This is a genomic window from Nonomuraea sp. NPDC049695, assembly GCF_040674955.1.
In the GTDB taxonomy this organism is placed as follows: domain Bacteria; phylum Actinomycetota; class Actinomycetes; order Streptosporangiales; family Streptosporangiaceae; genus Nonomuraea; species Nonomuraea helvata.
In genome coordinates, this window is record NZ_JBFANV010000007.1 from 1 (window position 1) to 114,391 (window position 114,391).

At 69.8% G+C, this 114,391-nt stretch carries 105 protein-coding genes and 2 tRNA genes (1 of these 107 cut by a window edge); 49 read left to right on the forward strand and 58 right to left on the reverse strand.

Annotation, left to right across the window (positions count from 1 at the left end; genetic code table 11):
- Positions 1-52 precede the first annotated feature (52 nt).
- Together AB0J64_RS08535 and dacB are read right to left on the reverse strand one after the other, a co-directional pair.
- Positions 53-1,129 carry a zinc-dependent metalloprotease gene (locus AB0J64_RS08535; protein WP_364022728.1) on the reverse strand — a complete coding sequence of 359 codons (1,077 nt, stop codon included), beginning with the start codon at positions 1,127-1,129 and terminating at the stop codon, positions 53-55.
- A gap of 46 nt (positions 1,130-1,175) precedes the next feature.
- The gene (gene dacB, locus AB0J64_RS08540) at positions 1,176-2,561 is read right to left on the reverse strand and encodes a D-alanyl-D-alanine carboxypeptidase/D-alanyl-D-alanine-endopeptidase (RefSeq protein ID WP_364023324.1); all 1,386 of its coding nucleotides are present in this window, start codon (positions 2,559-2,561) and stop codon (positions 1,176-1,178) included.
- 162 nt (positions 2,562-2,723) lie between these two features.
- Here dacB and AB0J64_RS08545 point away from each other — a divergent pair, with 162 nt between their 5' ends.
- Complete coding sequence (locus AB0J64_RS08545) at positions 2,724-3,218, forward strand: inorganic diphosphatase (protein WP_345000573.1); 495 nt, start codon at positions 2,724-2,726, stop codon at positions 3,216-3,218.
- 4 nt (positions 3,219-3,222) lie between these two features.
- Here AB0J64_RS08545 and AB0J64_RS08550 read toward each other — a convergent pair whose 3' ends face one another.
- From AB0J64_RS08550 to AB0J64_RS08575, 6 genes are all read right to left on the reverse strand, one after another.
- Entirely contained in the window at positions 3,223-4,233 is a 1,011-nt protein-coding gene (locus tag AB0J64_RS08550) for an NlpC/P60 family protein (protein WP_364022731.1), read from the reverse strand.
- A gap of 178 nt (positions 4,234-4,411) precedes the next feature.
- Positions 4,412-5,833 carry a hypothetical protein gene (locus tag AB0J64_RS08555; RefSeq protein ID WP_364022733.1) on the reverse strand — a complete coding sequence of 474 codons (1,422 nt, stop codon included), beginning with the start codon at positions 5,831-5,833 and terminating at the stop codon, positions 4,412-4,414.
- Positions 5,834-5,916: 83 nt separating this feature from the next.
- Complete coding sequence (locus tag AB0J64_RS08560; protein ID WP_364022737.1) at positions 5,917-6,726, reverse strand: hypothetical protein; 810 nt, start codon at positions 6,724-6,726, stop codon at positions 5,917-5,919.
- 106 nt (positions 6,727-6,832) lie between these two features.
- On the reverse strand, positions 6,833-8,443 hold the full coding sequence (locus AB0J64_RS08565) for an ATP-binding cassette domain-containing protein (protein WP_364022740.1): 1,611 nt from the start codon (positions 8,441-8,443) through the stop codon (positions 6,833-6,835).
- Between the two features lie 52 nt (positions 8,444-8,495).
- A complete protein-coding gene (locus AB0J64_RS08570; RefSeq protein WP_364022743.1) occupies positions 8,496-8,699 on the reverse strand; it encodes a hypothetical protein in 204 nt (67 codons plus the stop codon).
- Positions 8,700-8,757: 58 nt separating this feature from the next.
- Entirely contained in the window at positions 8,758-9,705 is a 948-nt protein-coding gene (locus AB0J64_RS08575; RefSeq protein ID WP_364022746.1) for a teichoic acid biosynthesis protein C, read from the reverse strand.
- Between the two features lie 164 nt (positions 9,706-9,869).
- On the opposite strand from AB0J64_RS08575, the gene AB0J64_RS08580 reads away from it, so the two are divergent.
- The 5 genes from AB0J64_RS08580 (at position 9,870) to AB0J64_RS08600 (ending at position 14,368) form a co-directional block, all read left to right on the forward strand.
- Entirely contained in the window at positions 9,870-11,039 is a 1,170-nt protein-coding gene (locus AB0J64_RS08580; protein WP_364022749.1) for a DUF4185 domain-containing protein, read from the forward strand.
- Positions 11,036-12,049, forward strand: coding sequence for a DUF4432 family protein (locus AB0J64_RS08585; protein WP_364022752.1), 1,014 nt, complete (start codon positions 11,036-11,038; stop codon positions 12,047-12,049). The genes AB0J64_RS08580 and AB0J64_RS08585 overlap by 4 nt, the downstream gene beginning before the upstream one ends.
- A complete protein-coding gene (locus tag AB0J64_RS08590) occupies positions 12,046-12,891 on the forward strand; it encodes an SDR family oxidoreductase (protein ID WP_364022755.1) in 846 nt (281 codons plus the stop codon). Before AB0J64_RS08585 ends, AB0J64_RS08590 begins: the two co-directional genes overlap by 4 nt.
- Before the next feature lie 155 nt (positions 12,892-13,046).
- Complete coding sequence (locus tag AB0J64_RS08595) at positions 13,047-13,478, forward strand: peptidase inhibitor family I36 protein (RefSeq protein ID WP_364022758.1); 432 nt, start codon at positions 13,047-13,049, stop codon at positions 13,476-13,478.
- Entirely contained in the window at positions 13,469-14,368 is a 900-nt protein-coding gene (locus AB0J64_RS08600; protein WP_364022761.1) for a hypothetical protein, read from the forward strand. The genes AB0J64_RS08595 and AB0J64_RS08600 overlap by 10 nt, the downstream gene beginning before the upstream one ends.
- Here AB0J64_RS08600 and AB0J64_RS08605 read toward each other — a convergent pair.
- The 7 genes from AB0J64_RS08605 to AB0J64_RS08635 are packed head-to-tail and all read right to left on the reverse strand — an operon-like array spanning position 14,327 to position 23,616.
- On the reverse strand, positions 14,327-15,763 hold the full coding sequence (locus tag AB0J64_RS08605) for a peptidase S10 (RefSeq protein WP_364022764.1): 1,437 nt from the start codon (positions 15,761-15,763) through the stop codon (positions 14,327-14,329). The two genes, AB0J64_RS08600 and AB0J64_RS08605, sit on opposite strands and share 42 nt — an antisense overlap.
- 9 nt (positions 15,764-15,772) lie before the next feature.
- On the reverse strand, positions 15,773-17,005 hold the full coding sequence (locus AB0J64_RS08610; RefSeq protein ID WP_364022767.1) for an enolase C-terminal domain-like protein: 1,233 nt from the start codon (positions 17,003-17,005) through the stop codon (positions 15,773-15,775).
- Entirely contained in the window at positions 17,002-19,977 is a 2,976-nt protein-coding gene (locus AB0J64_RS08615) for a glycoside hydrolase family 38 C-terminal domain-containing protein (protein ID WP_364022770.1), read from the reverse strand. Before AB0J64_RS08615 ends, AB0J64_RS08610 begins: the two co-directional genes overlap by 4 nt.
- Entirely contained in the window at positions 19,977-20,786 is an 810-nt protein-coding gene (locus tag AB0J64_RS08620; protein WP_364022773.1) for a carbohydrate ABC transporter permease, read from the reverse strand. The genes AB0J64_RS08615 and AB0J64_RS08620 overlap by 1 nt, the downstream gene beginning before the upstream one ends.
- Positions 20,783-21,634: a sugar ABC transporter permease gene (locus AB0J64_RS08625; RefSeq protein ID WP_364022776.1), complete on the reverse strand. Its 852-nt coding sequence runs from the start codon at positions 21,632-21,634 to the stop codon at positions 20,783-20,785. Before AB0J64_RS08625 ends, AB0J64_RS08620 begins: the two co-directional genes overlap by 4 nt.
- A 17-nt stretch (positions 21,635-21,651) precedes the next feature.
- Complete coding sequence (locus AB0J64_RS08630; RefSeq protein ID WP_364022779.1) at positions 21,652-22,899, reverse strand: ABC transporter substrate-binding protein; 1,248 nt, start codon at positions 22,897-22,899, stop codon at positions 21,652-21,654.
- Positions 22,900-22,920: 21 nt separating this feature from the next.
- Positions 22,921-23,616, reverse strand: a complete 696-nt coding sequence (locus tag AB0J64_RS08635) for a FadR/GntR family transcriptional regulator (RefSeq protein WP_364022782.1) — start codon at positions 23,614-23,616, stop codon at positions 22,921-22,923.
- Between the two features lie 47 nt (positions 23,617-23,663).
- On the opposite strand from AB0J64_RS08635, the gene AB0J64_RS08640 reads away from it, so the two are divergent.
- Positions 23,664-24,197: a hypothetical protein gene (locus AB0J64_RS08640; RefSeq protein ID WP_364022785.1), complete on the forward strand. Its 534-nt coding sequence runs from the start codon at positions 23,664-23,666 to the stop codon at positions 24,195-24,197.
- Here AB0J64_RS08640 and AB0J64_RS08645 read toward each other — a convergent pair.
- Positions 24,172-24,699 (reverse strand): DUF305 domain-containing protein, encoded by a 528-nt coding sequence (locus AB0J64_RS08645; protein ID WP_364022788.1) that lies wholly within the window; start codon positions 24,697-24,699, stop codon positions 24,172-24,174. The two genes, AB0J64_RS08640 and AB0J64_RS08645, sit on opposite strands and share 26 nt — an antisense overlap.
- A gap of 136 nt (positions 24,700-24,835) precedes the next feature.
- Between AB0J64_RS08645 and AB0J64_RS08650 the strand changes: the two genes are divergently transcribed.
- Positions 24,836-25,402: a hypothetical protein gene (locus AB0J64_RS08650; protein WP_364022791.1), complete on the forward strand. Its 567-nt coding sequence runs from the start codon at positions 24,836-24,838 to the stop codon at positions 25,400-25,402.
- Positions 25,396-26,487, forward strand: coding sequence for a hypothetical protein (locus AB0J64_RS08655; RefSeq protein ID WP_364022794.1), 1,092 nt, complete (start codon positions 25,396-25,398; stop codon positions 26,485-26,487). Before AB0J64_RS08650 ends, AB0J64_RS08655 begins: the two co-directional genes overlap by 7 nt.
- 31 nt (positions 26,488-26,518) lie before the next feature.
- Here AB0J64_RS08655 and AB0J64_RS08660 read toward each other — a convergent pair whose 3' ends face one another.
- The gene (locus AB0J64_RS08660; protein WP_364022797.1) at positions 26,519-26,977 is read right to left on the reverse strand and encodes a bacteriocin immunity protein; all 459 of its coding nucleotides are present in this window, start codon (positions 26,975-26,977) and stop codon (positions 26,519-26,521) included.
- 14 nt (positions 26,978-26,991) lie between these two features.
- Entirely contained in the window at positions 26,992-27,543 is a 552-nt protein-coding gene (locus tag AB0J64_RS08665) for a hypothetical protein (protein WP_364022800.1), read from the reverse strand.
- A 161-nt stretch (positions 27,544-27,704) separates the two neighbouring features.
- Between AB0J64_RS08665 and AB0J64_RS08670 the strand changes: the two genes are divergently transcribed.
- Positions 27,705-28,085: a hypothetical protein gene (locus AB0J64_RS08670; protein WP_364022803.1), complete on the forward strand. Its 381-nt coding sequence runs from the start codon at positions 27,705-27,707 to the stop codon at positions 28,083-28,085.
- Positions 28,086-28,121: 36 nt separating this feature from the next.
- Here AB0J64_RS08670 and AB0J64_RS08675 read toward each other — a convergent pair whose 3' ends face one another.
- From AB0J64_RS08675 to AB0J64_RS08685, 3 genes are all read right to left on the reverse strand, one after another.
- Positions 28,122-29,360: a DUF6596 domain-containing protein gene (locus AB0J64_RS08675; RefSeq protein ID WP_364022806.1), complete on the reverse strand. Its 1,239-nt coding sequence runs from the start codon at positions 29,358-29,360 to the stop codon at positions 28,122-28,124.
- A 21-nt stretch (positions 29,361-29,381) separates the two neighbouring features.
- Complete coding sequence (locus AB0J64_RS08680) at positions 29,382-29,774, reverse strand: YciI family protein (protein WP_364022809.1); 393 nt, start codon at positions 29,772-29,774, stop codon at positions 29,382-29,384.
- 149 nt (positions 29,775-29,923) lie between these two features.
- Positions 29,924-30,000, reverse strand: a tRNA-Thr gene (locus AB0J64_RS08685).
- Between the two features lie 166 nt (positions 30,001-30,166).
- Here AB0J64_RS08685 and AB0J64_RS08690 point away from each other — a divergent pair.
- Entirely contained in the window at positions 30,167-31,051 is an 885-nt protein-coding gene (locus tag AB0J64_RS08690) for an alpha/beta hydrolase (RefSeq protein WP_364022812.1), read from the forward strand.
- Between the two features lie 3 nt (positions 31,052-31,054).
- Here AB0J64_RS08690 and fxsT read toward each other — a convergent pair whose 3' ends face one another.
- The 12 genes from fxsT to topA all read right to left on the reverse strand — a co-directional run bounded on the left by fxsT (position 31,055) and on the right by topA (position 49,461).
- Positions 31,055-34,951, reverse strand: coding sequence for an FxSxx-COOH system tetratricopeptide repeat protein (gene fxsT / locus AB0J64_RS08695; RefSeq protein ID WP_364022815.1), 3,897 nt, complete (start codon positions 34,949-34,951; stop codon positions 31,055-31,057).
- A 210-nt stretch (positions 34,952-35,161) separates the two neighbouring features.
- Positions 35,162-37,396, reverse strand: coding sequence for an FxsB family cyclophane-forming radical SAM/SPASM peptide maturase (locus tag AB0J64_RS08700; protein WP_364022818.1), 2,235 nt, complete (start codon positions 37,394-37,396; stop codon positions 35,162-35,164).
- Positions 37,397-37,422: 26 nt separating this feature from the next.
- Positions 37,423-37,599 carry a hypothetical protein gene (locus tag AB0J64_RS08705; protein ID WP_364022821.1) on the reverse strand — a complete coding sequence of 59 codons (177 nt, stop codon included), beginning with the start codon at positions 37,597-37,599 and terminating at the stop codon, positions 37,423-37,425.
- Positions 37,600-37,757: 158 nt separating this feature from the next.
- Positions 37,758-38,603, reverse strand: coding sequence for a regulatory iron-sulfur-containing complex subunit RicT (gene ricT, locus AB0J64_RS08710; RefSeq protein ID WP_364023327.1), 846 nt, complete (start codon positions 38,601-38,603; stop codon positions 37,758-37,760).
- Between the two features lie 90 nt (positions 38,604-38,693).
- The gene (locus AB0J64_RS08715; protein ID WP_364022824.1) at positions 38,694-39,683 is read right to left on the reverse strand and encodes a permease-like cell division protein FtsX; all 990 of its coding nucleotides are present in this window, start codon (positions 39,681-39,683) and stop codon (positions 38,694-38,696) included.
- Positions 39,680-40,207, reverse strand: coding sequence for a SigE family RNA polymerase sigma factor (locus AB0J64_RS08720; RefSeq protein WP_345000516.1), 528 nt, complete (start codon positions 40,205-40,207; stop codon positions 39,680-39,682). The genes AB0J64_RS08715 and AB0J64_RS08720 overlap by 4 nt, the downstream gene beginning before the upstream one ends.
- Positions 40,208-40,261: 54 nt before the next feature.
- Complete coding sequence (locus tag AB0J64_RS08725; RefSeq protein ID WP_364022827.1) at positions 40,262-41,071, reverse strand: permease-like cell division protein FtsX; 810 nt, start codon at positions 41,069-41,071, stop codon at positions 40,262-40,264.
- Positions 41,072-41,212: 141 nt separating this feature from the next.
- A complete protein-coding gene (locus tag AB0J64_RS08730; protein WP_364022830.1) occupies positions 41,213-42,385 on the reverse strand; it encodes a DNA polymerase III subunit delta' in 1,173 nt (390 codons plus the stop codon).
- A 186-nt stretch (positions 42,386-42,571) separates the two neighbouring features.
- Complete coding sequence (gene tmk, locus AB0J64_RS08735; protein WP_364022832.1) at positions 42,572-44,659, reverse strand: dTMP kinase; 2,088 nt, start codon at positions 44,657-44,659, stop codon at positions 42,572-42,574.
- 132 nt (positions 44,660-44,791) lie between these two features.
- Positions 44,792-45,337 carry a helix-turn-helix domain-containing protein gene (locus AB0J64_RS08740; protein ID WP_364022835.1) on the reverse strand — a complete coding sequence of 182 codons (546 nt, stop codon included), beginning with the start codon at positions 45,335-45,337 and terminating at the stop codon, positions 44,792-44,794.
- 74 nt (positions 45,338-45,411) lie between these two features.
- Positions 45,412-46,623 carry a metallophosphoesterase gene (locus tag AB0J64_RS08745; RefSeq protein WP_364022838.1) on the reverse strand — a complete coding sequence of 404 codons (1,212 nt, stop codon included), beginning with the start codon at positions 46,621-46,623 and terminating at the stop codon, positions 45,412-45,414.
- Positions 46,624-46,776: 153 nt separating this feature from the next.
- On the reverse strand, positions 46,777-49,461 hold the full coding sequence (topA, locus tag AB0J64_RS08750) for a type I DNA topoisomerase (protein ID WP_364022841.1): 2,685 nt from the start codon (positions 49,459-49,461) through the stop codon (positions 46,777-46,779).
- A 191-nt stretch (positions 49,462-49,652) separates the two neighbouring features.
- Here topA and AB0J64_RS08755 point away from each other — a divergent pair, with 191 nt between their 5' ends.
- Positions 49,653-49,838, forward strand: coding sequence for a DUF5703 family protein (locus AB0J64_RS08755; protein ID WP_345000499.1), 186 nt, complete (start codon positions 49,653-49,655; stop codon positions 49,836-49,838).
- 119 nt (positions 49,839-49,957) lie between these two features.
- Here the strand turns inward: AB0J64_RS08755 and AB0J64_RS08760 are convergent, their stop codons facing one another.
- Both AB0J64_RS08760 and AB0J64_RS08765 read right to left on the reverse strand, forming a co-directional pair.
- Positions 49,958-51,934 (reverse strand): chaplin family protein, encoded by a 1,977-nt coding sequence (locus tag AB0J64_RS08760; RefSeq protein ID WP_364022845.1) that lies wholly within the window; start codon positions 51,932-51,934, stop codon positions 49,958-49,960.
- 224 nt (positions 51,935-52,158) lie between these two features.
- Positions 52,159-52,836, reverse strand: a complete 678-nt coding sequence (locus AB0J64_RS08765; protein ID WP_364022848.1) for a hypothetical protein — start codon at positions 52,834-52,836, stop codon at positions 52,159-52,161.
- A 353-nt stretch (positions 52,837-53,189) separates the two neighbouring features.
- On the opposite strand from AB0J64_RS08765, the gene AB0J64_RS08770 reads away from it, so the two are divergent.
- Positions 53,190-53,275 (forward strand) — tRNA-Leu (locus tag AB0J64_RS08770).
- 100 nt (positions 53,276-53,375) lie between these two features.
- Here the strand turns inward: AB0J64_RS08770 and AB0J64_RS08775 are convergent.
- Positions 53,376-54,647, reverse strand: a complete 1,272-nt coding sequence (locus AB0J64_RS08775; RefSeq protein ID WP_364022851.1) for a tyrosine-type recombinase/integrase — start codon at positions 54,645-54,647, stop codon at positions 53,376-53,378.
- Positions 54,644-55,345 (reverse strand): helix-turn-helix transcriptional regulator, encoded by a 702-nt coding sequence (locus AB0J64_RS08780; RefSeq protein WP_364022854.1) that lies wholly within the window; start codon positions 55,343-55,345, stop codon positions 54,644-54,646. Before AB0J64_RS08780 ends, AB0J64_RS08775 begins: the two co-directional genes overlap by 4 nt.
- Before the next feature lie 106 nt (positions 55,346-55,451).
- On the opposite strand from AB0J64_RS08780, the gene AB0J64_RS08785 reads away from it, so the two are divergent.
- The 5 genes from AB0J64_RS08785 to AB0J64_RS08805 all read left to right on the forward strand — a co-directional run bounded on the left by AB0J64_RS08785 (position 55,452) and on the right by AB0J64_RS08805 (position 60,502).
- A complete protein-coding gene (locus tag AB0J64_RS08785) occupies positions 55,452-55,670 on the forward strand; it encodes a helix-turn-helix domain-containing protein (RefSeq protein ID WP_364022857.1) in 219 nt (72 codons plus the stop codon).
- Positions 55,671-55,917: 247 nt separating this feature from the next.
- Entirely contained in the window at positions 55,918-57,138 is a 1,221-nt protein-coding gene (locus AB0J64_RS08790) for a hypothetical protein (RefSeq protein WP_364022860.1), read from the forward strand.
- A gap of 571 nt (positions 57,139-57,709) precedes the next feature.
- Positions 57,710-58,201 carry a hypothetical protein gene (locus tag AB0J64_RS08795; protein ID WP_364022863.1) on the forward strand — a complete coding sequence of 164 codons (492 nt, stop codon included), beginning with the start codon at positions 57,710-57,712 and terminating at the stop codon, positions 58,199-58,201.
- Positions 58,188-59,675 (forward strand): terminase family protein, encoded by a 1,488-nt coding sequence (locus AB0J64_RS08800; RefSeq protein ID WP_364022866.1) that lies wholly within the window; start codon positions 58,188-58,190, stop codon positions 59,673-59,675. The genes AB0J64_RS08795 and AB0J64_RS08800 overlap by 14 nt, the downstream gene beginning before the upstream one ends.
- Before the next feature lie 59 nt (positions 59,676-59,734).
- A complete protein-coding gene (locus AB0J64_RS08805) occupies positions 59,735-60,502 on the forward strand; it encodes a hypothetical protein (protein ID WP_364022869.1) in 768 nt (255 codons plus the stop codon).
- A 98-nt stretch (positions 60,503-60,600) separates the two neighbouring features.
- Here the strand turns inward: AB0J64_RS08805 and AB0J64_RS08810 are convergent, their stop codons facing one another.
- Both AB0J64_RS08810 and AB0J64_RS08815 read right to left on the reverse strand, forming a co-directional pair.
- The gene (locus tag AB0J64_RS08810) at positions 60,601-61,251 is read right to left on the reverse strand and encodes a hypothetical protein (protein ID WP_364022872.1); all 651 of its coding nucleotides are present in this window, start codon (positions 61,249-61,251) and stop codon (positions 60,601-60,603) included.
- Positions 61,248-61,466 (reverse strand): hypothetical protein, encoded by a 219-nt coding sequence (locus tag AB0J64_RS08815; protein WP_364022875.1) that lies wholly within the window; start codon positions 61,464-61,466, stop codon positions 61,248-61,250. The genes AB0J64_RS08810 and AB0J64_RS08815 overlap by 4 nt, the downstream gene beginning before the upstream one ends.
- A gap of 178 nt (positions 61,467-61,644) precedes the next feature.
- Between AB0J64_RS08815 and AB0J64_RS08820 the strand changes: the two genes are divergently transcribed.
- The 5 genes from AB0J64_RS08820 to ilvA all read left to right on the forward strand — a co-directional run bounded on the left by AB0J64_RS08820 (position 61,645) and on the right by ilvA (position 65,410).
- The gene (locus AB0J64_RS08820; protein ID WP_364022878.1) at positions 61,645-61,869 is read left to right on the forward strand and encodes a hypothetical protein; all 225 of its coding nucleotides are present in this window, start codon (positions 61,645-61,647) and stop codon (positions 61,867-61,869) included.
- Positions 61,847-62,365 (forward strand): DUF6879 family protein, encoded by a 519-nt coding sequence (locus AB0J64_RS08825; protein ID WP_364022881.1) that lies wholly within the window; start codon positions 61,847-61,849, stop codon positions 62,363-62,365. Before AB0J64_RS08820 ends, AB0J64_RS08825 begins: the two co-directional genes overlap by 23 nt.
- 6 nt (positions 62,366-62,371) lie before the next feature.
- Positions 62,372-63,232 carry a helix-turn-helix transcriptional regulator gene (locus tag AB0J64_RS08830; protein WP_364022884.1) on the forward strand — a complete coding sequence of 287 codons (861 nt, stop codon included), beginning with the start codon at positions 62,372-62,374 and terminating at the stop codon, positions 63,230-63,232.
- Between the two features lie 38 nt (positions 63,233-63,270).
- Positions 63,271-63,717, forward strand: a complete 447-nt coding sequence (locus AB0J64_RS08835) for a hypothetical protein (protein ID WP_364022887.1) — start codon at positions 63,271-63,273, stop codon at positions 63,715-63,717.
- A 442-nt stretch (positions 63,718-64,159) separates the two neighbouring features.
- The gene (gene ilvA, locus AB0J64_RS08840; RefSeq protein WP_364022889.1) at positions 64,160-65,410 is read left to right on the forward strand and encodes a threonine ammonia-lyase IlvA; all 1,251 of its coding nucleotides are present in this window, start codon (positions 64,160-64,162) and stop codon (positions 65,408-65,410) included.
- A 175-nt stretch (positions 65,411-65,585) separates the two neighbouring features.
- On the opposite strand, the gene AB0J64_RS08845 is transcribed toward ilvA, so the two are convergent.
- Together AB0J64_RS08845 and AB0J64_RS08850 are read right to left on the reverse strand one after the other, a co-directional pair.
- A complete protein-coding gene (locus AB0J64_RS08845) occupies positions 65,586-66,593 on the reverse strand; it encodes a hypothetical protein (protein WP_364022892.1) in 1,008 nt (335 codons plus the stop codon).
- Between the two features lie 749 nt (positions 66,594-67,342).
- Positions 67,343-67,846, reverse strand: coding sequence for a 3-oxoacyl-[acyl-carrier-protein] synthase III C-terminal domain-containing protein (locus tag AB0J64_RS08850; RefSeq protein ID WP_364022895.1), 504 nt, complete (start codon positions 67,844-67,846; stop codon positions 67,343-67,345).
- Between the two features lie 548 nt (positions 67,847-68,394).
- Here AB0J64_RS08850 and AB0J64_RS08855 point away from each other — a divergent pair.
- On the forward strand, positions 68,395-69,795 hold the full coding sequence (locus AB0J64_RS08855; protein ID WP_364022898.1) for a M4 family metallopeptidase: 1,401 nt from the start codon (positions 68,395-68,397) through the stop codon (positions 69,793-69,795).
- A gap of 318 nt (positions 69,796-70,113) precedes the next feature.
- On the opposite strand, the gene AB0J64_RS08860 is transcribed toward AB0J64_RS08855, so the two are convergent.
- Positions 70,114-71,160: a ketoacyl-ACP synthase III family protein gene (locus tag AB0J64_RS08860; RefSeq protein WP_364022901.1), complete on the reverse strand. Its 1,047-nt coding sequence runs from the start codon at positions 71,158-71,160 to the stop codon at positions 70,114-70,116.
- 203 nt (positions 71,161-71,363) lie between these two features.
- On the opposite strand from AB0J64_RS08860, the gene AB0J64_RS08865 reads away from it, so the two are divergent.
- Positions 71,364-72,578: a multidrug effflux MFS transporter gene (locus tag AB0J64_RS08865; protein WP_364022904.1), complete on the forward strand. Its 1,215-nt coding sequence runs from the start codon at positions 71,364-71,366 to the stop codon at positions 72,576-72,578.
- 15 nt (positions 72,579-72,593) lie between these two features.
- On the opposite strand, the gene AB0J64_RS08870 is transcribed toward AB0J64_RS08865, so the two are convergent.
- The 3 genes from AB0J64_RS08870 to AB0J64_RS08880 all read right to left on the reverse strand — a co-directional run bounded on the left by AB0J64_RS08870 (position 72,594) and on the right by AB0J64_RS08880 (position 74,768).
- Positions 72,594-73,562 (reverse strand): TIGR04500 family putative peptide maturation system protein, encoded by a 969-nt coding sequence (locus AB0J64_RS08870; RefSeq protein WP_364022907.1) that lies wholly within the window; start codon positions 73,560-73,562, stop codon positions 72,594-72,596.
- Positions 73,559-74,536 carry an MvdC/MvdD family ATP grasp protein gene (locus AB0J64_RS08875; protein WP_364022910.1) on the reverse strand — a complete coding sequence of 326 codons (978 nt, stop codon included), beginning with the start codon at positions 74,534-74,536 and terminating at the stop codon, positions 73,559-73,561. The genes AB0J64_RS08870 and AB0J64_RS08875 overlap by 4 nt, the downstream gene beginning before the upstream one ends.
- A gap of 70 nt (positions 74,537-74,606) precedes the next feature.
- Entirely contained in the window at positions 74,607-74,768 is a 162-nt protein-coding gene (locus AB0J64_RS08880) for a hypothetical protein (protein ID WP_345000345.1), read from the reverse strand.
- 623 nt (positions 74,769-75,391) lie between these two features.
- On the opposite strand from AB0J64_RS08880, the gene AB0J64_RS08885 reads away from it, so the two are divergent.
- From AB0J64_RS08885 to AB0J64_RS08905, 5 genes are all read left to right on the forward strand, one after another.
- A complete protein-coding gene (locus AB0J64_RS08885; protein ID WP_364022913.1) occupies positions 75,392-77,290 on the forward strand; it encodes a BTAD domain-containing putative transcriptional regulator in 1,899 nt (632 codons plus the stop codon).
- A gap of 274 nt (positions 77,291-77,564) precedes the next feature.
- On the forward strand, positions 77,565-78,899 hold the full coding sequence (locus tag AB0J64_RS08890; protein WP_364022916.1) for an aminotransferase class III-fold pyridoxal phosphate-dependent enzyme: 1,335 nt from the start codon (positions 77,565-77,567) through the stop codon (positions 78,897-78,899).
- On the forward strand, positions 78,881-79,921 hold the full coding sequence (locus AB0J64_RS08895) for an NAD-dependent epimerase/dehydratase family protein (protein WP_364022918.1): 1,041 nt from the start codon (positions 78,881-78,883) through the stop codon (positions 79,919-79,921). The genes AB0J64_RS08890 and AB0J64_RS08895 overlap by 19 nt, the downstream gene beginning before the upstream one ends.
- 85 nt (positions 79,922-80,006) lie before the next feature.
- Entirely contained in the window at positions 80,007-80,921 is a 915-nt protein-coding gene (locus tag AB0J64_RS08900) for a UbiA prenyltransferase family protein (protein ID WP_364022921.1), read from the forward strand.
- A gap of 21 nt (positions 80,922-80,942) precedes the next feature.
- On the forward strand, positions 80,943-81,731 hold the full coding sequence (locus tag AB0J64_RS08905; RefSeq protein WP_364022923.1) for a BTAD domain-containing putative transcriptional regulator: 789 nt from the start codon (positions 80,943-80,945) through the stop codon (positions 81,729-81,731).
- On the opposite strand, the gene AB0J64_RS08910 is transcribed toward AB0J64_RS08905, so the two are convergent.
- Genes AB0J64_RS08910 through AB0J64_RS08925 form a run of 4 tightly spaced genes read right to left on the reverse strand, consistent with a single transcriptional unit; the run spans position 81,712 to position 86,018 of the window.
- Positions 81,712-82,902, reverse strand: a complete 1,191-nt coding sequence (locus AB0J64_RS08910) for an endonuclease/exonuclease/phosphatase family protein (RefSeq protein WP_364022926.1) — start codon at positions 82,900-82,902, stop codon at positions 81,712-81,714. The two genes, AB0J64_RS08905 and AB0J64_RS08910, sit on opposite strands and share 20 nt — an antisense overlap.
- Positions 82,899-83,939, reverse strand: coding sequence for a glycosyltransferase family A protein (locus tag AB0J64_RS08915; RefSeq protein ID WP_364022929.1), 1,041 nt, complete (start codon positions 83,937-83,939; stop codon positions 82,899-82,901). The genes AB0J64_RS08910 and AB0J64_RS08915 overlap by 4 nt, the downstream gene beginning before the upstream one ends.
- Positions 83,940-83,942: 3 nt before the next feature.
- A complete protein-coding gene (locus AB0J64_RS08920) occupies positions 83,943-84,974 on the reverse strand; it encodes a glycosyltransferase family 2 protein (RefSeq protein WP_364022932.1) in 1,032 nt (343 codons plus the stop codon).
- Between the two features lie 36 nt (positions 84,975-85,010).
- Positions 85,011-86,018 carry a glycosyltransferase gene (locus AB0J64_RS08925; protein WP_364022935.1) on the reverse strand — a complete coding sequence of 336 codons (1,008 nt, stop codon included), beginning with the start codon at positions 86,016-86,018 and terminating at the stop codon, positions 85,011-85,013.
- 165 nt (positions 86,019-86,183) lie between these two features.
- Between AB0J64_RS08925 and AB0J64_RS08930 the strand changes: the two genes are divergently transcribed.
- The 3 genes from AB0J64_RS08930 to AB0J64_RS08940 are packed head-to-tail and all read left to right on the forward strand — an operon-like array spanning position 86,184 to position 89,493.
- Positions 86,184-87,407, forward strand: coding sequence for an endonuclease/exonuclease/phosphatase family protein (locus AB0J64_RS08930; protein WP_364022938.1), 1,224 nt, complete (start codon positions 86,184-86,186; stop codon positions 87,405-87,407).
- Between the two features lie 38 nt (positions 87,408-87,445).
- On the forward strand, positions 87,446-88,528 hold the full coding sequence (locus AB0J64_RS08935) for a glycosyltransferase family A protein (RefSeq protein ID WP_345000323.1): 1,083 nt from the start codon (positions 87,446-87,448) through the stop codon (positions 88,526-88,528).
- On the forward strand, positions 88,525-89,493 hold the full coding sequence (locus AB0J64_RS08940) for a lysylphosphatidylglycerol synthase domain-containing protein (protein WP_364022941.1): 969 nt from the start codon (positions 88,525-88,527) through the stop codon (positions 89,491-89,493). The genes AB0J64_RS08935 and AB0J64_RS08940 overlap by 4 nt, the downstream gene beginning before the upstream one ends.
- 10 nt (positions 89,494-89,503) lie before the next feature.
- Here the strand turns inward: AB0J64_RS08940 and AB0J64_RS08945 are convergent, their stop codons facing one another.
- The gene (locus AB0J64_RS08945; RefSeq protein WP_364022944.1) at positions 89,504-91,942 is read right to left on the reverse strand and encodes a BTAD domain-containing putative transcriptional regulator; all 2,439 of its coding nucleotides are present in this window, start codon (positions 91,940-91,942) and stop codon (positions 89,504-89,506) included.
- Positions 91,943-92,150: 208 nt separating this feature from the next.
- Between AB0J64_RS08945 and AB0J64_RS08950 the strand changes: the two genes are divergently transcribed.
- From AB0J64_RS08950 to AB0J64_RS08970, 5 genes are all read left to right on the forward strand, one after another.
- Entirely contained in the window at positions 92,151-92,942 is a 792-nt protein-coding gene (locus AB0J64_RS08950) for an AfsR/SARP family transcriptional regulator (RefSeq protein ID WP_364022947.1), read from the forward strand.
- Between the two features lie 81 nt (positions 92,943-93,023).
- Entirely contained in the window at positions 93,024-93,725 is a 702-nt protein-coding gene (gene cseB / locus AB0J64_RS08955) for a two-component system response regulator CseB (protein WP_364022950.1), read from the forward strand.
- 1 nt (position 93,726) lies between these two features.
- On the forward strand, positions 93,727-95,004 hold the full coding sequence (locus tag AB0J64_RS08960; RefSeq protein ID WP_364022953.1) for a HAMP domain-containing sensor histidine kinase: 1,278 nt from the start codon (positions 93,727-93,729) through the stop codon (positions 95,002-95,004).
- A gap of 168 nt (positions 95,005-95,172) precedes the next feature.
- Entirely contained in the window at positions 95,173-95,655 is a 483-nt protein-coding gene (locus AB0J64_RS08965; RefSeq protein ID WP_364022956.1) for a hypothetical protein, read from the forward strand.
- Positions 95,652-95,876: a hypothetical protein gene (locus AB0J64_RS08970; protein WP_364022959.1), complete on the forward strand. Its 225-nt coding sequence runs from the start codon at positions 95,652-95,654 to the stop codon at positions 95,874-95,876. The genes AB0J64_RS08965 and AB0J64_RS08970 overlap by 4 nt, the downstream gene beginning before the upstream one ends.
- 8 nt (positions 95,877-95,884) lie before the next feature.
- On the opposite strand, the gene AB0J64_RS08975 is transcribed toward AB0J64_RS08970, so the two are convergent.
- Positions 95,885-98,596, reverse strand: coding sequence for an AAA family ATPase (locus AB0J64_RS08975; RefSeq protein WP_364022962.1), 2,712 nt, complete (start codon positions 98,594-98,596; stop codon positions 95,885-95,887).
- Between the two features lie 164 nt (positions 98,597-98,760).
- Here AB0J64_RS08975 and AB0J64_RS08980 point away from each other — a divergent pair, with 164 nt between their 5' ends.
- On the forward strand, positions 98,761-101,514 hold the full coding sequence (locus AB0J64_RS08980; RefSeq protein WP_364022964.1) for an AAA family ATPase: 2,754 nt from the start codon (positions 98,761-98,763) through the stop codon (positions 101,512-101,514).
- Here AB0J64_RS08980 and AB0J64_RS08985 read toward each other — a convergent pair.
- On the reverse strand, positions 101,462-102,271 hold the full coding sequence (locus AB0J64_RS08985) for a class I SAM-dependent methyltransferase (protein WP_364022967.1): 810 nt from the start codon (positions 102,269-102,271) through the stop codon (positions 101,462-101,464). The genes AB0J64_RS08980 and AB0J64_RS08985 overlap by 53 nt on opposite strands.
- Before the next feature lie 77 nt (positions 102,272-102,348).
- Here AB0J64_RS08985 and AB0J64_RS08990 point away from each other — a divergent pair, with 77 nt between their 5' ends.
- On the forward strand, positions 102,349-103,008 hold the full coding sequence (locus tag AB0J64_RS08990) for a class I SAM-dependent methyltransferase (protein ID WP_364022970.1): 660 nt from the start codon (positions 102,349-102,351) through the stop codon (positions 103,006-103,008).
- Here the strand turns inward: AB0J64_RS08990 and AB0J64_RS08995 are convergent.
- Together AB0J64_RS08995 and AB0J64_RS09000 are read right to left on the reverse strand one after the other, a co-directional pair.
- The gene (locus AB0J64_RS08995) at positions 102,976-103,683 is read right to left on the reverse strand and encodes a helix-turn-helix domain-containing protein (protein WP_364022973.1); all 708 of its coding nucleotides are present in this window, start codon (positions 103,681-103,683) and stop codon (positions 102,976-102,978) included. The genes AB0J64_RS08990 and AB0J64_RS08995 overlap by 33 nt on opposite strands.
- Positions 103,683-104,240, reverse strand: coding sequence for a CGNR zinc finger domain-containing protein (locus AB0J64_RS09000; protein WP_364022976.1), 558 nt, complete (start codon positions 104,238-104,240; stop codon positions 103,683-103,685). Before AB0J64_RS09000 ends, AB0J64_RS08995 begins: the two co-directional genes overlap by 1 nt.
- A 142-nt stretch (positions 104,241-104,382) precedes the next feature.
- Between AB0J64_RS09000 and AB0J64_RS09005 the strand changes: the two genes are divergently transcribed.
- The 3 genes from AB0J64_RS09005 to AB0J64_RS09015 are packed head-to-tail and all read left to right on the forward strand — an operon-like array spanning position 104,383 to position 108,509.
- Positions 104,383-105,087, forward strand: coding sequence for a molybdopterin-dependent oxidoreductase (locus AB0J64_RS09005; protein ID WP_364022979.1), 705 nt, complete (start codon positions 104,383-104,385; stop codon positions 105,085-105,087).
- Positions 105,053-105,796 (forward strand): cytochrome b/b6 domain-containing protein, encoded by a 744-nt coding sequence (locus AB0J64_RS09010; protein ID WP_364022982.1) that lies wholly within the window; start codon positions 105,053-105,055, stop codon positions 105,794-105,796. The genes AB0J64_RS09005 and AB0J64_RS09010 overlap by 35 nt, the downstream gene beginning before the upstream one ends.
- Positions 105,750-108,509: an AAA family ATPase gene (locus AB0J64_RS09015; RefSeq protein WP_364022985.1), complete on the forward strand. Its 2,760-nt coding sequence runs from the start codon at positions 105,750-105,752 to the stop codon at positions 108,507-108,509. The genes AB0J64_RS09010 and AB0J64_RS09015 overlap by 47 nt, the downstream gene beginning before the upstream one ends.
- Positions 108,510-108,548: 39 nt before the next feature.
- Here the strand turns inward: AB0J64_RS09015 and AB0J64_RS09020 are convergent, their stop codons facing one another.
- From AB0J64_RS09020 to AB0J64_RS09030, 3 genes are read right to left on the reverse strand one after another with little or no spacing between them, the layout of a single operon-like run.
- On the reverse strand, positions 108,549-108,905 hold the full coding sequence (locus AB0J64_RS09020) for an ArsC/Spx/MgsR family protein (protein WP_364022988.1): 357 nt from the start codon (positions 108,903-108,905) through the stop codon (positions 108,549-108,551).
- Positions 108,906-108,909: 4 nt separating this feature from the next.
- Positions 108,910-109,326 (reverse strand): hypothetical protein, encoded by a 417-nt coding sequence (locus AB0J64_RS09025; protein WP_364022991.1) that lies wholly within the window; start codon positions 109,324-109,326, stop codon positions 108,910-108,912.
- Between the two features lie 10 nt (positions 109,327-109,336).
- The gene (locus AB0J64_RS09030; RefSeq protein WP_364022993.1) at positions 109,337-109,828 is read right to left on the reverse strand and encodes a DUF2231 domain-containing protein; all 492 of its coding nucleotides are present in this window, start codon (positions 109,826-109,828) and stop codon (positions 109,337-109,339) included.
- 107 nt (positions 109,829-109,935) lie between these two features.
- On the opposite strand from AB0J64_RS09030, the gene AB0J64_RS09035 reads away from it, so the two are divergent.
- The gene (locus tag AB0J64_RS09035; protein ID WP_364022996.1) at positions 109,936-110,631 is read left to right on the forward strand and encodes a helix-turn-helix domain-containing protein; all 696 of its coding nucleotides are present in this window, start codon (positions 109,936-109,938) and stop codon (positions 110,629-110,631) included.
- Between the two features lie 13 nt (positions 110,632-110,644).
- On the opposite strand, the gene AB0J64_RS09040 is transcribed toward AB0J64_RS09035, so the two are convergent.
- On the reverse strand, positions 110,645-111,274 hold the full coding sequence (locus tag AB0J64_RS09040; protein WP_364022999.1) for a GNAT family N-acetyltransferase: 630 nt from the start codon (positions 111,272-111,274) through the stop codon (positions 110,645-110,647).
- 88 nt (positions 111,275-111,362) lie between these two features.
- On the opposite strand from AB0J64_RS09040, the gene AB0J64_RS09045 reads away from it, so the two are divergent.
- The 5 genes from AB0J64_RS09045 to AB0J64_RS09065 form a co-directional block, all read left to right on the forward strand.
- Positions 111,363-111,962: a hypothetical protein gene (locus AB0J64_RS09045; protein WP_364023001.1), complete on the forward strand. Its 600-nt coding sequence runs from the start codon at positions 111,363-111,365 to the stop codon at positions 111,960-111,962.
- 51 nt (positions 111,963-112,013) lie between these two features.
- Positions 112,014-112,427, forward strand: a complete 414-nt coding sequence (locus tag AB0J64_RS09050) for a metalloregulator ArsR/SmtB family transcription factor (protein ID WP_364023003.1) — start codon at positions 112,014-112,016, stop codon at positions 112,425-112,427.
- On the forward strand, positions 112,427-113,320 hold the full coding sequence (locus AB0J64_RS09055; protein ID WP_364023006.1) for a cation diffusion facilitator family transporter: 894 nt from the start codon (positions 112,427-112,429) through the stop codon (positions 113,318-113,320). The genes AB0J64_RS09050 and AB0J64_RS09055 overlap by 1 nt, the downstream gene beginning before the upstream one ends.
- A 78-nt stretch (positions 113,321-113,398) precedes the next feature.
- The gene (locus AB0J64_RS09060) at positions 113,399-114,157 is read left to right on the forward strand and encodes a DUF4097 family beta strand repeat-containing protein (RefSeq protein WP_364023009.1); all 759 of its coding nucleotides are present in this window, start codon (positions 113,399-113,401) and stop codon (positions 114,155-114,157) included.
- A 63-nt stretch (positions 114,158-114,220) separates the two neighbouring features.
- A protein-coding gene (locus AB0J64_RS09065) for an alpha/beta hydrolase (RefSeq protein ID WP_364023012.1) crosses the window boundary here: on the forward strand, positions 114,221-114,391 show its start. It continues 630 nt past the right edge of the window; the window shows 171 of its 801 coding nt (coding positions 1-171); its start codon is at positions 114,221-114,223; its stop codon lies off the right edge, out of view.

Consider the following 114,391-nt stretch of genomic DNA (forward strand, 5'->3'; position numbering starts at 1 on the left):
AGCGCCGTGGTCGGTACGGCGCTCCGCGGGGCGGGTGCGGTGGCTCGGGAGGCTAGGCCGGCAGTGCCGGGGTGCCGATGACGCGGTTGATCCAGGCGTCCGGGTCGGCGATCTCCGGCGTCGTGGGCAGCGTCTCGGGCGAGGTCCAGATGCGGTTGAAGCCATCCATCCCCACCCGGTCCACCACCTTCCGCACGAACGCCGACCCCTCCGCGTACTGCTTCATCTTGAGCTCGATCCCCAGCAGCCGCCGCACCGTGCGGTCGAGCCGGGAGCCGCCCTCACGGCGCTGGGCGAACTTGGCGCGGATGTCGGCCACCGAAGGCACCACGGACGGGCCCACCGCGTCCATGACGTAGTCGCCGTGCCCCTCCACCAGGGTCATCACGGCCGTCAACCGGTCGAGGATCTCCTTCTGGCCGGGCGACTGGATGGCGTCGATGAGGTTGCCCTCGCCGCCGCGCACCACGTCGGCCACCGTGTCGGCGGCATTGCGGAGGCGTTCGAGCAGCGTGGGCAGGTCGAGGTCGGAGGCGAGCAGGAACTCGGTCATCTGCGACCGTACGTATTCGCGCAGCCACGTGACGCCCGTGAACTGCACCCGGTGCGTCTCCTCGTGGAGGCACACCCACAGGCGGAAGTCGTGCGGGTCGACGCCCATCTCGCGCTCGGCGTGGACGATGTTGGGAGCGACGAGCGTCAGGCGGCCTGCGGGCTCCTGGCCCGTGGGGTCGGGTGGGAGGAACAGCTCGTACTGCCCCAGGACCCGCGAGGCGAGGAAGGCGAGGACGGCCCCCACCTCCACGCCCGTGATGCGGGAGCCCACGGCCGTGACGATGGCGGGCGGCTGGTTGTCGCCGCTGCTCATGCGCTGGGTCAGCGGCTCGAGCACCACGCGGAAGCCCTCGACGTTCGCCTTGATCCAACCGGGCCGGTCGACGATGGTCGCGGCCTGCGGCGCGGTCTCAGTATGGATCTTGGTGAAGCTGCGCACGTGGCCCTCGGCCTCGCGTGACAGGGTGCGGAGCTCGGCGACGGCCTGCCTGGCCTCCTCCCGGCTCACCTGAGGACCGGGGCGCACCAGGCGCGTGCCGGTCGTGACGGCCAGATCCCAGTCGATCACCTGCATACCGTCCACCGTACGTGCTCCAGACTCAACCCGCGAAGGAGCGCTCTCAAGACCTCGCCACGATGGCCGCCAGACGGTCGAGTACGGGTTCGGCGGTGACCGGTACGCGGTCCGCCATGAAAGCGAACGTCACCAGCCGCCCGTCCTTCGTGGTCGCCATGCCCGCCAGCGTGTTGACGTTGTTGAGCGTCCCGGTCTTGGCCCGGACCAGGCCAACCTGGCCCCGGCTGTCGCGCGACGTGAACCGCCGGCCGTTGCCCAAAGTGCCGGAGAAGCCGGCGATGGGCATGCCCGAGGCGATGGCGTGCAGGTTCGGCTGGTTCGCGGAGCCCGACATGGCGATGACCGTGGCAAGAACGCTCGGGCTGATGCGGTTGAGGGTGGACAGGCCGCTGCCGTCGGAGAGCGAGACGCCCTGGGCGACCCCGAGCCGCTGGAGCACCGCGATCACCGCCTTCGTGCCCGCCTCGACCGAGCCCTCCTTGCCCTCCTTGATGGCGACGTGTCTGGCCAGGGCCTCGGCCATGTCGTTGTCGCTGTGGGTGAGCGTGTGCTCCACGAGGGAGTAGAGCGGGGCGGAGTCCACCCGGCCGAGCTCCGGGGCGCCCGCCGGGGCCTTGCCGGGCCGTACGGACCTCGCCACCGTGATGCCCTGCTTGGCCAGCAGACTGGCGAAGGCCGCGGCGGTGTACTGGGGCGGGTTGGAGACCCGGGGCTGGCGGTTGCGCGGGTTCTGGCGGCCTTCGTCCATGGCCAGGGCGTAGACGGGTGCCGCCTCGCCGTCCGGGACGTAGTTCGGCTTCCACCCGGGCGCGATCGGCGATCCGGCAAAAAGCGATGAGTCGTATGAAAGGGTGATTTTTCGAATATTTTGCGCTTTAAGGGTCGCCGCGGTGCGGGCCGCCAGCGTGGCGAGGCTGGCCTGCTTCGGGTACACGGGCTTCGCCGACGGACCGGCGAGCAACGGGTCGCCGCCCCCTACCAGGACCACCGTGCCCGGGCTCGCGCCCTGGACGACCCTGGTGGAGAAGCGGGTGTCCGGACCCAGGGACGCGAGGGCGGCGGCACAGGTGACGATCTTCGTGGTGGAGGCCGGGACGATCGGGGTGTCGGCGTTGGAGGCGAAGATCCGCTCGCCGGTGACCGCGTCGAGGACCACCGCGCCGACCCGATCGCCGAGCGCTTTGTCACCCAGCGCGTCGGTGAGCTGCCGCGTCAAAGTACCCTTGGTCGGGAGAGGTCCGTCTCCTGGCTTCACCGAAAGCTGGGCCAGCACAGGCCCCGAGGTGACCACGGGGGCGGAAGGAGGCCCTTCCGTCGGCTTGGTCGGTGGAGACTGCCTCGTCAACGCGCCCAGGCTGAAGTCGGTGGTCATCGCGTAAACGCCGATGACGATCGTCAGGGCCTGCAGCACGGCGAGAGTGGTCAACATCACCCACCGGTCGTGCCGCGCCACGTCGCCTGCCCTCTCTTGAGTGTTCGCCTACGAGACATTAACGCCCACCCGGGGGTGCCGGGGGGCTTGAGTGCGGGAGACGATGCCGGACCAGGCGCTGCCTGGCAAGGCGGGATCGACCCATGAGAAAGGACCGCGGTGGAGTTCGACGTCGTCGTTGAGATTCCGAAGGGGCAACGGAACAAGTACGAGGTGGACCACGAGACCGGGAAGATCAGGCTCGACCGGCTCCTGTTCACCTCCACGCAGTACCCCGCCGACTACGGCTTCATCGAGAACACCCTCGGCGAGGACGGCGACCCGCTCGACGCGCTGGTGCTCCTGCAGGAGCCGACGTTCCCCGGCTGCTACATCACCTGCCGGGCGGTGGGCATGTTCAGGATGACCGACGAGAAGGGCGGCGACGACAAGGTCCTCTGCGTTCCCTCGACCGACCCGCGGATGCACCACATCCAGGACATCCATCACGTCTCGGAGTTCGACCGGCTGGAGATCCAGCACTTCTTCGAGGTCTACAAGGACCTGGAGCCGGGCAAGTCCGTCGAAGGCGCCAACTGGGTGGGCCGCATCGAGGCCGAGGCCGAGATCGAGCGCTCCTTCCAGCGGCTCAAGGAGTCCGGCGGGCATCACTGACGCCTCACTGGGGCCTGGTGGCGCCCACCAGGTCCCCTCGCCAGATCGGGGCCACCCGCACCACGTCGCCGGTCTGCGGGGCGTGCACCATCTGCCCGTCGCCGACGTAGATCCCGACGTGGTGGATGGTGCTCGGATCGTCTTTGACGTAGCCGAAGAAGAGCAGGTCGCCCCGTCTCAGCTGGTCCAGCGGCACGTGCGGGCCCGCCGTCCACTGGGTGCCCGTCCAGTGGTCGAGCTGTACGCCCGCCCTCTCCCAGGCCCGCATCGTCAGCCCCGAGCAGTCGTAGGTGTCCGGGCCGGCGGCCGCCCACACGTACGGCTTGCCGAGCTGGGTCAGCGCCCAGTTGGCCGCCATGTCCCCCGTGGCCGAACCACCTGAGACCAGCCCTGGCAGCGCCGCGGCCCGCTGCTGGGCCAGCAGCTTCGCGCGGCTGCGCGCCTTGTCCACCTGATGGCGCAGGACCACCGTACGCGCCCTGAGCTCCTTCGTCTGCTCCTGCTGCTCGGCCACGGCCGCCTCGGCGGCGCTCTTGGCCGCCCCGACACGCTCAGAGGCGGCCTGCTGGGCGGCGTAGGCGTTCGCGGCCTCGGTACGCAGGATGGCGGCCACCTGCTGGGCGTCCTTCATCCGGCCGAGCACCGCCGCCCGCTCGCCCCAGAGCTGCACGAGCACCCCGGCCCGGTGCAGGGCGCCCTCCCTGTCACCCCGATCGGTGATCATGCCGATGATCGGCGCCATGGGAGCCATCCCGCCGTAGCTCTCCGTGGCCAGCAGGGCGACCTCCTGCCTCACCCGCTCGGCCTCCGCGTCCGCCGCCGCCAGGCGCGTCATGGACTGCGCGTACAACTGCTCGGCCTGCCGGAGCCGGACCAGCTCGCCGTTGTACGCCTCCACCAGTCGCTCCGCCTCGGCCGCCAGCCTGTCCAGCTGCGACTGCGCCGTGGCCAGCCTGGCGGTGACCGCCCCCAGCTCCTTGGAACGGTCACGTGCTGTCTGGCGTGCCTTTTTCACGTCCCGCGAGGTGGGGGGTTCGGCCCCCGCAGGCGGACATAGGGCGACTATCAGGCAGCAAGCCAGCAGCCCTGTCCGAAATGCACGCATTGGTCCCCCTGGAAACACATGGCTACTCTATGCACACGGTTCCCAGCAGCCCGCTTACGTAACGTAGTCGGCCCCCGCGTGTCGGGGATCAGCCGGTCGTGGTGGGCGACGGCTCCTCACTGGTGGGGGTGGCCGTCTGCGTGGGCGTCGCGGCCGGGGTGGTGGGAGGAGGCGGCTGCGTCGCCGTGGGCGTGGGGCAGGGAGTGCGGGTGGGAGGCGAGGGCGGGGACGGGTGGCCGGACTGGTGGCCGGGCGGGTGGTCAGATGGGGGGCCGCCGTCCGGCGGAGCCTGCGTAGGAGGCGGAACGTACGTGGGCGGCGGGACCTGTGACCCGGGCGGCCGCTCCTGGGGCAGGGGCGGCCCGGAGGACGGCTGTCCACCATCAGGGGGACGGACCACGTCGTTGACCGGCACGACGGGAGGCACGAGCATCGGGGCGCGGGTCACGCTGATCGGCTGAGTGGCCCTGCTGTCCAGCACCGGCTCCCCGGTCACCTGGGCGTCCGGCGACTCGGAATGCCAGGGCAGCTGGATGCCGGGCGGCTGGCCCGTCGCGGGAAACGCGGCCGTCGCCACACCGGACACGCCCCCGCTCGCCCCGTCGAACTGCTGGAAGATCATCACTATCGCCACCACGGCCGCGACCGCCGCCACCGCGCTCGCCAGCGCCTTAGTCCACCCCTGAGCGCCGTTCTGCGCGGAAACGGGAAACCCGGCGGCGCCCAGGCCGGCCGTACGCCTGGCGACGTAGCGGCGGTAGGGCAGCAGCTCCGGGTCGACGAAGCAGCTCATCACCCGGATGCGGAGCGAGTCGGGCAGCGCCTCGCCGGGCAGCAGCCCGAAGACCTTGGCGGGCGACACCTCGCGATGGCGGTGCGGCGCGCAGATCTCGCACCGCGGCAGGTGCCTGACCAGCCGCTCGCGCATGTCCGGAGTCAGCTCGCCGGAGAAGCCGGCCAGCATCGCGGCCCGCCGCGGGCAGTCGTACGGGCCCTTCCTGGCGAGGATCTCGGCGGTGATCGCGTCGCGCAGCAGCTCGCGGGCCCCCTCCAGGAGCGGCTCCACCTGCCGCGTGCCGAGCACCAGGGCCAGCTCGGACGCGGACAGCGAGTGCCGGTAGGTGAGCTCCAGGACCTCGCGCTCGGCGACGGGCAGGCTCTGGACGGCGTTCCAGGCCATGATCCGCAGGTCGCCGTCGGCAGGGTCGTCCAGGGGCGGAGCCTCGGCCAGCGCCTCGGCGGCGCCCGGCGGCGCGGCGGCCCTGCGGCGCATGCACTCCGCGCGGGCCAGCGCGTACAGCCAGGCGCGCAGCCTGTCGGGGTCGGCCAGCGCGTCCGCGTGCGCCTCGGCGGCGATCAGCGTGTCGCGGAGCGCCACCTGGGCGCCGTCCGCGCTCAGGAGGAGGGACCAGCAGTAGCGGTAGACGCTCTCCGCGTACGTGTCATAAAGCGCGGAGAGCGCATCGGGATCACGGGCGCGGAGTGCTTCGACCAGGACGCGGTCATTCATATGACCGAAGGTAATTGATTGGTAACTAGTAGTTCTACCGGTTTACGCCTACGGCATAGCGGCGCCCTGGTATTTGCGGAGAATTATTGCTTATGTTCGTTAACGACCTGGGTGCTCCGGTCCACCGCGAACGGCTCGGTGACGGGCTTCACCGTGTGGATCGGCACGGCGCCGGCGAGCGCCAGATCCTCGTAAGGCCGGCCGGTGGATCCCCAGGTCCTGGCCGTGATGTCGGTCCTCGCCACGGTGGCCCCCGCGGGCAGCCCGGAAACGGTGAGAATGAATCGCGGCGGGCTGCCCGCTTTGACGTCATCCACGAACGTACTGCCACCGCCGAGGAGTTTGCCTGCTTTGTCGCGCAGCAGCGCGTTCACTACCAGACTGCTGGCCGGCATTTGATAGGGATTTCCGACATATCCAGTAATAAGGTATGAGCCATCTTTTTGGCGCAAAGTCTGGCTTCGCGTAATGGGAAAGCTCTGGAACGCCGAAGGAATGCGCGCCGCCATCCGCCAGCGCGCTGGACGGTACTGGATCGTCACCTTCGCCGGCTTCTCCACGGAGGTGGCCTGGCCGGTGAAGGCCAGGGACCCGCCCGGCGGCACGGCGTCGAGCGGCTGGTCCATCCTGACCACCTCGGTGCCCTTGTCGTCGTGCCCGACGATCGTGGCCACCACGTGCTCGCCGAAGTGCCACGGGTTGGCGTTGCTGAGCACGCCTGCCCAGGTGACGGCGTACCCGTCGGCGGATTTGACGATATTCGAGACCTGTTCCTTGAGAGCCAGGGGCTTGAGCTCTTGTACTGGTCGTTTCTCGCTGGAGCACCCGGAGAGGCAGATCGCCCCGAGTGCCCCGAGTGCGAGCAGGCTGGCGGTTCGGCTACGCGGGATCACTTTGCCGTGATAACCCGTGCATGGGCACGGATGGCGGGTGACACGCGCCGGGCGTACCAACTCTTTAACGCGGGATCTTCAACGGGGACTCTTCAACGCGGGCTCTTCAACGGGGGCGCACGACCCTGGCCTCGTCCCAGACCGCCTCCGGCGACTCGTAGACCGTGCCGTCGGAGCCGAAGACCAGGTAGCGGTCGAAGTCGGCGGCGAACCAGCGGTCGTGGGTGACCGCCACCACCGTGCCGTCGAACGCGTCCAGCCCCGCCTGCAACGCCTCGGCGCTGGCCAGGTCGAGGTTGTCGGTCGGCTCGTCGAGCAGCAGCAGCGTGGCCCCGGACAGCTCGAGCAGCAGGATCTGCAGCCGCGCCTGCTGGCCGCCCGAGAGCGAGTCGAAGCGCTGCTCGGCGGTGCGCCCCGCCAGCTCGTAGCGGGCCAGCGTCTTCATCGCCTCGTTCTTGAGCTTGGCGTGCTCGGCCATGACGATCTCGACCGGCGTGCGGCCCAGCAGGTCGGGCCTGGCGTGGGTCTGGGCGAAGTGGCCGGGCACCACGCGGGCGCCCAGCCGGGCGACGCCGTCGTGGGCGACCGGCTCCCCGGCCAGCAGGCGCAGGAAGTGGGACTTGCCCGAGCCGTTGGAGCCGAGGACCGCGACGCGCTCGCCGTACCAGATCTCGAGGTCGAACGGGCGCATGAGCCCGGTGAGCTCCAGCCCCTCGCAGATGACCGCGCGCTTGCCGGTGCGGCCGCCTCTGAGGCGCATCTTGATGTTCTGGTCGCTCGGGGCCACCTCGGGCGGCCCGGCCTCCACGAACTTGCGCAGTCTCGTCTGGGCCGCGTGGTAGGGGGCGGCCATGCCGTCGTTGTACCTGGCCTTGTTCTTGAGCATGTTGACCAGGGCCTTGAGCTTGGCGTGCTCCTCGTCCCAGCGCCTGCGCAGCTCGTCGAGGCGCTCGTTGCGGGCCTTGCGGGCCTCCGCGTACGTGGCGAACCCGCCGCCGTGGATCCAGATGTTGCCGGACTCGACGGTCACGATGCGGTCGGCCGCGTTGGCCAGGAGCTGGCGGTCGTGGCTGACCAGCAGCACCGTCTTGGGCGTCTCCCTGAGCTGCTGCTCCAGCCACTCCTTGCCGGGGACGTCGAGGTAGTTGTCGGGCTCGTCGAGGAGCAGCGTCTGATCGGGGCCGCGCAGCAGCGCCTCCAGGACGAGCCGCTTCTGCTCGCCGCCGGACAGCGTGGCCACGTCCCGATATTTCACCTTCTCGTACGCGACGCCGAGCGCGGCCACCGTGCAGGTGTCCCACAACACCTCGATGTCGTAGCCCCCCGCGTCGGTGTAGTCGCTGATCGCCTGCGCGTAGCGCATCTGCGTCTTCTCGTCGTCGCGCTCCATCATGGCCAGCTCGGCCTCGTCGAGCCGCTCGGCCGCCGCGCGCACGGCGGGCGGGGCGACGCCGAGCAGCAGATCACGCACGCTGCTGCCATCGCGCACGCTGCCGATGAACTGCCGCATCACGCCGAGCCCGCCGGAGCTGGCCACGCTGCCGTCGACCGGCTGGAGGTCGCCGGCGATCAGCCGCATGAGTGTGGTCTTGCCCGCGCCGTTGGGCCCGACGAGCGCGGCCTTGACGCCTTCACCGATCCTGAAGGACACGTCGTTGAGCAGGGGCCGCCCGTCGGGCAGCACGTACGTGAGATGTCCTACTTCGACGTGGCCCATCCCGGCAGCGTAACCGCCCCCTTCAGGCGCGGGCACCACATTTTTCCGTCGATCAGGCGCCTTCCCGAAGCCGGGCCAGCTCCCCATCGACACCCGTCACACCGCGCATGCGCTCTCGAATGCCCTCCAGGGTCGCGGCTGCCTGCGTCCGGCGGCTCGCCAGGAGACTTTCACGGACGAACGCGATCATCGGTTGCACCCGATCGTCGGGGAGCTGATCGACCAGCGAGTGAAGTTCTTCACGCATCGCGCTCATACCGGCAATCTATGACCGCCCGCTGTCGCGCCATTCGCTTTTCCGCCCGGACAGCAGGTCAGACGAGGGCGTCCTTGTAGAAGATGCTGGCCTTGCGCGCCCCAGCGGTGCCCGAGGCGAGGCCGAGGCAGAGTCTGGGCCGTCCCGACGCGATCTGGATGGCCAGGCCCTCCGGCTCGCGGTAGTCCAGGGACTTGCCGGCCTGGCTGAGCGAGCGCTGCACCTTGGCGCCCGTGCGCAGGTCGACGCAGGTGAGGTACGTGTTGCCCGGCGCCGGGTTGGAGGCGCCGTAGGCCGTGCCGTCGAGCAGGTAGAGGTAGTCGCCGTAAGCGGTGTAGCCCTGGAAGACGCCCAGGCCGGACGGCTGCGCGACGTCGTACAGCTTCTTGGCCGACCCCGCCTTGACCGCCGCCAGCGAGTACGCCACGAACCGCGCCTGGCCGCCGACCCGGCAGCGCATGATCAGCCGGTTGGTCGACGGGTCGATCGCGCACGTGGTGCTGGTCGCGCCCGAGATCAAGGTGTACTTGGTGAGCGCCGAGGACGACGGCCTGAGCGTCTGGCCGTTGACGAACTTGAACCTCGCCAGCCGCCTCCCCCACGCGTTCCCCGCGCCGTCGCTCACCGCGTCGGTCTCCGTCCACAGGTAGGCGGAGCCGCCCGACGGCTCGACGCCGATCTGCACGCCGTGTCCGAAGCCCAGGAGGTACATGTGGCCGAGCACCGACCCGGTCAGGCTCAGCTTGGTCACGCAGAGATCCCCGGCCGCCGCCGAGCCCGAGCCGTTCTTCAGCTGGGCCACGTAGATGTGCCCGTGAACGTTGTCGAAGGCGAACGACTGCAGCACGGTCTCGTCGTACAGCGCCTTCTTCCAGATCAACGGGTCGGCGGGCGCGGCCAGGTCGAACCGTCGAGAGGAGGCGGCCGCAGCCGCCTCTGTGCCCGCCACGACCGTCGCCGCGACTCCGGCGCCGACCTTGAGCAGATCTCGGCGAGTGACCGTCATACGACCTCCATAACGGATATTTACGGATATTTCAGGAAGTCATCACCATAGTGCAGGCCGCCGAGAACGATCGCTGGTTCCCCACAATCCTCACAGAGGGCCCTGGACAGTAAGTGATCTAATGACTAGAACTGTAGGGAACTCGCCTCCCCCAAGGACCAGTGATGACGCGATTCCGCTCCGCCTTAGCACCCCTGGCCATCGCGTTGGCCGGCCTGACCGCCGCGCCGCAGCAAGCGTGGGCGGCCCCGCCCAAGCCCGTCCCTTCGGTAGTCCAAGAGCAGCAGCAGGCCACGCCGACCGCCGCCTGCACCACCCCGACGGTCAAGGGAACCACGACCGACGCCCGGCTCACCAGCCTCTTCACCAACTACGGCAACGACAACAGTCGGCTGGACGACTGGACGGGCGCCGACGGCACCTACTCGGTCAAGCTGCCCAACGGCAAGGAACTGTGGGTCTTCTCGGACACGTTCCTCGGCCGGGTCAACCCCGGCGGCACGCGCCCGCCCGTGGTCGGTGAGGGCGGCGACACGGTCTTCCTCAACAACTCCTTCGCCGTCGAGCGCGACGGCAAGCTCTCCACGATCCACGACGGCACCGCGCAGCAGCCGACCGCCGTGATGCCCCCGCGCGACCAGAACCACTGGTTCTGGGCCGGTGACGCGACGGTGGCCGGCGGGCTCGTGGAGGTCACCTACCAGGAGTACGAGCGGTACGGCACCGGCGCCTGGGACTGGCGCTGGCACCGGAACGTGGTGGCCAGGTTCGCCCCCGGCCGGCTGAACGAGCCGGTCAGCGTGACCGACCTCCCGTCCGCGCACGGCATCTCGTGGGCCTCCGCGATCCTCAAGGACGGCGGATACACCTACGTGTACGGCGTCGAGGACCTCGGCTCGCCCAAGTACATGCACGTCGCCAGGGTCAAGGGGCAGAGCCTGCTGGGCGCGTGGGAGTTCCTCAAGGCCGACGGCACCTGGTCGCAGGACGAGGCCGACTCGGCGCGGATCATGAGCGGGGTGGCGAACGAGTACAGCGTCACCAAGGTCGGATCGGGATATGCCCTGATCACACATGACACGACCGAGGTGCTCAGCCCGAACATCGTGGCCTACACCTCCTGCTCCCCCGCAGGCCCGTTCACCGCCAAGCAGCACGTCTACACAACCCCCGAGACCAGCGGGAACATCTTCACGTACAACGCCCACGCCCACCCCGAGGTGGCCGGCAACGGGCTCGTCATCTCCTACAACGTCAACAGCTTCGTGAACACCGACCACTACCGGGACGTGACCATCTACCGGCCGAGATTCCTGGATGTGACCTTCCAGTGAGGCGTAACTGGGCGGCCCGCCTGCGGCACGTCACGATCGACGGGCTGCGGGCGGTCGTGCTGGAGAACGAGCGGCTGCGCGTGACCGTCGTGCCGGACAAGGGCGGCGACGTGGTGGAGTTCCTGTACAAGCCCACCGACACGGACTTCGTCTGGCTCTCCCCGCAGGGCCTGCGCAACCCGCACGACCACCTCCAGGGCGCGGCCGACGACGTCGCCCAGTTCGTCGACCACTACGAGGGCGGCTGGCAGGAGATCTTCCCCAGCGGCGGCGCGCCGAGCGAGTACCGCGGCGCCCGGCTGGCGCAGCATGGGGAGGTCTCCGGGCTGCCGTGGCAGTCGGAGGTCGTGGCCGACTCCGAGGAGGAGGTCGCGGTACGGCTCAGCGTGCGCACGCGGCGGCTGCCGTACCGGATGGAGAAGGTCTTCAGGCTGAGGTCGGGGACGGCGGCGCTGGAGATCGAGGGCCGGGCTGCCAACGAGGCCGACATCCCGCTGCACGCCATGTGGGGGCAGCACATCGTGTACGGCCTGCCGTTCCTCCGCCCCGGGGCCAGGATCCGGCTGCCGGACGGCGTCAAGGTCATCCCCCACGAAAGCGCGATAAATCCGGCGAAGGGCCGCCGGGTGAAAGCAGGCGGCCCTTGGGACTGGCCGCGGGTGCCCGCCGATCAGGGCGGGGAGACCGATCTGAGCGTGGTCCAGGAGCCGGGAGCGCCGAGCGACATCGTCTACCTGACCGGCTTCACCGAGGGTTGGTACGAAATTGCAGGGGATATCGGCATCCGAGTGGAATGGGATGCGTCTCTCCTGCCGTACCTGTGGATGTGGCAGGAGCTCGGCGCGTCCACCGACTATCCCTGGTGGGGACGGGCGTACACGGTGGGTCTCGAGCCGTTCTCCAGCATGCCGACCGACGGCCTGGCCGCCGCCGTGGCCAACGGCACGGCCCTGACCCTGGACCCCCACGAGACGAAGGTGTTGCGCTTGCGCGCGGAGGTGCTGGCATGAGTGAGTTCAGTGGGAAGGTCGCGCTCGTCACGGGCGGTTCGATGGGCATCGGGCGGGCGGTGGTCGACCGGCTGGCCGACGGCGGGGCGTCCGTGGTGTTCTGCGGGGTCGACAAGGACGCGGCGCTCGACAGCGGAGCGGCGAGCCTGGGGCGGAGAGCGGCAGCTTGCGTAACCAGCGGAGCCCCGTGCGAGCGCGACCATAGACACGAGAGTGTCACCGGTGTGGTCGCCGACGTGCGCCGAGCCGACGAGATGCGCGACCTGGTGGACCTGGCGGTGACGAAGTACGGCGGTCTCGACATCGTGGTCACCTGCGCGGGCGTGCAGCGTTACGGCACGGTCGAGGACACCCCTGAGGACGTCTGGGACGAGGTGCTGGACATCAACCTCAAGGGCGTCTACCTCACCTGCAAGGCGGCCGTCCCCAAGCTGAGGGCCAGGGGCGGCGGCTCGATCGTGATCATGTCGTCGGTGCAGGCGTTCTCCTCGCAGGCGCAGGTGGCCGCGTACACGGCGAGCAAGGCCGCGCTCAACGGCCTGACCAGGGCCATGGCGCTCGACCACGCCGCCGACGGCATCCGCGTGAACGTGGTCTGCCCGGGCTCGGTGGACACCCCCATGCTGCGCTGGGCGGCGGACCTGTGGCGGGGCGAGCTGTCGCAGGAGGAGCAGATCCAGCAGTGGGGCCGCTCCCACCCGCTGGGCCGCGTGGGCCGGCCCGAGGAGGTGGCCGAGCTGGTGGCGTTCCTGGCGGGGCCGCGCTCGTCGTTCATCACGGGCGCCGAGCACCGCGTGGACGGCGGCCTGCTCGCGCAGAACCCGGCCGCCCTCCCCGAATAGCCCGCGGATCACCAAGGTCACGCACCAAGCTGGCAAGAGTTGCGCCAACGCGGCGATCTCGCAGGTCGTGCCGCTGATACCAGTGGTCCTCGGCGTGCCGGGCGAGCAGCCCCTGCACGGCCCCTCGAAACGACCCACTGATCGAGGAGAGACCTGTGAGGCTATCCAGAAAGGCGGCCGGCCTCGTCGCCGCGGCCGCGATGCTCACCGCGCTCGCCCCCGGCGGCGCCCCCGCCGGCGCCGCGGTGGCGAGCCCCCGCTCTACGTGTTACGGCGGTCGCGTCTGCCTGTACGCCGGCTTCGACTTCAACCGCGGCCACGCCGACCTCTGGCGCGACTTCATCCAGGACGACTCCGACTTCGCCGACAACAACTGGCTGAACTGGGACTTCACCAACTCCTGGCACAGCATGAACAACGAGACCAGCTCCATCAGGAACCGCATCGGCTGCAGCGCCACTCTCTGGCAGCACCCGGGGTACACCGGCGCGCACAGCACGTTCACGCACGACTCGAACGACGGCTTCCTGGTCAACAACGCCGTCTCCAACAACCGCGCCAGCGCGCTGGACATCTGGTGTCGCTGAACAGCCGGGCCTGGCCGCCGGAGGCCGGCTGCCGCGGAATCCTCGCGGGCACGCTGCTGCTGATCTCCGCCGCCGCCTGCGCCGCCGACCAGCCCGCGTCACAGGCGCCCGTGAAGGGCGTCTCCTCGGTGTCAGAACTGGTGCTGCCGTTCGACGCCTACAAGTCCACTCCCGAGCAGCGGGCCATCCTGGGCAACGCCCACAACCAGCTCGTCGAACGGTGCATGCGCAAGAAAGGCACCGTCATCGACCTCCCCGATGAGGACCCCGTCACCATCGCCGCGGTGGACCCCGGCAACTCCCGCCGCTACGGCGTCGCGGACACCGTGGCGACCAAGAACTTCGGCTACCACCTGGCCCGCCTGCCCTCTCCCGACACCACGGGCGCCTGGACCGGCAAACTCTCCAAGCCGACCCGCCACCGCCTGTACGGCAACGCCGTCGACCGCGGCTGCCTGGACAGGGCCACGCAGACGCTCGGCAAGGGCGCCCAGAAGGCGGACTGGCCGTGGCTGACCCTGCAGGATTCCCTCACGCTGGAGCAGGCCGCCAAGCACCCGTCCGTGACGGCGGCGGCGAAACGCTGGCAGGCGTGCATGAACGAGGCGGGACACCCGTATCCGACTCCGGAGGCCGCCATCGCCGACGGCCGCTGGAAACTGGACAAACCGGCCATCAGCGAGGAGGAGAAGCAGGTCGCGTACGCGGACACGACCTGCAAGTGGTCGTCGGGCCTGATCGCCGCCTGGTTCGCGGCCGACGCGGAGCTCCAGCGGACGCTCATCCGGGACAACCCCGAGCGCTTCGCCGAACTCCGCGCCAACCTCAAGCAGCGCCTGGCCCACGCGTCAGGCCTGCTGTCCGAGCACGAACGCGGTCAGGTCCGCTGACTGGCGCAGCCTGCTCGGCTCGTGGACGTACATCATGTGGCCTGCCTCGTAGTACCTGAACTCCACGTTCGCGGACAACTCCGCGGGCACGGGCAGGTGGGCGAAGGCGTGCTCGGCGGCGTAGTACGGCGTCGCGCCGTCGTGGTAGCCGCAGGCCACATGGACACGCAGGTGCGGGTTGGCCCGCATGGCCGCGCCCAGCTTGTCGACCACCTGGACGTGCGCGCCCTCGAACTCCTTGTACGACCACGGCTGCACCCGCGAGGTGAGCACCTCGTACGGCAGGTCGTTGGCGTAGCCCAGCTCGGTGCGGAGGTAGTGGTTGAGCGCGGCGCTGTAGGGGCCCATGATCGCGTTCATGCTCGGGTCGGCCGTGAAGTGCTCGCGCCCCGAGTCGGGGTCCCAGCCGATGAACCGCCCGTCGAGCCGCCCGACGACCTGGCGGCGCGAGCGCAGCACCTCGGTGAAGAACCGGATGTGCTCGATCCGCAGGTCCACGCGGTCGACGTACTCCTCGCTCAGACCCGTCAGCGCGGCGATCGTGGAGACGGCGGCCGAGCGCTCCTCGGCGCTGAGGCGGTTGCCGCGCGCCAGCGCCCACGGGTAGTCGCGCTCGGCGAACGCCTCGGCCTCGCGGAGCACGTCGGCCAGCGGCCGGTCCCCATGCAGCCCGTGATAGTGCGCAATAGCGGCATAAGTCGGCAAATAGAGGGCGTAGGACAGGTCGTTGCCCTGGTTGAAATCCCCGGTGATGAAGTCGAGCACCGAGGAGATCAGCATCACGCCGTTGAGGTACATGCCGTACCGCGACTGCAGGTGATCGGCCAGCGCGGCCGCCCTGATCGTCCCGTACGACTCCCCCGCCAGGAACTTCGGCGACATCCACCGCCCGTTCCTGGTGGTCCACAACCGGATGATCTCGCCGACCGACTCGATGTCGCCGGTGAAGCCGTGGTACGGCTCCGCCTTCTCACCCTCGGCGGCCCGCGAGTAGCCGGTCGAGACCGGGTCGATGAAGACCAGGTCGCTCACGGCCAGCAGGCTCTCCTCGTTGTCGGCCAGGCCGTACGGAGGAGGCAGGAGCGCTCCCGCGTCCCCCATCACGACCCGGCGCGGCCCGAGCACGCCCAGGTGCAGCCACACGCTCGAGGAGCCGGGGCCGCCGTTGAACGCGAACGTGACCGGCCGGCTCAGCGGGTCGGCCCCGTCGAGCGTGTACGAGGTGACGAACATCTCGGCCTTCGGCCGCAGGCCCTCGAACTTGCCGTCGTCGATCACCTCCTCGCGCAGCACCATGGTGCCGGTGGTGGCGGTGTACGCCTGCCCCGACGGCAGGGCGTGCGAGGTGGTGACAAGGTTGTCGGCCGGGGGCGCCGGCTGGGTAGCTTCAGACATAGCGCCCAATTATGGAGCTACCTCGATGGAAACGGACGGATCGGCGAAACGCTCGTTCGGCACGGTGGCGTACCAGCCGGGCCGCCCGGGGTCGCGGTCGTACGGATAGCCGCCTGTCTCCCGGTAGTACTCGGCGTAGCGGGCGACCTTCTCCGGATCCAGCCGCACCCCGAGCCCCGGCCCCGACGGGACGGCGATGGCGCCCTCCGAGTACGCCATCTTCCCGCCCTCGATCACGTCGTCCGTGAGCTGGTGGTAGTGCGCGTCGGCGGCGTAGGTGAGGTTCGGCAGCACCGCGCCGAGGTGCAGCATGGTCGCCAGCTGGATGCCCAGCTCCCCTGACGAATGCACGGCCACCCCGAGCTGGAACGTCTCGCACACGCCCGCCGCCTTCACGCACGGCCTGATGCCGCCCCAGAAGGTCGTGTCGAGCAGCACCACGTCGGCGGCCCTGCGCATGACGTTCGAGGCGAGCTGCTCGAAGTTGACCACGACGGTGTTCGTCGCCAGGGGCACCCTGACCTGCTCGCGGACGGTCCTGAGCCCTTCCATGCCCCAGACCGGGTCCTCCAGGTAGTCGTTGTTCAGCCCCTCGATGGCCCGGCCGAAGCGCAGCCCCTCGGCCACCGAGAGCACGGCGTTCGGGTCGTACCTGAGCCGGTCGTCAGGGAACGCCTCGGCCAGCGCCCGGTAGCACTCCAGCTCGTGGTCCGGCGGGAACACGCCGCCCTTGAGCTTGTGCACGGTGAACCCGTGCGCCTTCTTGAGGTGCCTGGTGTGCTCGACGAGCTGCTCGGGCGTGCGGATCTCGCCGTGGCCCTCGGCCGCGTACCGGAAGAACAGGTACGAGGCGAACGGCACGACATCGCGGATCCGCCCGCCGAGCAGGTCGTGAGCGGGCACGCCCAGGTGCTGCCCGATGAGGTCGACGCACGCGAACTCGATGGCCGCGAGGAGCTGCGTCCTGTTGTTGTAGAGCGAGGCCGTCGGGTTGGCGATCTTGAAGCGGAGCGCCTCGAGCTGGAAGGGGTCATGGCCCTTCAGGTACGGCATCAGCGCACGGAACGCCGATTCGGCGCTTTCTCCCCCTCCACCCATCTCGCCCAGGCCGACCAGCCCGTTGTCGGCCTCGACCTCGACGATCGTGCGGACGAACCTGCCCCAGTGGGCGCCGTTGCTGTGCCGCAGCGGCGCCTCCAGCGGGACCGCGACCGTTGTGGCCCTGATGTCAACGATCTTCACGAACACGTCCCCCAAACAGCGGCCACCCCGCAGGCGGGCAGCCGTACCTTGACCGTCTCATCCACCACGTCCAGCCCGCGGGCCGCGCGCAGCCCGGGCAGGCGGACCGACACCTCGACCGGCTCGGGCGCCAGCGACTGCAGCCGCACCACGCGCTCGTCCCCCGACCGCCCGATCGACGTGATCAGCACGTCGGGGTGGTCGACCGACGCGTACGTCTCGGTGACGTCGGGGCTGTCGGTGATCAGCGCGCCGACGAACGGCTCGGTCAGCCCCGAGGCGGCCGCCGCGCCGAGTCGGCGACCTTGAGCCCCTGCTTCAGACGTGACCGCGTAGCGGAAGGTGGTCTCGCCCTGCTGCTGGGCGGGGAAATTGGTGTCCCAGATGTTGTTGAGCGCCCAGGAGTAGACCGTGCCGTCCTCCTGGTCGAGCGTGGGCGGGAAGGGTGCGTACGGCATGTGGATGGTGCCGAGCTGCACGAGCGGCGCCTCCAGCGTGGCCCAGGCCACGGTCAGCTCGGGATCCTCGAACGCGATCCAGTGCCTGATCGGCAGCATGTACTCGGCCGAGCCCGGCACGCGGGGCACGTCGGGGCCGCCGACGCCGCCGGTCAGCTCCCAGACGCTGGGCGGGCCGGCCGCGAACGGGAAGGCCAGGAAGACGGCCTCCTTGGCCGGGGTGCCCTGCTTGGCGAGCTGGTAGGTCAGGTCCAGCCGGGGTACGCCGTTGTGCAGCTCGATCGTCGTGCGGATCCAGTCGACGCCCTTGCCGTGCAGCTCCACGACCAGCTTCTCGCCGACGGCCGTGCGCTGGGCCTTGGTGATGGTGGCGCCCTTGCCGATGGCCCGGTCGCCCAGGAGCGTACGGTCGTGCGCCCCAACGTGTCCCGACAAATGGTTGAAATGCGGGGCGGTGGCGTACTGGTCGTAGACGTACTGGCCGAAGCCGGCCGCCGCGTCGCCGTTGACCAGCTCGCGGCCGGCCCGCTTGTCGAAGATCGAGCTGATGTAGCCCTCGCGCACGTCGTAGGCCACGCGGTAGAACTCGTTCTCGATCGCCCCGCCCAGGTCCAGCTCGACCGGCTCGGGGGCCTGGGTCTGCCCCGGCACGACGTCGACGCGCGCGTAGCCGAAGCCGGGAACGTCGGGGACGACCGCCTGCACGTGCCGCCCGATCGGCCGGGTCGGCCAGTCCTCCGGGTGCACGAACTCCTCGTGGTGCGCGAGCGTCTCGCCAGTCCGCGCGTCCACCAGCGCGATCGGCACGTCGATGCCCACCACGTCTCTCGGCAGGAACGCGCGCACGACGTCGGTCCTCGCCCGCGTGCCCGGGTTGAAGACGGCGAACGAGGCCAGCGCCCCGCCCTCGGTGCCCGCCTCGGAGAGCGCGGCGGCGAACCTGCGGGTCGCGGCGTGCAGCAGGTCGGCGGCGTCGTCCTGGGCGTCGTAGGCGCCGGACGACTTGCGCGTCCACTGCAGGCCGCCCGAGTCGCCCGCCTCCTCGGCGTCCTCCCACGGGTTGGCCGCGCCCCAGGTGTGCTCGTTGAACAGGGCGACCTTGTCGTAGGCCGCGTCGATCTTCTCGGTGGCGTCCACGCCCGCGATCGTGTGCAGGGTCTCGGCCACCCGCAGCGCGGACTGCGCCCTGCGCACGTAGCCGAGCGGGCGCGCGCCCGAGCCGAGCCCGTCGGCCCACCAGTCGGTCCAGTCGCCCTCGTGCACGGCCAGCCGGTCGTGGTAGCGCTCCTCGACGTGCTCGAAGAAGTCGCTGTTGACGGCCGAGCGCAGGCGCGGGTAGGCCCACGTCTCGTTCCACCGGCGCGCGATCGTGGCGGGCACGATCGAGGGGCCCGCGTTGTCGGCGTGCGCCCCCTGCACCCGCAGGTGCAGCACGTCCAGCTCGTACGGCTCCTTCGGCGCGTCGGGCCCCTGCCACCCGAACGTCCCGGGCCCGTACGGGTACCCCCGCGTGGCCAGGGCGGACAGGTACCGCGGCAGCAGGTCGTCGGCCAGCTCGTAGGAGTCGGTCAGGCCGACCGTGTTGCCCTCCATGTACGCCATGCCGTGCGGCGTGTCGGTGAACCAGACGATGACCTCGTTCCCGCTCGGCGCCCGCCACCGGAACGGCCTGGTCAGCTTGTCGCCGCCGTGCAGGTAGGGCACCGACCGCCCGGCCCAGTTGTGGGCCGCGGCCAGGTAGCGGACGCCGGCCGCGTTGAGCGCGTCCACCAGGCCGACGACCGCGCCGGGCACGTCGGTGTGCATGGCCGACTTCGTGGCGAAGCCGTAGCGCTCCTTGAGCTGCCCGGTGAAGCGGAGCTGGCGGTACAGCTCCTCGGTCGAGCACGCCTCCGTGTGGAGCTGGAACGGCAGCGCGGTCACCTCGATCACGCCCTCGCGGGCCTTCCGCGCGAAGGACTCCACCATGTCGGCGGGCCGCGCGTCGAGCCACTTCAGCGCGGGCATCGACGACTCGACCGTCCACCGGAACTTCGCGTCGTCCGGCCAGGACTCGGTCTCCTCGGCCAGCCGCAGCGCCGCGTCGAGGTAGTCCAGGTGGTGGCGGAGCACGGTGCCCTGCGGGTCGGTGTAGCCGATGTCCAGGTGCGAGTGGTGCACGACGAAGACGCTCCACTTGCGCTGCGGGGTCACCGTGACCTGCGCGCTGCCGACCACCCCGGCATCGTCGCGGCACTCCAGCGTGAGCACGCGCGGCGCCTGCACCTCGGGCACCAGCAGCGTCACGTCGCTGCCCGACGCGCTGTCCACGCCCACCAGCACGTGGGTCAGCGGCTCGGTGCTCGACACCCTGACCGCCTGGCGGCCGTCGTGGGTGAACAGCGGCAGCACCGCGACCCGTACCTCCAGCCCGCGCACGCTGATCACCGGTGTCGAGGTGTCGTCGCGCAGCGCCTGCCTGATCCCGTCGTAGTCGGGACTGCCCAGGCTCCGCTGGAGCAACCGGCTCGTCATCAAACACTCCCTAGAGACAGGCCCCTGGCGAAGAGGCGCTGGGTGGCGAGGAACAGCACGACGGTCGGCAGCGAGACCACTAGCCCCGCGGCCAGGCCGACGGGAACGGGCGTACCCGCGTACACGTCGGTCATCAGGCCGGCGATGGCCGTCATCACCGGCCGCACGTCCTCGGTCTGGGTCAGGGTCAGGCCGAAGATGAGGTCGTTCCAGACGAAGGTGAACTCCAGGATGAACACCGCCGTCAGCGCGCTGAGCGAGATCGGCAGATAGATACCCCAGAAGATGCGCCAGGTGGAGGCGCCGTCCATCCTGGCCGCCTCGAAGATCGAGAACGCTACGCCGGTGTAGAAGTTGCGCAGCACGAACGCGGCCAGCGGCACGCTGATCGCCGTGTAGATGAGGATCATGCCGAGGCGGCTGTCGTACAGGCCGGCGTCGCTGTAGCCGACGAACAGCGGCACGAGCAGCATCTGCGAGGGGAAGACCGTGCCGCCGAAGATCAGGATGAACCAGAAGAAGCCGTGACGGAGCCGGAGCACCACGATGGTGTACCCGGCCAGCGCGCCGATGATCACTCCGAGCAGGGGCGAGACGACGGCGTACAGCGCGGTGCTGGCCAGGCTCTGCGTCAGGTTGGCGCTCTCCAGCGCCCGCCCGAAGTTCTCGAACAGCGAGAAGTCGGGCGAGGGCACCCACGCGCGGCCGGGATCGTACGAGCTCGCCGGGCGCGCGGCGTTCACGAGCAGCAGGTACGTCGGCCCGAGCCAGACCAGCCCGAGCACGACGAGAACAGCACGCCGGATCACGAGGCCACCTGCCGCTTGAGATAGAGGTAGGACGCCAGCCCGGTGACGACGGTCAGCATCACCGCCACGGCCGAGCCGTAGCCGTAGTCGCTGGCCACGAACGTCTCCTTGTACATGGTCACCGCCAGCGTCTCGGAGTTGCGCCCAGGGCCGCCCTGCGTCAGCACCCACACGATGTCGAACGTCTTCAAACTGGCCACCAGCGCGAGCCCGACCACGACCGCCGTCAGCGGCCTCATGAGCGGCCAGATGACGAGCCTGAACAGCTGCCAGCCCCCGGCCCCGTCCAGCCGGGCCGCCTCGATCGGCTCCCTCGGGATGGACTGCAGCCCCACCACGAACAGCAGCATGTTGACGCCGAGCTGCTGCCATGTCCAGACCAGCAGCATCGCGAACGTGTTGACCGGCGCGTCCTGCAGGAACGCGGTGTCCACGCCGAGCAGCGTGTTGGCGATGCCGCCGTGCGACAGGATCGGGCTCCACACCATGGCCAGACCGGCGCCGCTCAGCGCGTACGGCAGCAGGAACGGCACCCGGAACCACACGCCGCCCTTGATGTCGTACGACAGCACCGCCACCAGCAGGCCGAGCCCGACGGGCAGCACCATGGTGCCGACGACCCAGAGCAGCGTGTTGCGGATCGAGGTGAGCAGGGCCGGGTCCTCGATCAGCTTGCCGAAGTTGTGCCCGCCGATCCACTGGGCGGGCTCGAGGCCGTCGTACCGGGTGAGGCTGAGGTAGGCCGTCCACAGGAACGGCGCGTAGAGCAGGCCCGCGACCAGGAGCACCGCGGGCGCCACGTACCCGTGTCCGAAGCGGCCGAGTATGACCCCGCCCCGCGCGGCCACTCGCCTCCTAGCGCCGCTCACTGATGGGCGCTCCAGTACTCATCGGCGGCCTTCTGGATGGTGTCCAGGACCTCCTTGTAGCTGCCGGGCTCCGTCACGAACTTGCTGAACCCGTCCAGCGCGGCCGTCAGCACTGGCGGCGGTGTGGCCTCGAAGTACCGGTTGACCAGGCGGTACTGGCCGCTGCCCGCGTCCTTCGTGACGGTGCCGAGCGCCTTGTCCGCGATGCTCACCTTGGGGTTGGCGCTCACGTCGCCCCTGCTGGACGCCCACTTCCCCTGGGCCTCGGACGTGGTCCACCACTTCAGGTACTTCTGGTTGGCCGCGGGGTCGGCCGCCTTGGTCAGCGAGCAGAGCGGGCCGCTCTCGAAGATCATCGAGGTCTTGGGCAGCGAGGGATTGACGTTGGGGATGACGAAGAAGTCGTAGTCCTCGCCGGGCTTCATGTTCCGCTGGGTCATGCTGGTGTTGAACCAGGTGCCGAAGGAGACCATCGCGGCCTTGCCGTTCTTCAGCACGTCACCAGGGTCCGTCTTGTCCCCCGGATTGATGAAATATCCGGCGTCAATGAGGGACTTCCACTTCTCCATCACCTGGACCACGCCCGGATCGGTGTACTTCGCCTTGCCGGTGGCCAGGCGGTCGTACAGGTCGGGGTCGGTGCCGGCCATGAGCTGCTCGAACCAGACGAAGGAGAAGAGCACGCTCGTGTGGTAGAAGGCCTTGACGCCGTTCTTCTTCAGCGTGTCGGCCACCTTGATCAGGTCGTCCCACGTCTTCGGCGCCTCGAGGCCGTACTTGCCGAAGATCTTTTTGTTGTAGAACATGCCCCAGTACGCGACGTTCATCGGCACGCAGTACTGCTTGCCGCCGATCGTGTAGTACGGCGCGAGGTCTTTAGACAGGTCGCCCGCCTGGATCGCCTGCTGCCAGATGTCCGTCGTGTCGGCCACCTGCTTCTGCTTGACGATCTCCTCGAGCATCCCCCCGGTCTGCCAGGTGAACAGGTCAGGCTTGACATTGGTACGGAACGACGCCTTGATGAACGCCTGGTACTGCGCCGAGTCCGTGTATCCCGTCGGCTTCATGCCCAGGCCGATGCTCTGCTTGGACAGGGCGCCCATCTCGTCGAAGTACTTCGTCCAGGCGCCCTTGTCGTTGTACAGGGTCAGCTCGGTCTTCTTCTGCGACTGCGCGCCGTTTCCGCCGCAGGCGGTGAGGACGAGCGCCGCCACGCCGAGCGTGACCACACGTGACCGGAACATGGACCGGCCTCCTTGTTTCCATCAGGGGGATTGCAACCTGTGCTCTATTACGGTCTTCACGTCCACCAGGTGGGCCCGCATGCGCTCCTCGGCCTGCGCGGTGTCGCGTGCTTCGATGGCCTCCAGGATCGCCAGGTGCTCCTCGTAGTCGCGGCGCCGGTCATCGAAGATCTGCAGGATCTCCCGCTGCTCGGGTCCGTGGATGGTGAGCAGCGAGTCGACGACCTCGTGCAGCACGCTGTTGCCCGCCAGCCGGGCCGTCGCCCGGTGGAAGGACATGTTGGCCTCGTGCAGCAGCGCGTCGTCGCCGCGCAGGTGCCTGCCCGCCTCGTCGAGCACCCGCTTGAGCGGGGCCAGCTCGTCGGGGTCCGCGTGCTCGGCGGCCATCGCGGCCAGCGGCGGCTCGATCACGATGCGCGCGCCGAGCAGCTCGAGGAGCCGGGCGGCGTGCAGCTCGCGCACGTTGGGGTTGGGCAGGACGACCCGCTCGATGTCGGCTCCGACGTAGATGCCGGAGCCGTGCCGCATCTCGATGGCCCCGGTGGCCTCGAGTCTGCGTAGCGCTTCGCGTAGCGTCGGAGTGGTGACGGCGAAGCGCTGGGAGAGCTCCCTGGTCGAGGGCAGCCTGTCGCCCGGCCGGTGCCCGCCCGTACGGATGAGCTCCAGCATGCGCTCGGTCAGAGCGTCGGACAGCGTCGGCCGCGTTACCTCGGACATATCAAGTGATCTAATCACTTCTCGGCGTCGGCGTCTATGATTTCGCCATGAAGCGTGCGGTGGCGTGGATCGCGGCCGTCTTGGCGGTCCTGGCGGTGGTCGGGGTGGGCGGCGCGGGCTGGTATTACTCGGGCCTGGTGATCGACCCCTCGCACGGGGGATCGTACCCCTTGGAGGTGCTGGCCTTCGACGGCTCGAAGGTCACGCTGAAGGGCGGCTCCGACACCGCGGCGCCCGGCACGTACGGACTGACCTGGCGTGACGGCAACGCCACGCTGGGGCCGGTGATCTCCGCCTCCGGCTCCACGGTCGTCAGGCAGGTGACCCGCGTGCGGCGGGGCACGCTCGCACCCGGGGTCCGGCACGCGAAGGAGTTCAGGCAGCCGATCCTGCTCTTCGTGGACGACGACGACGCCAGCGTGCCCATCGAGCCCTCGCTGCGCTTCGCACGGCTCAGGCCGGACCTGGTGACGCTCGTACGCACCCGCGGCGGCGGCCACGTGGGCTCGTGGAACGTCGCCCAGGCACGCTACGAGCAGGCACTGCGTACCTTCGTCACCGCTTCAGCAGTTTCGTCATGATCGCGATCTCGCCCTCGCGCGAGTCCCGCACCTGGCCGGCCCACTTCTGAACGGCCGGATCGGCCCCGCCCTTCACCTCGGCGACGGCCATCCCGACGGCGTCGCCCTGATGCGCGACAAGCAGGTTGAGCAGGTCGTACTCGAAGTTCTTCGACTTCTTCAGCGCCTGGATGCGCTTGACGTCGGTCTCGGGCATGCCGCCGTGGTGATCGTGCGCGCTCGCGGGAGGCGAGAGCGGCTGCTCCCAGGAGTGCAGCCAGCGCAGCATCATCTCGACCTCGTCCTGCTGCGTGCTCGCGATGGCCGCGGTCAGGGTCCTGAGCTCCGGCGTGGTGGCACGGGCGGCGCCCAGCCTGGCGATCTCGATGCCCTGGCGGTGATGCGGCACCATCATCTGGACGAACATCACGTCCTGGGCGTTGACGGGGACGTCCTGGGGCCTGGCCGTCTGCGCGCAGGCGGAGATGAGCAGGAGGGCCGCCAAGGCGGGCCATGCACGCACCGGCCTCACCCCTCACTCATAAGAAACCTTCCTAAGAGTTTCTATCGGGCACCTCCGGCGGTCAACCAGCGACCTTGAGCAGCGCGCCCTGCGGTGCTGTCATGATCTCTGTGGTGCCTCACCGACGGGATCCGCGATGTCTCCTCGCTCACTCGTGCTGCCGGCCGCCTCACTCTGCGCGGGCGGCCTCGCGGCGCTGGCGTACTTCCACGACTCCGATCTGGTCCTCTTGAGGGAACACCTGAATCATCCGTTCGCGCTCGGTGCGCTGGCCTGCCTCCTGATGGCATGGGCCGCCGTCGGGCTGCGGTGGAGGTGGCTACGCCTCCTGATCGGCATCCTTGCCTGGCTGGGCGCGGGTGGCGCGCTGTTCGTGGGGCTGTTCGCCCTCGCATTCACCGCTACCGAGGATGTCGGCTTCGTCGACGGACCGGCCCCGTACCGGATCCGGCTCCAGCAGTCGCCGGCGGGTCTCGGGCCGGACAGGGTGATGTGGCTCAGCGTCCGCAGGGACGGAGGGTTGCTCAGTAGGGAGTGGGATCTCGGCTGCTTCAACGACGACGCCCCCGACGACACCTTCGAGTCGGTCAAGTGGACGGGGCCGAGTTCGGTGGAGATCCAGGTGGCCGACGGGCGAACGTTCCCCATAACCTTGGACCCCATCTCGGGCCGGCCCCAGAGCACCGCCACCCTCAATTGCTGACAGCCACCGGTCGATCTGGGAAGACGTGCGTTGATCGTCCCTCTGACAAACGACGTGATGACAAGATCGCGGGGATGTCGGACACTGGCCGGATGGATGACGCAGCGCCTGAGATGTCCGATCCCGAGGACCTTGCCCTGTGGGCGCTGCACTGCTACTGCCCAAATGCGAAACGAACGCCCCACCAAGTGGTGTCCGACGGCAACAACGGACGGATCTTGTACGCGGCACGGCACGGTGCCCTGAGAAGCCATTTAGACATTTCCGACGCGCAGCTCTCTCAGCTGTTGGAGTTCGGGCTCCTGGAACGTGATGGCGAGAAGCTCCGGACCGCCTTCCCGGTGCTGGGCGTACGCGAGATGACCCCTCTGCGGGCAGCTCTACGCCGGCTGGCGACTCCTTTGGTGGACGCCGTCGAGAAGCCGACCCGAGACATCGCCGCGGAACTGCGGCACCGCGGGCTTCGTCACAGCTTGTACGCCATGGTGTTCGGCTACGCGCTGGACCTGCTGCTGTGGCAGCAGTTGCGCGCCGAAGCCGCCGTGCCTGACACGACGCTGACTGCTGAGCGCCCATGGTGGAACGGGGCATTCTGGGCCATCCACCCACCACGCGCCGGCAGTTCCGGCACGAACTTCTACCGCCTGGACGAGGATCTCACCCTGGTGGCCGTCTGGTCGGAGGCCACCCTGCGCCGCCTGGACGACTTGGCCACCACGCCCGGGATGGCGGAGTCGCTGCGAGATCGCCACACGACCGTGGTCACCGATCCGGAAGGACATCTCTGGCGTGTGCGGCTCGACGACGGCCGCTCTGCGATACCGCTCGTCGGGGTGGGCGACGCCCTCGACGACCTTGCCTCCGCGCTCGCCGCTCCCGTCTCCGCTTTCCTGCTGAGCCGCGCCTGCCAGGAGGCGCACAGGTACGTCTCCACCGACGATCGGACCGTGGCCACCGTGATCATCTCCCACGAGCTGATTTGGGAGATCACCGAACAACTCATCGCACGCGGAACCTGCACACGCGCGCCCCAAGGCGACGATCTGACCGGCCTGCTGCTCCTCCTGGCGAACCGGGGCTCGTGATCGAGTAGCACGGCGAGAGCGCGGGTCGGTTTCACAAGGGGATAGGGCGGTAACGCAGAGCGGCTTCGACGATCTCCTCCGGGGTGGCGTCTCGCAGCTCTTCCGGAGGCCAGAAGATCAGGTCGCTGACCCCTGGGTGCAGCACATCGGCTTCGAGCAGCGCCAAGTAGTGATCGCTCTCCGGGTCGGCCTCCATGATCCGGCGCACGACTTCTGCCAGTTCTGCCTGGGTTATGTCCGGCACTTTCGCTGGGGCCGGGCGGGCGGCGTTCCTGGCGACATCCTCCAGATCTTCCGACTCCCAGTACGCGGCGAAATGTCGAGGCTCGTAGCTGTGGCCGGTCTGCTCATTGAGCGCTGCTACGGCCTGGCGCGCCTCCGGCATTCTGCCTTCTTCTATGAGTTGGGCGATCCGGTCGATCTCAGCGCTCAGCCGCTCCACGAGTTCCCTGGGCACCGGTGGGGGAAGCAATTCCGATCGTAGATCCATGCCGGACATTGTTCCTACCGAGAGGGCCTGTGACGGCGACGCCAGTACGCGACCGCCAGGGCCGCCAGCAGCGGCCCCCACAGCAGCAGCGGCGCGTAGGCCACGACGGCCAGCACGCCCTTCCAGTCGTCGAAGTTCAAGGGGAAGTACGAGGGAAGCGCGCGGCCGTGGACGTCCTGGCCGCGCAGGATGTTGACGGCCACGAACGTCCACATCCACGTGAGCACGGCGGCCCCGAGCGCGGCGGGGACTACGGCGGCCAGCGGCGGCACCCTGCGGCCGCCCAGCGCCGGGATCCAGCGTGGGAACACCTCACCCCAGCTCGCGATCAGGCCGAAGGCGGTGAACGCCACCGCTTCCGAGAAGATCGACAGCAGCACCACGTACAGTTCGCCCGGCATCCCCAGCGTCGGCTCGGGGCCGATGGGCGACGGAGTGATGATCGGCAGGTGGAAGGTCATCGCCCCGATCCGCCACAGGCTGGCGGGCAGCACAGCGAGGGCGATCGTCCAAGCGGCGATCTTGGCCCAGCGGGGCACGCCGGGCACGGGCATGTGGATGGTCATGTACGGACGATCGCAGCCACACCGGACTCCGATGATCACCAAGACGAGGGACCGGCCTCCCCCACGCAGGGGAACCACGCGGTGACGCGCACGTTCGGCCGACTTCCGCCCCACTCGCCCGACTTCCACGTCCACGGACGCTCCGTGCGGCACTTGGCCGGATGGACGACGGACTGGCTGCGGCGGTGGGACGGCTCCGGGAGACGTTCGTCCGCTACCCGCGCCGGACAGTGCTTGAAGGGTGTCCGCACTGTCGTGGTTCCGTGCTGGTGGATGAGCATGACCTGTTCTCGTTGACGATCAGCCTTGGGGGCACGGTCGGGACCAGCGACGACGTGAAGAGCCTGGTGCCGTTGCTGCTGGAGCGGCTCGCCACTGGAAATGAGCTTATGCCGAGCATGGTTTTGACCTTGCTGGTCCAGCAGGGCTGGCGGACCTGGCCGACGGCCGAGCAGGAGGCCACAACCGCAGGTCACACCCACTCGTGCACACCCCGCATCGGACAGCTCATGGCGACGGATCACCCTCTACATGATCCATAACTCACGATCAACATGACAGCGCATTGCCGACGCTGCCTAGCGTCCCAGCCGGCGCAGTCGCCGGTTGAGGTAGCGCTGCTCCGGCAGGCTCGTCGTCAGCTCCGCGGCCCGCAGGTAATGTTCGGCCGCCGTCTCCACATCGCCGTTCAGCTCCAGCAGATGGGCGCGTACGGCATACAGCCGGTGATGCCGCCGCATCGCGGGATCGGTCAGCAGTGGATCGATCAGGGCCAGGCCGACCGCCGGGCCGTGGGCCATCGCAGCGGCGACGGCATGGTTGAGCGTCACAGTCGGGGAGGGAGCGACTCGGCTCAGCATGTCGTACAGAATGCTGATCTGCATCCAGTCGGTGGCCTGGTAGGTCGATGCCTCCGCGTGCACCGCGGCGATCGCCGCCTGGATCTGGTAACGGCCGACGTGCCCCCGCGGCAGCGTCTGCTCCAACAGCGCGACACCCTCGGCGATCAGATCGCGCCGCCAGCGGGAGCGGTCCTGCTCGGCAAGCGGCACCAGATCACCGGCAGAGTCGGTCCGCGCCGGCAGCCGCGCGTGCGTGAGCAGCATCAGCGCCAACGCGCCGGACACCTCGTCATGGTCGGGCAGTGCAACGTGCACCTGGCGGGTGAGCCGGATCGCCTCCTCGGCGAGTTCGACGTCGGCCAGGGTCCCACCGGAGGTGCGCGTGTAGCCCTCAGTGAACACCAGGTGGCAGACGTCGAGCACAGCGGCCACCCGGGCCGGCAGTTCCTTCTCGGACGGCATCGCGAACCGTGCGCCCGCGCCACGCAGCATCGCGCGGGCGCGGCTGAGGCGCTGGGTCATCGTGCGGACCGGCACCAGGTACGCGGTCGCGATCTGCTCCACGCTCAACCCGGCTACCGCCCGCAGGCTGAGCGCCACCTGCGACGGCCTGCTCAGTGCAGGATGACAGCACAGGAAGAACAGGCGGAGCCTGTCGTCGACCTCAGTTGCGGGAACCTCGTCCGCTCCAGGCGCCACGCCGGCATCATCCGGCTGTCGCGCCCCGTCCAGCACCTCGCGGCGGGCGCGGGCCGAGTCGGCCCGGGCCCGGTCGATCAGGCGCCGCGACGCGACTCGGATCAGCCACGCCCTCGGATTGTCGGGAACCCCACCGATGGGCCATTGAGAAGCAGCGGCCTCCGCGGCTTCCTGGGCCGCGTCCTCGCAGTCTCCCAGGTCGCCGTACCTCCGCACAAGCGCACCGAGGACGTGTGGCGCCTCCCGACGCCACACGTCCGCGAGTATCTGCCGCACCGTACGACCTGCCTGAGATCGCTATTGGTCGTCGCCGCCCGGCCACATCATCGGCCGCAACTCCACCGTCTCTCCGGGGCCGGCGAACTTGGCGGCGACCTCTTCCGCGCGGGCCTGGCTCTCGACGTCGATGAGGAAGAACCCGGCCAGATGCTCCTTGGCCTCCGAGTACGGGCCGTCGCTCGCCAGCGGAGAGCCGTCCTGCCACCGGTACAGTCGTGCGGCCGCGGGGTCGCCGAGCGCCTCTCCGCCGAGCAGTTCGCCGTTGGCCTGCAGTTCGGACATCACCTGCTCGAATTCGGCGTTCAGCCGCTCGCGCACGCCATCTGGCAACTCCTGGTAGGCAGCAAGGTAGTCGCTGGTGGGGTGTCCCCACGGCTGCGGATTGGAGTGGATCAGGATCACGTACTTCATGGCTGTCAGCTCTCGTCTCGTGCGACGGCCGCTCCGTCGCTCGACTGGGACGTCGGTGCGGAGTTGCCGATGTCGACACTATCCGGGAGCTCGAGACGTGCTGGGAGTTGCAAAAGGCCCTCCCGGATGATCCGGAAGGGCCTCTGAACTGGAGCCGCCTTGGGGATTCGAACCCCAGACCCCTTCATTACGAGTGAAGTGCTCTGGCCGACTGAGCTAAGGCGGCGGGCTCTGTAGCTTCGAAGAGTCTACAGGAGCCCAAGGGGTTCTCGCTCCCATCGATCTACCACCCCGAACCGGGCGGCCTCGCTCGGGTATTCACCGGCCTGCCGCGCCGTAGTACCGTGACCGTACTGTCCGGGCACTTCTCCCAAGATCAGACGGAGGATGTCTTGCCCCGTATCGTGGTCGCACCGGATGGCAGAAAGCTGGCGGTCGAGGAGCGGGGTAAGCCCGACGGCACCCCCGTCTTCCTCCTGCACGGCACCCCGGGCAGCAGGCTCGGCCCGTCTCCGCGCGCGCAGGTGCTCTATCGGCTGGGTGTCCGGCTGATCACCTTTGACCGGCCGGGATACGGGCTGTCGGACAGGATGCCGAACAGGACGGTGGCCAGCATCGCCGCGGATGTGGCGGCGATCGCGGACGCGCTCGAGGTCGACGGTTTTGCGGTCGTGGGGCGGTCGGGCGGCGCGCCGCACGCGCTCGCCTGCGCCGCGCTGCTTCCCGAGCGCACGAGGCGAGCGGCCGCGCTGGTCAGCCTCGCCCCGCACAGCGCCGAGGGGCTCGACTGGTTCGCGGGCATGGCGGAGTCGAATGTCTTCGAATATCTGGTGGCGCGGGCGGGCCCGCATCTCGCGGCCACCCGCCTGGCCTCGCTCGCGAGCCAGATCCGGGCGGATCCTGAGGGCAAGGTGCTCTCCATCGCTCAGGAGGGCGGGCGGGCCGACCGCCGGATCGTCTCCGACCACGGGCTGCGCCGGATGATGGTCCGCAACTTCACCGAGGCCCTGCGCCACTCGGCGGACGGGTGGGTGGACGACGTGCTGGCGTTCAGCTCCGATTGGGGGTTCGACCCGGCCGTCATCCGGGTGCCGACCCTGGTGTGGCACGGCGAGAACGACGTGTTCGCCCCCGTGGGGCACGCCCGCTGGCTGGGCCGGCGCATCCCGAACGCGACGGTCTGCATACAGAGCGGGCTGGCGCATCTCGACGCGCTCAGCGTCCTGCCCCGGGTGCTGCCGTGGCTCACCCGGGAGCTCGTCCAACCGGCCGGCTGAGTGTCAGGTGGGCTGTGGTTCGAGGTCTCTGTTGACGCGTCGCCATTTCTGCAGTGCCTGGGTGCATGGATGCGTCTCGCCCAACTTGGCGGTCACCGCGGCGAGAGTCCTTGCGCGTAGGTCGTCCGCCTCTCTCTCCTTGCCGAGCGCGCGCAAGGTGATCGACAGGTTGGCCTGGCAGGCCAGCACATCAGGATGGTCCTCGCCCAGCGTGGCGATGAGGCCGATCAGCGTACGCCGCTCTATGTCCTCGGCCGTCTCCAGCTCCCCCTGGTCGGCGGCGCAGTTCGCCACGTTGATCGAGCAGGCCAGCGTGAACGGGTGGGTGTCCCCGAGATGGCGGCGCAGCGCGGCGAGACTGCCCTCGCCCATCGCGCGGGCCTCCCCGAGGCTGCCGAGCCCGCGCAGGTACGAGCAGAGGTTGTTGGCCGCGGCCGACGTGTACGGATGCTCAGGACCGAGCAGCTCGCTGTAGTCCTTCATCACCGTGCGCGCCATGTCCCTGGCCGCCGCCTTGTCACCCGCTGAGGACATGCAGCAGGCGAGCTCCAGCGCGGCCGCCTTGGCCTCGGGATCGGCCGGGTAGAGCCGGATGTAACGGCTGTAGACGTCACGAGCGTGCTCGCCCGCCTCCTTGCGCTGCCCGGCCCTGCGCAGCGAGACCGCGAGGCTCTTCGTGGCGCGCAGCGCGACGGGATAGTCGTCGTAGTTCAGGTCCACGTAATGCTGGAGCGTCTGTCGCAGCAGAGCGATCGAAGCCTCGAGATCTCCCGCTTCACGCATGTCCCTGGCGAAGTTCTGCGCCGAGTTGAGCGTGTCGGGGTTCATCGGCCCCAGCGCCTGGAGCATGCGCTGATAGATGTCGCCGTCGAGAGCCTTCGCGTTGCGCCAGTCGCCGACGAGGCGGTAGGAGACGGCCAGGTTGTTGGCCGACCGCAGCGCCCGCGGGTGGTCCTCGCCGTACATCTCCTTCCAGCGTTCGTAGACCTCCTTGTCCTGTGCCAGCGCCTCGCGGTACTGCCCGAGCGCCCGCAGGTCCGCGGCGACCCCGCTGGCGGTCAGCAGCGTGTGCGGGTGGTTCTCGCCGAGCAGCGCGCGCTGATGGCCCCAGACCCACTGTTCCAGCTCGTACGCCTCCTGCAGCATGCCACGCGAGCGCTGCACGTTGGCGATGTTGGTCAGCAGATGCAGCCGCTGTCGTTCCAGCCGGCCGAACTCCTGCTCCCAGAACGTGGACAGGCGCTCGCCGAGCTGCAGGGCGTTGTCGTAGTCGCCGCGCTTCCACCAGTACCGCACACGCTCGGTCAGGAGCTGCTTGGTCTCCTCCTCCACACACGTCTCGGCGTTCGACGGGAGGAGGTGAGGCCAGATGAGGTCGTACTTCTCCCAGTTCTCCGGGTCGTCCACCTCACCCTGGCGGGGCCGGGCCCCCACCAGGATGCGGTGCACCTCGTGCGAGACCTTGTCCCTCTCCTCCTGCGCCATCTGGCCGCGGATGACGGCCTGGACGAGGCGGTGGACCTGCAGCGTGTTGCCGCCCTGATCGATCTTGGCCAGCGCGAACCTGCTGATCTCCCTGATGACCCGGCCGAGCACGAGCTTCTCCCCCCGGAGCGACTCGTCGAACGGCACGAGCACGTTCATCGTCTCGTTGCTGTAGAGCAGCGACAGCGAGATGGGGTCGGGCGAGCAGAAGGCGCACAGCTGCAACAGCCGTTCGGCGGCGGGCGAACGCTCCTTGAGCTGGCTCAGCGAGACGTTCCATGTGGCCGCCACCGGGCTCGGGTAGTCGGCGGCCTGGTTCGCCGACAGCACGACGGCCGCCTGGCTCTGCAGCAGTTCGACGTAATCGGAGGCGGGCTGGCCGGTCTCTCTCAGCCACGCCGCGGCCTGCGCGATGGCGAGCGGCAGGTAACCCAGCGCCTCCGCCACCCGCAGGGCCTCTTCCGGGTTGAGGCCGGGCACCGTGCGCATCAGGTGCTCCAGGCTCTCCTCCCGGCTGAACACGTCCACTTCCAGCGGCTTGGCGATGCTGACCCAGGTCGGGTTGCGCGAGGTGACGATGATGTGCCCGGAGCCGCCGGGCATGTACCTCCGCAGGTCCTCCGGATCGCCGGCGTTGTCGAAGATCAGCAACCAGCGCTTGTGCGGCTCGCCGCGTCGCAGCGCCTCGCGTACCGTTTCGGCCGCTTCCACGATGCTCTCGCTGACGGACAGGTGCAGCCGCCGGCCGAGTTCGGCCAGGGCGGGGTTGATCAGATCCGGCTGCTCCGCCGCGATCCACCACACCACGTCGTAGTCGGCCTGGAACCGGTGGGCGTACTCCAGCGCCACCTGCGTCTTGCCGACGCCGCCGAGCCCGTACAGCGCCTGCGGGAGCACGACGGCCTGGTTGCCGCCGGCGAGTTGGTCGCGCAGGCTCTCCAGCGCCTTGTCCCGCCCTGTGAACACGGCGTTCCTCGGCGCGACGTTCCAGACAGCGGGCACCGCACCGGGGAAGCGGGCGCTCAGCACCGCCGGGTCGTTGACCACGGTGGTGGGCTTGCCGACCGCGCGCAGGACGGCCTCGGCGGCCTGCGCGGGCGAGAGCCTGAAGAGATCGACGGCCGGCTGCTCCGAGAAGGGCGGGTCCAGCCGCAGGTCGCCCGAGACCCGCAGGATCGTCAGCCTGGGCGCCAGGTTCAGCTCGGGCCCGGTGGACGTCGCCCAGGCGGCGGCCTGGAAATCCCGCAGATACGCCGTGGACACCACGGCCACGACACCGTCCGCGGACCTGGCTCCATTGCCGTCCCCGACCGCCGACAGCGCCTGCGGGGTGACCCGGAGGTTGGCCTGCCGGAGCACGATCGCGATCCAGTCGGCCCACATGCGGTCTTCCGGCGCGTAGCTGAGCAGGATCTCCTGCTGCAGGGCAGGCTCTCTCCTCGTGAACGACTCCAGCCAGCGCAGCCGTACCGGCTCCTCCATCGGCGCCAGGCCGGTGACCTCGCCCTGCGTGATCACCTCCGTCAGCCGCTCGAAGGACGCGAGCAGCGACCCCGGCGACCGCGGGGCGTCGCCGAAGACCGCCAGTGTCTCCTCGAAGGCGTAGAAGCGCTTGTACGGCACCTCCACCGCCCCCCAGTAACGCTCCCGATCCTCGGCGGGCATGTCCACGAGGAAGCGCTCGAACCGGGAACGCGCGTACGCCCGGCCGGCGTCCGCCTTCTTCTTCTCGCCGTCGTCCACCCGCATCGGGACGGGCAGGATCCTGCGACGGCGGTCGTGACGTTCGCTGATCGCCCTCGCGGCCCGCGCCGCGCCGTCGATGCCCTGATCGCTCATCGTGAAGCAGTCGACGACGATGTCCGGCATGTCGATCGTGCAGATGTCGGCGATGTCGCTCAAGCCGGTCCTGCTGTCGATCAGGCAGTAGTCGTAGTTGCGCCTGATGTCGGCCCGTAAGGCATCCAGGAAGCTGCCGCCGGCCAGCCTCTCGTAGAAGGTGTCCCAGTCGAAGGCGGACAGCAGCGAGGAGTAGTCGCGGTTCTGCTCCCCGGCGGAGAGGAAGTCCAGAGTGCCCTCCCGCGGGAAGCGCCACTCCAGCGAAACCGCGTGCGGCACCACCTTGGCGTACTCAAGATGCCAGTCGGCGTCGTGCCGGCGCGAGCTCGCGGCCTCCCACCTGTACTCGTTGACGATGTCGATCAAGCCGGTGGTCGCGCTCATCACGCTGTCGTCGAGGAACGGCCGGAAGAAGCGGTGCAGCCCCGGTGACTCCAGATCCCAGTCCATGGCCAGCACGCGCAGCCCGTTGCTGGCCAGCACCCAGGCGACATTGGCCACCGCCATCGTCCGCCCGGTGCCTCCCTTGTAGGAGTAGAACGTGACGATCCTGCCTTCGTTTTCGTCCTTGGGCATCGCCGTCTCCTGGCTCCATCAGTCTTGGCCGCCGAGGGCGCATGCGCATAACTAAGGAAAAAATACGCTAATTGCCCGGCCCCCGGAAGGCGGCATTCTTGACATCAACCTCCCAGGCTGTCCGTCGAATGGGACATCAAGCGCGTCCACCTGTCACATATTCGGATTTTTCCGGACGTACATATCGCCACGCAGAATACTGTCCCGCCTTTAGCCGGTCACGACCTCGCCGGCCTCCTGCCACGCCGCCACCGTCTGCCGCATCCGGGCGACGAACCTCTCGCCCAGCGGGGTCAGCGCCTGGCTGCCGGCCAGCGTGCCGGTGGCCGCGAGGGTATGGCCACACCAGCGGGCGAACTCCTCCTGCGCCTTGACCCGCGCCGCGCCTCGTACCACATTTCGCCGCGTACGCCAGAAATCGGTCACCCCGATGTGTGCGTACGTCCCCTGGAACAGCCCCTCCAACGGCCTGGGATCCGTACGCCAGGGCGCGTGGTAGAGCCGGGTGTCGTTCTTGTCGAACAGGTCGAACAGGTCGAGCACGGCGCCCAGCTTGACGTGCTGGTACTCGTGGATGAGCAGCAGGGCGAGCGTCGCGGGGTCACCGGGCAGCGCCGCCGCGACGGCGCCGAAGGCGTGGCGGGCGGTGGAGCTCACGTCGCGCCCGGCGGGAGCGGGGGCCAGCGGGGTCAGCGTGATGAGCCCGCCGCGCAGGCCCTGGGCGTATTGGGGGTATTCCTTCTCGATGAGGCACCACGCCGCCTCGAACGACCGCTGCCAGGTGCTCAGCGCGCTCTCGTCCAGCCGGTCCGCCGCCGGCCACTGGTGGCAGTCGCGATGCGGGTCGGCGTCCTCCAGGACGAGCGAGAAGTCGCCGCAGCTCACCGTCCGCACCGCAAGCCACTCCGGCCCCGTGGTTCCGGCGATCCCGATGTCACCCGCCTGCGCGACGAGCGTCACCGTGTCCCCGTCCACGCCGCGCAGCGTGCCCACGGTCGGCAGGTGGACGGCGCCCTCCTCGACGGCCACCCGCAGCGTCACGTCCTGGCCCGCGCGGATCAGCGCCGCCGCCGCGATGTTCGCCAGGTACGTGGCCTCGCCCGCGCCGCTCAGGCACTCCACCGCCCACACCCGGACGTACGGATGCGCCAGCACCGCTTCGAGCGCTTCGCGATGGTGCCGGTCGAGCCGGGTGAACAGCTCCCACACCCCGTCGGCGGCACGCGCGCGCAGCGCGGCGATCAGCGCGCGGCGCAGGCTGAGCTGCGCGTCCGCCAACCGCTCGATGTCGGCCGCGCCGCCGAATCCGGTCGCGAGCGAGTCGAGGGTGGCGTAGGGGAGCTTGTGCGCGGGCACCTCGGTCTCGTCCCGTATGTGAGTGATCAGTTTGAAGAGATCCGCGCAGTAGACGCTGGGATTGTCGAACGACCCCGCCCGGAACCTGTGCGTGTAGAGCCCGCCCCCGCAACTCGTGACAATGGGGCATTCGCGGCAGGTGGCCGACAGGCTCTCCAGCCCGCCCTGCCTGGCGAGGACACCGGGATGGGCGGCGACCTCGTCAAGGGCGTGCTGGAAGACGTCATAGCCGGTCGCCGGGGCGCCGTCGTACGCGACCTTCAGCGAGTCGACGAGTTCGTACGAGCCGTCGGTGTCGATGACGATCATCGTGCTCGGCTCGAGCCCGACCGCCTCCGACAGGCTCGCCTCGCCCCTGGCCGTCCGGATGATCGACTCGAACAGGCGCACGGACATCGGCCGGCCGTCCGCGTTCCAGCGTTCGAATATGGCGGCCAGCCAGTCGGCGTATGCCGTCGTGGACGACCGCTCAGGCGGGTTGTCCCAGGTGGCGTAGGGGAGCAGGAAGTCTGTTCTGGGCGGCTGGAGCTTCCGCAGCGCCTCGTACACCGTGATCGGTTCGTTGGCCACGTCGATCGTGCAGAGCAGGCCCGCATAGATTTCCGGCCGTTTCCTGAGCAGTTCGACGGCCCGGACGACCTGGTCGTAACTGCTCCTGCCCGACGCGTACAGGCGATGGCGGTCGTTGGCGGCCCTGTCGCCGTCCAGCGAGACGCCGACCTGGATGCCGTGCTCGGCGAACAGATCGCAGAAGCGCTCGTCGAGCAGGATCCCGTTGGTCTGGATGTGAAGGTCGAGCCGACAGTCCCCGTCGAGCGCACCACGCAGCTCGCGAGCGACCTCGTCCAGGCGCTCATGCCCCGCGAGCAACGGCTCACCGCCGTGCAGGACGACATCGATCCTGTCCACGTCGTGCCGTCGCACGTGCTCCGCTATCCGCGCGGCTACGCGGCCAACGGTTTGGGCGGATATGACCTTGGGACGGCTACGCCAGCTCTGATCGGCATGCTCGTATACATAACAGTGGTTACAGGCGAGATCGCATCTACTGTGTAGTTTCAGAACGAACTGCCGGAAAGGAGTAACCACTCCACTCAGCCGTCCCTGACTAGAAGCTAGACGAAGTTGGAGAAGGCCGCGACCGGCACCGTAGGCGTTGCGGAACGGTCCGGCATGATTCGGCGGAGATTATCTTCGAGCATCCGCTCCCCCGGGGCCCCGATTTCAGCAAAGGAAACGTCGCGAAGATCCTTGACCTCGGAGACCAGCTCCCCGCCCTCAACCGTGATCATTGTCATCCGATCCTGTACGTGCTTCGGGTGCCGACGGGATAAGTGTCATGCCCGCTCGAAGATACTCCCACACGACACGACGTACCGGATTAGGACCGTGGAAACTTTTCTGGCCACGCTGTCATAGAGCTCCAGGCCGGCTGAAAGAAGCCTCCGGCTTATGCCTGATCGTGCCCCGGCTCCTGCTCCTTGCCGTACATCGTGTCGTGCTGGATGCGAGGCGAGCACACCGAGGCCGAGGGGCACGCGCAGCGCCTGCCGCCGTCGTCCAGGCGTACCGTCACCGTGTCGGAGGGGACGTTGTGCCCGACCACGGTCCCGTCGCCCTGCGGCGTGCTCACGCGGCTTCCGCTGCGGGGCATCCGGTAACGCGTCTCGACATACAGCGGGTGCTCGTACTTGAGGCAGCACATGAGCCGCCCGCACGCCCCCGCGATCCGCAGGGGATTGACGGGAAGGTCCTGATCCTTGGCCATCCGCACCGAGACCGGCTCGAAGTCCTTCAGGAACGTGGCACAGCACAGGTCACGGCCGCAGGGGCCGATGCCGCCCTGCAGCCGCGCCTCGTCCCTCGGCCCGATCTGCCGCAGCTCGACCCTGGCCCGGAGGTTACGGGCCAGATCGCGTACGAGGGCGCGGAAGTCGACCCGGTGCGGGGCCGAGAAGTAGACCGTGTAGACGTTCTCCTCGTCGAGGTAGTCGATCCCGACGACCTTCATCGGCAGCGTGTGCCGCTTGATCAGCCGCTTGGACACGCTGCGCGCCTCGGCCCTGCGCCGCTTGTTGGCCTCGTCGCGGGCGAGCTGCTCCTCGCCCGCGAGGCCCGCGCACACCGGCAGCCCGTCGATGTCCTCACTCGTGTACTGCGGCGCCCACACGCACTCCGCCACCTCTGGACCCGAGTCCGTCGGCACGAGCACCTTGTCGCCCACCTTCGGGCTGTGCTCGCCGGGATCGAGGTAGTAGAGCCTCCCGTAACGGGTGAAGCTCACGGCCATGATCATTCCCATGGGCTCGAGCTCGCCTCCTGACGGCCTAGGGGTCGTACAGCCACATTACGTGGGGCGCGGGCGGAGAGTGAGGGGGGAGCCGGATCACTTGCCTACTGGGCACGCCTCCCTATCCGACAGCAACAGCCCATAGGCGGTGCTCAACATGGCGCTGTCGGTCATACATGGGGCGTAGAGGGCCTGACTCACCCCCCGCTGCCGCCTCAGCTTGAGGACCACCGGGACCCATTCCGCCTCGGGCTTCATCGTCACTCTGAACGATTCCGGCATGTCCGTCACCTTGGTGGCCTCGATGAGCGCCTTGTTGTCCCGGTACAGGCGCCGGAACTTCTCGTACGCCGTCGCCCGGTCCTCGAAGACGACCTCCTGAACCCCAGGCATGGCCGTGATCATCTTCTCGATGGCCTTCTTCTGGGCGGCCGTCGCCGCCTTACCGGCACACGCCGGAATTTCGGACCCCTTGCTGCAGAGGAACGCGCTGATCAGCGGCTTCGACGACTCCGCCTCGGGAGGAGCCTGCTCCATGACGCCCAGCACTCCGGGCACGCCCCGAAGCGCCTCCTCCACTACCCGCGTTCTGGCCCCCTTCTTGAGCTTCAGCCTGAACGACGTCGGCAGATCGGTGACCTTGACCGCGTCCAGCACCGCCTTGTTGTGCGCGAAAGCGGCCCGGAAATTCTTGTAGGCGGCCTCTTGACCTACGAAGGACATCTCTTCTAGCTGTGGCAGCTCCTCCAGCTTCCGCTTGACCGCCTCCGTCTCTTCACGGCTGACGTCGCGTCCCTGGCACTCCTTCGGTCTCGACTTCGTACACAGGAAGACGGCCACCTCCGTGCTCTCAACAGGCCCCGGGCCGGCCACCACCGCACGGTTCTCGTCGCCCGAACCGACAAGCCACACGGCCGTCGCCGCCCCCGCGAGCACCACGACCGCCGCCGCCGCCGTCACCAGCCGGAAGTCCGCCCGGAACCGCCGCCCCTGCGGCTCCCGCAACGGCCTCAGCGCGCTGGTGTCCACTGTCGCCCCCGCCTCGACGAGGGCCTCGCGCAGTCTGTCCTCCACGCGGCTGGTCATGAGTCCTCCCCAAGCACCCGGCCGAGGGCCGCCAGCCCTCGTGCGATCGTGGACCTGACCGTGCTGGCGCCGATCCCCATGGTGTCGGCGATCTCCTGGTCGGACAGGTCGAAGTAGTAGCGCAGCGTGAGCGCCTCGCGCTGCCTGCGCGGCAGGTCGCGCAGGGCCAGCAGCACCTCGCGGTGCTCCTCGCCCATGAGCGCGGCGCTCTCCGCCGACCAGACAGGCGGCTCGTACGGCACCGCGCGCCGGAACACCGTCGCCCGCCTGCGCAGCACGGACCGGCATCCGTTGAGCACCGCGGATCGGACGTAGGCCAGCGCCTTGTCGGCGTCGCGCAACCGGCCGCGGCCCGCGTGGGTGCGCGCGAACGCCTCCTGCACCACGTCCTCGGCGCTGGCCCTGTCGCCGACCATGATCAGGGCCAGCCTGACGAGGCCCACGTGGTGCTCGGCGAAGATCGACGCCACGTCGACCCGCCGCCGCGCCAGGGCCTCTTGTTGGGTGAGTAGTTCGACTTCCACGTATCAGAGACGCCCCGCAGCCTCATCTGCTGCTCGCGTCACCCGACCGATCTGTCAACGCGGTGCGCAGACCTTGCTCTCAGGCAGGTCACCGCGTCCGTACTCGACGTCCACCTTGAGCTTGGCGTCCATACATCTCTGGTTGAACACCTGGCTCACCCCGCGCAGCCGCGCCAGCCTGCGGCTCACGGCATTCCAGTCGTCCTCGGGCCGCAACTTCAGTCGGTACGACTCCGGCATGTCCGAGAGCAGGGTGGCGTCGATGAGGGCCTCGTTGTCGGCGTAGAGCTCGCGGAAGTTCCGGTACGCCGTCGCCTGATCCTCGTAAACGTACGACTCGACCGCCGGCGTCCGTTTGATCGCCGCGACGATCGCCTTCCTCTCCTTGGGCGTCACCACTTTGCCGTTCGCCTTGCCACGGCCTGACAAGCAGGGCCGCATGGCCGAATCTTTCGTGCACAGGAAGACGCCGGCGTCCCATTCCGACGTACGGTGCGGATCGTCATAGATCTCGGCGAGGTCGATGGCCATGTCCACCCCCGGCCGCCGTGCCACCGCGATTCTCGCTCTGTCCCGGTCAGCCCCCTGTTTCACTTTCAACCGGAACGACTCCGGCAGGTCCTTCGCCCGCACGGCCTTGAGCAACGTCTTGTTGGATGCGAAATCCTGGCGGAAGTTCTCGTACGCGCCGGGCCGATCGACGAACTGGACGTCGCTCAGCTCCGGCATGCCCTCCAGGAACGTCCGCAGCGCCCGCTTCTGCTTCTCGGTGACGCCTCGCTTGTGACAGCCGTAGGCGGCCGGCGTGCAGAGGAAGACGACGATCTCCCACTGATCGCTCGCGCTGACCTCCGAGGAGGGCACCGGATCGAGCGTGGCAGCCCGGGCGGCCCCCTGCCCGGTGAGAAGCGACGCCCCGACAACTACCGACCATAACGCCCGAGCGCGCACGGAACCCCCTCAGGAATGCGATCAACCCGGGCAGCCTAGCGCTCCAGGCGCGGCTCAGGAGCGCAGCGCCAGCATCATCGCCTCAACGGCCATCTGCGGATTGACGCTCACCGCCAGCCGTTCCCGGCACTGCATGATCGCGTCGATGCGCCGCAGGGTCTCCTCCGGCGTGGACGCCTTGGCCAGCTGGTCGAGGTCGAAACGGAGGTCGTCGTTGGCCAGCTCGACGCCGGCCCCGAACTGCATGGCCAGCACGTCCCGATAGAACGACACCAGCTCCAGCAGCGCCGAGTCCAGCGAATCGCGCTTGATCCGCGTGGCCCGCGACTTCTGCCGGTCCTCCAGCTCCTTCAAGGCCCCGGCCCCACCGCGTACCAGTCCTCGGTTGAGCCCCTTGCCCGTGGACCCTTCGCCGTAGAGCTTGCGCAGCTCGGCGGTCTCGCTCTCGTTGAGCACGGCCGTGGCCGCGGCGGCCTCCTCCTCGGCCGTCTTCACCAGCCGCTCGGCCGCCGAGACGCACTCTCCCACCCCGGTCAGCGAGCGGGGAATGCTCAGCACCGCCTCACGACGCCGCCTGACGCCCTCGTCGAGCGCCAGCGCCCGCGCCCTGCTGATGTGCCCCTGAGCGGCCCTCGCGGCGAACCTGGCCACCTCCGGCGGCACGCTGTCACGCGTGGCCAGCACGTGGGCGACGGCCTCCGCGGCGGGGGTGGTCAGGTTGACCACCCGGCAGCGCGACCTGATGGTGATCATCATGTCGTCCGGAGCCGGCGCGCACAGCAGCCACACCGTACGGGGCGGCGGCTCCTCGATGGCCTTGAGCAGGGCGTTCGCTGCCGACTCCGTGGCCCGGTCGGCGTCCTCGAACAGGATGACCCGCCACCGCCCCTGCGTCGGCGCCCCGGCCGCCCGCAGGATGAGCTCCCGGGTCTGCTTGACGCTGTAGGACAGGCCCTGGGGGCGTACGGACTCGAGGTCGGGGTGCGAGCCGATGAACACCTGGTGGCACTGGTCGCAGTGGCCGCAACCCCCGTCGGGGCAGAGCAGCGCCGCGGCGAAGGCGCGGGCGGCGTCCTCCCGGCCCGAGCCCGGCGGCCCGGTGAACAGCCACGCGTGGGTCATGCCCGCGCCGCGCCCGCCCTCGACGACCTCCCTGGCCGCCGCCGCGGCCCGCGACAGCACGGCCACCGCCTGGTCCTGCCCGATGAGGTCGTCGAAAACTGCCACGACGTAAGGCTAGCCGCATGCGACGGCCCCACGCCCCCTCAGGCACACTCCGCACGACGGCACCGCCGCGGCGCCCTCCTCCGAAGGCCCTCTGCCGAAGCGCAGCGCGCCCGTGCCGGTGTGGGTGTGCGCAGGCGGTGCCGCCGGAGCCCGCCAGGTACACCTGGCGCGGGCGCCGCAGGCAGGTCAGTCGCGCCGGCGTGTGGAGAACATGGTGTCGGTGATGGCGGGCATCGTGCCCGTGGCATCCTCCGACTCCTCCGGCACCGGGTCCGGCAGGATCTCGCGGATCCGGTCCTGGATCTGATGAGTGATCACCTCGGGCGGCAGCGTGCCGTCCACCACGAGATAACGCTCGGGCGCCGCCGCGGCCAGCGCGCGGAACTCCTTGCGCACCCGCTCGTGGAACTCCAGCGGCTCCGACTCGATCCGGTCGGCGGCCCCGCCGAGCCGGGTCAGCCCCACCTGGGGTGGCGTGTCGATGAGCACGGTCAGATGCGGCACCAGCCCGCCGGTGGCCCAAGCGTTGATCTTGGACACGTCCTTGGGGTCGAGCGCCCGCCCCGCCCCCTGGTAGGCCAGCGACGAGTCCACGTAGCGGTCGGTGATCACGAGCGAGCCCCGGTAGAGCGCGGGACGGATCACCTTCTCCACGTGCTCGGCGCGATCGGCGGCGTAGAGCAGCGCCTCGGACCGCGCCGACAGCCCGCGCTCGGCCGCGTCGAGCAGGATCGCCCGCAGCCGCATCCCCACCTTGGTCGAGCCCGGCTCGCGCGTCTGCACCACGTCGTAGCCCTGGTCGCGCAACCAGATGGCGATCAGCCGCGACTGGGTCGTCTTGCCCGACCCCTCGCCGCCCTCGAACGCCAGGAACAGCCCGGGCACGTGCTCGGCCGCCTCCGCCGGGAACCGCTCGCCCCGCACCGTCGCGATCAGGTCGGCCGACAGGGAGATGCCCTTCCTGTCGTCCATGTGCCGCAGCGCCAGGATGCCCACGACCATCGCGAGCGCCCCGCCGATCACCAGCACCAGGTTGGAGCCGTCGAACCGGTAGGCGAACTCGCCCATGCGCAGCACGTGCACGCCGAAGATCGCCGCCAGCGGGTTGGCCACGGCGACCACCAGCAGCAACGTCACCCGCGCCGTCGACTGCAGGAACGAGAACGTACGGCCGCGCAGCCCGTCCTCGACCTCGAGTCCGATCAACGTGTAGCCGATGATCCAGGCGATGCCCGCGCACGCTCCCAGCAGCACGGTCAGCATGACCACGATCACCAGGTTGTGCACCAGCGCGGTGGCCACGAGCACCAGCCCCGCGACCGTGATGGCCAGGCCGAACAGCCGCCGCCGCGACAGCTCGCGGAGCAGCCTGAGCCCGAAGAACATGCCCAGCGCCATACCGAAGAACACCGCGCCGAACACCACGCCGTAGGCCGCGTCGCCGCCGCCGAGCGCCCCCACGTAGATCTTCGCGACCCCGACCACGGCCCCGCCCGCGGCGAACGCCCCCAGCATGCCGATGATCAGCCCGCGCACCAGCCGGTTGCCGCCGACGTAGCGCCAGCCCTCGCCGATCTGCTTGAGGACGGAAGGCGTGGAGATCGCGCCGTCGCGCTTGGGGATGTCACGCAGCGTGAAGATCAGGAAGGCCGAGACGAGGTAGGCGCAGGCGTTGACGATCAGCGCCAGCCCGGTGGCGGCCGTGCCGGACGCGAACGGCGTCAGGCCCCCGAACGCGTCGCCCACCACGGACAGCGCCGCGAACAGCAGCGCCGCGACCGGCGCGGTGCCGTACGTGACCAGCAGGTTGAGCCGGTTGGCCGACTCCAGCTGGTCCTTGGGCACCAGGTTGGGGACGGTGGCCTCCTTGGCCGGGACCCAGAACAGGTTGACGCACTCGACCAGGATGGTCGCGATGATCACCCACTGATAGCCGATCACCCACTGGAAGCTGAGGATCAGCGGGATCGACAGCACCACGGCGAACCTGACCAGATCGGCCACGAACATCGTCAGCCGCCGGTCGAACCGGTCGGCGAACACGCCCGCGAGCGGCCCGAGCAGCACCGCAGGCAGCATCTTGGCGACGAACACGCCGCCGACGGCGAGCGACTGCACGCGGTAGTCGCCCTGCGTGATGTTGGCGGCCAGGGCCGTCAGGGCCAGGATGTTGAGCCAGTCGCCCAGACTGCAGACCGACATGGCCGTCCACAGCCGTCTGAACGGCGCATTGGCCAGCACATGGGTGGGTTGGCGTCGGCCAAAGGCAGTCATGATTTCAGCGTATCCAGGAAGTGGGCGGACAACAGACGAGCCGGATATTCCGGGCTGGCTCGTGGCCGAGGGTATTACGTCCGCGGGCTCTCGCGCAGGTTTCACACCTCGAACAGGCCCATGGAAATGGCATCAATTCAGCACTCCTGCCTCACGCCGGGCCTCGTCCACCAATGGCCCCCACTCGGCGCGGATCTCCGCGGGCAGCTCCAGCTCGTCCCACAGCTCGACGAGCAGCACCCCGTCCACGTGGTCGAGCAGCTCCTGAGGCTCGCCTTCGCACAGCAGGAGGGTGTAGGCGGCCCGGCGCGCGTCCCGGTCGGTCAGGTCGTACGGCCGGCCCCGGAGCCGGACGACGCCCAGCGCGGCCCCGACCGGCAGCCGCCGCAACCGGCTCGGCACGTGGAACGTCCGGCCCTCGCTCACCCGAGCCGCGAACTCGACCTTCGCCTCCAGTGCCAGCCGGAACCCCGCCGCGTCGAGAATGCGCCCCGCGGTCTCGAGCGTCGGCGACTTCCTGCCGTGCTCGTAGGCCGAGAGCGTGGTCCTCGACGTGCCGCTCACGCTGGCCAGGGCCCGCTGGTTCATGCTCGCCGCATGCCTGGCCTGCCTGAACAGCAGCCCGCCCCGCTCGGCCCAGAAGGCGGCGTGTGCCGCCTCCATCGGCGAAGAGACCATGCCCACCTCCGAGAAGTATCCGGTCGGATACTCTACGCCACGATGACCGTCTGTGGCTACCGGATCGCGGAAAGTCAGGCTCGCAACTCCAGCATCGTGATCTCCGGCGGCGCCCCGACGCGTACGGGCGGGCCCCAGAACCCCGCGCCCCTGGTGACGTAGACCTGTACCCCGTCGACCGTGGCCAGGCCGGAGACCACGGGCTGCTGCAGCCCCACCACCAGGTTGAACGGCGCGATCTGCCCGCCGTGCGTGTGCCCGGACAGCTGCAGGTCGACGCCGTGGCGGGCGGCCTGTTCGACCTGGATCGGCTGGTGCGCGAGCAGCACGGTGGACCGGCTGGTGTCCCGGCCGCCCAGCGCCTTGTCGAAGTCGGGGCCGTCGCCCGCGGATTCGCCGTTGAGGTCGTTGACCCCGGCGAGGTCGAGCACGGCGCCCTGGTGTCTGATCTCCACGCGCTCGTTCCGCAGCGAGCGTACGCCGAGTTGGTCGAGCTCCTCGATCCACTCCATGGGCCCGCTGGGGGCGAAGTACTCGTGGTTGCCGGTCACGAAATATGCCCCGTAGCGGGACTCCAGGCTCTTCAGCGGCTGTGCCAGCGCCCCCAGCTGGGCGACCGACCCGTCCACCAGGTCGCCCACGATCGCCACCACGTCGGCCTCGAGACCGTTGATCATGCGGACGATCCGCTCCGTGTGCCCCAGGCCCGTCAGCGGCCCCAGGTGGATGTCGCTCACCACGGCGAACCGCAGGCCGCTGAGCCGCGCGTCCAGCTTCGGCAGCGCCACCTTCACGCGTTCGATCACAGGGTCGCCGAGTGCGCTCGTCATGCCGTACCCGACCGTGCCCAACGCTCCCACGCCCGCGACGGTCGCGGTGGCCCGCCCGAGGAAGAGCCTCCTGCTCATCGGCGGCGCCTCAGGCGCGGGCTCGGGAACCGCCGGGGCGCCGCCCGCCATGACCGGCACGGGCTCCGGCTCGGGCGCCGCCCGCCGCTCGGCCCTGCGCACGAAGAACGCGGCCACCGCCCGCGGCACCTCCAGCACCACGAGGAAGACCAGCAAGTAGAACATCAGGGCCAGCCAGACGTATCCCGGCCAGGCCAGCCAGTGGCCGAACTCCAGCCGGCTGCCCAGGAACGTCGCCACGACCAGGGCGGCCAGACCCACCACGCCCCAGCTCAGCACCTTGCGGAGGCGCCCAGGGCCGGTCGTGGAGCGCACCATCCGATGCCACAGATAAAAGTGCGCAAGCAGGACCAAGCCCGCGAACACCAACACGATCACATCATTGATGCTACTTCCGGCGGCAGCGTCCGGCGGCCCCCGGAAGTCACAAGCTACCTGCGGCAGGACCCGCGACTCAGGAAGCAGCGGCCTCCCTATGGCTGGACCCGCGACTCCGGAAGCGGCGGCCTCCCGGAAGTCGCGGACCGTGCGCTACGGCTTGGCCGCCGGCTTCTTCGCCGCGGGCTTCTTCGCCGGCGCCTTCCTGGCAGTGGTCTTCTTCGGCGCCGGCGCCCGCTCACGCCGCTCGGCCAGCAGCTCGGCCGCCCGCTCGATCGTGATGTCCTCGACCGTGTCGCCCTTGCGCAGCGACGCGTTCGTCTCGCCGTCGGTCACGTAGGGGCCGAACCGCCCCTCCTTCACCACCACGGGCTTCTTGGAGTTGGGGTCGTCGCCCAGCTCGCGCAGCGGCGCCGCGGCGGCGGCCCGCCGCCCGCGCGTCTTGGGCTGCGCGAACAGCTCCTTGGCCTGCTCGATCGTGACGGTCAGCAGGTCTTCTTCCGAGGCCAGCGACCGGGAGTCCGTCCCCTTCTTCAGGTACGGGCCGAACTTCCCGTTGTACGCCACGACCTCCTCGCCCTCCAGCTCGCCCACGAGCCTGGGGATCGCCAGCAGCTTGAGCGCGTCCTCCAGCGTGATGGTGTCCAGCGACATCGTCTTGAACAGCGAGCTGGTGCGCGGCTTGGGCGCGTCAGCCTTCTTCGTCCGCTTCTTCGGCGCCTCGTCCTCCGGCGCCTCGGGCAGGATCTCCGTGACGTAGGGCCCGTACCGGCCGTCCTTGGCCACGATCGTGTGGCCGGTCACCGGGTCCTGCCCCAGCTGCCGGTCGCCCGTCGGCCGCGAGAACAGCTCCTCGGCCTTCTCCGCCGTCAGCTCGTCGGGCGTCATGTCCTCGGGCACGTTGACCCGCGCGCCGTCCCTGTCGAGGTACGGGCCGTATCGTCCGACCCGCAGCACGATGTCCGTGCCCTTGACCGGGAAGGAGCTGATCTCCTTGGCGTCGATCTCGCCGAGGTCGGTGACCATCTCCTTCAGGCCCTCGTCGCCGTCGGCGCCGTAGTAGAAGCGCTGCAGCTCCGGCACCCGCTCCGCCCGGTCGTTGGCGATGTCGTCGAGGACCTTCTCCATCTCGGCCGTGAAGTCGTAGTCGACCAGGTTGCCGAAATGCTGCTCGAGCAGGTTGACCACGGCGAACGCCAGGAAGGACGGCACCAGCGCCGTGCCCTTCTTGAACACGTAGCCGCGGTCGAGGATGGTCCCGATGATCGAGGCGTACGTCGAGGGCCGCCCGATCTCCCGGTCCTCCAGCTCCTTGACCAGCGACGCCTCGGTGTAACGCGCGGGCGGCTTGGTGGAGTGGCCCGCCACGTCGAGCCTGGTCATGCTGAGCGCGTCGCCTTCGGCCAGGTTGGGCAGCCGCTTCTCCGAGTCGTCGCGGTCGGTCGAGGGATCGTCGGCCCCCTCGACGTATGCCTTGAGGAACCCGTAGAAGGTGATCGTCCGTCCGGAGGCGCTGAACTCGACGTCCTCGCCCGCGGACGACCTGCCGGCCACCTTGACCGTGATCGACTCGCCGACCGCGTCCTTCATCTGCGAGGACACCGTCCGCTGCCAGATCAGCTCGTACAGGCGGAACATGTCGCCGGACAGCCCGGTCTCGCCCGGCGTGCGGAACTCCTCGCCCGACGGCCGGATCGCCTCGTGCGCCTCCTGCGCGCTCTTCACCTTGCTGCTGTAGACACGCGGCTTGTCGGGCACGTACGCGGCGCCGTACAGCTTGATCGCCTGCGACCGCGCGGCCGCCACGGCGGTCTCCGACAGCGTGATGCTGTCGGTACGCATGTAGGTGATGAAGCCGTTCTCATAGAGCCGCTGCGCCACCTGCATCGTGTATTTCGCGGAGAACCCCAGCTTCCGGCTGGCCTCCTGCTGCAATGTGGTCGTCCGGAACGGCGCATACGGCTTGCGCGTGTACGGCTTCCGCTCGACGGACTTGACCGCGAACGACGAACCCCTGAGCCTGCCGGCCAGCTCTCCCGCGGCGACCTCGGAAAGGTGGAGGACGTCGGCGTTCTTGAGCTGTCCCGTGCTGGCGAAGTCGCGGCCCTGCGCCACCCGCTTGCCGTTCACCCCGGTCAGCGTCGCCGTGAAGTCGCGCGGCCGCTCCTCGGTCTTGTTGGTGTCGAAGAGCGCCTGCAGGTCCCAGTAATGGGCAGGCGTGAACGCCATGCGCTCGCGCTCCCGCTCCACCACCAGCCTCGTCGCCACCGACTGCACGCGACCGGCCGACAGCCGGGGCTTGACCTTCTTCCACAGGACCGGGCTGACCTCGTAGCCGTAGAGGCGGTCGAGGATGCGCCGCGTCTCCTGGGCGTCCACGAGGCGGAGGTTGAGGTCGCGCGGGTTGGCCACGGCGTCCCGGATGGCCTGCGGGGTGATCTCGTGGAACACCATGCGGTGCACGGGGACCTTGGGCTTGAGCACCTCGCGCAGGTGCCAGGCGATGGCCTCGCCCTCGCGGTCCTCGTCAGTGGCCAGATAGAGCTCGTCAGCGTCCTTCAGCAACTGCCGCAGCTTGTTGACCTGCGACCGTTTGTCGGGGTTGACGACGTACAGCGGCTCGAACTCGTGCTCGACGTTGACCCCGAGCCGCGCCCACGGAGCGCCCTTGTACTTCTCGGGAATGTCGTCGGCCTTCTCCGGCAGGTCGCGGATGTGACCGATGCTCGATTCGACGATGTAGCCGCGCCCGAGGTACCCCGCGATCGTCTTCGCCTTGGCCGGCGACTCGACGATGACCAGGCGTGTTCCGCCGGCGCTGCCGTTGTTGGCTGGCACGCTGCTTCCTACCTCGCTGTTCGCTTGCAAATCCCCCTGCCGGGAGTCGGCACAGACTGAAAGGTAACCCGACTCGCGGAAATTTCCTTCCCCCGCGGGCTACCCACTACCTTCCGGGTCCACCCACAAGCACGCAGAATAAGGCCCATCGAGCGGCATGGCGCCCTGACTCACCCTGGAGACTAATCGTTGTGCTCGACTACTCCTACATGGATATCTTCATTCCACGCGATCTCACTCGTGAAGCAGCACGTCAGCTGCTGACCGAACACGCAGAGTACGGCAAGTGGGAGCTTGCCCGCGTCCGCGTGCACCCCGACGGGAGCCGTCACGTACGGCTACGTCGCAAGGTCATGCGGGTACGCAGCACGCTCTGAACGTGGGTATGGCTTTGCCCGTCCCAGGCCGCGCCCCCGGAACGGGCAAAGCGTCTATCGCCGGCTACTCACAGGCTGTGAGCAGTTGCCGCACCTTGTATTCGTACTGTCTGATTCCCTTACTTGCGGCCGAACCGGAACCGGCGGGCGGTCCCGAACAGCGCGGCCGAGGCGGCGAACATCGAGCCGAGCATGAGGGCCAGCAGGGAGTTCGAGTTCATCCCCGTGAGGCCGGCGGGCTGCTCGGCGCTCATCAGGCTGCCGACCGGCAGGCCGTGGGCGGCCGAGGTGACCACGCCGCCGGCCGGGGTGGAGGCCACCAGGTCGGTCGCCGGGCTGAGCACGGACACGGGGCCGGCCGGGGCGGCGGGGCGGCGGGCGCCGTCAGCCGGGCCGGCGACGCGGGTCTTCTTCGCGTGGGCCGGGGCTTGAGCCTGGGCCGGGGCCTGCGCCTGGGCGGGCAGGCCGGGCAGCTCGGGCAGCTGCGGCAGGCCGAACGTGCCGGCGACGTCCTCGACCAGCGGGAGCGAGGTCACGCCCAGCTGCTGCGGGACCCCGCCGACGCCGTGCACCTTCTGGGTGACCCCGGCGACGTCCTGCATGCCGCTCATGGCCGGGACGGCGGGGAGCATGGGCAGCAGCCCACGCTTGGCCTCCTTGGTCGCGGCGACGCCGGCGAAGTGGCCGTACCCGGGCCCCGGCTTGCCGACGTTGGCCCCGCCGAGGCACCCGGCCGCGGCGTCGCCCAGCACGGCGACCGCGTTGCCGCAGACGTTGACGGGAACGGCGATCGGCGCGATGACCTGGTTGCCGGCGAGCACGCCTCCGCGACCGGAGGTGTGGTTTCCGCCACCACCGGTGCTGTTGACCTTGGCGCCGCCCTTGCAGTGGGCTTCGGACCTGCCGAGCACCGCGGCCGCGTTGCCACAGATGTTGATGGGAGCGGTGATCGGCGCGATCACCTGGTTGCCGCTCAGCACGCCGCCCCGGCCGGACGTGTAGTTGCCGCCCGCGCCCTTGCCGCCGTTCGTCACGCGCGCGCCGCCCTTGCAGCCGGCGAACGCGTGGCCGAGCACGGCCACCGCGTTGCCGCAGATGTTGATCGGAGCGGTGATCGGCGCGACCACCTGGTTGCCGCTCAGCACGCCGCCCCGGCCCGAGGTGACGTTGCCGCCCGCACCGGAGCCGCCGCCGCTGTTCTCGACCTTCGCGCCGCCCTTGCATCCGGCGGAGCCGTTTCCGACGGCGTTGCCGCAGACCGTCACCGGCACGCTGATCGGAGCGATGACCTGGTTGCCGCTGCCGACCCCGTAGCGCCCGTCGGTGTCGTTGCCGGTCGAGCCCGCGACCTTGTGGTAGCCGTGCGAGCCGCCGTTGTTGGTGACGCTCGAGCCGCCCTTGCAGCCCGCGAACGCCCGGCCGACCACCGCCACCGCGTTGCCGCAGATGTTCACCGGCGCGGAGATGGGGGCGATGACCTGGTTGCCGCCGAGCACGCTGCCCCTGCCCGAAGTGCGGTTGCCACCGGCGCCCACCCCGGTGTTGTGGACGCTGGCGCCGCCCTTGCAGCCGGCCACGGCGCCGCCGAAGATCGCCACCGCGTTGCCGCAGGCGTTGATGGGGGCGGAGATCGGCGCGGTGATCTGGTTGCCGCCGAGCACGCTGCCGTCGCCGGAGGTGCGGTTGCCGCCGGCGCCGCCCTTGCCCTGGTTGCGAACCGTGGCGCCGCCCTTGCAGCCCGCGTCGGACCTGCCGATCAGCGAGATGGCGTTGCCGCAGGCGTTGATGGGGGCGCTGATGGGCGCGTTCACCTGGTTGCCGCCGAGCACGCTGCCGTCGCCCGAGGTCCGGTTGGAGGAGTTGCCGCCCTTGTTGACGACCGTCGCGCCGCCCTGCGAGGAGGCCTCGGACGAGCCGACCGCGCCGACGGAGTTGCCGCTGATGTCGATGGGGAGCGAGATCGGCAGGTTGACCTGGTTGCCGCCGCCGACGGACCCGTCGCCCGAGGTGTCGGCCAGGGCGGTGCCGCTGCCGAAGGACATGACGGCCACCGCGAGGAGGGCCGCAGGAGTAGATGCCTTTGCCCACGTACGCATGATGAATGCTCCTAGTGGTCTTCTTGGGGGGATACCTGAACACGGTTCGCGGGCAGCCGAGGCCGTACGAGATTTCGCGCACAGCGGAGACCTCGATCAACTTCACGAACCAGCTGAACTGACGTGTTTCACCCGCTGGCGAAGGGGTGTCAGACCACGCTCCGCCGCATTACTTCGTGATTCGTGGCCGGCTGTGAAGAAGACCGGCACCAGAGGGGCGGGGATCAGTCAGGCGAGAAGGAGGGGTCGTCCGCCGCTGTGCGGACGACAGGGGGAAGCTCACGCGCCAGGAGGGCGCGCCGAGCCTGCGGCCGCGGGTCGAACACGGACCTCGCGACGTCCCCCGCAGCGGCCCCGAACAGGCCGCCGGCACCGCCGTTGGGCACCAGACCATTGGTGTCCAGGATCTTTCCGGCGGTGGATGGTGCTGGCAGGCCAGGATCCTGCTGGCTGTTGAGCCCGTCGACCGTACGCCCGGCCATGGCCTCGGCGTTGTCGGACTCCGAGACACGGTCCGGGCTGGTGAGGGAGTGAAGCGCCGCGGCGTCACTCACCGCTGTTTTGGCCGCCGCCATCGCCGGGGCATTCGCCGCAGTTTCGGCAGTGGCCTCGGCTTCGGCGGTTGCCGTAGTCGCGGCAGTCGCCGTAGCGTCGGCGGTCGCCGTAGCTTCGGCGGCGGCCGGGTCGGCGGTGAGCATGCCGAACACGACAGCGAGCAGCCATCCGGCGGCTACCAGGGAGCCGACCGTGACCGCCCGCGTGACGAGCCGACGGGCACCGGCCGCGAACCGCGCCATCCGGTCAACCCGATCGGTGGTCGCGCCCTGTGCCGGGTCGGCCACGGGCAGGCGATGCGCACCGAGGGCCATCGCCCTCAGCCGCCGCACCACCGCTCGTGCCACGTGACCTCCCGAAATTCCAGAACCGGCCTCACATCATGAGGCCGGTCCGTGGACTCACCCCTCAACGGTCCGTAACCGTAGCAGCACCCAAGGTTGCCGCAAGGGCTTTTCACTTGAGAGCCAGAAATTCACCAACTCCCCTGAGTGCAAACCGCCCCCAACTGCCCCAACACCCTCTGCCGTACACCAGCCAGACGTCAGCCGTACGCCACCGAAGCCCCATGCGGAGGCCTCACCGACCCCGTTCCTGACTCACTTCGAGGGCCCGGAGGATTCTTGGTATGACGCACCCCTCAGAGTTTGCTAACCTTACTGAGCCGACGCGGGATGACGGTCCCGCGTGCAGGCACCAAGTCCGGGTGGCGGAATAGGCAGACGCGCTAGCTTGAGGTGCTAGTGCCCAGTGATGGGCATGGGGGTTCAAGTCCCCCCTCGGACACCCAGGAGACCCCGAGTTTGTGCAGGTCACAGGCTCGGGGCTTTCTTATTTTCGCCACCAGAACGAGCCGTGATACTGCTCTGATACTTCCCGGCTTTGATCAGCCGTTGCCGCCCATGATCGCGGCGAACCTCTCGACGGCTTCACGCTGGATCGTCGGGAGACAGTGCGAGTAGATGTCGAGCGTGATGCTCACCGTCGAGTGCCCGAGCCGCTCGCTCACGATCTTCGGGTTCACGCCGGCAATCAGCATGATCGTGGCGTGCGTGTGGCGGAGGTCGTGGAGCCGGATGTCGGGCGGCGGCTCGATCCCCTGCTTGGCCAGTTCCCTACGGCAACGGGCGAGATGCTCCTTGAACGTGCGGCTGAACCGCTCCGGGTGCCGCCATACGCCCTCATGGTCACCGAACACGAGAGCGTCGCCTTGGGCGAGCTTGAGGGCCAGACCCCCGCGCTCCTTCTTGTGCTGGCGGAGGAGCGCCACCGTCGCGGGGTCGAGGTCGATCACACGGGCCTTGCAGCTCTTAGTGGTGCCCTCCTGGATCTTCTTCCCCTCCCCCTTCACCCTGATCAGCCCGACCGACCGCCGAACGCTCATCTTGCCCTTGTCGAGGTCGAGGTCCCGCCAGCGGAGCGCCAGGAGTTCGCCGCGTCGGATGCCCGTATAGGCCAGCACGAGCCACGCACTGTGGAGGGCGCTGTTCTGCCGTGACCAGTCGAGGAAGGTCCGGAGCTGCTCGTCGTTCCACGGGTGCATCTCCGGGGCCTTGGCCTCCTTCGCGGTCGGCGGCTTGGCCTTGTCGGCGGAGTTCTTGGCGAGAAGGGCAGGCTCGGCATCCACGGCGGCCTGAAGCGCCGACCGCAGGATGGTGTGGATGTAACGGACCGTACGGGCGGACAGACCCTCGCCGATCAGCTCTCCCTTGCCGTCGCGCATGCCCTCCTTCTCCAACATCACGTACAGCGCCGTGATCTTCGCGGAGGTGAGGGAAGCCAGGGGGATGCTGCCGATGTACGGCTTGAGGTGCAGCCGGATGTTCTTCTTGTACGAGGCGACGGTGCTGTCAGCCTTGCGCAGGCCGTTCGCCCAGTCGTCGAGGTAGCCGCCCGTGGTCTGCTTGGACGGCTCGATGAACTCGCCCTTGTCCACCTTGGACAGGGCCTCACGCACGGCCTTCTGAGCCGCCGCCCTCGTCGTCCACGGCCTGCCCTCATCGTCTCGACGACGCAGCACGGGCTTCTTGGTCCCGTCCGGCTGAGGAACCATGAACTTGATTCCGAACTGCGTCTTGCCGTTGGCAAGCTTGTACTCGAAGACGCCGCCCTCGCCGGGGGACCTCCGCCGGGGCTTCTTCTCGTCTTTACTGCTCACTCGTTCTCCTCGGGGTCGAGCGCCTGAAGCGCCTGCGGGTGGCGAATGACGCCTGTTGCGCGGATCTCCTCCGCCCAATCGGAGGTGTAGGCAGGCACAGAAATGCCCGCCCTGATCATCTGGTCGAGGACCTTTGCAAGCTCGACGAAGGCTGCGGCCCGGGACTCGGCATCCTTCCGCGCTCTGACGACTCCCTCCGCGTCACGCAGCGAGCGGTACAGCTCGACGGGATAAACGACCTCCCGCCACGCCTCGAAACGATCCTTGCCCGTCTTGGCGATCGTGGAGAAGTCAGCGCGCGCCTGCCCGTCTTCTTGCATGTGACCGGGGGGCTCCTCCCCCATCGCCCACCTCCACGCCGCGTAGGGGTTCAGCCCCCCCTTCCAGTGAGGCGGCGTCAGTGCAGGCTTTGGACCTTCCAGGGGGAAGAGCAGGAGAAGGGGCGGAACCGCGAGGGCGTAGGCGATGACGAGCAGTTCGTCCACGCTGATCTCACGTCGCCGGACCCCGGTCTTCGGGTTCTTCCGGCCGGTCTCGATGTTGGTCAGCGCGGCGAAGGTCAGTTGGGGAGCACCCAACTTCGCGCACTCCTCCGCGAGCTGCTCTCGGGTGATGCCGAGCCGGTCTCTGTGGACCTGGACCTGCCGACCCACAACATCGCTGGGGGTTCGGTCTCCATCGTCGATCTTGTTGTGCATATCGACAAGTATATTCGTCGTGTTGCCGAATGTCACTAGATGTCCCTAAGATCGACGCGGTGTTGTTCGTTGATATGCGCATCGCTCTGTGCAAATCGACAAGGAGGTGAAGTTGAAGACCGCTACCGATTCCGACCCGTTCGACGGTCGTCTGTTCGCGACGGTCCCCGAAACGGCTGGCCTGTTCGGGGCGGACGAACGAACCGTTCGTCGCGCGATCAAAGACGGCCAGATCCCCGCCGTCCAGGTTGGCGCTACTTACCGCGTACCCGTGGCCTGGCTCCGTGCGCAGGCGCTCGTGGACCTTGACGGGAGCGCCGCCTGATGATGCACCCCACCAAAGTGTGCGGCCCCGGGAGCACCACCTCCCAGGGCCGTCAGCATGTCGATGCACCTACCAAGTCCAACGACTACTCCACGGTAGCGCGCCGCATGGCGTCACACCGCGTAGCCCCTCTGGTCTGCGGTCACCGTGACCCCCTCGACTGTCTCGCGACTTCTGCCGCCCCCAGCTCGTTCGGCCTCAGCCGCGCCGAGTTGGTCGCCGAGATCCAGCGTTGCCAATCGTCCGGGTGGCAGACGTGGGAACTGGTCGAGAGGTTCCTCAGCGCGGTAGCAGAGGAGGTGGCGTGAACCCGTTGGACAGTGTGTTCAGCGCCCCACCGTTCTGCACTCAGTGTCAGGAGGTGGCCGTCTACTGCCAGTGTGACGCGCAAACGGACGCAGAGGAGGCCGCCCAGCAGGACCCTCCGGACGAGGACCCGCCCATCTCGTCCACGTGGCGTCCCGTTGACCTCGCTGCCGTTCTGAGCGGGTCTTACGAGCCGCCGCGCCCCACAGTCGGGAAGCGTGACGACGAGGTTGGTCTCTTCTACCCGGGACGTGGCCACGTGATCGCCTCCGAGTCCGAAGCGGGCAAGACCTGGCTTCAGCTCTCGGCGCACGCCGATGAGATCCGCGCCGGCCAGGCAACGGTCTTCATCGACTTCGAGGACGACGAGGGGGGCGTGGTCGGCAGGCTGCTCACCCTAGGTCTGACGGCGGAGGACATCAGGGCTCGCTTCATCTACATCCGGCCCGAAGAGCCCATCACCCTCCACGCGCGTTCGATGCTCGTGCAAGTGCTCGGCGACCTTCACCCCACGCTGGTCACGCTCGACGGCGTGACCGAAGCCATGACCATGCACGGCCTCAACCCGCTCGACAATAAGGACATCGCCCGGTTCGGGCGCATGCTCGTCCGGCCCCTAACCGAAGCAGGACCAGCGGTCGTCAGCCTTGACCACGTCGTCAAGGACAGGGAGGGACGAGGCCGCTACGCCCTCGGCGGCGTCCACAAGCTGAACGGCCTCAACGGGGCCATGTACACGCTGGAGAACCGCAAGCCCTTCGGCGTGGGAGTAACCGGCCGAAGCGGCATCTACATCAGCAAGGACCGTCCCGGGCAGCTCCGGAGGCATTCCCTGCCGTCCTCCGATGGTCGCCGTTGGTTCGGCGACCTTGTGGTCACCTCCCACGCCGAATCCTTCGTCGAGGTCAGCATCGAGCCACCCGCAAGCGACCGCACTGACAAGTTCCGACCCACCAACCTCATGCGGAAGGTGTCCGACGCCCTCGCACGTGCAGGCCAACCGCTCAGCAAGCGTGACATCGAGACCCGCGTACAAGGCAAGGCCGAACACGTACGCGCCGCTGTCGCCTGCCTCATCGACGAGGGATTCGTCCACGTCACGCCGAAAGGCAACGCACAGATGCACGACCTCATCAAGGCATTCAACGAGGAGGAGAGGTGACCTTCAGCCCGTCAGGCGCGATCTCGTCCCGCCAGGCCAAGATCAAGGACGAGAGTTTCCCTCGTCCCGTCTCGTCCCTCGATCTCCCTCCGGGAGACCAACACACAGGTAAGGAGAGTCGAACTCTCGTCCCGAGTCTCGTCCCCACTCGTCTGAACCCGGGTCTCGTCTCTCGTCTCCCCCTTTATAGGGGGGACGAGAGACGACGGGACAAGAGGCTGCACCGTTCTGTCCTCGCTGCCTCCGCGATCGGCAGAAATGCCGCGCGCGCGAGGCGCTCCGATGCCCTTGATACCGGCGCGAAGTATCACGGCTGGTTCGCTGCGCTGGGAATGCCAGCGTTTCGCCAGGTCAACGCCATGCCTGTCGGGGACTACATGTCCCCCACCGTGCTCCGGAGGTACTCCATGGTCCTCGACGAGAGCGGCCTACCGGCTGAGGCTGAGGCCCTTCGTAGGGCGTTGACGTGGTTCTTGGCCGCCTATGAGCCGCCCGGCCGTCGTCGTGCCGTGCTCGTGCCGCTGAGGCGTGTGGACGCCGTGTCGCGGCTCGACGTGGGACCGGGGGCGGCATGAGTGAGATGTCAGAGCGCGGGCGGGTGTGGGTTCCAGAGTTCCCCGGGCAGCGTCCGCCGTTTCAGCCCGGTCACGAGCTGAGCATGCGGCATGGGGCCTACTCGCCTCGCCGCGTTGACCCGCTGGCGGTCGAGCTGGTCGAGGGTGTGCTTGCCGACGACGCGGTGTCGTTCCTCCGTCAGTCCGCGTACCGCTCCGCGCTGTGGGCGTGGGGGCGAGCGGAGGCCAGGGTCCAACTCCTCGCGGAGCACCTGGCCGACCACGAGGGGGACGGATGCCGCTCGTGCCCGGATTGCGCGCGCTGGGACGAGCAGCTCCGCAAGTGGGAGAGCGCGGCGGCCACTCAGCGAGCGCGGTTGGGGCTCGACCCGCTGTCCCGCGCGCGGTTGGGGCGTGATGTGGCCGCCGCGTCGGTGGACGTGGCGCGGCTGATGGCTGGGCTCGACGACGGCCAGGACGACGAGGAGGTACGACATGACGCGGGTTGATCGGGAGACGCTCAAGGTCGCGCGGCGTGACCCGCAAGTGTTCGCGCGGGTGCTGGTCGGTGCGGAGTTGTGGCCTCATCAGCGCAAGGTGGCGCGCTCGACGGCGCGGTACCGGGCGATCTGCGCGGGCCGTCAGGTGGGCAAGTCGCGGCTCCTGGCCGTGCTCTGCCTGCACCAGGCGTTCTCGACGCCGGGTAGCCGAGTGCTGGTCGTGAGCGCGGGTGAGGTGGCCGCTCAGCGGCTCCTCGACGAGGTGTCCACCCTGGCGACCTCCTCGCCGCTGCTGGCCGGCTCGGTGCTCGACGAGACCAAGTCGCAGGTCACCTTGTCGAACGGCTCCACCATCATGAGCGTGCCCGCCTCGCAGCGGCAGATCCGGGGATGGGCCGTTGACCTCCTCGTGCTCGACGAGGCGGGGTTCATCGACCCGGACATCTGGCGGGCGGCAGAGCCAGTGATCATCGCCCGACCCGGGTCGCGAGTGATCCTGTGCTCCTCGCCGTGGGGGACGGCCGACCACTTCTTCCGGGTGCTGTGGTCGCGCGGGATGGACGCCCCTGACGAGATGTACGCCTCGTGGCACTGGCCCTCCAGCACGAGCCCGCTGGTGGATCAGAGGCTGCTCGACGAGATCCGCGCTCGGGAGGGAGATGACTACTTCGAGCGCGAGTACCTGGCGAAGTGGACCGACGAGGCGGGGGCGTACTTCACCGTCGAGGAGATCGAGAGCGCTACGGCGGACTATCGCCTGTTGCCGCCCGACGAGGTGGGGCAGGTGACCCGCAACGCGCGGCCCTACGTCGTGGCGGCCGGCGTGGACTGGGGCGTGAGCCGCGATGCCAACGCCTTGTGCTTGGTGGCCCCGCTCGACGACAAGGGGTTGAACGACCCGAAGGACGGGCTGCGCTACTTCGTGCCGTGGCTGGAGTACGCCTACCGCTGCCCCTACGGGGAGTGGATCGAGCGGATCTGCACGGTCGGGCGGGCCTACGGTCTGCACGTGGTCGCGTCGGAGATCAACGGCGTGGGGGCATATCCGACCGAGCAGCTTCGCGAGCGCCTGGCCGTCGTGGGAGCCGTCTACGGCGTGGCCGGCGTCTGGACCGACAACCGCCGTAAGCAGGCGGGTTTCGGCAAGCTCAAGGTGATGTTGCAGCGCGGTCAGCTCGTGCTGCCGCGCGTGCCTGAGCTGCTCAAGCAGCTTCGCAGCCTGGAGTTCGAGCAGATGCCGGGCGGGTCCCTGCGCATCGAGGTCCCGGCGCGCGCCGGACATGACGATCTCGTGCTCGCTCTCATGCAGGCGATCTCCTGCGTCAGGCCCATGCCCGGCCAGGCGGGGCGGCGGGTCGCCGACGTGGACCACACCATGACGCGGCTGGGGGTGCGGGTGCCGGTGGACGCCTGGCCGCTGGCCTGGCACACGGCCTCCTACACCTGGCCTGCCGGGTCGCAGGCCGACAACACCGCATGGTGAGCCGCCTAAAACGCGGTGGCCAGCCAATTGAGCAACGTACGAATGAGAAGGAGAAGACCATGGCCATCCCCATGGACATCCAGTTCCGCAAGACCGACCTTGACGCCCTGCCGGTGAAGGTCACCGCCGTCCGCAACGGCCTCGTGACGGCTCTCGGCATGACGTCACGTGACGCCCGCTACTCCATCGAGCACCGGGGGAAGCTGGCCGAGAAGCTCCGCGAGGAGGCCACGGCCCAGCTCGACCAGATCGAGCGCGAGGCCGACCGCGCCGTGCAGGACATCACGACCTGGCTCGACAAGCAGCCTTCCACGCCGGGCGACCCGCAGCGGGAGCTGCTCGACGAGGTCAAGCGCCAGAGCGCGTGGTCGCGCGCCAAGGCGCTGCTCGACAAGGGCATGGACGTCCGCACCCTGATCAAGGACGCGGCAGCGAGCAAGGACGTTGCGACCCTGACCGCGCTCCGCACCGAATGGCCCACCTACGTTCGCACCGGAACCGACCGCGAATTCCACCCCCGCGTCGCGGCGGAGATCATCGACGGCATCGAGCGCGGCCTTGCCGATGCCCTCTCTGGCGACCAGGGCGCGGCGGCTCGACTGAGGATCAAGACCGATGAGTCACGAGAGGTCGTGAAGCGTGCCCTGTCGGAGGAGCGGAACCACATCCAGCGACTCACCGACAACCCCGCAGGAGAACTGCACAGGAACGAGCGGCTGGCCGACGTGGAGGCCAACTCCACCGGGATGGCGATCATTAATGGCCAGCTCGTGAAGACCGGTGGCCGGTCGGGCGGCGAGTTCCCCGGCGGTCACACCGCGCGGTAGTGGTGGAAGGTGGCCCCGCCCACGCCCTCCTTGTATGTCATGCGCGGGGCCACCAGCTCGGCTCGCCGCCTGGTGACGCAGTGACGAGTCGAGCGGCTTCAGGGGATCGGCTCCGGCTGCATGCCGTCCAACCGGACGACCATTTGCAGGGCAAGACAGGATGCATGACGGGCGAACTCGTCGAACCCGACGTAGATGTTGTGCCCGGTGTGGATCGCGGTACCGCCCGGACCTGGGGTGAAGGTGTCGGCCAGGACTCCTACCGGTTCGGCGCTGGCGGCGGTGTAGACCGCTGAGGACTTGCGGAGCTGGGGACAGTAGGCCAGCGACTCGGGAATGCATGCGGGACATGTAGGCGGGGCGTTGGTAAGCCCGCTGTCTTGGCTCATCGCACGGAACGCGGTCTCGGTGATCACCCACCACATGCGCCCGGTTCTGGGGTCCCTGCCGGTCTTCCCGCAGACCTGACACAGGCCACGAAGCATGGCCAGCCACTGACGTCTGACGTTCAGCATCCGCCACAGCGGTTGGCCACGACGGTTCTGGCGAATGCGGGCACGAAGTATCCCGCACGTCCAATCGGACGGGCGCGGATCGGGATATGTGAGCCGGACGTCCCCAAAGGAGTGCCGCTTGGCGAACAAGAGGCGGTGTTCGATGGCTTCTCCGGACCACGCAATGACGTACGGGACGCGCAGCGGCGCGAGGCTCTCGGCAGCGATGTCCTCTGATCGTTGCAGGGCGGTCATTGAGGAGTCTCCGCCTCCCGCCAGGTGTGAACCACGCTCTTGGCCATCGCCAACAGCGCAAGCCGCCGAGGGGTGTCCGCCTCGATGAGGTCACCAGACGCGCGGTGCCTGCCGTGCAACATGTCGCCGACTCGCCACGTGTCGAACTCCAGGAGCATCGGGGCCGACGTGGCGTTGCGCTCGCGTTCCAGATGAGAACCGTGTTCGGAGGGCATGACCGCGACGGTAAGAACGCGTGATACCGCACCTCAACGAGGTTGCTCATCTTTGACAGAGGGCGAAATAAGGAGGCCGATCTAGAAGACGCGCGGCAATCTCTGGCAAACATCTTGAGTCGGGTCATCCCTGCACGCAAACTCAAGCACAGCATGTCCAATCCCGTAGGAGGACCTCATGGCACTGCGATTCCTCGGTAAGGACCCCGACAGCCCCGACGGCGACTCGCCCACTGTCTGGGAGGACGGTGACGACTACATCCTCCAAGGCTTCGTCATCACGGAGCCAGCCGTCCTCGATCAGGTTGGCGACCTGCCAAAGGGAGAGACGGTGATCCGCTTCCCGAAGCGCATGATGCAGTTCTTCCCGGAGGTAGCCGGTGCCAGCCGGACGGACGCTTGAACAGTTCCTCGCCGACTGCCAGCACTCCGCCGTGCACCTTGAGATGCGCGACGCGTACACCCTGAACGATTCCAAGTTCGATGCATGGAAGGCGGGCCACCGCATCGATCTCGACGACCGTTCTTCATGGTGGCGTCCGTGGCTCCAGAACATCGTGAACGCGGTTGCTCGCGGTGTGGAAGTACGACGGGCGCGGATCGTCTCCGAGCCCGTCAGCAGCTACATCAGGTACGAGTACGACATCACCGTGCCTAACCTCCGGGCCGGCGAGCAGGTTCGTTGGCTCCCTCGTCGTAGGGCGACCGACCTGGCCTTGCCAGGCAACGACTTCTGGTTGTTCGACGGCACTACCCTGCTCATTCACCATTTCAGCGGCGAGGGCGACAAGGTGGACAGCGAAATCATCACCGACCAGGCGGTGACCAAGCTGTGTGCCGAGGCGTTCGAGGCCGTCTGGCAACGCGCCGTTCCCCACGAGGACTACCGGCCCGTCTGACAGTCCATGACCACGCTTCCCTCGTCCAGTGCCCAACAAGCGCTCGAAGTGATGGGTGCTCGTCTCCGGAGCATCCGACGCGAGGCCAGCCTGTCCGGTCGCGATCTCGCGCGACTGGCGGGCTGGCACTCGTCGAAGGTCAGCCGTATCGAACATGCCCAGCGCACCCCTTCCCCCGCCGATGTCCGCGCCTGGTGCCGCCACTGCGGGGTGCCGGAACAAGCGCCTGACCTGGTGGCGTCCCTTGAGGCGATCGAGGGGATGTTCGTCGAGTGGCGGCACATGGAACGCACCGGGCTGAAGAAGGCTCAGGAGGCGGTCGTGCCTCGATGGGAGAGGACGCGCCACTTCCGCATTTACTCCTCCAAGCTCATCCCCGGGCCGCTGCAAACCCGTGCTTACATCTCCGCGATCCTCACCGCCCTCATGCGCCGTCGCGGACTGCCGAACGATGTAGAGGAAGCGGTTCAGGTGCGCGTGGACAAGCAACACGTTCTCCACGATGGCGATCATCGGTTCGCGGTCATCTTGGAGGAGAGCGTGCTACGCGCCCCGATCGGAGGTGCCGAGGTCATGGCTGGGCAACTGGGCCACCTACTCACCGTGAGCGCCCTGCCCTCGATGTCGCTGGGCATCATCCCTCTCGACGCCGACCGATCCACCATGTGGCCGGCTGAGGGGTTCTTCATGTTCGACGACGCCGAGGTCACCGTCGAGCTTGTCTCCGGCCACCTGACGATCACGCAACCCCACGAGGTCGCCCTGTATGCCGGCGCCTTCAAGGAACTCGCCGCTCTGGCGGTGTACGGCAAAGCCGCCCGCGCCTTGATCACCGCTGCGATTCAAGCGCTGGACAGGGACGCCTGATCCACGTCTTCGATGTCCGCTGATTAACTGAGGAAACCATGATCCAGAACAACGGCTTCGTGTCGAGCATCCACTACTTCAACCGGACGGGCTGGGTCGCCATTTTCACCGGCACCGAGACCGAGACCGGGCGCACGGTGCACGTAGAAGCCTGGGACCCGGTCACAGGGACCGCGCTGGTCGTCGATCCCCAGCGTGGTGCCATGCGCCCGGTCATCGACTACCCGGACTTCTCCCATCTCGAAAGAGCCGACCAAGTTGCGGCCGTGCTCCCCGGCGGCGGATGGCGCGTTTACTGGAAAGACGAAGGACCTGGTGGGACACCCTTAACTGAACAGGTCCTTGCTTGGCTGATCACAGAGAAGGGGGGAGCCACGGCGATCACCGTCGATGCCACCGGGTACGTTGACGCCGCTGACGGTGCCGACCGTTTCCTAGCCCCCGGAGAGGACCTCACCACGACCGATCAGCAACCGCCCTCATAGCCTTCTCACCGGCATCAGCGGAGGCGACAGCACGGTTCCGTCTGATTCCTCGCGTGATACTTCGCGTGATACTGCCGCCTATGTATCCGGGCGTTCTTGGATGCACATGCCGGAGATCGAAAACCGCTTTGGAGCAGCTCACGGCATGTTTCTAGGTATCCGGATGCCCCCGGATGTCCCCCGGGTGCCGAGAGTTCAAGTCCCCCCTCGGACACCAGCACAATAGAGAACGCCAGGTCTTTGACCTGGCGTTTCTGCTTTCCCCAGCGCCGGCCAGAGGCCGGCGCTGCCGGAATAGCATGGCCTGGTGGGATCGTTGTGGCCGATGTGCTCGACCGGCGACGAGCACCGTTCCCGGCGATCGCCTGTTCGGCTGCGACCGTGCGCCACCACGACACGCCCCGCCGCCATCCCTTGATCCACCGCTGTGCCAGGAGTGTGCATGACCGACCGCCTCACCGCCAGGCTGATCAGCCAGGCGGCCGAACGGCTACGGCCGGTGATACGCCACACCGCGCTGGAGCCGAACCATCGGCTGTCCGAGCTGCTCGGCGGTCAAGTGCTGCTCAAGCGCGAGGACGCGCAGGTCTGTCGCTCCTACAAGGTGCGCGGGGCGTTCAACCTGATCGCCTCCCTCACGGATGAGGAACGGCGGCGCGGCGTGGTCTGCGCGAGCGCGGGCAACCACGGGCAGGGCGTCGCGTTCGCCTGTGCCCGTCTGGGGATCAGCGGTCGGGTGTACGTACCGTCCACCACGCCACGGCAGAAGCGCGAGCGCATCGCGGCGCTCGGCGGCGACCGGGTGGAGGTCGTGGTCGGCGGCGGCTCCTACGACGAGGCGAGTAGCGCCGCGCACGCCGACAGCGAACACACCGGTGCCGTCTACGTGCATCCGTTCGACGACGTCAGGACGATGGCCGGGCAAGGCACGGTCGGCCTGGAGATCCTGGCGCAGTGCGGGGAGGCGCCGCACACTGTCGTCGTCCCGGTCGGTGGAGGCGGCCTGATCAGCGGGATCGCTGTCTGGCTGCGGGAGCACTCACCCGCCACCCGCATCGTGGGCGCCGAGCCCTCAGGAGCGGCCAGCATGCGCGCAGCCCTCGACCACGGCGAGCCTCTCGCCCTGCCCGAGTTGGACACCTTCGTGGACGGCGCCGCCGTCGGAAGGGTGGGCGACGCCACGTTCCCCCTGGTCAAGGAGCTGGTTGACGAGGTGGTCGCGGTCGATGAGGGTGCGGTGTGCACCGAGATGCTGGATCTCTACCAGACCGACGGCATCATCGCCGAACCCGCCGGAGCTCTCGCGGGTGCCGCGGCCCGTGAGCTCCTGCCCTACGCCTCTGGAGGACCGGTGGTGTGCGTGGTGTCGGGCGGCAACAACGACGTCAGTCGGTACAACGAGGTGCTGGAGCGCTCTCTTGTGCACATCGGGCTGAGGCACTACTTCCTGGTGACCTTCCCACAGCGCCCCGGCGCCCTGCGCCACTTCCTGGACGAGGTTCTGGGAGAGGGCGAGGACATCATCGCCTTCGAGTACGTCAAGAAGAACAACCGCGAAACCGGCCCGGCGCTTGTCGGCATCGAACTCGAGCGGGCCGGCGACCTCGACAGTCTCCTGTCCCGGATGAAGGCCGGCCCGCTCACGGTGGAGCGCATCCCGCCGGGCTCGCCACTGTTCACGTTCATTCTCTGACCTCTCGCCACCGCGTGCTCATGATCCCGAAGCCGCCGCGGAGCGGCAGCCGAACCGGAAACGGCGACGACTGAGCCGGTTCCTCCTCGCGGGACAGCCCCGCGGCGGCCTCGCCGCTCCCCGGTCCGGGGTGGCTCGCGAGGAGCGGCGAGGCGGGCGTCACGCGGGAAAGGGCTCAGCCCGTGTAGTCGGTGGTGTGGGTCTCACCGGACGGCCACAGGTATCTGCCGTGGTCGGCCGTCGTGTAGTTCTTGTTGTCGTCGCCCGTACGGGCCTGGATGAGGTTGCGGCGCCAGGTGGAGCCGCGCGCCGAACCTCCCCAGATGTTGCCGTACAGGAAGCCGTAAAGCTGCTCGAGTTCGGCCGAGAAGACGTTGTCGGTGACGGTGATGTTCGTGGCGTTGTTGACGACACCGATGCTGAGCGCGTACCCCCAGCCGGAGACGTAGTTGTCCGTGACCGAGATATGGTCGTACACACCGCTGCCCTGCAGCGCCAGGGCGTTGGTGTTGCCCAGGGAGGCCAGGGTGTTGTGGTGGACGATCATGGGGCCGCCGTTGCCTTCGCTCTGCGGGCCTATGCCGTCGTGGTGGTATTCGTCATGCGACGTATCGGCCATGTCGTGGATGTAGTTGTTCGTCCAGGTCGACGGGCGGTCCGGGAAACCCGTCACCATGATCATGCCGGCGTTGCCCCAGATGTCGTTGTGGTCCATGACGGCCACGGCTTCCTTCATCGTCGTGGCGAGCTGCCAGGACTTGTCGAAGGGTGTGCCGGGCTTGGTGTGGGACGACGAGACGGTGCCGTCGTTGCCGGGCGGCATCGGGTACGAGCTCGGCTTGAACGTCGAGTAGAGGAACTTGATGTTGTTGTCCGAGTAGATCTGGACGAGGTTGTCGTTGGGGTTGGTGCCCTCGAACAGGCAGCCGACGAACGTGAGGTTGTCGCCGTAGATCAGCACCTTCAGGCCGAGGAAGCGCTGGTAGGAGATGACGCTGTTGTCCGGGAACTCGAGCCTCAGCGGTTCGTCGGCGCTCATGCCCGCCGCGTAGTCGGTGAGCTTGCCCGGGTACGCGCCCAACCCGAGGCCTCCGGCGTTGGCCGGTGTGTTGGCGTAGCCGGTGTTCGAGAAGTCCGGCCAGTAGCCGGAGCCGTCGTTGGGCCGGGCGTCGATGGCGCTCACGGCCTCCTCCGCACCGCGCGTACGGAATTCGCCGCCGGCGACGACGCTCGTGGAAAGGGCGGCGGCGAGGGCGACGAGGGCGACGGCGGCGGAGAAGGAGCTCCGGGCGAACGCGCGGATGAGGGGTAAGCGCCGGCGATTCCCGGCGTCTTGTGATGTCCTGATGTCGTGCTCCGATCGGCTCGGTACGAGTGCCGCCCGTGCCGTCCAGCGGCATAGGCGATATTTCGGCATCACGTAGTGTGCCGGGGAGCACCGGTGTTTCGGGCGATTTCTTATGACCACATGGCGCAGCCGAAAAGTGCCTCCCCGTGATCACACGTCGTCTTACTGGATGGAAAGTTCGGGGTCGAGGCATAATGAGCGTCGTCCAGGACAGCAGTGAGCCGGTCGTCGTGCAGGCGCATGGCAGGCACCATGGCGGGCGCCAATGGTGATGGAACGCGCAGAACGGGCGGCGGCCAGGTGACCATCCCGATTCGGGAGACGAGAGGTGGCCACCGACTCATCGTCGAGACGTGAATCACCGCGTTCGAGGCCCTGGCCGCCCGAGAGCCGTTGGCACATCGGAGGCCTGGCCTGGTCCCGCTTCCAGCACGTCGGCAGGGAGCCGGAGTGGCCCACGTCGTTGTGGAAGCACGACAGTCGGGTCGTCGCGTGGGCCTGGGCGCAGCCCCCCGGAGGTGAGTACAGGTATACCTGCATCGCACGACGCTCTCGATGGGACAGCGCCCTCGCCGATGCCGACCTCAGGCTCGACATTGCCGACCTGCGCCAGGCGCGCACGGAGGCTTCCGCCGGCGCCGGGCTTGGCGCCGCTGAGGAAGTAGTACAACGGGTGACCGTTGTAGGTGACCTGGGTGATGTGGTCGGGGGCCGATACGGACGGCCGCTCGGCCGGGCCCGTCAGGGGCGTACTCCTTGGGAATGTCGAGGATCCGCAGGACGGCGCAGGCCAAGGTCTTACCGGCGCCCACCCCGATGAGCAGCACATAGTCGCCGGGCGCCAGCGCCCCGGTGGCCAGCAGGTGGTCGAGGGCGACGAACTGGTCGCTGACCCCGAGGTGACCGATGCCGGCGCCGTAGTCCCAGGTGGTGTCGGCCAGAGTCAGCCCCAACCAGCTCACCCGCTCCTCCACGTTGTCCCAGCGCCCGTGCGGGAACGCCACGCGCGCCACCTCGTCGAGCGTGAGGTAGTCGGCGAATAGGCACTCGAGCCCGGCTCCGACGTGGATGTGGCACAGCTTGAGCAATTTGACCCCGGGTATTGTCGGGGCGGGCTACCGCAGGTGCTTCTGATTCCGGTGTTTATTAAATCTCCACACCGCTGTCCAGAGAATTTCCGCGTCGGCATTCACCGTCGCGGTGGTCATGTCGAAGGAAGCCACGAGGCCATTCTTCCGGTCCTCTTCCGTTCCTCTTCCGTGCCGTTGGGCACACCGGAAAGATGCTCTACTCTGGCCAACGCGGCCATCGCGTGATCTTCAGTTCCATCACACCTGTGTAATCACAGCGGTTGCCGGTCCTTCTTCACCTGGGATCTGCCTTGGCCTGCACAGCGCGCCTGGGACAGCCCAGGCACGCTTAGTTCAGAGGAGGTGCGGCTGGAGTACCGATGAATTGTCGCGGATGATATTGTCCGCAATCTCGCCTGCCGACCGTCGAAGCCAGTCAGATCCGCAGCAAATGGACCAGAACCCCATTTGGCGACGGCATATCCGCGCGGCATTTCGTTGTACAACCCAGAGCGCAACCGACCACTGATGATGGTCCGGGCGCTCGCTGGTCAAATGAGAGAGTAATGAACTTACGCAATGTTCGTCGCCTGCTCGTGGTCGGATCCTGCCTGGCGGTTACGGCGGCGGGTGGCACCGCCGCGATGGCCGACGACGAGGCGCCGGCCGTCGGCCACGGCTTTCACAGCGGAACCGTCCCGTTGACTACCTCGTACAACGGGAATACGTATGAGCTGAAGGACCCGACCAGAGGCAACACGAGTGGCTATCTCGATCAGAAGGTCGGTGACGCCGTCAAATCGGTGTTGTTCACCGACCAGGACAACGACTGGGGCGACGGAAGCCAGCTTGACAAGGTGAGCATCGCTGTCGATGTCCAGTACGCGTCGACGAAGGCGTGGGACTACTTCGCCAACGTGCACGGGCGGGTGGGCTTCGCCGGCGACGGGCAGGCGCTCAATCTCTACGGGAAGGTACTGCCCCTCCCAGCCAGTCGCCCTTCCTACGTGAAAGCATCGCCTAATCTCAACCGGCCTGCTCTGATCACCTACGCCAGCGCGGGGCAGGAGGTTGGAAATGACGGCAAATTCAGGCAGGTCAATCAGGGCACATTGGACCTGGTCGGCGGCGCTTTCGCCATGGGTATAGCGCAGGTTGAGGCAGGACTGCCCACTACAGCTGAAGCCTCTGGTCACACAGAGATGGAGGAACCAGCTGCGATCGGGGAGACCACGGCGGCGATCTTCGGCACGATGGTCGAATTTTACGCGAACAACCGGGTCGATCGGCCGGACTACCTCATCGGCGAGCGCATTGCCGCGGGATACCCGGCAGGCACGTTCTCCGCGCCGGAATCGATGGTCAAACCTCTGACCAGTTGCTGGAGTACGCAGACCCGGACGCTCCGAGGCCCGGGGATGCATTTCTTCTACCTGCTCGCGGTCGGCAGCAACCCCACCCAGGGCGAGGCCAGCCCGACCTGCAACGGCATGCCTGTCACCGGCATCGGAAACGACAAGGCAGCGAAGATCTGGTACCGGGCACTCACCGAGTACTTCACCGCCAATACCAACTACGCCGCCGCCCGCGTCGCGACCCTGAAGGCGGCCGCCGACCTCTACGGTGCGCACGGCCTGGAGTACAACACGGTCAACGCGGCGTGGTCCGCCATATCGGTCGGCGGCGCAGATCCGATCGCCGGGGGCCAGACGCCACGTCCGGTCAACCCTGGAGACCAGGAGACCGTCGTGGGGACGGCCGTCAGCCTGCAACTTGAAGCCACAAATCCTGGTGGCCGACCGTTGACCTACGCGGCGGCAGGGCTGCCTCCGGGCCTCACCATGGACACGGCGTCGGGTCTGATCTCCGGTAAGCCAACGAAGAAGGGCAACTACCGGGTAACGGTCGGAGTGACCGACACCCTGCACGCCCAGAGCACCACGTGGTTCATGTGGTATGTGAGCTAGAAAACCCTGGTGGCGTTTGTGGCGTCTCTTCCTGATCGCGTCTTTCGGCCGGTTCAGGGAGAGGATCCATGATTCCTTTGCCCCAGAGCGCGGCTCCCGCCGGTGTTCGCCTTCTTGCGGCTGCACCGGCGGAAGCTGTTCCGTGCGTCCTGACGAGATTGCGGGATGCCGGATGTACGGGTTGTCGACGCGCTTGAGGCGCCGGCCACTCTGGCGTCCGCCGCGGCCCGCCATGACCTTCTGAAGCTCTTCGAAGTCTTAGGCACTGACGATAGGCGGATGCACTACCTCGTCGGCCACACCCAGTCGTCGCAGGAGTCAGCCGGGCCCGTCGGGGGCGTACTCCTTGGGAATGTCGAGGATCCGCAGGACGGCGCAGGCCAAGGTCTTACCGGCGCCCACCCCGATGAGCAGCACGTAGTCGCCGGGTGCCAGCGCCCCGGTGGCCAGCAGGTGGTCGAGGGCGACGAACTGGTCGCTGACCCCGAGGTGGCCGATGCCGGCCCCGTAGTCCCAGGTGGTGTCGGCCAGGGTCAGCCCCAACCAGCTCACCCGCTCCTCCACGTTGTCCCAGCGCCCGTGCGGGAACGCCACGCGCGCCACCTCGTCGAGCGTGATCCCCGCCTCCTGGAGCGTGCGGTCGACCTGCTTCATCAGCGTCGACTGCATCGCCAGCATGACGCCGGCACCGTCGCGGGCCAGCAGTCGCTTGCGGAACTCACGGTGACGGGAGGTGAAGTCGAGCGGCCGGGCCACGGTCGCGTCCGGCGGCCACATCGGCACGCCGCCGTCGTTGACCGCCTCGGCCTCCGGCAGCACGGTCACGTTGACCGACCGCAGCTCCGCGAAGCCCTTGTCCGTGGTGACCAGCAGCGCGCATCCGGCGTCGCCCACCACGTACCCCTCCATCATGCGCCACCGGTCGACCAGCGGGCTGCCGTGGTTGTCGGCGCCGACCAGCAGCGCGGCGCCGCCCTGCCGCAGGTAGCCGGCGGTGATCTGCAGGGCGCTGAACAGTCCGCAGCATCCGTGCCGCAGCTCGACCGCCAGGACGTCGCCGCCGACCAGGTGCTGCTGCAGGTAGAGCTGCGGCTGCCAGCCCTCTGGCCCCTGGTGCCAGACGTCGGCGTACAGCATGAGGTCCAGGTCATGCGGTGACATCCCGCCGGAGCGCTCGAACGCGTGCCGGGCCGCACGGAGCGCGAGCTCCGGAGCCGGCACGTCACCGGCCACCGCCGCACCGCGCATGCGGAAGTACTCCACCTCATCGGCCGGGTAGCTGCCCTCGGCCACGGCTGTCTCGATGCTGACCACCGGCGGCAGATGGACGCCGATACTGCTCAGGTACACGCCCGGTGTACGCATCCGTCCTCCTTCAGCGCGGCATGCTGCGGCGCGGGGTGGGGTGGAACGAATAACCCTCTGCTGGGGAAAAGCGAGCCCTGAACGTTGACAAATGTGTCCGGGGGGCGATCAAACGCCGATGTTAATCCAAGGGATTATCTATGACTAGTGGTGTCATTCTTCGCACGGACCATGCATAATCTTCACCGCTGAGGATCACACCCATGTCCCAGAGCCAGGCTCCGGCCACCGGTCAGAAGCGCACCGGCCGGCTCATCCTCGTGCTCGCGGCCCTCACCGCAGTCGCTCCGCTGGCCATCGACATGTACGTGCCCGGCTTCCCCGGCCTGGCCAGATCCTTCGGCACCCCGGCCTCCTCGGTCCAGCTGTCGCTGACGGCCTTCCTCGTCGGGCTCGCCGCGGGGCAGCTCCTCCTGGGCCCGGTCAGCGACGCGGTGGGCCGCCGCCGCGTCCTGCTGGCCGGCGCCGTGCTGTTCACGGTGCTGTCGCTGGCCTGTGCCGTCTCCCCCAGCATTGCGATCTTCGACGTGGCGCGGCTGTTACAGGGGGTCGCCGGGGCGGCGGGCATGGTGGTCGCCCGGGCCGTGCTCACCGACCGCTTCCACGGCACCCCCGAGGCGGGTCGCCACTTCGCGACCCTGTCCGCGATCGTGTTCATGGCCCCGGTGGCCGCGCCGGTGCTCGGCGGGGCCATCCTCGGCGTCGGCTCCTGGCGCCTCGTCTTCACCGCGCTGGCGGGCTACGGCGTCCTGCTGATCGCGGGCCTCCTCGCCTGGGTGCCGGAGAGCCTGCCTGCCGCCCGCAGACGATCGGGCGGCGTGACCGGCGTGGTCAAGGCCATCGCGATGCTCGCCAGGCAGCGCGCCCTCATGGGGTACGTGCTCGCCGCGTCCTGCACCGGGGCCGCGCTCTTCACCTACATCGCCGGCTCGACGTTCGTCTTCCAGAACGTCTACGGCCTCTCGGCCACGCGGTACAGCCTCGTCTTCGCCGTCAACGCCCTCGGCATGCTGGCCTCCAGCGTCCTCTTCGGCCGCCTGTCCGCCCGCGTCCGGGCGGACACACTGTTCGTGGCGGGGCTGGCCGTGGCCGGTGCCGGTACGGCGGCCCTGGTCGCGTCGCTGGTCACGACCGGCGGTTCCTTCGCCGCCACCTGGGCCTGCCTGTTCGTCACCGTCGCCGGCCTCGGCACGGCGCTGCCCGCCACCACGACCATCGTCCAGTCACTCGGCCACGACGCTCCCGGGGCGGCCTCCGGCATGCTCGGCGGCAGCCAGTTCATCCTCGGCGCGGCCGCCTCACCCCTGTCGGGTCTCCTCGGCGACGGCACGGTCTCCATGGCCGTCATCATGCTGGCCGCCTTCGGCCTGGCCGGGCTCTCCCTCATCCTGGCGCGAGGGGCTGGACGGCACCCCTGATCAGAAGGGGCAGGCTCAAAGCCAATGCCAGGTGATCTGCGCTCGCGTGGCGGCGTCGGCCAGCCACTGGTCGAAGGCGGCCTGTCCCGCGGCCTCCAGCGTTTCCGCGTCCGCCGTGGCCTCCTGCCGTTTGGTGATCAAGCCCGTCAGAAAGCGCCCGTCGTGGAAAACCGGTCCGATCCCGCCTCCGACCGGCGTCTCGCACAGGGGAGCGGGCAGTTCGCCGGACCATGTCCGGGCCTTGGTCAGCTGCAGGTCCCAGCGGTCCTCAAGTGAGCCGTGCAGGTCGGCGACGTCGATCGGCTCCTCCGACAGCACCCAGGCCGCCCATACCCGTGCGAACTGGCCACGATGACGGTCCAGATACCCGGGACCGAGCTCTTCGCGCATCCGGGCCCGGAATTTGTGATCCCTTGCGCTCGCGGCCATGTGGTCATGGAACGCCTCGGCGCTCAGCCCCATGCGGTCCAGCCACTCCTTCATCGCGTCCCCGCCGGCCAGGCCGCGCCGCCTGCGGAAGCTGTCGGCGACCGCCTGGATCTCGTCCAGGCTGACCTGCTCCTTGGCGGCGGCGTTGCGCAGGAGGCAGAACCGCACCAACTCGTCCTGCGGCGACAGTCCGGGACGGGTGAGCGAACGGAGCATGAGCATCGCCTCGGAGACCGAGACAGGTGTCCCGTCCACGGTCAGCAGCCGGCTGGCGGCCCAGTGCGTCGCGTGATCGACAAGCCAGGACGCCCCCTCGTCCGCCTGAACGCCGAGCATGATGGTGCCGCCCGACGGGTCGTCGATCAGCAGGTCGTAGTCGACGAGCGGTGAACCGGGGCGGGGGCTGGCCACGAGCTGGGCGGCGAACGAAGGGTGCGCCGTGGCCCAGGCGTCGGCGGTGCGGTGTGCCTCCGCCACCGCGGAGCGCCGCCGGGTCAGCCCGCGGAGCAGGTTCACGCCGCTTTCCAGGGCGGGGCCGAGTGAGGACTGGGTCATCGCGCGTCCGTTTCTTTGGCCGTGAGCCAGTCAGCGATGGCGGTGCTGATGGGCAGGCCGGTCAGATCTTCGATCCAGCCCCATTGACCGTTGGGGTTGATCTCCAGAAACACGTACTCCCCGTCGGGAGTCAGGATGAGGTCGATCGCCCCGAACGACACGCCGAGCGCCGCGACCAGATCCACGCACCGGCGAGCCACGTCATCGGGCAGGTGGTGCACGCTGTGCCGGGCGCGGTCGAAGTCATAGTGACGCCAGTCGTCCCGCGTACGCGGCGAGTCCTGCGAGGCGATCTCGGCGGCGAAGACCTGGTGGCCGACCACCGTGACCCGCAACTCCACCGCCTTGTCGACGTACGGCTGCAGGATGGTCGGCTCATGGGCGATCCGGCTCCGGCCCGCGAGGTCCCTCCGTTCCACCACGGTGGTGTACACGGTGTGCGCCTCGCCGTCGATCCGGAACGCGGTGTGCTCCACCGGCTTCGCGATCAGCCGCCCGCCCGCCCGCTCATAGGCGGGCACGAGCTCGGACGGATCGTTGGTGATCGTGGTCGGTGGTACGGCGAAGCCCAGTTCCTGGGCCAGGGCCAGGTGGACCAGCTTGTTGTGCGCCCTGCGCAGCACCGGCTCCCTGCCGGGCAACCATCGCGCGTCGAGCAGGTCCCAGAAGCCTTCGAGAAACCACTCCGAGAGCTCCCCGACACGTTCCCGCAGATCGGCCGCCGTGACCTGCTCCGCAGCGCGCGGGGCACCGGGGCGTCGGTACCACACGGCCGTCGTCGCGGAGAGGTCGACGACCTCCCCGCCTCTGGCCAGGACGAGCCGGGCTCCGTCCGTGTCGAACCGGGCGGTCAGCCGGGCGTCGGCCGGATACTCGCCGGGATCCCACCACAGAACGTCCACTCCCCGGGCTTTCAGCTTGGGCAGGACCATGCGAACCGTGGCGTCGCCGGGTTCACTCAGTATCAGCAGCAACTCTCCCCCTCAACCGCGTGGGAGGGATGCGTGTCCCTCCCACGCGGCCCCATGAATGAGCCCTGAGGACTTAGTAGTCCGAGACCCAGCCGTCCGACGGCTGGCCGTTCTCCCCGGCCGTGTGGTAGCAGCGCTCCATCCGCTGGCCACCGGTGACGAGGCCGAGGTCGATCTCGTCGATCGCCGGCAGCTCTTCGCTCAGGTCGTCCAGACGAACGATCTTCTTGTCCACTGTTCCTTCCCTCCCTTTCGATGAGGCGCGAGCCCCCGTGGCGACGTGCACAGACGTCGTCGGCTCGCGGCTGAAGCTCACCACCTGGCATTGGGAAGTCACTTGGAGGCGACTTGTATGCGGACGGCAGTCCGATCTGCGCCGCCACCGGCGGCGCGCTGCTCGGGCCGTGGGTCGGCAGGGGCCCCGCGCGGTAGCGGAACGATGGACCAAGCGCATTCTCCGGTGCGGGACCGACAGTCATTGCGGCGATGACGGAACCGAGCAAGCCGCCTTACCGGACCAGAATGGGCCGTGTCACCGAGAAGTCTGACCGTTCGAGGTCCGCGGGGTGAATCACGCCCCAACTGACTGCATACGGACCTGCCCGCGCCGCCATTGATTCCTTGACATAAGATCGTTTCTTGCCGCCCATATCGATGCGGAAAGCCGGAATTTCCGGTGTCCGGCGCCATCCCGCACAGAGTGGCGGTAGCCGACATTTGAGACGCGCGTAATCTTCTTATTCCTTTAAGGTGAGTACCGCCTGAAGGCCGCTTCCGCCGATCATTGGCGGCAATCTAGATCCATGTGCATTTGTACGGTTCCTGTTTGGTGAACGCCGGGCACTACAGGGGTGTCGCATGCATTTCAAGATCCTCGGGCCGATCGAGGTCCGTACCTCTCATGGGAAGCCGATCGCGCTCGGGCGACGAAAACAGCGGGTGCTGCTGGCCGCCCTGCTGCTCAACACGGGCAAGGCGATCCCGAGCCAGCGGATGCTCGACTGGCTGTGGGGCGAGCGGGCCCCCGCCACCGCGGAGTCGAACCTCTACACCTACATCTCCGCACTGCGCAAGGTGCTCGGCGTCCCGTCCCGCATCGAGGCGGGCTCCAACGGGTACGTGCTGCGTGTCGCGCCCGGCGAGATCGACGTCACGCTGTTCGAGGACCTCGCCGCGCAGGGTCAGCAGGCGCTGTCCGAGGGACGCCACGACGTCGCGCTCGAACGGCTGACCCGGGCCCTCGGCCTGTGGCGCGCCGAGTCCGTCCTGGAAGGGCTGCCCCTGCCGGCGCCGCTGCGCGGCGAGGCGGCGCGGCTGGAGCGGCTGAAGGCGACCGTCGTGAACGCCTCGCTGGAGGCGCGGCTGGCGCTCGGCCAGCACCGCGAGATGCTCGCCGACCTGGAGGCGCTGACCCGCCGGGATCCGCTGAACGAGCGGCTCCTGGCGCAGCTCATGCTGGCTCTCTACCGCTCCGGCCACCGGGCCGACGCGCTGGCCGTCTATCAGGGCGCGCGGGAGACGCTGGCCGCCGAGCTCGGCATCGACCCCGGCCCGGACCTGAACCGCATGCACCAGCGGATCCTCGCCGACGACCCCACTCTGGCGCCGCCACGGGCGCGCGCCGTCCGGAGGGCCTTCGCCCCGGCCGAGCTGCCCATGGACTCTTCCGCCTTCACCGGCCGGGCCGCCGAGATCGCGTGCCTGCAGACGGCGCTGACCTCAGCGGGCCCGCGCGCGAGCGCCATCTCGGCGATCACGGGGGCTGCGGGGGTCGGCAAGTCCGCGCTGGCCGTGCACGTCGCCCACCAGGTCGCGCACCGGTTCCCGGACGGGCGGCTCTACGTGGACCTGCACGGCTCCACACCCGACGTCGCGCCGCTCAAACCGGCCGATGTCCTGGCCCGCCTGCTGCGCTCCCTCGGCGACGACACGGGCGGGCGGCTCGACGTGGACGAGGCGGCGGCGCGCTTCCGCTCGCTGACCAACGGCAGGCACCTGCTGCTCCTGCTCGACAACGCCCGCGACGCCGCGCAGGTGCGCCCTCTCCTGCCCGCGAGCCCCACCTGCCGCGTGCTGGTCACCACTCGCAGGATGCTCACCTCGCTGGACGCCGTGTCGCACTTCCGCCTCGGCGTCATGGCCGAGGAGGAGACCTCCGCGCTGCTCGACCGCCTGATCGGCGAGGAGCGCGCCGCCGCCGACCCGCGGGCGGCGCGGGCGATCGTACGGCTGTGCGGTGGCCTGCCGCTCGCGATCAGGATCGCCGGCGCCCGGCTGGTCGCCCGGCCGGGGCTGTCGCTGCGCGCCCTGGCCGACCGTCTGGCGGTCGAGGACCGCCGCCTGTCCGAGCTCCAGGCCGACGACCAGGCCGTACGGGCGTGCTTCATGATGAGCTACCGGAGCCTGGACGCGGAGTCCTCCCGGATGTTCCGGCTGCTCAGCCTGCATGGCGACGCCGCCATCAGCGTCGCGGCGGCCGCGGCCCTGGGCGACCGTCCCGAGTCGCGCACCGCCGACCTGCTGGACCGCCTGACCGACGCCCAGCTCCTGGAGGCAGGCGACCACGACAGGTACCGCATGCACGACCTGCTCCGCCTGTTCGCCCGCGAGCGGGCCTTGGAGGAGGACACCGAGGAGGACCAGGCGCAGGCCGTGCGGCGCACGATTCCCGGCGCGGCCGCCCGGCTGCGCGACCGCGAGCGGCTGCAACCGGCGAGCCACCCGCCAAACCCGGGAAATCATCCGCATTTACCGTGAGATCTGACTGGCAATCCTTGGTGTGCCGCGTTCCGGCCCCTTTTTTCTTCTCCGCCGTCTCACGTCCCGCCGTCGACCTACACAGCTTTGTATGGTGCGAGGTATAGCCACATTCGACAATATCGACGACATGTGTATCCTTTCTCACCCTCCGGGAGAAGGCCCCCACCCGCGGAATTCATCGCTGATCGGCGTCGACGAGTGTGAAAGTTTCACTGTGAAACAGGTCCAAGACCTGTACAGAAGGTATGTCAGCCGCAGTCAGGTCAATCTCATGACCTCTTTCGGTTTCGGCCGCGAACTCGTCGAGTACGCCGAGGGCGCCTGGATCCGGACGCGCGACGGACGCAAGGTCCTCGACGTCACCGGCGGGGTCGGCGTGCTCAACCACGGTCACAACCACCCCCGCATCCTGGAGGCTCGGCGCCGCTTCGCCGAGCGGCGGCGCATGGAGGTGCACAAGGCCTTCTTCTCGCCGTACGTGGCCGCCCTCAGCCACAACATCGCCGAGCTGCTGCCGGGCGACCTGAACATCTCCTACTTCCCGAATTCGGGGGCGGAGGCGAACGAGGGCGCCATCAAGATGGCGTACAAGTACCACGAGGGCCGCCGCAACACGATCCTGCGCTCCGACATCAGCTTCCACGGCAAGACCCTGGGCGCGGGGAGCCTGACCGGATCGTCCGAGAACTCCTTCCGCTTCCCCGGCCTCCCCGGCATCGTCGTGTACCCCTACGGCGACGTCGCGGCCGTCCGCGAGGCCGTCGAAAGCGCGCGCACCCCCGACGGAAAGTGCGACGTCTACGCGATCATGGCGGAGCCGTTCAGCGCGTCGAGCATGCGCTGCTGGTCGGAGGCCGACCTGTACGAGTTGCGCCGGCTCTGCGACGCGAACGACATCATGCTGATCTTCGACGAGGTCTACACCGGCTGGGGCAAGACGGGCAGCCTCTTCTACTTCATGCGCTACCCCGACCTGCTGCCCGACATCCTCGTGTACTCCAAGTCGCTCGGCGGCGGCAAGGCGTCGATCGCCGGGTACACGGCCCGCGAGCCCGTCTTCCGCAAGGCGTACGACCGGCTCTCCGACGTCATCCTGCACAGCACCACCTACTACGGGTTCGGCGAGGAGACGGTCACCGCCATCGAGGCCGTCAACATCGTCGTCGAGGACGACTACCCCGCGCGGGCGCGGCAGATCGAGCGCATCCTGCGGCCCGGCCTGGAGAACATCCAGAAGCGCTACCCCGACGTGGTCGGACGGGTCAGCGGAGTGGGCGCGCTGTGGGGCGTGTTCCTCGTCGGCGGGCCCAAGGTGCTCGACCTGGCCGCCAAGCTCGCGCCCGGCTTCTCCGGCGACCCGCAGTTCCGTACCAAGCTGATCACGCTCTCGGTCATCGCCGACCTCTACCGCGAACACGGGATCGTCTCCTACTACAGCCCGAACGCCGACAATCCGCTCGTCGTCGCGCCGACCCTCGCCATCGAGCCCGAGGACGTCGAGTACTTCCTGAACGGCCTCGACAAGACGCTGGCCAAGGGCCTGCCCCGACTGCTCGGCCGGTTCGTACGAGAGAAGGTGGGGTCGCGATGGACCACCGGATCGTAGTCACCGGCAGCGCCGGGATGCTCGGCGGCAACCTGGCCCGCCGGCTCGTGCTCGACGGCCACGACGTGCTCGGGGTGGACCTGCGCCCGCAGACCGACCCGCTGCTGGCGGCACGGCACCGGGTCGGCGACGTGCGCGACCTGCCGCTGATGACCGAGGCCATGACAGGGGCGGCCGCGGTCGTCCACTGCGCCGGCGCGCTGCCGAGCTACCCCGCGGAGCAGATCCACGACCTGATCGTCGGAGGCACCCGCACCGTCCTTGAGGCCGGGCGTCTGGCCGGCGTGGAGCGGGTGGTCCACATCTCCTCCACCGCCGTGTACGGCCTGCCGAAGCTCGTGCCCACGCCGGAGGACCATCCGCGCGAGCCGGTCGACCCCTACACCAGGGCGAAGGCCAGGGCGGAGGAACTGGCCGAGGAGTACCGGGCCGGCGGCATGTGCGTGCCCATCCTGCGTCCCAAGACCTTCCTCGGGCCGGGCCGCATGGGGCTGTTCGCGATGCTCTTCGAATGGGCCGAGGAGGGCCGTAACTTCCCCGTCCTCGGGCGCGGGGACAAGCGCATCCAGATGTTCGCGATCGAGGACCTGGTGGACGCCGTGGTCGGCGTCCTCGACACGCCCGCCGACGTCGCGAACGACACCTACAACCTGGCGGCCGCCGAGTTCGGCACGCTGCGCGAGGACTTCCAGGCGGTGCTCGACGCGGCCGGCCACGGCAAGCGGGTCGTCTCGCTGCCCGCAGGACCGGCCCTGACCGGGCTCCGGCTGCTGGAGCGCACCCGGCTGTCCCCGGTGTACGGGCGGCTGGCGCGCAAGCTGCTCGACGACTCCTACGTCAGCATCGACAAGGCCCGCGAACGGCTCGGCTTCCGTCCGCGGCTGTCCAACAAGGACGCGATCCTGCGCACCTACGCATGGTGGCGGGAGAACCGCGCGGCCGGCTCACCGCGCGGCGCCGGCCAGACGAGCCGCGACGCGTGGCGGCAGGGCGCGCTGTCGCTGGCGAAGGTCTTCTTCTGAGCTATCGGGGTAAAGCATGCACCTCGCCGAATCGGCAGACGTCCCAGAAAGCCCGCAGCGTCCGGAAACGGCGCCGGACCGGGCCGTGGAGACCCGGACGCACCTGATCGCGGACCTCGCCGGCCTGATCCGCCCGTCCCACGCGGCCAAGGCGATCCTTCTCGTGCCCGTGGCGCTCATCGGCGCCCCCTCCTACAGCCTGACCGAGGTGGTGGGCATCATCTCGGCCACGGTGGCGTTCATGCTCGCCTCCGCCGCCGTCTACATCGGCAACGACATCGTGGACCGGCACCGCGACCGCCACCATCCCGTCAAGCGCAACCGCCCCATCGCGGCCGGCCGCGTGGGAGTGGTGACCGCGAGCGCCTGCTGCGCGGTCCTGCTGGCGGTGCTCGCGGCCATCGTCGCCCGGACGCCGGCGTCGTACTGGCCGGTACTGGTGTACCTCGCCCTCAACATCGCCTACAGCCGCTTCCTCAAGCACATCCCGCTGGTCGACGTGGGCACGGTGGCGGCCGGCTTCGTCCTGCGCGTCGTGCAGGGATATGAGGTGACCGGAGGCCAGGTGCCCGCCTGGCTGCTGATCACGGTGTTCTCGATGTCCCTGCTGCTGCTCCTCGGCAAGCGTCGCAGGGAACTGATGGAGACCGGGGCCGTCCACCGGCCCGCGCTCCGCGGCTACTCGATGGAGCTGACCAACTGGCTGCTGCAGATCGCCTCCGTGCTCGCCCTGGTCTCGGGCCTGATGTACCTGCGTGACGAAGGGCCGTTCGGCCCTCAGCACGGGCAGACGGCGATGATGCTGTCCACTCCGTTCGCGCTCTTCGCCCTCTTCCGGTACCTGCAGATCCAGCTGGTGGAGAACGAGGGCGACGACCCGGTCCGCATCCTGCTGCGCGACCGCGTCATGGTCGCGAACTCCATGTTGTGGGCCGCCACCCTGGGTGTGACGCTCGTGCTGGTCCACCACCCGTCCCTGGCAGCCGCTGCCACGTTGTGAGAACGATACGGAAGGAAGGCGATGGACGTCCGCTTACTGGGACCGGTCGAGGTGACCTTCGGTGACCGCTACGTTCCCCTGGGACCACCCCAGCGACGCGCGGTGCTGGCCGCCCTGGCGATCGACGCCGACCGCCCCGTGTCACTGCGCACGCTGCTCGAGCGTGTCTGGGACGATCCGCCGGACCGGGCGACCGACTCGCTGTACGCCCACATCGCCCGCCTGCGGCAGGCGCTGACCGTGACCGGGGTCTCCATAGAGCGCCGTGGCGGCGGTTACGTGCTCGAGGTCGAACCCGAGCGGGTGGACGCCTACCGGTTCCGGCGGCTGGCCAAGCAGGCGCAGAGCCGCGCCTGCGACGACCCCGCCCGTACCCGGCTGCTGTCCGAGGCGATGGAGCTGTGGCGCGGCGCGCCGCTCACCGGCATCCCGGGAGGCTGGGCCGCCCGCATGCGGTACAGCATCGAGCAGCAGTTCGTCGGCGCCGTCGTCACCTGGGCCCAGGCGCAGATGCGCCTGGGCCGCCCCGACATGGTGGTCACCGAGCTCACCCCGCTGGTGCCGCGCCACCCGCTCGCGGAGCCGCTGGCGAGCGCGCTGATGCGCGGCCTGTGCGCACTCGGACGCACGGCGGAGGCGGTGGCCCTCTACGCCCACCTGCGCGGGTACCTCGCCGACCACCTCGGCATCGAGCCGGGGCCGGAGCTGCGTGCGCTGCATCTCAGGATCCTGGACGGCAACAGGGAACCGCTGAGGCGGGCCGGCGCGCGTGAGCTGCTGTACGCCCAGGTCACCGGCTCAGCGAGATGACCAGCCGCTGCCCGCTGTGGTCCGACAGGCCGTTCGAGCGGACCAGCCGGTAGTCGTGGACGGTGATCTCCGGGGTGGTGAACGCCCAGTCGATCCGCCACCACGGCCACCGGTCGTCCCAGGTGGCGGGGTAGAGCGACCCGAGCGCCGGCGTGGCGTCGGCCATCCGCCCAGGCAACAGGCGCAGGATGCCCATCGCCGGCGAGGCGTTGAAGTCGCCGGCCAGGACGGCCGGCAGCGGGTTGGCCTGGATGTCGGCCGCGAGCGCGCGGAGGTTGGCCTTGCGCGCCTCGTGCTCCGTCCGGGTGAGGCGGCGCGGGTCGAGGCCGGTCGAGGACGGGTCGACGGGCGAGTTGATGTGGGCGTTGTAGAACGAGAACGTCCTGCTCCCGACGCGCAGGTCCGTGCGGAGCGTCTTCACGGTGTAGAAGCCGGGCCAGTCGGAGCCGGGCGGCACGGGCGTGTCCGAGCCGGCCTCCGCCCACGGGCGCAGGTCGATGCCGCGCTCCTGGACGATGGGGAAGCGCGACAGTGTCACCAGTTCGCTCGCCGTGGCGATGTGGTACCCCGGGAACTCCCGGCGCAGCCTGTCGAGGTCGTTCACGCGGATCGGCCGGGAGTCGGCGCCCCAGTAGATGTACTCCTGCAGCAGGAGCACGTCGGCGTCCTGGGCCCGCAGGTAGCGGTAGAAGTCGGCGACGTCCCGCGGCGGCGTGCCGGTGGGCGGGGGCATCGGCTCCCCGCTCTCCGCCCGCTGATCCCAGTACCAGGTGTTCCAGGAGAACACCTTGATCGCGTCCGGCGGGGCGGGGGCGGCGTGGTGCCACAGCGAGGCGAGGTTGATCCCGCTCACGCCTCCGCCCAGCGTCAAGGACACCAGCGCCACCACGGCGGCCGTCCCGCGCCTGCGGCGCGCCGCCAGAGCCGCCGCGAGCAGCACGAGGGGAACGGCCGCGAACGCCAGCGGGGGGACGAGCTCGGGCAGCTGCCACCACCACACCCGGCCGGACAGGGCTCGGTGCAGCCCCACGAACACCAGCCAGGCGACCGCCGCCCACATCACCAACGGGATCCTCCGGCGTGCCCCGGAGGCGTCCCGGGAACCGCCGGGACGCGCCGTCGTGTGCGGCGGCCGTTCCGGCCCGAAGAGCGCCCGCAGGGGAGCCGTCACGTGGCGGCCTCCCCCGTAACCGAGGGCATGGTCAGGTCGGCGTCGTAGAGCCGGCGGAACCTCGCCGAGCACAGCCACCGCGCGACCCCGGCCGCCACCCCGGCCGCGATGGTGACGTTCACCAGGAAGTGCACGGCGCCGAAATAGAGCAGGAACAGCGGGCCGCGCCTGCGCAGCACGAAGCGGTACATGCCGAGGTCGGCCAGCAGCGACACGGCCAGGGCGAGGGCCGGGAGCGCGGCGCCGGCCGGGCCGAGGAGCACCGCCACCGGGAGCGCGGCCACCGCCGCCAGCGCGGCGAGGCTGCCGCCGGCCCGGTTGGAGGTCTCGAACCCGCGGGCGAAGCGCCGCCGCCGCGCGTACAGCGGCACCCGGGCGCCGCCGCGCCGGTACAGCTTGCGCAGCAGCTTGAAGAGCTTGTCGTCGTGGTCGTGCCGCGAGCGCACCGCGGTCGTGAGCACCATCCCGTACCGCTGGGTGAGGCGGTGGCCGTAGTCGACCTCCTCGGTCTCGCGCAGCCGCGTGTTGAACGGCCCGATGTCGTCGAACACGCGGCGTGGCATCGCCATCATCGCCGGGAACAGGAACGAGATGGGCCCCTCGGAGCTGGCCGTCCAGTAGTGGTACTGCAGAGCGCGGTACTCCTCGACGAGGCTGTCGCGGATCAGCGGGTCGGGGTCGTGGATGCTGCACACCGCTCCGAGCCCCGGATCGGCGGCGAGCATGGCCACCGCCACCTCGACGGCGTCGGGGTAGGGGGCCACGTCGGAGTCCACGAACACCAGGATCTCACCACGCGCGTGCGCGGTCCCGAGATTCCGCGCGCCGGCCACTCCCATGTTCTGTTCGGTGCGAACGACCCGCACGCCGAGCCGCCGCGCGACCTCGACCGAGTCGTCGGTGCTGCCGTCGTCCACGACGATCAGTTCGATCGGCCGGTAGGTCTGCGCCTGCATCGCGCGCAGGCACAGGTCCAGTGAGGCGGCGTAGTTGTAGTTGGGGACGATCGCCGACACCAGGGGCGAGTGCTCGGTCATCGCTCACACCTCCGCCGACGTGGGGTGGACCGGGATGTCGTACGTGTGCCTGAACCGGCTGGACAGCAGGCACTGGGCCGCGCCGGCGAACACCGCCACCCCGACGGTGACGTTCACCAGGAAGTGGACCGCGGTGAAGTAGAGGGTGAACCAGACGCCGGCGTAACGCCGGACGAAGCGGTACATGCCGAGGTCGGCCGCGATCGAGCCGGCCAGCAGCGCGAGCGGCGCGACCAGCCAGGCGGGGCCGAGCAGCACCGGCAGCGGCGCGGTGAGCACGGCGAACAGGGCGGCGAGCGAGCCCCAGCCGCGGCTGCTGTTGGTCGGGCCGCCGTTGAAGTCCGGGCGGCGCAGGTACAGCGGGATGTGCAGGCGCGCGCGGTGGAAGAACTTCGACAGCACCACACCGAGCCGGTCGTCGTGGTCGTGCCTGCCCCTGATCCGGTTGTCCAGCACGATGCGGTACCGCTGCGTGACGCGGTGGCCGTACTCGGCGTTCTCGCTGTGCCGCAGGGCGGGGTTCAGCGGGCCCACCTCGCGGAAGACCTCCGCCCGCATGGCGAACAGCGCGGAGTAGATCGTGGTGATCTCGCCCTCGTCACCGGAGATCCAGTAGTGCAGCTGGAGGCTGCGGTACCGCTCCACGAGGCTGTCCGGGATCAGCGGCTCCGGGTCGTAGGTGCCGCACACCACCCCGAGGGTGGGGTCGGAGGTGAGCAGGTCCACCGCGTACTCGACCACGTCCTCGGCCAGCGCCAGGTCCGAGTCGAGGAAGAACAGCACCTCCCCGCGCGCGTGCTCGACGCCCAGGTTGCGCGCCGCCGGGGCGCCGATGTTGGTGTCGGTGACCACGACCCGCGCCCCGTGCCGGTGGGCGATCTCCACCGAGTTGTCGGTGCTGCGGTCGTCGACGACGATCACCTCGATGTGCGGGTACGTCTGCCGCTCCAGGGCGCTCAGGCACAGGTCGAGCGTGCGGGCGTAGTTGTAGTTCGGCACGATGACCGAGACCAGTGGCCGTACCTGCGGCGTCATCGGTGTCCTCCTTGCCTCGTCCGGCGCGATCACCGTTCAGTCCTGGGCCGTGAAGATCGGGGCGAGACTCTCCAGGCGGGAGAGCACGAAACGGTTCAGGACGCCCACCGCTCCGCCGAGGGCGCCGGTGAAGGTGACGGCGAGGTGGACGCCGGAGAAGTAGACGCCGAACGGCACGCCCCGCTGGACGTAGGCGAAGCGGTGGGTGTCGGCGTCCAGGGCTATGGCGGCGGCGACGAGCGCCGCCGGGACGAGTGCGCCGCGTCGGCCCGCCACCATGGGCAGGGCGAGCGCCGGGGCCGCGGCGAGCAGCAGGACACCGCCGATCGCGCGGGGCACGGAGTCCCCGGGCGTCTCTCCCTTGCGCCAGTCCATCGCGCTGATGCGTGCGCGGCGGAACACCTTGCGCAGGATCGTCCGTAGGGTGGCGTCGTGGTCCTTGCGGCCGCGTATCGCGTCGCTCAGCTTCACCCCGTAGGACCGCGTCACGCGGATGCGGTAGTCGGAGGAGACGGTCTCGCGCAGCCGCGGGTCGAAGGGGCCGACCTCGGCGAACACCTTGGCCGGTACGGCGAGCACGGCCGCGTGCAGCTCAAGGGTCGGCCGGTGGGCCGGCATCCACCAGCGGTGCATCTGCACGGCGCGGTACTGGGCGGCCAGGCTCTGGGACATCAGCGACTCGGGCCGCAGGATGCCGCCCAGGGCGCCGATCTCCGGGTGGGCTCCCAGTATCCGCACCGCGTTCTCCACGGCGTCCGGGTCGAGGGCGATGTCGGCGTCGAGAAAGAACAGGATCTCCCCTGCGGCGTGCTCGGCGCCGAGGTTGCGCGCGGGAGTCGGGCCGCCGTTGACCCTGGTGCGCACCACCTTGGCGCCCTTCGACGCGGCCACCAGCGCCGCGTCCTCGGTGCCGCAGTCATCCACCACGATGACCTCGATATGTGGATAAGTCTGCTCTTTCACCGCATCCAGGCAGAGTCGCAACACGTCGGACCGGTTGTAGCTGGGGATGATGACCGAGACTAGCGGGTGCTCCCGACTCATGATGTGCTCCATCAGCTAGAGCTCGTTGTTCCGAATGTTCGGTTCACGCTAGACACGGGGGCTTGTCCCATTCTTGTCGCGCCCGCTGGCGGCGGCCGCTGACAAGGATGCGACAAGGACTCCTGAGTACGTTCGATGCCGGCCGACCCACCGAGGATGGTGTTGATGAGCGACCGGGACGCAGCGATCGAGGAACAGCTCACCACCGCGCCACCCAAGCCCGAGAGGGACTGGGCGACACGTGTCCGGCGTTTCGTCCGCCCGCGGCGGCGCTGGTGCTGGGGCACCAAGCTGGTCGTGACCGCCTCGGTGGCGTGGCTGCTCTTCGTGCTCTGCCACCTGCTGGCGAGCGGGCGCACCTCCCTGTGGGCGCCGCTCGAGCTGATCCCGCCGCTGATGTTCCTGGCGGTCCCCGCGCTGCTGATGGCCGTGGCGCCGCTGGCCCGGCCGGTCCGCTGGCGGATCATGTCACTGCTGCTGGTCACCGCGGTGCTGGGCGCCGGGCGGAGCGGAGTCAACTACGCCACCCTCTGGTACACGCCGCCCCCCGCACCTTCGGGAGCGATCACCGTGGCCGCCTGGAACACCGAGTTCTGGGACCAGGACTGGCGCACCGCCGAGGGCGACCGGTATTCGCCCGGGTTCTACGCCTACCTGCACAAGCTGAACGCCGACGTCTACCTGCTGATGGAGTACCTGTACGTGGACACCGGGGCGGGGAACATGCGGTCGCAGCGCTGGACGGCCGACCTGGCGCTGCGCATCGACAAGCTGGCGGAGCTGCGCCGCGAGTTCCCGGGCTACCACGTCGCGGTGTCCGGCGAGCAGATCACACTCTCCCGGTTCCCGATCGTCGGGCACCGCGGCCTGGACATGCGCCCCTGGCTGCCGGCCGACCAGAAACAGATCCCCGAGGCGCTGCGGGACTGGCCGGAGGGCTACACGGTCGAGACGCTGCGCACCGACATCAATGTGAACGGCAAGGTCGTCTCCTTCTACGACGGGCAGATCTCCCAGCCTCCGCTCGAATGGCGGCTGTACAGCGCCGAGTCCCGCGACATCAACTTCAGCCGGACCCTCCGGCGGGAGGCGAGTTACCGGGCCATCAGCGCGGACATCGCGGCCAACCCGAATCCCGCGGTGCTCGCCGGCGACCTGAACACCTCTCCGGCGATGGGCATCCGCCGTCTGCTCCCCGAGAGGCTGGTGGACCGGACACCCGCGCTCTCGTCCCTCTATCCGGCGACCTACCTGGCCGGGACCGCCGAGCTGTGGCGGATCGACTGGCTGTACACCACCCCCGACGTGACGGTGCACAGCTACGAGCTGCCCGGCTCCGAGGGGCTGTCCGACCATCGGGCCCAGCGCATGGTCATGTCGGTGTCCTGACCGGCGCGGGCCAGACCTGATCGACGAAGGGAACCGACATGCCTGACGAGATGGCCTGGCGTGGTGATGTCGCGGTCATCGTGCCGAACTACAACAAGAGGAAGACCCTGCGGGCCTGCCTGGAGTCGGTGTACGCGCAGACCTACCGCCCGGCCGAGGTCATCGTCGTCGACGACGTCAGCACCGACGGCTCGCTCGAGATAGCCCGGGAGTTCCCCTGCACGATCGTCGAGTCGCCGCGCAACCAGGGGCCGGCGGGGGCCCGCAACCTCGGGGTGGCGAGCAGTTCGGCTCCACTGCTGTTCTTCGTCGACTCCGACACGGCGCTCGCGCCGGACGCGATCCACAACGCGGTCAAGGCGTACCGGGAGACGCCGGACTGCGGCATGGTCCAGGGCATCTACGACGCCGAGCCGCTGTACGACGACGGCCCGGTCGAACGCTACCGGGTGCTGTGCGAGCACTACGAGCGCAGCCAGACCACGGCGACGTTCCTGTCCTGCACTCTGATCCCGCGCCACGTCTTCGAGGAGACGGGACGGCTGGACGAGCGGCTGCGCGACGGCGAGGACTTCGAGTTCGGCACGCGCGTCCCGGCCCGTTACCGGCTGGTGGTGACCACCTCCGTGGTCACCAAGGCCGACGACGAGGACCGGTTCTGGGGGTGCCTGGCGGAGCGGTTCGTCCGGTCCACCACGCTGCCGGTGATCATGGTCCGGGCGCGGCGGCTGCGTGGCGAGGGCAAGGTCGGCTTCCAGCTCAACATGATCGGGACAGGGCAGCACAAGCGTCGCAAACCACCACGGGTCTCCTCCGCTTCGGCGACGGCCACCTTCCTCACCCTGCCGCTCGCGCTCGTCAGCCCCTGGCTGCTGGCTGTGCCGGCGGCGACGCTCGGGGTGTTCCTCTGGATGAACCGCCGGTTCATCGGGTTCGCTCGCCGGTATCGAGGCGCCCGTTTCGCGCTGTGGGTCGGCTGGATGCAGCTCTGCTTCCACACGGCCTTCTTCCTCGGCGCCTGCGTGGGGCTGCTGCGTGTGGCCTACGAGCTGGGCCGCCGGCAGGGAGAACCGGTCAGGACCGGCCTGTCCCCGGTGCCGTCGGCTGGGACGCGCGAGTGAGAGCGATCAAGCTTCCCCGGCTGCCGCGCCCGCTGAGGCGGGCGCTGGTCGCCGCGTTCGCCCTCGCCGTCGTGGGCGCGATCGCGCTGACGCTGTCCCGGCTGGACTGGGGCGTGGTCGCCGTCCTGTTCACCCGGCGCGACGCCGGGCAGATCAGCCTCCTGCTGGGCGGCGCGCTGCTGGCGAGCATGGCGGGACTGTCGTTCGGGTTCCTCGCCTGGCGCGTCGTGCTGCTGGAGACCGGGCCCCCTGTCAGCGAACCGCGGGTGGTGCGGATCTTCTTCGTCGGCTTCCTGTCCAAGTACCTGCCGGGACGGGTGCCCGGCATGTTCGCCGTCACCAAGGTGGCCACGGCCAACGGCGTCACCTTCGGCAGGCTGATCAGCGTGGCGGCGCTCGTCATGAGCCTGGTGCTGCTGAGCGGGTTCACGGTCGGGCTGCTCGCGGGCGTGCAGCTGCTGGGGGCCCGTGCGGTGTGGCTGGCCGGAGCCGCCGTGCTCGTCATCCTCGTCCTGGTGCACCCGCAGATCGTCAACCAGGGCTCCGCGCTGCTGCTGCGGCTGCTGCGCCGCCCTGCGGCGGCCAATGCCGCGTCGGTCCGGGGAGTACGGCTCGCGGTCGCCTGGCAGAGCCTGTCGTGGGTGGTCACAGGGCTGCATCTGTGGCCCCTGGCCATCGCGATGGGGGCGTCCCCGTCACGCTCCCTCGCGCTGTGCGTCGGCGCGTTCACGCTCGCCACGTCGGTCGGCATCGCGAGCGTGTTCATCCCCGACGGCATCGGCGTCCGCGAGGCGGTGCTGACGGCCGCGCTGACCGTGGTGCTCCCCGCCCCGGCCGCGGCGGCGGTGGCCCTGGCCAGCCGCCTGATCTCCACCATCAGCGAGGTCCTGCTCGGCGCGGCCGCCCTCGCGACCGCCGAATACCTCATCCGCCGCGGACGGACGGCCGTGGGTGAGCCTCAATGAGGTGGCGGCCTCATGCGTCCTGGCGGAGGAACAGGTTCAGGTGCCGGTCCGCCCACAGCTCCTCGTCCAGGTGGTGGTCCCGCCATTGCTCCGGCGGGTCGGCCAGCCAGTCGTGACCGAAGATCGCGTACGGACGGTCCGCGCGCACTTCCTCATGGCCCAGATACGCCATCAACGGCCGCCACGCCTCGCCGTCCGAGACGACCACGTACGAGGCCGCCAGCCCCGGTTCGTGCAGCCAGCCGCGCATCATCCGCGCCTGGAACACGTCCGTGACGGGAGAGGGCATGGTCTCGAAGCCCGGGCAGACCAGATGCCGCGCGACCGCGATGTGCGCCCCTGGGGGCACCGCCATGCGCCGGCTCACGTCCTGCCAGATCTCCCCCACGACCGGGTCGGCCTCCAGCGCTTCACGCTCCGGCGTCCCCAGGGTCAGCCAGCTCATGAAAGCACGCAGGCGGTTGCTCTCGCGGCACCGGAGCAGGGAGAACGCTCCCGGCTGACGGCCCAGCCAGAACCGTACGGACGCCGCCGCCGGCTCGCCGTGGCTCTCGCGCGCCATGGCCACGAGTTCGTCGTGGTCGGCGGGGGTCACCATGGACGACCGCACGTCCTCCTCGCCCGCCCGGGAGACGTACCGGCGCATGACCCCGCCGCGCCGGCGCAGATGGCCGAGCGTCCGCATGGCCGCCACGCTCGCGTGCGGGTCGCGGGCCTCGCGCAGGAGCTCGTCCATGACGTAATGGCGGATCCGCCGGTGCATCCGCTCGTAGCCGACGGGGTCCCGCCACCGCAGGTGGTGGTCGAGGGCTTCGCGCAGGACACCGTTGACGTCCAGGCCGTGGGCGGCGGTTTCGACGTACGGTTGCGCCCGGAGCCAGTCGAACAGCTCCGCCGCCCGGCCGTCCGGCAGCACGGCGCGGAGGAGGTCCTCGGTGGTGTGGCGGGCGTGCGCGCACACGTGCAGCGCCCACCGGTGCAGGTCCGTCGGCACGCTGCCGGCCAGGCGCGCGAGCACGTTGTCGACGACGTGGCGTACGGCGTCACGGCGCGACGGCTGTCCCGTGGCCGACATGCTCCTGCCGACCTCAGCGGCGAGCGACAGGGCGAAGGGGTTGCCGGCCGCGAAGTCCACGATGGACCTCCGGAGGCCCGGGTCGACGCCGCGGGCTTCGACCAGCGCGGCGGACTCCGTGGCGGTGAGAGCGTCGAGGTGCCTGATCACGATCCTCCCCGACCAGGCCGGGTCGGTGAGCCAGGCGGCACTCGGCCCGGTCCGGCCCGCCACCACGGTGATCGCGTCGCCGGGCAGCTCCCGCAGGTATTCGTCGCGCAGCCAGCGTTCGAGCTCTCCCAGCTCCTCGAAGGAGTCGATGAGGAGAACCGGGCCGGGCACGCCGGAGAGCTCCTCCGCGAATCGCTCGAGGCGTTCACGCGCTTCCGCGGGAGCCGGGCCGTGGAGGTGCCATACCCGCCGGCCCGCGGCAGCGGCGTCGTCGGCGAGCTTGCGCAGCAGCGTCGACTTGCCGATGCCGGCGGGTCCGCGGACGAAGAGGAGACCCGGGCCTTCGCCACGGCCCTTCTTCAGCAGGTCATGGAAGGCGGCGCGGTCCGCGTCCCTCCCGACGAACTGCCGGTCGGGAGGCCGCGTACGGGAAGGAGCGACGGGGGCGGGGGCGAACCCGTCGTCGAGATCCACGTCGGCCCGGAGGATCCTGTCGTGGATCTCCTGCAGCTGCGGCCCGGGACTGACGCCCAGCTCCCTGCCCAGCAGGTCGTAGGCCGTCCGATAGACCTCGAGCGCCTCCGCCCGCCTGCCGCTGCGGTACAGGGCGAGGAGGTAGATCTCGTACAACGGCTCTTCGAGCCGGTTCTGCTCGATGAGCAGCGGCACCTCGGCCACCACCTCGGCGTGCTCCCCCAGCTCCAGGCGGAGCCGCAGCAACTCCTGGGTGGCGATCAGCCTCAGTCGTTCCAGCCGGAACCGTTCGCGTTCGGCGGCCTCCCCCGGGACCCCGGCCAGCGCCGTGCCCGTCCAGAGGCCGAGCGCCTGCTCCAGAAGCTTGGCCGCCGCCGAGATGTGCCCGCCCGCGCGCTCGTTCCTGGCGCGCTCCACCGTCTCGGTGAACTCGGTGGCGTCCAGCTCGAACAGCGACGGGTCGAGCATGTAGCCCCCGGACCGGGAGCTGATCGCCGAGCCGAGTCCGTGTTCGGACAGCAGCCGCCGGATGCGGGAGATGTAGGTCCGGATGACGGCTCCGCCGCTGGCCGGTGCGTGCTCACCCCACAGGCCGTCGACCACCTCGCCCATCCGCACGTAACTGCCGCTGTTGGCCAGCAGCAGCATGAGGACGGCCTGCTGCTGCGGCGTGCCGAGATCCAGCCGGGTGCCACCGCACGCGAGACCGGGCGGTCCGAGGACGGTGAACCTGCACGGAGCCGAGACCACGTCGGAAAGGTAATTTCGCCCGCGTCGCCTTCGCGAGCGTCACGTGACGCCGTCTGTGTACGTCACCCGGTGAGTCGCGCACGGCCGACGGAGAAATTACCGACTTCTGACGAGCCCGACCATGCGTCAACAGTCCCGACGCGGCGTCAGTAGGGTCGGTCAGTACGTCATTGACGGCCGCGCTACGCGGGAGGTGGGGGGGACCTCGATGGCTGGGCTGAGCTTCGGATTACTGGGTCCGACAAGGGTCTGGAGCAGCGGTGAGGATCTGGAGGCCGGCTCTCCGCAGCAGCGCGGGGTCCTGGCCCTGCTGCTCCTGAGCGAGGGGCGTCAGGTCCCGCTCGACGAGATCGTGAACGCGCTGTGGGGCCGCGAGGCACCGCGAAGCGCCGTCGTGAGCACCCGCACCTACGTCTCCCGCCTGCGCCGGATGCTGGCCGACGGCGGTGGCGCCGGGCCGGGCATCGAGGCGGAGATCAGGTCGGTGGGCGGCGGCTACCAGCTGGTCGTGGCCCCTGAGACAGTCGATGTGACGGTGTTCCGGCAGACCACCGCCGCCGCCAGGGAGGCCCGCGAGCAAGGAAAGGCAGCGGAGGCCTCCCGGCTGCTGCGCGGCGCGCTGGCGCTGTGGCGCGGACCCGCGCTCGACGGATTGGGCGGAGCCTTCTTCGAGGGCCGCCGCGCCTGGCTCGAGCAGCTGCGCGCGTCGGCCGTGGAGGAGCGCTGGGCGCTCGACATCGAACAGGGCGACTGTGGCGGGGCGATCGCCGAGCTGACGCTCGCGACAGCGGCGGAGCCTTATCGCGAGCGGTTGTGGGAGTTGCTCATGTGGGCCCTCGACCGCGACGGCCGCCGCGGGGAGGCCCTGTCGGCCTACCGGCGGATCGCCCGGTTGCTGGACGACGATCTGGGCCTGGAGCCCGGTCCCGGCCTGCGGAGGATGTACGCCCGGATCAGGACGGCGGCCGACGCCTCACTCGGGCCGTTGATTCCTGGCTGATACATGGCTGATGTGTCGTGGATGCCCGCGGAGCGCATCCTTGTATTGTCTTTGTGACTAGTAAGTCAGCTTTGGGGGACAATGTCGGCTTCGGTGACCGTACTGCTCGTCGAGGACGACGAAGTGATCCGCAAGACGGTCGGGATGGTGCTGGAGCGCTACGGCTATCGCGTGAGCACCGCCGGCGACGGCCTGACCGGTCTCGAACTGTTCAGGGAGCAGCGGCATGATGTGCTCCTGCTGGACGTGATGCTGCCGGGGCTGGACGGCATCGGGTTGTGCCGGCAGGTCAGGGAGTGGAGCCTGGTGCCCATTCTGATGATGTCCGCGCGTGGTGACGCACTGGACGTGGTGTCGGGGCTGGAGGCGGGGGCCGATGACTACGTCGTCAAGCCGGTCGACACCTCCGTGCTGGTGGCCAGGATCCGTTCCCTGCTGCGCCGGGCCTCCTTCGCCACGAATCCCGGCGAGGCCCCGGACCCGGCCGACGGCGGTGCCGGCGACCTGGTCTTCGGGGACCTGACCGTCGATCCCCAGGGCCTGGTGGTGCGCCGCGCCGGCGCGCCGGTCGCGCTCGCTCCCACCGAGTTGCGCCTGCTGCTGGAGTTCGCGGCGAATCCGGGGATCGTGCTGGGCCGGCAGACACTGCTGCGCGACGTCTGGGATTACGGCTGGGACGGGGACAGCCGCGTCGTCGACCTGTGTGTGCAGCGGCTGCGCAAGAAGATCGGCGCCGACCGGATCGAGACGGTGCGCGGTTTCGGTTACAAGCTGCGGCGCTGAAGTGGGACAGGCCATCGCCCGGGCGGCACGCGGGCCGCTCAACTGGAGGTCGCTGCGCTGGAAGATCGCCGCGCTCGTGGCCGTGGCGTCCTGCGCGGTCGCGCTGGCCGTCGGGGTGCTGGTCCACCAGCGCACCTTCGACCGCTCCATGAGTCTGGGCAGGGATCGGGCATTCAGCGCACTGCTGGTCGTGGTGGACACCTACCGGCGTACGGGCGCCATCCCGGCCGATGCGCCGCGGCCCGCAGAAGTCCCGCCCGCGCTGCTCCAGCAGGCCAGGAGCACAGGCCGGTTCAGCACCTGGTACGACGACCGCCGGCCGGACATTCCCTGGATGTGGGCGGCGCAGCTGATCGACGGCCAGGTGATGGCCGTGCAGATCGACATGGGCTCGGAGATACGCGACCTGCTGGCCCTGGACCGGAACATCATGCAGGCGGCGCTGGCCGTGCTCGCGGTTGTCGTACCTCTGGCCGCGCTGGTCGCCGAGGCGCCCAACCGGCGGCTGAGGCGGGTGGCCCGCACCGCGCGGCGGATCGCGGACGGCGACCTGGAGGCCAGGAGCATGATGGGCGGCCGGGGCGGCGACGAGATCACTGAGATCTCGGCGACCATCGACTCGATGGCCGACAGTCTGCGGGACCGGCTGTTGAGCGAGCAGCGTTTCACCGCCGACGTCGCCCACGAGTTGCGCACCCCGCTGATGGGACTGGTCGTCTCGGCGGAGCTGCTGCCGGCGGGTGAAGCCACCGACCTCGTACGTGACCGGGTAGGGGTGCTGCGGGCGCTGGTGGAGGACCTGCTGGAGATCTCGCGGCTGGACGCGGGCGCGGAGCGGGCCGACCGCCGTCCGGTGCCGCTGGGCCGGGTCGTCGAGGAGTCCGTGGCCAGGACGAAGCTTCAGGTCCAGCTGGCGGTGACCGGTGAGCCGGTTGTCGACACCGATCCGCGCCGCCTCGACCGGATCATCACGAACCTGGTCACCAACGCCCACCGCCACGGGCGCTCTCCGGTCGAGGTCGCCGTGAACGGCACGACGATCGTCGTACGCGACCACGGCCCCGGATTCCCGGACGGGTTGCTGATGGAGGGACCGCAGCGGTTCCGCACGGGTGGGGCCGAGCGTGGCCACGGTCATGGCCTGGGCCTGGCCATCGCCGCCGGACAGGCACGGGTGATCGGCGCCGATCTCACCTTCGCCAACGCCCCGGACGGCGGCGCGACGGCCACGCTTCGCCTGCGAGGCGACGCCGGCGACGTGCGGCCGACCGAAGCTTGATACACACCTGATGCGCAGCCGGGCGCCCGCGGATACTCGACCGCGACCGGGTGAAGGCATGGACCGCGCAGTGTGGCTGACGTCCGCCACTGCTCTCGGAGCGAGAGCTTTCCTGGCAACGCCGACCCCGCCCGATCACCGGGCGGCCACAGCCGCGAAGGAAGAGCCATGCCCAGCACACACCACGTTCCTCGTACGCGCGTCGCGCTCGCGGCCTTCGCCTGCCTCGCGGGCCTGCTGGCCGGTTGCGGCAACGCGGCCGAGCCGAGCGGCGCTGCGAAGAACCCGCCGGCCTCCGCCGACACGGCCGACCAGAAGTACACCGAGTGGGAGATCAAGTTCCGGTCGTGCCTGAGCGACAAGGGCTTCGAGCTTCCGAAGGAACCAGGCAAGATCGACTTCGGTGACCGGCAGGACGCGTACAAGGTGGCGGAGGACGCCTGCGTCAAGCAGATCGGCAAGCCGCCGACGGCCTCCGACGACCAGCCCGCCAAGTCCGGCGCGGAAGCGGAAGAGCGCAAGCTCAAGCAGCTCCAGTGCCTCCGCGACCACGGGTATCGCGTCAAGGACCCCGGTGAGGGGCAGGCCCCCCAGATCGAGGTGCCCGAAGGCGTCTCTGAGGACGGTTTGACGAAGTGCCTCAGCCAATGATGCGCAAGTGGGCGCCGATGATCGCGGCCGTCGCCCTGGGCGCGGCCGTGGCCGTGGCGCTGACGCGGCCCGCAGGCGATCCCGCCGGGAGGAGCGAACGGGGGCACGTGCCGAAGTTCGCCGGCGGCATCGGCGTGACCATGCTGATCGGCGCCGTCGCCGGCCTCTATCCGGCGATCCGCGCGTCGAAGACGCCGCCGACAGCCGCACTGAACGGGTGACCACGCCGCTACGTCAGTGCCCTGAGCACCCGCGCGAGATCGGCTCGGGAGCTCACCCCCAGCTTGGGGAAGATCCGGTGCAGGTGGGTGCCGACAGTGCGGTGGGAAAGGTAGAGCCGCTGCCCGATCTCGCGGTTCGTCAGCCCCTCGGCGGCCAGCTGCGCGATGTTCAGCTCGTGGGGCGTGAGCTTCTCCCGCGCGTCCGCGCCCCGGTTCGGGCTCGACTCGCCCGCGCCGCGCAGCTCCTGCCGTGCGCGCTCGCCCCACGCGGCCATGCCGAGCGCGTCGAAGGTCTCCCTGGCCGTACGCAGGTGCGTCCGCGATTCGACGGCCCGGCGCTGCCGCCGCAGCCATTCGCCGAACGCCAGATGGAGGCGTCCGCGTTCGGCGGGCCACCCGGTCAGGTCGGCCCGCAGCGCGACCGTGAACAGCTCCTCCGCCTCCCCGTTCGGGGCGAGCACGGCGCGCGCGTAGCGCAACCCGATGTGCAGCGCCGGTGACGGCGTCGATGCGGCCGCCGGCTCCAGGTCGCGCACGATGTCCCGCATGGCGGCGGTCCGCCCGGCTCGCACGGCGGCCTCGGTGAGCTCCGCGAGGCAGTATGCGCGCAGGGCCAGCTGGTAGGCGGGGTCCGCGGGATCGAGTATCCGGCTCAGGGCGGCGAACGCGTCGTCGAAGCGCCCCTCGCTCAGGGCCGCGAGCCCGCGCGTGAGCTGGACGGTGGCCAGGACGGGCCGGGCGCCGGCGGGGAGCGCCACCCGTTCGGCCTCGTCGGCGAGCGTTCGGGCCTGCCCGTGGTCGCCTCTCAGCGCGGCGATCTCCGCCTGGGCGGCCGTGGCCAGCCCGTACATGAACGGCTGGCCGCTCTCTCTGGCGAACGTGGCGGCCTCCGCCGCGATCGGCACGGCCGTGGCCAGGTCGCCGATCCGGGCCCAGCTCCACGCCTGAACGGCGAGCGCGCGGGGCAGCAGCCCGAGCCGGCCCTGGGCACGCAGGCCGGGCGCGGCCGCCGCGGCGAAGCGGGCGGCCAGGTCGAATGCCCCGACCTGCAGCGCCGCGCTGCCCAGGTAGCGATCGACCTCCGGGTTCGCGCCGGCGGCTCCGGCCAGTCTGCGCAGCTCGTCGATCACGGTGCGCCCCCGCTCGAACGGCGCGACGTACGCGGCGATCGCGACCATGCGCGGATCGCCGGCGGGAACGGGCAGCCGGTCGGCCACGTCCAGCAGCGAGCGGCGGGCGGCGGGGCCCGGTTCGGACCAGAAGCAGCGCATGGCGGCGCCCAACAGGATCCGGACGGCCGGCTCCACCTGCCCGTCGGCGGCCACCGACGCGGCCAGCTCGGCCAGCTCCGGCACGCGGGAGACATCCTCGCGCACCCCGTCCTCGAAGCCGCTGAGCAACCAGGCGGCGGTGGCACGCCGGCGCGGCAAGAGGTCGAGGGCCTGCGCGTCGCGCACCAGACGCTCGGCCGTGTCGCGGCTGCCGGACTCGACCGCGAGCTCGGCCGCTCGCAGCAGCCTGAGCGCCTTCCTGTCCTGCCCTTCGCTCAGCCGGGCCGCCTGCTCCAGCGCCGCGATCGCGGCGGCGACCCCGCCCCGGTGCCGGGCCCGGTCGGCCGCGCGGTCCAGCTCGGCCGCCACTGCCTCGTCGGCTCCTGACGTCGCGGCGGCCTGGTGCCACGCCCGCCGGTCCGGATGTTCGCGCAGCGTCTCGGCGAGAGCCAGGTGGGCCTGCCGGCGCTCGGCGAGCGTCGAAGCCGCCGGGATGGCCGACCGCATCAGGGGATGGCGGAACCTCACCGTGCCGATGGCAAGCTCGATCAAGCGGGCCTCGACGGCCGGTGCGAGGATCTCCAGCTCGGCCGCCGAACCCAGGATCAGGCCCGTGGCCGCGAGCGTTTCCGAGACCGCGTCGCTCTGGTTGAGCGCCGCGACCAGCAGGGCGGTGCGGGCCCGCGCCGGCAGGGCGACGGCCCGGGCGGTGAACGCGCGCTCAAGACGCTCGGTCAGCGGCAGCACAGGACCTGGGCCGCCAGGCTCTCCCATGGCCGCCGACAGTTCGGTCAGCGCCAGCGGGTTCCCTGCGGCCTCCTCCAGCAGCCGTGTCCGCACCTCTGGAGCGAGGCCGGGGACTGTCGAGTCCAGGAGCTCGGCGGCGACCTCGTCGGAGAGCCGGTCGACGGGCATCGGGGACAGTCCGGCGTCCTGCAGGGGCGAGCGCCCGCCCTCACGGAGCGTCGCGATCATGCCGATGGGCTCGGACTCGATCCGGCGCGCCGCGAAGGCGAGGACGTCGGCGCTGGCGCGGTCGAGCCAGTGCGCGTCTTCGGCGACGACCAGCAGCGGCCGGTCGGCGGCGGCCTCGGCCAGCAGGGTCAGCGTGGCCAGGCCGACGAGGTAGGCGCTGGGTCCGGTGGCGTCGGCGAGGCCCAACGCGCTGCGCAGGGCGTCACGCTGCGGGGCCGGCAGCGCGTCCACGCCTGCCCGGACCGGGTACAGCAGCTGGTGCAGCCCGGCGTAGGCGAGGTTCCGCTCGGCCTCCACGCCGGTGGTCGTCAGCACGCGCAGGCCCGCGGCCGACGCCGCGGAGACGGCCTCCGCCACGAGCGCGGACTTCCCGATGCCGGCCTCACCGTGGATGAGAACGCCGCTGCGGTCCCCCGGTCCGTCGATGAGCTCGGCCAGGACCCTCAGCTCGGCTTCCCGCCCGAACAGCGGCATGGTGCGACGCTCCCCTCGATTGCTTCCCGTCTGAGCAGCACTGCCACGGCATGTCCATGTATACGCGTCGTCAACCGTTCGCATGCAGGCGGTGCCTAGGGTCGCATCGGAGCGGCCTGCCTGAGGCCGGGCCTGCCCGGCCGCACTGTACGCGAAGGAGACCCATGACCACTGTCTCGACGATGGTGGGCCGGGACGGCGTCCGTGGGGAGCTGTCCGCGTTCGTGTCGGCCACCGAGGGGCAGGCCCTCGTCCTCAGGGGCGAGACCGGGGTCGGCAAGAGTGCCCTGCTCGACCACGTAGCCGGCCTCGCGGCCCCGGAGAACCACCGGGTGATCCGCGCCGCGGGGGTCGAGGCGGAGGCGGAGCTGCCCTTCGCCGGCCTGCACCAGGTGCTGTACTCGCTGCTGCCCCATGCGGCCGGGCTCGACGAAGGCCACCGCGCCGTCTTCGACGTCGTCTTCGGGCTGCGCGCGGGCAAGGCGCCGTCGGTCATGTCGCTGGGCATCGCCGTACTCGACCTGCTGTCCTCTGCGGCGGCGGAGAAACCGCTGCTGCTGTTGCTCGACGACGGTCAGTGGATGGACACCTCCAGCGCCGAGGTGTGCGGGTTCGTGGGGCGCCGGCTCACCGGCAGCGCCGTGAAGATGCTCATCGCCGTGCGGTCCGACGTCGCCTCGCGGTTCGACACGGCCGCGCTGCCCGAGCTCCCCGTGGCGGCCCTGTCGGAGGAAGCCGCCGGGCAGCTGCTGGACATGCGCCATCCGCGGCTCGACACGCAGACCCGGCACATCGTCCTGGAGCACGCCATGGGCAACCCGCTGGCGCTGCTGGAACTGCCCGCCTACCTGAACGGCGGCCACACCGGCCGCACGGCCGAGGAACTCCTCGGGTTCGGCAACGTCCCGCTGTCTCGCCGTCTGCAGCACGTCTACGGCATCCGCGTCGAACGCCTGCCCGGTCCCGTACGCGAGGAACTGCTGCGCGGCGCCCTCGACGGCGTCGGGGCGGGATTGGGCGGCAACCGCGCCCCCGGCGCCCGCTACCGCATGCGCGAGGCCGACGAAGCGGTCGCGGCGGGCCTCCTGGACGCCGACTCCGCCGCCGGCGACCTCGTCTTCCGGCACCCGTTGATCCGCGCCACCGTCGTTCAGCTGGCCACCCCCAACCAGCGCCGCGCGGCACACGCGGAGCTCGCGCGGGTGCACCGCCACGACGTCGAGCGGCGCGCCCGCCACCTGGCGGCCTCGATCGTGGACCCCGACGAGGAGGTGGCAGCCGTGCTGGAGGCGGCGGCCGACTCGGCGACCCGGCGCGGCGGCGCGGTCGCGGCCGTGGCCTGGCTGACCCGCGCGGCGGAGCTGAGCGAGACCGCCGCCGACCGCTCCAGGCGGCTCGGCGACGCCGCCTTCATCGCCGGGCACGCCGCGCTCCTGGACCACGCGCAGAAACTCCTCCGCTCGGACCTGCCGCCGGGCGCGAGCGAGTCCCCCGCCGCGGTCGTCACCTCCGCCTACGTGGCCCTGTACGAGGACGGCGACGTACGCTCCGCGCATCGCCACGTCGCGGCGGCGATCGAGAGCCTGCGGGCAGACGGCGCGCACGAGCCCGCCGAAGTGCTCAACCGGCTGGTGAACGTGCTGTTGGCCATCAGCCAGTACGCCGGCGACGCCGCGCTGTGGGACCGCACCGGGCAGCTCATGGACTCTCTGGGGCACCGGGTCGACACCCGCTCGGCGATCTACCGCGACGCGTGGAGCGACGTCGTCCGTCACGGCGCGGGCGTGCACGAGCGCGTCGAGCGCGCCTTCGCCGGCGTCCCGGAGCTGGAACCGTGGGACGTCTCGCGCCTGGCCGTCGCCGCCTACCACGTCGACACGCTGAGCTGGTACCGCCCCTACCTGCGGCGCGCCGTCGACCGCGAGGTGGAGACCGGCGCCGTGGCCACCGGCATGACCATGCTGCTCCTGATCATGCTCGACCAGCTGGCCGCCGGCGAGTGGGACGACGCCGAACGGACGGGACGGCGCGCACTGGAGCTGACCACGTCACACGGGAACGCGCTGTTCGCCCACCACGCCCGCGCCTACCTGGGGCTCCTGGCGGCCATGCGCGGCCAGGTGGAACGGGCCCGTGAGCTGCAGGCCGTCCTGGACGCCTGGGCCCGCCCGCGCGGCATGGGCTTCCTGACCCAGATCGCCGACGCCATCGGCACGGCGGCGGCCCTGAGCGAGGGTGACTACGAAGCCGCCTACCTGTACGCCATCGGCATCACGCCGCCGGGATCGTTCGAGCCCTGCGCCCATCAGGCCGCACGCACGCTGCTCGACCTGGTCGAGGCCGCCATGCACACCGGACGCCTGGAGCAGGCCCGACGGCACGCCGAGGCCGCCTCCGACGCCGGCCTGCCCGGGGTCTCCCCCCGGCTGGCCCTCATCACGTACGGCGCCCTGGCGATGACCGCCGCCGACGAGAAGGCGGCCGAGGACATGTACGCCCTGGCCGAGGCCCACCCTGCCGCGGCCGGCTTCCCGTTCGAGCTGGCGCGCATCCGCCTGGCCCACGGCGTCCGGCTCAGGCACACCCAGGGGCCCAAGGCCGCACGGCCCGTCCTGGCCCGCGCCGCCGAGTCCTTCGCCCGCCTCGGCGCCACCGGCTGGGCCGAACGCGCCCAGGCCGAGCTGCGCGCCTCGAGGGCGCCCGCCCGGGCGTCGCTGTCGTACCTGACCGCGCTGACCTGGCAGGAAGGCCGCATCGCCGAACTGGCCGCGAGCGGGCTGACGAACAAGGAAATCGGCGAACGCATGCGCCTGTCACCGCGTACCGTCAGCTCCCATCTCTACCGGGTCTTCCCGAAACTGGGCGTCACCTCGCGTGCCGCGCTGCGCGACGCTCTGGGCAGGGCCGGCGGCCTGTGATCACCTCGGTCGCCAGCTCCTGCTCCCACCGGCCTGCCGGGTTGTCGGCGAGCAGGGCCTGCCGCAGCGTCTTCACGAAGGCGGCCAGCCGGTCGCCGAGCCTGGCGGGCGAGCTGTAGGAGTAGGAGAGCTGGAGCCCGATCAGCCCGTCCACGTCCCAGGTCAGCCGACGCGTGAAAACCCGGGACTCCAGCTCGCTGAACGGCGAGGCGGCCAGCACGTCGTGGTGGTGCTCCCCCGTGGCGTGGAAGGAGGTGGCGGCCGTGTGGATGTCGAGGCCGAACTCCTCGCACACCCGTCGCTCGACCGGCTGCCACGGCTGCGCGTCCGGTTGCCACGGCTCCCCCTGGTGCCGTACCGGGCCGACCAGTGCGACCGCGCCGCCGGGCGGCAGCAGCTCGTCGAGCTGCGCCAGGACGGACCTGCGGTCCATCCAGTGGAACGACCGGCCCATCACCACGTGATCGAACGGCGGCAGAACCCGCAGCATGGTCGAATCGCCGGGCAGCCAGACGATGGTGGGGATGTCGCCGGCCAGGCGCCTGCCCTCGGCGAGCATCTCCCGCGCCGGGTCCACGGCGAGCACCGCCTTCACCCGCCTGGCCAGCGGGACGGCGATCGTTCCCGGGCCACAACCGAGGTCCAGCACCCGGCTGTCCGCCCCGAACGTCTCCGCCAGGTGCTCGATCACCGCCAGGCCGTAGCCCGGGCGGTATCGGGCGTAATATGACGCGGCCCCGCCGAACAGATCCTCCACAGGAGGACCATAAGGTCCCTCGAAGTCCGAGCGTTCTGTTCAAGACCACGGGGCACCGCGCGATCGAGACTGCGTACATGTCTCAACGGACCTTCACCCCGGCCCTCGGCCGCCTGGGGCTCACCCGCCTGTACGACCCGGTGGTCGCCGCCCTGACGCGCGAGCGGCTGTGGCGCAGCCTGGTGGCCATGCACGTGGCGCCCCGCCCCGACGACACGGTCGTGGACGTCGGCTGCGGCACCGGCTCGCTGGCGCTGCTGCTCCACCGCCTCGAACCGCGGGCACGGATCATCGGCGTCGACCCCGACCCGGAGGCCCTGGCACTGGCGCGGCGCAAGGCCGGCGGAGGCGACGCGACGGCCCCGCAGTGGCGGCTCGGCATGGGCGACGCGCTGACCGAGCTCCTGGAGCCGGGCTCGGCCGACACGGCGGTGTCGAGCCTCGTTCTCCACCAGTGCCCGCTCCCGATGAAGCGGTCGATCCTCGCCTCGATGCACGCCGTACTGCGGCCGGGCGGCAAGCTCGTCATCGCCGATTACGGCCTGCAGCGGAGCACGCTGATGCGCCTGGCGTTCCGTATCGTGCAACTGGCCGACGGGGTGCGCGACACTCAGCCCAACGCGGACGGCGTGCTGCCCAGGCTGATGGCCGAGGCCGGGTTCGGCGACGTACGCGAGGCGGAGGTCGTGCCCACGGCGACCGGCTCAATCTCCGTCTACGTCGCTTCGCGAGGCTGACGAGCGCAGCATCGGCAGTACGGTCGCCGGCGTGAGCCCTATCATCTCGCGCAGCTGCCGGTTGAAATGCGCCTGATCGGCGAAGCCGCCCGTGACGGCCGCCTCGGCGATCGACTGCCCCTCGATCAGCGCTCGGGCCGCACGCGCCAGGCGCTGCCAGATGCGCCACCGCGCGAGCGGCATACCGAGCTGCCGCCTGGCCAGAGCACGCAGGCGCTGCGGGGACAGCCCGGCCTCCGCCGCCGCCTCGGTGACCTGGATGTCCCGGCGGGCCAGCGCCTCCATGGCCGCCATCAGCCGCGGGTCCGGCGTGCCTGACGACCCGGGCGCGCCGGCGAACCGGACGTCCTCGTCGCGCAGCCCGTACAGATCGGCGGCCGCGGTGATCCCGGCGCCGCAGCGTGCACGCAGCCCGGCCGCGAACGAGCACTGCGGTTCGACGAACCACGTACGCAGGTACGGCGCGGCCGACATGTGATGGCGCACCATGGGCGGGACGATCAGCGCCACGCCGCGATGACACGCTCCCGACTCGTCGGTCACGACCACTTCGCCCTCCACGGCGACGGTCACCTGGAAAGCGGCATGACGGTGCTGGACGTTCTCCCCCGACGGCCCCCAGTACGACGCGTACCCGTCACCGATGACGAAGCGCCTTTGAAGCCGGCCCGCCATCAGCGCGCGCCGACCGTCTGGGCCTCCTTCTTGCGCGCCCGGTACGCCGCCGCCTTGATCTTGTTGCCGCACGACTCCATGCCGCACCACTCCCGGCGCCCGCCACGCGACCGGTCGATGAAGATCTTGGTGCACTCAGGGTTGGCGCACTCCTTCATCAGCGGCACCTCCGGCCCGCTGAGCAGCTCGACAGCGTGCCGGGCCACGGTGGACAGCGCCTGCGCCGGGGTCGCCTCGACCCACCGCCCCTCGGCCGTGAGCTGGGGCGCCGCCGGGGGCTTGCGCGCGGTCTCGTTGACCAGGGCGAGCGCGTCACTGTCGTATCCGTCACCGGCGAGCCGGGCGGTGACCAGCGCGTAGACGGCCTCCCGCACCGCCACCGCCTGGACCAGATCCGCCTCCTGACTGGGGGAGACGGCATCGACGAGGCCGGACTCCACGTACCAGGCGTCGAGCCGGTCGGGGACGTCGAGCGTCTCGAAGCGGTCCGTGCGGCGCGCACGGAGCGTGCAGGCGAGGTCGAGGGCGGGGTTGCCGCACAGAAACACGTGCTTCACGTCACCAGTTTGGCAGGTGACTTAGGACCGATGCAACACTGGCCGTCACCTGTTGAACCGGTTACGTATTCAAAGCTGACGGAAGTCTTACGGCCACCCGTCATCGCGCGCTCCTGGGAGTCGCGGCTGCTCGAATCGCGGTGTGACCGATTCACGAAAAGGAACCGACAGCGGCCCGCCCATCGGCCGGCGGATGATGCTCTCGATGCTGGCCGCGGGCGCCGCCGGCCTGGTCGCCGCGCCCTATGTGCAGGGCACGTGGGAGAAGGTCCTCGGCTCCGCCTCGCAGAACGACCCCACCGGGCTGAGCGGGCTCCTGCCCAACCCGGGCGGCTTCCGTTATTTCAGCGTCGCGGCCTCGGTGCCGCACAAGGACAGGACGACCTACGAGCTGACGGTCGACGGTCTCGTGGACCGCCCTGGGACGTACACGCTCGATGCGTTGCGCGCGTTGCCGCAGACCAGGGTGGTGGGTGACGTGCGATGCACCGACGGCTGGCGGGTCCCCGACACGCCCTTCGCCGGGGTGCTGCTCTCGCACCTGCTCGACCTGGCAGGGGTGCGCCCCGAGGGCAAGGCGATCCGCTTCACCTGCTTCGACGGCGTCTACAGCGAGAGCCTGACGATCGAGCAGGCCCGCCGCCCCGACGTGCTGGTGGCCCTGGACATGCTGGACGCGCCGATCACCCACGACCACGGCGGCCCCGTACGGCTCTACGTCGCGCCGATGTACTTCTACAAGTCCGCCAAGTGGCTGTCCGGCATCACCGTCACCGACCAGGTCGTCCCGGGTTATTGGGAGGAGTACGGCTATGACGTCGACGGCTGGCTCGACCAGGCGGCCTGAGCGCCTGCTGCCCCGCTTCAGCCGGGCCGAGCGCCTGGTCCACCGGGCCACGGCCGGGCTCATGCTGCTGTGCGTGGGGGCGGCGGCCTGCCTGTACTTCCCGCCGCTGGCCCAGCTGGTCGGCCGCCGCCACCTCGTGGTCGTCGTCCACGAATGGTCGGGGCTCCTGCTGCCCGCGCCGGTCCTCCTCGGTCTCGCCTCGCGGGCGTTCCGCGCCGACCTGCGCAGGCTCAACCGGCTGGCGCCGTACGACCGGCAGTGGCTGCGCGCGGTACGCAGGCGCGCGCCGGGCCCGCGCCCGGCCGGCAAGTTCAACGCCGGGCAGAAGATCTACGCCGGCTGGATCGCCGGGGCCGTGCCGGTCATGACGTTCACCGGGTTGCTGATGTGGTTCACCGGGGTGCTGCCGTGGATCTCCCGTACCAGCGCCATCTTCGTGCACGACCTGACCGCCCTGGCGATCGCCGCCGTCGTGCTCGGGCACGTCCGGATGGCGTACCGGGACCCGGAGGCGCGGCGCGGGATGCGTACCGGGTTCGTGCGACTGGGCTGGGCGAGGACGCATCACTCCAGGTGGCTAGCGGGCTCCGTGGACATCGGCGGGGATCCGTACGATCATCGGACTGGTCCTGGCCGGCTCTCAGATGTGACCGGAGGACGCGATGGCCGAGGCGAGGGTGTGGCCCGAGCTCGTGGGGCGGGCTGGTGAAGTGTCCAGGATCGAGGCGGCGATCGCCGACGGCAACCGCCTCGTCCTCATCGACGGCGAACCTGGCGTGGGCAAGACCCGGCTGCTGGAGTATCTGGTCGAACACGCACAGGCGTCCGGGCGCACCGTGCTCGCCGGCGGCGCGACCGAGTTCGAGCGGCTCGTCCCCTTCGGCATGTACGTGGACGCCTTCACCCGGCTCTCCGACGCCGCCCCCGGCACTCTGGCGGAGGCGGCGCTGCGCACCCTGTTATCCGCGGGCGAGGCCGACCAGCTGGATCGCTATCACACCTATCGCGGCATCCGAGCGCTCCTGGCCCACGTGGCCGACGGCCACGGCGCCGTGCTGGCGCTGGACGACCTGCACTGGGCGGACGCGCCGTCGCTGGAGCTGACCGAGTTCCTGCTGCGCCGCCCGCCGCCCGCCGGGTTCCTGCTGGCCATCGCCTGCCGCTCGAGCATGATCCCGCCGGCGTTGTACGACGCCGTGGCCCGGCAGGATCCGCGGGTGATCAGGCTGAGCCTGGGCCCGCTCGACGAGGACGCGGCGGCGGCGCTGATGCCGCCCGGCGTGGACCCGGGCCGGCGGCGGCTGATGTACCGGATGAGCGGCGGCAACCCGCTGTTCCTGCGGGCGCTGCTGGACGCCGGCGACACGACGCTGGCGGAGCTGGCCGACGGCCGTCCCGGGGCGACGCTCGCCCTGGAGCAGACGCTGCTGGCGGTGCTGCGGCGGGAGCTGGACCGGCTCTCCCCGGTCGCCCGGCGGGCGGCCCACGCGGCGGCGGTCGCCGGTGAGCTGGCCTCGCTCGTCGTCATCGCCCACGTCGCCGAGCTCGACGCCCCGGCCGCCGCGAGCGCCGTGGACGAGCTGTGCCGTCAGGGTCTCGGCACGCTGGCGGGCGCGCGGTTCGCGTTCCGCCATCCCCTGGTACGCGCCGCCGCGTACGACACGTCCGGGGCCGGCTGGCGGGTCGCGGCCCACGCCCGGGTGGCCGACTACCTGCGGCGCACCGACGGATCGCTGGCGCTGCTGGCCCACCACACCGAGCGGTGCGCGGAGCCCGGGGACGAGCGGGCGGCCAGGACGCTGGGCGACGCCGGCATCGCGTACCTGAACTCGGCGCCGGCGACCGCGGTGCGGCTGCTCCGCGAGGCCCTGCGCGCGCTGCCGGAACGCGACGACCTCATGCTCTATCGGGGCCAGTTGCTCACCGGGCTGGCGCGGGGCACCGGCGTGATGGGCTCGCTGGCGGAGAGCCGGCGCATCCTCCACGAGGTCATCCACCTGCCGCACGAGGTGGCCTCGGTGGCGGTGGCGTTCTCCTCCGTGGTCTCGCGCATGCTCGGCCGCCTGGATGAGGCGCGGGCCCTGGTGAGCGCGCAGCTCCGCCGCGCGGGGCAGGACCGCCGGGTACGCGCGCAGCTCCTCCTGGAGCTGGCCGCCGTGGCGATGCTGCGGGCTGACCCGGAGGCGGCGCGGCTGCATGCGCGCGAAGCCCTCGGGCTCGTGTCGCCGGCGGCCGATCCGGAGCTCGGCGCGGCGGCGTACGCCATCCAGGCCCTGGCCTGCCTGCAGGACGGCGACATCACGGCGGCGCGGGCGCACAGCAAGCGGGCCGGGTGGCTGATGGACAGCGCGTCGGACACCACCCTGGTGCCGCACGTCGAGCTGGTCGCGCCGCTGTCCTGGAGCGAGATCAGCCTCCAGCGGTCCGCGGCCGCCGAACGCCATGTGGCCAGGGGCATCGAGCTGGCGACGATGTCCGGCCGCAGCTACGCGATGCCGTACCTGCTGATCAGCCAGGCCCAGCTGAAAGCCAGGGCCGGGCGACTGACGGAGGCCATCGAGATCGCGGAGCACGCCGCCGCGGCCTCGGAGTACATCCGGAGCAGCGAGACGCTGGCCATGGCCAGGTGCGTCATGCTGCTGCCGGTTCTGTGGCGGGACGGCGTCCAGCCCGCCATGGCGCTCGCCGACCGGCTCGCCGCCGACCGTCCCGGGTCGGCGTGGTGGCAGGCGATGGCGTACGTGGCCGTGGACCGGGTCCGCCTGGCGGGCCGCGCCGAACCCGGTTATCCGCTGCCGTCCGTCCTCACCCGCGACACCGACGTCGAACGGCTGGCCGTGCAGTCGATCAGGGCCGGGGTGGACGGCGACGTCGGCGCCGCGCTCGCCCGGTCGGCCGCCGCGATCGAGGCCGCCGGGGACCTTCCGTACCAGCTCGGCATCGCGTACGACGCCCGCGCCCGCGCGCTGAGCGGCCGGGAGGACCTGGCCGGAGCCGTGGCCGCCGCCCAGATCGCCGCCGAACGGTTCGCCGAGAGCGGCGCGGTCGTCGAACGCGGCCTGGCCCATCAGTTTCTCGCCACCGTCCACAGCCGCATGGGGGACGTGGCGTCGTGCCGCGACGAGATCGGCCGGGCCAAGGCCGCGTACAAGGAGTCGGGGGCCGACTGGCTCGCCGGGCAGCTGGCCCGGGTGGAGCGCCGGCTCGCCGCCCAGGGTCCCCGGCAGGCGGCGCGGGAGACGACGCTGACGGCGCGGGAGCGCCAGGTGGCCGAGCTCGTCAGCCAGGGGCTGACCAACCGGGAGGTGGCCGAGCGGCTCCAGGTCAGCCAGAAGACGGTGGAGACGCACGTCGCACGCATCTTCAGCAAGTACGACGTGCGGTCCCGGGTGGCGCTGGCCCGGCGGCTGGCGAGCCCGTGATCAGCGGGAGCCACCGGGCCTGGTCAGGACCGCGAGCAGCTATCGGGTGACGCGAAGGACCGCCTCGCGAGAGCGGGCGACGACGGCGCTCTCGTCGTCGACCGTGATGATGGGACGCTGGATGAGGATCGGGTGCGCGGCCAGCGCCTGGATCCATCGGCCGCGGTCGGCGTGGGTGCGTGGCCACTCGGCCAGTCCCAGCTCGGCCGCGACCGGTTCGCCCAGCCTGGTGATGTCCCATGGCTCCAGCCCCAGCCGCCGCAGCACTTCCTCCAGCTCGAGGACGCTCGGCGGATCTTCCAGGTAGTGGCGCACCGTGTAGTCGGCCTGCTCGCCGTCCAGCAGCGACAGCGCCGACTGGCACTTGGAGCAGGCGGGGTTGATCCAGATCTCCACCAGGTCAGCCTACGATGGCCGTGAGCAGCACCAGGACCACGGTCACGACGGCGAGCACGCCATGGGCCACGACCACCGGCACCGGGAAGTTGCTCTCGGCCGGGGCCGACTGCTGCCCTGTGGGGACCGTGGCACGTACGCGCCGGGTCGGGATCCAGCGGGCCAGCATCGCGAAGCCGAGCGCGGCCACCGGCACCAGGAGGATCAGCGCGGTCCAGGCCAGGGCGCGGCTGTCGGTGATCAGGTAGGCGATCCACACCACCAGGCCGATGGCGGCCAGTGCGAAGTGGCCGAAGATGACCGGGACCGGCAGGCGGCTGCCGCTCCCCTGCTTGGCGCCGCCTCTGGACAGCCAGCCGGCGAGCATGTAGAAGCCCCCCAGCGCGGTGATGACCCAGGTGACGAGTGCGGCGATTTCCATGGAACACCTCTTACTTCGGTTGAGAGAAACCTTCGGCCTGGGTGTCCTCGTCGACGACGCGGACGCCGTAGCGGAAGGCGAGCTTGCCGCCCAGATATCCGGCGACCCCGAGGACGACCAGGCTGGCGGCGTTGAGCGCGAGCATCCCCGCCTCCAGCCGGTCGTCGGAGCGCCACAGGAAGTTGGCGGCGTAGGCGAGAGTCACCAGCAGGTTCAGGCTCATGTGGAGCACCGCGGTCCGGAAGGCGCGGGTGCCGGTGGGGATGGCGAACAGGTCGAGCGCGCCCACGCACGCCGCGGCCACCGCGCCGATCACCCCGATGGCGATCAACCAGCGCGCCCCCTGAACCAGGGACGCCGGATCGCGCACCAGTTGGGCGGCGATGTCGAACACCAGGCTGGACACCCAGGCGCCGATGGGCACGGTGACCAGGATCGGGTGGTACGGGTGCCCGTACGGTCCGGCCAGGGCCGGGCTCACCGGCTGCTTGGCAGCATCCACGACAACTGTCCCTCCAGCGGAGTTTCGCTAATCAATGTTGGTCTTATTCGGGCTGAGCCGTCAAGCCGACGGTTATCACCCGTGGAGATTGGAGGTAATTTGGCTGGGTGACCACCAACGACGTCGCGATCGTCAGCGTCCTGGGCGAGGAGTCGCGCCGGGAGATGTTCGACTTCATCCGCCGGGCCGGCCGTCCCGTCACCCGCGACGAGGCCGCGGCCAGTGTGGGCATCTCCCGCAAGCTGGCCGCGTTCCACCTGGACAAGCTGGTCGCGGCGGGCCTGCTGCGCGCCGACTACGCCGCTCCGGAGGGCGTGCGCAAGGTGGGCCGCCGGCCCAAGGTCTATCTGCCCGGCGACGCCGAGATCCGGGTCACCATCCCGGAGCGTCGGCACGCGTTCCTCGCCGACCTCTTCCTGGACGCCGTCCTGACCCAGCGCGACGGCGAGGCAGGCAGCGAGGCGGCGATCAGGACCGCCCGGCAGCGCGGGCACCGCCTGGGCCGCGACGAGCGCGACCGGTCCCGCCCGGGCAGGCTCGGCGCCGAGCGCGCCCTGACCTTCTGCCAGCGCATGCTCGACCAGCACGGCTTCGAGCCCTACCGGATCGGTCCCACGGACATCCGCCTGCGCAACTGCCCTTTCCACCCGCTCGCCGCCAAGGCCCCCGACCTGGTCTGCGGCATGAACCACGGCTTCCTGTCGGGCTACCTCGACGGTCTCCAGGCCACCGGCGTCGAAGCGGTCCTGGACCCCCGGCCCGGAGAGTGCTGCGTCCGCCTGACGCGCCCCCTGGACGAGTAAGCCCCGACCCGGGTCATGCCGGCGGTGGGACGAGGAGCGCTTCGGCGCCGATCGGGACGTAGCCCGCGGCGAGGAACGCCCGCACGCTCGCGGCGTTGCCCGGGGCGATCTGGGCCCAGAGCGGGTGTGCGGTGAGATGCCGGGCCGCGCGGGCGAGGGCCCGGCCCAGCCCGCGTCCCTGGCCGCCCGGATCCACCTCGATCGCGACCTCCCATCGCCCGGCCACGCCCCGCCCGATGACCAGCAGCCCTGCGGAGCAGGTCCAGACGCGTACGTCGTCCCGGTAGCGGCGGGCCCGCTCGACACGTGGATGGGCCGGGTCCGTGACCTCGATCAGCTCGATCGGCGGGCGACCGGCGCAGGGAGCGGCAAGGGCGAGCATGTCGATGCCGCCGACCCGGCGCCCCAGACGCTCTTCCAGGTCTCTGAGGAACGGCGGGTTGAGCGGCGCCGACAGGTCGCCATCGGGGAGCCGGGATCGGATCCAGTCCTCGTCGAGGTCGGCGAAGATCACATTGTGGGCGGTGAAGGCGATCACTCCCGCGTCGCGCGCCGACGGCTGCGGGACGATGGTGGGACCGCCCCCCGGTCGGGGCATTCGCCCGGCGGCCGCGGCGGCGAGGACATCAGACAGGGTGATCACCGAGGCACGGTAGTCACCCGTGGACCCGCTTCTCAAGTGCGAGCTCGTACGCTGGTCGCGAGTCCAGCGCGGGGAGGGCGGCGGAGTCATGCGATATCGGCGAGCGGTGGAGAGGCTGCGGCAGCTCGCCCAGGCGTGCGAGCAGACCCGGCGGGTGCCGGCCGACGAGCCGTTCCTGCGCGAGGCCCACGTGTTCGGCGACCTGCTGTCCGGGGCCGACCCGATCGATCACCTCGAGATCGTCCTGGTGCTGAACCTCCCGCCGGAGGAGGTGAGCTGGGGCACGCATCCGCCGGGCACCGCGTGGCTGGTCGACTTCCTGCGGCTGGACCAGGGCGGGATCGCCTACTGGTGGCGCTCCCATCAGGACCCGGTGCCGAACCACCGCATCCATGACCCGGTCCGGTTCTGGTCTCTCGACGGCACGGACAAGGGGGTGCTCGACGCGCTCGCCGAGCGCCGCTTCAACCTGCTGCGCGGGACGGCGCCCCAGCCTCAGGAGCGCGCACCGGCCGCTGGGGAGCTTGAGGCGGCGCTGGAGCATCTGCGGGCCGTGCGCGACTCGTACTGGGACCGCCAGTGGCGCAGGCGGCATCGCAGCCTGAGCCGGTATCCCGAGCATCACCTGTGGGAGGCCGTGCAGGGCTATCTGGACCTGCTCGACGCCCGCGACGCCGGCAACGAGTGATCAATCATCTCGCCGGCGTTTGAGACGGGGCGCTGGGAGCATAGATGTCATATGAATACCTCTTCAGGTGAGCGTGTGGTGTCGGTGGACGGCTGCGCCGTGCGCGTGGTCGACGCCGAGCGGGTCACCGCCGTGTGCGAGCGAATGCCGGCGGCCGAGGATCTGGCCGACACCGCCGACGTCTTCGGCCTGCTGTCCGATCCGAACCGGTTGCGGCTGCTGGTGGCGCTCCTGGACGGCGAGCTGTGCGTGTGCGACCTGGCCGCCGTGACCGGCCAGAGCGAATCCGCCGTGTCCCACGCCCTGCGGCTGCTGCGCGCCCACCGCATCGTCATCGCCAGGCGCGCGGGGCGGATGGCGTACTACCGGCTGGCCGACCCGCACGTACGGATGCTGCTCGACCTCGCGCTCGCCCACACCGAGCACACCGAGGCGGTCCATCCCGAACGCGACGGGAACGCCTGATGGGGGCCGGGCACGGGCACGCCGGGAGCCGTCACCGGTGGCGGCTGGGGGTCTCCTTCGTCCTGATCGGCTCGTTCTTCGTCGTCGAGCTGGCGTACGGGCTGATCTCGGGCTCGCTGGCGCTGATGTCCGACGCCGGCCACATGGCCGCCGACGTCGTCACCCTGGGCGCCGCGCTGGTGGCCACCCGCATCGCCACCCGGCCGGACTCGACGGGCAGGCGGAGCTACGGCTCGTACCGGGCGGAGGTGTTCGCGTCCCTGCTGGCCGTGGTCATGATGCTCGGCGTCGCACTGTACGTGGTCACCGAGGCCGTCGGCCGCATCGGCGGAGGCGCCGAGGTCTCCTCCGGCCCGATGCTCGTCGTGGGCGCTCTCGGCCTGGTGGTCAACCTCGTCGCGCTGCTGATGCTGCGTGCCGGCGCCGGCGAGAGCCTCAACGTCAAGGGCGCCTACCTGGAGGTCGTGGCCGACACCGCCGGGTCGGTCGGCGTCATCGTGGCCGGCTGGCTGGTGTCCGCGACCGGGCAGGCGTACTGGGACACGCTGGTCGCGCTCGCCATCGGCGTCTTCGTCGCCGTGCGGGCGATCTCGCTCGGCCGCCAGGTCTTCGCGGTGCTGGGGGAGCACGTGCCCGAGGGCATGGACGCGGCCGCGGTGGGCGCGGACCTCGCGGCGCTCGACGGCGTACGCGGCGTCCACGACCTGCATCTGTGGACGCTCACCTCCGGCATGAACGTCGCCACCGCCCACCTGGTCACCGCCGACCCGGCCGACAACCACGCGGTCCTCGACCAGGCCCGTGATCTGCTGCGCCGACGCCACGGCGTGGCGCACGCCACCCTGCAGGTCGAGCCCGCGGACCACAAGGGCTGCGACGAGCTGGGGTGGTGACCCTGGGGATGCCCCTCAGGGTCGGTTCAGGGGATTCCCCGACGCCCGGGCATGCTCGGATGGCCCAGACTTGGGGGCATGGGGATCAAGAGAGCGGGCATGATCGCAGGGTTTCTCGGGTTCGCCGCGCTGTTAACCGGGTGCGGCCTCGCCGGTCCACTTGACGAGGACACCGCGTCGTACGACGTGACCGACAAGGTCGCGGGAGTCCGGGTCGAAGCCGACTCGGGCACCGTCAAGGTGGTGGAGTCGGACCGCACGGGCATCCATGTGACCGAGCGGCTCAGCTGGCGCGGGACCAAGCCGGAGCCCAGCCACAAGGTGCAGGGCGACACGCTGACGCTGGCCTTCAAGTGCGCCGGCACCTGGGGGCTGGGCAGCGCCGCCTCCGCCTGCGAGGTGAGCTACGAGGTGGAGGTGCCCAAGGGGCTCCGCGTCGATGTCAGCTCCGACTCCGGCGATCTGACGCTGAGGGGACTGTCCGGCGAGCTCAAGGCCCGTAGCGACTCCGGTGACCTGACGCTGGAGGGACTGTCCGGCCAGCTCAAGGCCCGTACCGACTCCGGGGTGATCGAGGCCGACGATCTGGCGGCCAAGCACGCGGAGGTGGAGACCGACTCGGGCGATGTCGACCTGACCTTCGACGGTCAACCCGACAAGGTCGTGACCACCTCGGACTCCGGCAGCATCTCGATCCGCGTGCCGCAGGGGCCGTACAACGTCGTGGCCAAGACCGACTCGGGCGACAAGCACATCACGGCGGCCAATGACCCCTCGGCCGCCCGGCAGATCCAGCTGACGAGCGACTCCGGCGATCTGGAGGTCGTCACCCCATGACGGCCCGATGACTTTCCCCGCGGGCGCGGGTCATACTCCCGACAGCGAACGACTGGAGGAGTCATGACGACCACTCACACGCTCGACATCGCGGGCGGGCGTCTGCACTACGAGGTACGCGGCTCGGGCCCGACGCCGCTGCTCGTGATGGGCTCGCCGATGGCCGCGGCGTACTTCGCCCCGCTGGCCGAGGCGCTGGCGGAGCAGTACACCGTGGTCACGCACGACCCGCGG

Coding starts and splice junctions, on each gene's coding strand:
- AB0J64_RS08535 (WP_364022728.1), bottom strand. CDS start 1,129: ATGCAGGTGATCGACTGGGATCTGGCCGTCACGACCGGCACGCGCCTG.
- dacB (WP_364023324.1), bottom strand. CDS start 2,561: ATGTTGACCACTCTCGCCGTGCTGCAGGCCCTGACGATCGTCATCGGC.
- AB0J64_RS08555 (WP_364022733.1), bottom strand. CDS start 5,833: ATGAATGACCGCGTCCTGGTCGAAGCACTCCGCGCCCGTGATCCCGAT.
- AB0J64_RS08565 (WP_364022740.1), bottom strand. CDS start 8,443: ATGGGCCACGTCGAAGTAGGACATCTCACGTACGTGCTGCCCGACGGG.
- AB0J64_RS08570 (WP_364022743.1), bottom strand. CDS start 8,699: ATGAGCGCGATGCGTGAAGAACTTCACTCGCTGGTCGATCAGCTCCCC.
- AB0J64_RS08575 (WP_364022746.1), bottom strand. CDS start 9,705: ATGACGGTCACTCGCCGAGATCTGCTCAAGGTCGGCGCCGGAGTCGCG.
- AB0J64_RS08580 (WP_364022749.1), top strand. CDS start 9,870: ATGACGCGATTCCGCTCCGCCTTAGCACCCCTGGCCATCGCGTTGGCC.
- AB0J64_RS08590 (WP_364022755.1), top strand. CDS start 12,046: ATGAGTGAGTTCAGTGGGAAGGTCGCGCTCGTCACGGGCGGTTCGATG.
- AB0J64_RS08605 (WP_364022764.1), bottom strand. CDS start 15,763: ATGTCTGAAGCTACCCAGCCGGCGCCCCCGGCCGACAACCTTGTCACC.
- AB0J64_RS08615 (WP_364022770.1), bottom strand. CDS start 19,977: ATGACGAGCCGGTTGCTCCAGCGGAGCCTGGGCAGTCCCGACTACGAC.
- AB0J64_RS08630 (WP_364022779.1), bottom strand. CDS start 22,899: ATGTTCCGGTCACGTGTGGTCACGCTCGGCGTGGCGGCGCTCGTCCTC.
- AB0J64_RS08635 (WP_364022782.1), bottom strand. CDS start 23,616: ATGTCCGAGGTAACGCGGCCGACGCTGTCCGACGCTCTGACCGAGCGC.
- AB0J64_RS08640 (WP_364022785.1), top strand. CDS start 23,664: ATGAAGCGTGCGGTGGCGTGGATCGCGGCCGTCTTGGCGGTCCTGGCG.
- AB0J64_RS08650 (WP_364022791.1), top strand. CDS start 24,836: ATGTCTCCTCGCTCACTCGTGCTGCCGGCCGCCTCACTCTGCGCGGGC.
- AB0J64_RS08660 (WP_364022797.1), bottom strand. CDS start 26,977: ATGGATCTACGATCGGAATTGCTTCCCCCACCGGTGCCCAGGGAACTC.
- AB0J64_RS08665 (WP_364022800.1), bottom strand. CDS start 27,543: ATGACCATCCACATGCCCGTGCCCGGCGTGCCCCGCTGGGCCAAGATC.
- AB0J64_RS08670 (WP_364022803.1), top strand. CDS start 27,705: ATGGACGACGGACTGGCTGCGGCGGTGGGACGGCTCCGGGAGACGTTC.
- AB0J64_RS08680 (WP_364022809.1), bottom strand. CDS start 29,774: ATGAAGTACGTGATCCTGATCCACTCCAATCCGCAGCCGTGGGGACAC.
- fxsT (WP_364022815.1), bottom strand. CDS start 34,951: ATGCCCAAGGACGAAAACGAAGGCAGGATCGTCACGTTCTACTCCTAC.
- AB0J64_RS08705 (WP_364022821.1), bottom strand. CDS start 37,599: ATGATCACGGTTGAGGGCGGGGAGCTGGTCTCCGAGGTCAAGGATCTT.
- ricT (WP_364023327.1), bottom strand. CDS start 38,603: ATGATCATGGCCGTGAGCTTCACCCGTTACGGGAGGCTCTACTACCTC.
- AB0J64_RS08715 (WP_364022824.1), bottom strand. CDS start 39,683: ATGACCAGCCGCGTGGAGGACAGACTGCGCGAGGCCCTCGTCGAGGCG.
- tmk (WP_364022832.1), bottom strand. CDS start 44,659: ATGACTGCCTTTGGCCGACGCCAACCCACCCATGTGCTGGCCAATGCG.
- AB0J64_RS08740 (WP_364022835.1), bottom strand. CDS start 45,337: ATGGTCTCTTCGCCGATGGAGGCGGCACACGCCGCCTTCTGGGCCGAG.
- AB0J64_RS08760 (WP_364022845.1), bottom strand. CDS start 51,934: ATGCGTACGTGGGCAAAGGCATCTACTCCTGCGGCCCTCCTCGCGGTG.
- AB0J64_RS08780 (WP_364022854.1), bottom strand. CDS start 55,345: ATGCACAACAAGATCGACGATGGAGACCGAACCCCCAGCGATGTTGTG.
- AB0J64_RS08795 (WP_364022863.1), top strand. CDS start 57,710: ATGAGTGAGATGTCAGAGCGCGGGCGGGTGTGGGTTCCAGAGTTCCCC.
- AB0J64_RS08800 (WP_364022866.1), top strand. CDS start 58,188: ATGACGCGGGTTGATCGGGAGACGCTCAAGGTCGCGCGGCGTGACCCG.
- AB0J64_RS08805 (WP_364022869.1), top strand. CDS start 59,735: ATGGCCATCCCCATGGACATCCAGTTCCGCAAGACCGACCTTGACGCC.
- AB0J64_RS08810 (WP_364022872.1), bottom strand. CDS start 61,251: ATGACCGCCCTGCAACGATCAGAGGACATCGCTGCCGAGAGCCTCGCG.
- AB0J64_RS08815 (WP_364022875.1), bottom strand. CDS start 61,466: ATGCCCTCCGAACACGGTTCTCATCTGGAACGCGAGCGCAACGCCACG.
- AB0J64_RS08820 (WP_364022878.1), top strand. CDS start 61,645: ATGGCACTGCGATTCCTCGGTAAGGACCCCGACAGCCCCGACGGCGAC.
- AB0J64_RS08830 (WP_364022884.1), top strand. CDS start 62,372: ATGACCACGCTTCCCTCGTCCAGTGCCCAACAAGCGCTCGAAGTGATG.
- AB0J64_RS08835 (WP_364022887.1), top strand. CDS start 63,271: ATGATCCAGAACAACGGCTTCGTGTCGAGCATCCACTACTTCAACCGG.
- ilvA (WP_364022889.1), top strand. CDS start 64,160: ATGACCGACCGCCTCACCGCCAGGCTGATCAGCCAGGCGGCCGAACGG.
- AB0J64_RS08855 (WP_364022898.1), top strand. CDS start 68,395: ATGAACTTACGCAATGTTCGTCGCCTGCTCGTGGTCGGATCCTGCCTG.
- AB0J64_RS08860 (WP_364022901.1), bottom strand. CDS start 71,160: ATGCGTACACCGGGCGTGTACCTGAGCAGTATCGGCGTCCATCTGCCG.
- AB0J64_RS08865 (WP_364022904.1), top strand. CDS start 71,364: ATGTCCCAGAGCCAGGCTCCGGCCACCGGTCAGAAGCGCACCGGCCGG.
- AB0J64_RS08870 (WP_364022907.1), bottom strand. CDS start 73,562: ATGACCCAGTCCTCACTCGGCCCCGCCCTGGAAAGCGGCGTGAACCTG.
- AB0J64_RS08885 (WP_364022913.1), top strand. CDS start 75,392: ATGCATTTCAAGATCCTCGGGCCGATCGAGGTCCGTACCTCTCATGGG.
- AB0J64_RS08890 (WP_364022916.1), top strand. CDS start 77,565: ATGACCTCTTTCGGTTTCGGCCGCGAACTCGTCGAGTACGCCGAGGGC.
- AB0J64_RS08895 (WP_364022918.1), top strand. CDS start 78,881: ATGGACCACCGGATCGTAGTCACCGGCAGCGCCGGGATGCTCGGCGGC.
- AB0J64_RS08905 (WP_364022923.1), top strand. CDS start 80,943: ATGGACGTCCGCTTACTGGGACCGGTCGAGGTGACCTTCGGTGACCGC.
- AB0J64_RS08915 (WP_364022929.1), bottom strand. CDS start 83,939: ATGACCGAGCACTCGCCCCTGGTGTCGGCGATCGTCCCCAACTACAAC.
- AB0J64_RS08920 (WP_364022932.1), bottom strand. CDS start 84,974: ATGACGCCGCAGGTACGGCCACTGGTCTCGGTCATCGTGCCGAACTAC.
- AB0J64_RS08925 (WP_364022935.1), bottom strand. CDS start 86,018: ATGAGTCGGGAGCACCCGCTAGTCTCGGTCATCATCCCCAGCTACAAC.
- AB0J64_RS08930 (WP_364022938.1), top strand. CDS start 86,184: ATGAGCGACCGGGACGCAGCGATCGAGGAACAGCTCACCACCGCGCCA.
- AB0J64_RS08935 (WP_345000323.1), top strand. CDS start 87,446: ATGCCTGACGAGATGGCCTGGCGTGGTGATGTCGCGGTCATCGTGCCG.
- AB0J64_RS08950 (WP_364022947.1), top strand. CDS start 92,151: ATGGCTGGGCTGAGCTTCGGATTACTGGGTCCGACAAGGGTCTGGAGC.
- cseB (WP_364022950.1), top strand. CDS start 93,024: ATGTCGGCTTCGGTGACCGTACTGCTCGTCGAGGACGACGAAGTGATC.
- AB0J64_RS08965 (WP_364022956.1), top strand. CDS start 95,173: ATGCCCAGCACACACCACGTTCCTCGTACGCGCGTCGCGCTCGCGGCC.
- AB0J64_RS08970 (WP_364022959.1), top strand. CDS start 95,652: ATGATGCGCAAGTGGGCGCCGATGATCGCGGCCGTCGCCCTGGGCGCG.
- AB0J64_RS08975 (WP_364022962.1), bottom strand. CDS start 98,596: ATGCCGCTGTTCGGGCGGGAAGCCGAGCTGAGGGTCCTGGCCGAGCTC.
- AB0J64_RS08980 (WP_364022964.1), top strand. CDS start 98,761: ATGACCACTGTCTCGACGATGGTGGGCCGGGACGGCGTCCGTGGGGAG.
- AB0J64_RS08990 (WP_364022970.1), top strand. CDS start 102,349: ATGTCTCAACGGACCTTCACCCCGGCCCTCGGCCGCCTGGGGCTCACC.
- AB0J64_RS08995 (WP_364022973.1), bottom strand. CDS start 103,683: ATGGCGGGCCGGCTTCAAAGGCGCTTCGTCATCGGTGACGGGTACGCG.
- AB0J64_RS09010 (WP_364022982.1), top strand. CDS start 105,053: ATGACGTCGACGGCTGGCTCGACCAGGCGGCCTGAGCGCCTGCTGCCC.
- AB0J64_RS09015 (WP_364022985.1), top strand. CDS start 105,750: ATGGCCGAGGCGAGGGTGTGGCCCGAGCTCGTGGGGCGGGCTGGTGAA.
- AB0J64_RS09025 (WP_364022991.1), bottom strand. CDS start 109,326: ATGGAAATCGCCGCACTCGTCACCTGGGTCATCACCGCGCTGGGGGGC.
- AB0J64_RS09045 (WP_364023001.1), top strand. CDS start 111,363: ATGCGATATCGGCGAGCGGTGGAGAGGCTGCGGCAGCTCGCCCAGGCG.
- AB0J64_RS09050 (WP_364023003.1), top strand. CDS start 112,014: ATGAATACCTCTTCAGGTGAGCGTGTGGTGTCGGTGGACGGCTGCGCC.
- AB0J64_RS09055 (WP_364023006.1), top strand. CDS start 112,427: ATGGGGGCCGGGCACGGGCACGCCGGGAGCCGTCACCGGTGGCGGCTG.
- AB0J64_RS09060 (WP_364023009.1), top strand. CDS start 113,399: ATGGGGATCAAGAGAGCGGGCATGATCGCAGGGTTTCTCGGGTTCGCC.